100 protein-coding genes and 1 pseudogene (2 of these 101 cut by a window edge) are annotated in these 115,343 nt (G+C 62.5%); 25 read left to right on the top strand and 76 right to left on the bottom strand.

The window, feature by feature from the left end; translation table 11 throughout:
* Window positions 1–290 carry the final stretch of a sensor histidine kinase gene (locus VE009_RS12480; protein ID WP_325008013.1) on the top strand. 871 nt of this gene lie to the left of the window's left edge, so only the last 290 of its 1,161 coding nucleotides appear in the window; its start codon lies beyond the left edge, outside the window; the stop codon is at window positions 288–290.
* A 24-nt stretch (window positions 291–314) separates the two neighbouring features.
* Entirely contained in the window at window positions 315–1,007 is a 693-nt protein-coding gene (locus VE009_RS12475; RefSeq protein ID WP_325008011.1) for a response regulator transcription factor, read from the top strand.
* Between the two features lie 14 nt (window positions 1,008–1,021).
* On the opposite strand, the gene VE009_RS12470 is transcribed toward VE009_RS12475, so the two are convergent.
* The 3 genes from VE009_RS12470 to VE009_RS12460 all read right to left on the bottom strand — a co-directional run bounded on the left by VE009_RS12470 (window position 1,022) and on the right by VE009_RS12460 (window position 5,519).
* Window positions 1,022–2,581 carry a response regulator transcription factor gene (locus tag VE009_RS12470; protein ID WP_325008009.1) on the bottom strand — a complete coding sequence of 520 codons (1,560 nt, stop codon included), beginning with the start codon at window positions 2,579–2,581 and terminating at the stop codon, window positions 1,022–1,024.
* Entirely contained in the window at window positions 2,574–4,349 is a 1,776-nt protein-coding gene (locus VE009_RS12465) for a sensor histidine kinase (protein WP_325008007.1), read from the bottom strand. Before VE009_RS12465 ends, VE009_RS12470 begins: the two co-directional genes overlap by 8 nt.
* A 669-nt stretch (window positions 4,350–5,018) precedes the next feature.
* The gene (locus VE009_RS12460) at window positions 5,019–5,519 is read right to left on the bottom strand and encodes an N-acetyltransferase (RefSeq protein ID WP_325008005.1); all 501 of its coding nucleotides are present in this window, start codon (window positions 5,517–5,519) and stop codon (window positions 5,019–5,021) included.
* 117 nt (window positions 5,520–5,636) lie between these two features.
* Between VE009_RS12460 and VE009_RS12455 the strand changes: the two genes are divergently transcribed.
* The gene (locus tag VE009_RS12455; protein WP_325008003.1) at window positions 5,637–6,872 is read left to right on the top strand and encodes a hypothetical protein; all 1,236 of its coding nucleotides are present in this window, start codon (window positions 5,637–5,639) and stop codon (window positions 6,870–6,872) included.
* A gap of 49 nt (window positions 6,873–6,921) precedes the next feature.
* Here the strand turns inward: VE009_RS12455 and VE009_RS12450 are convergent, their stop codons facing one another.
* From VE009_RS12450 to VE009_RS12440, 3 genes are all read right to left on the bottom strand, one after another.
* Complete coding sequence (locus VE009_RS12450; RefSeq protein WP_325008001.1) at window positions 6,922–8,568, bottom strand: glycerol-3-phosphate dehydrogenase/oxidase; 1,647 nt, start codon at window positions 8,566–8,568, stop codon at window positions 6,922–6,924.
* 168 nt (window positions 8,569–8,736) lie between these two features.
* Window positions 8,737–10,227, bottom strand: coding sequence for a glycerol kinase GlpK (gene glpK, locus VE009_RS12445; RefSeq protein WP_325007999.1), 1,491 nt, complete (start codon window positions 10,225–10,227; stop codon window positions 8,737–8,739).
* 17 nt (window positions 10,228–10,244) lie between these two features.
* Window positions 10,245–10,811 (bottom strand): glycerol-3-phosphate responsive antiterminator, encoded by a 567-nt coding sequence (locus VE009_RS12440; protein ID WP_325007997.1) that lies wholly within the window; start codon window positions 10,809–10,811, stop codon window positions 10,245–10,247.
* Window positions 10,812–11,007: 196 nt separating this feature from the next.
* Here VE009_RS12440 and VE009_RS12435 point away from each other — a divergent pair, with 196 nt between their 5' ends.
* Together VE009_RS12435 and VE009_RS12430 are read left to right on the top strand one after the other, a co-directional pair.
* Window positions 11,008–11,247: a cold-inducible protein YdjO-related protein gene (locus VE009_RS12435; RefSeq protein WP_325007995.1), complete on the top strand. Its 240-nt coding sequence runs from the start codon at window positions 11,008–11,010 to the stop codon at window positions 11,245–11,247.
* Window positions 11,248–11,337: 90 nt separating this feature from the next.
* On the top strand, window positions 11,338–12,183 hold the full coding sequence (locus VE009_RS12430) for an alpha/beta hydrolase family protein (RefSeq protein ID WP_325007993.1): 846 nt from the start codon (window positions 11,338–11,340) through the stop codon (window positions 12,181–12,183).
* Window positions 12,184–12,263: 80 nt separating this feature from the next.
* Here VE009_RS12430 and VE009_RS12425 read toward each other — a convergent pair whose 3' ends face one another.
* The 9 genes from VE009_RS12425 to VE009_RS12385 all read right to left on the bottom strand — a co-directional run bounded on the left by VE009_RS12425 (window position 12,264) and on the right by VE009_RS12385 (window position 25,336).
* The gene (locus VE009_RS12425) at window positions 12,264–14,000 is read right to left on the bottom strand and encodes an ABC transporter ATP-binding protein (protein ID WP_325007991.1); all 1,737 of its coding nucleotides are present in this window, start codon (window positions 13,998–14,000) and stop codon (window positions 12,264–12,266) included.
* 214 nt (window positions 14,001–14,214) lie between these two features.
* Window positions 14,215–15,084, bottom strand: coding sequence for a glycoside hydrolase family 43 protein (locus tag VE009_RS12420; protein ID WP_325007989.1), 870 nt, complete (start codon window positions 15,082–15,084; stop codon window positions 14,215–14,217).
* 19 nt (window positions 15,085–15,103) lie between these two features.
* A complete protein-coding gene (locus VE009_RS12415; RefSeq protein ID WP_325007987.1) occupies window positions 15,104–16,753 on the bottom strand; it encodes an MGH1-like glycoside hydrolase domain-containing protein in 1,650 nt (549 codons plus the stop codon).
* 36 nt (window positions 16,754–16,789) lie between these two features.
* Complete coding sequence (locus VE009_RS12410) at window positions 16,790–18,412, bottom strand: response regulator transcription factor (RefSeq protein WP_325007985.1); 1,623 nt, start codon at window positions 18,410–18,412, stop codon at window positions 16,790–16,792.
* A complete protein-coding gene (locus VE009_RS12405; protein WP_325007983.1) occupies window positions 18,387–20,210 on the bottom strand; it encodes a sensor histidine kinase in 1,824 nt (607 codons plus the stop codon). Before VE009_RS12405 ends, VE009_RS12410 begins: the two co-directional genes overlap by 26 nt.
* A gap of 28 nt (window positions 20,211–20,238) precedes the next feature.
* Entirely contained in the window at window positions 20,239–21,075 is an 837-nt protein-coding gene (locus tag VE009_RS12400) for a carbohydrate ABC transporter permease (protein ID WP_325008037.1), read from the bottom strand.
* A 12-nt stretch (window positions 21,076–21,087) separates the two neighbouring features.
* Window positions 21,088–21,984 carry a sugar ABC transporter permease gene (locus tag VE009_RS12395; RefSeq protein WP_325007981.1) on the bottom strand — a complete coding sequence of 299 codons (897 nt, stop codon included), beginning with the start codon at window positions 21,982–21,984 and terminating at the stop codon, window positions 21,088–21,090.
* A 79-nt stretch (window positions 21,985–22,063) separates the two neighbouring features.
* The gene (locus VE009_RS12390; RefSeq protein WP_325007979.1) at window positions 22,064–23,410 is read right to left on the bottom strand and encodes an ABC transporter substrate-binding protein; all 1,347 of its coding nucleotides are present in this window, start codon (window positions 23,408–23,410) and stop codon (window positions 22,064–22,066) included.
* A gap of 171 nt (window positions 23,411–23,581) precedes the next feature.
* Window positions 23,582–25,336, bottom strand: coding sequence for a ribonuclease J (locus VE009_RS12385; RefSeq protein ID WP_325007977.1), 1,755 nt, complete (start codon window positions 25,334–25,336; stop codon window positions 23,582–23,584).
* 301 nt (window positions 25,337–25,637) lie between these two features.
* Between VE009_RS12385 and VE009_RS12380 the strand changes: the two genes are divergently transcribed.
* The gene (locus tag VE009_RS12380; protein ID WP_414694845.1) at window positions 25,638–27,050 is read left to right on the top strand and encodes a SulP family inorganic anion transporter; all 1,413 of its coding nucleotides are present in this window, start codon (window positions 25,638–25,640) and stop codon (window positions 27,048–27,050) included.
* Between the two features lie 54 nt (window positions 27,051–27,104).
* Here VE009_RS12380 and VE009_RS12375 read toward each other — a convergent pair whose 3' ends face one another.
* From VE009_RS12375 to VE009_RS12330, 10 genes are all read right to left on the bottom strand, one after another.
* Complete coding sequence (locus VE009_RS12375; RefSeq protein ID WP_325007974.1) at window positions 27,105–27,518, bottom strand: gamma-glutamylcyclotransferase family protein; 414 nt, start codon at window positions 27,516–27,518, stop codon at window positions 27,105–27,107.
* Window positions 27,519–27,688: 170 nt separating this feature from the next.
* Window positions 27,689–28,978: an S-layer homology domain-containing protein gene (locus VE009_RS12370; protein ID WP_325007972.1), complete on the bottom strand. Its 1,290-nt coding sequence runs from the start codon at window positions 28,976–28,978 to the stop codon at window positions 27,689–27,691.
* Between the two features lie 44 nt (window positions 28,979–29,022).
* Window positions 29,023–32,361, bottom strand: coding sequence for a glycoside hydrolase family 44 protein (locus VE009_RS12365; protein ID WP_325007971.1), 3,339 nt, complete (start codon window positions 32,359–32,361; stop codon window positions 29,023–29,025).
* A gap of 7 nt (window positions 32,362–32,368) precedes the next feature.
* The gene (locus tag VE009_RS12360) at window positions 32,369–34,042 is read right to left on the bottom strand and encodes a hypothetical protein (RefSeq protein ID WP_325007969.1); all 1,674 of its coding nucleotides are present in this window, start codon (window positions 34,040–34,042) and stop codon (window positions 32,369–32,371) included.
* A gap of 180 nt (window positions 34,043–34,222) precedes the next feature.
* Window positions 34,223–35,005, bottom strand: coding sequence for a response regulator transcription factor (locus VE009_RS12355; RefSeq protein ID WP_325007968.1), 783 nt, complete (start codon window positions 35,003–35,005; stop codon window positions 34,223–34,225).
* A complete protein-coding gene (locus tag VE009_RS12350) occupies window positions 34,974–36,737 on the bottom strand; it encodes a sensor histidine kinase (RefSeq protein ID WP_325007966.1) in 1,764 nt (587 codons plus the stop codon). The genes VE009_RS12355 and VE009_RS12350 overlap by 32 nt, the downstream gene beginning before the upstream one ends.
* Before the next feature lie 132 nt (window positions 36,738–36,869).
* Window positions 36,870–37,751, bottom strand: a complete 882-nt coding sequence (sdaAA, locus tag VE009_RS12345) for an L-serine ammonia-lyase, iron-sulfur-dependent, subunit alpha (RefSeq protein WP_325007964.1) — start codon at window positions 37,749–37,751, stop codon at window positions 36,870–36,872.
* On the bottom strand, window positions 37,748–38,428 hold the full coding sequence (sdaAB, locus tag VE009_RS12340) for an L-serine ammonia-lyase, iron-sulfur-dependent subunit beta (RefSeq protein ID WP_325007962.1): 681 nt from the start codon (window positions 38,426–38,428) through the stop codon (window positions 37,748–37,750). The genes sdaAA and sdaAB overlap by 4 nt, the downstream gene beginning before the upstream one ends.
* Before the next feature lie 157 nt (window positions 38,429–38,585).
* Window positions 38,586–39,653, bottom strand: a complete 1,068-nt coding sequence (locus VE009_RS12335) for a dihydrodipicolinate synthase family protein (protein WP_325007960.1) — start codon at window positions 39,651–39,653, stop codon at window positions 38,586–38,588.
* A complete protein-coding gene (locus VE009_RS12330; protein WP_325008036.1) occupies window positions 39,653–40,669 on the bottom strand; it encodes an NAD(P)-dependent oxidoreductase in 1,017 nt (338 codons plus the stop codon). Before VE009_RS12330 ends, VE009_RS12335 begins: the two co-directional genes overlap by 1 nt.
* 177 nt (window positions 40,670–40,846) lie before the next feature.
* Here VE009_RS12330 and VE009_RS12325 point away from each other — a divergent pair, with 177 nt between their 5' ends.
* On the top strand, window positions 40,847–42,523 hold the full coding sequence (locus VE009_RS12325; protein ID WP_325007958.1) for a diguanylate cyclase domain-containing protein: 1,677 nt from the start codon (window positions 40,847–40,849) through the stop codon (window positions 42,521–42,523).
* A gap of 34 nt (window positions 42,524–42,557) precedes the next feature.
* Here the strand turns inward: VE009_RS12325 and VE009_RS12320 are convergent, their stop codons facing one another.
* Window positions 42,558–43,919 carry a hypothetical protein gene (locus VE009_RS12320; RefSeq protein WP_325007956.1) on the bottom strand — a complete coding sequence of 454 codons (1,362 nt, stop codon included), beginning with the start codon at window positions 43,917–43,919 and terminating at the stop codon, window positions 42,558–42,560.
* Window positions 43,920–44,329: 410 nt separating this feature from the next.
* Here VE009_RS12320 and VE009_RS12315 point away from each other — a divergent pair, with 410 nt between their 5' ends.
* On the top strand, window positions 44,330–44,491 hold the full coding sequence (locus VE009_RS12315; RefSeq protein WP_325007954.1) for a hypothetical protein: 162 nt from the start codon (window positions 44,330–44,332) through the stop codon (window positions 44,489–44,491).
* A gap of 106 nt (window positions 44,492–44,597) precedes the next feature.
* Here VE009_RS12315 and VE009_RS12310 read toward each other — a convergent pair whose 3' ends face one another.
* The 10 genes from VE009_RS12310 to VE009_RS12265 all read right to left on the bottom strand — a co-directional run bounded on the left by VE009_RS12310 (window position 44,598) and on the right by VE009_RS12265 (window position 55,450).
* Complete coding sequence (locus VE009_RS12310) at window positions 44,598–45,308, bottom strand: 2-phosphosulfolactate phosphatase (protein WP_325007952.1); 711 nt, start codon at window positions 45,306–45,308, stop codon at window positions 44,598–44,600.
* A 68-nt stretch (window positions 45,309–45,376) separates the two neighbouring features.
* Window positions 45,377–46,567, bottom strand: coding sequence for an anhydro-N-acetylmuramic acid kinase (locus VE009_RS12305; RefSeq protein WP_325007950.1), 1,191 nt, complete (start codon window positions 46,565–46,567; stop codon window positions 45,377–45,379).
* Complete coding sequence (nagZ, locus tag VE009_RS12300) at window positions 46,564–48,213, bottom strand: beta-N-acetylhexosaminidase (RefSeq protein WP_325007948.1); 1,650 nt, start codon at window positions 48,211–48,213, stop codon at window positions 46,564–46,566. The genes VE009_RS12305 and nagZ overlap by 4 nt, the downstream gene beginning before the upstream one ends.
* A gap of 35 nt (window positions 48,214–48,248) precedes the next feature.
* A complete protein-coding gene (locus VE009_RS12295; protein ID WP_325007946.1) occupies window positions 48,249–49,412 on the bottom strand; it encodes a DUF1343 domain-containing protein in 1,164 nt (387 codons plus the stop codon).
* Window positions 49,397–50,086 (bottom strand): hypothetical protein, encoded by a 690-nt coding sequence (locus VE009_RS12290; protein ID WP_325007944.1) that lies wholly within the window; start codon window positions 50,084–50,086, stop codon window positions 49,397–49,399. Before VE009_RS12290 ends, VE009_RS12295 begins: the two co-directional genes overlap by 16 nt.
* A gap of 68 nt (window positions 50,087–50,154) precedes the next feature.
* The gene (locus VE009_RS12285) at window positions 50,155–51,261 is read right to left on the bottom strand and encodes a sn-glycerol-3-phosphate ABC transporter ATP-binding protein UgpC (protein WP_325007943.1); all 1,107 of its coding nucleotides are present in this window, start codon (window positions 51,259–51,261) and stop codon (window positions 50,155–50,157) included.
* Between the two features lie 12 nt (window positions 51,262–51,273).
* Window positions 51,274–52,113 (bottom strand): carbohydrate ABC transporter permease, encoded by an 840-nt coding sequence (locus VE009_RS12280; protein ID WP_325007941.1) that lies wholly within the window; start codon window positions 52,111–52,113, stop codon window positions 51,274–51,276.
* Between the two features lie 12 nt (window positions 52,114–52,125).
* Window positions 52,126–53,016, bottom strand: coding sequence for a sugar ABC transporter permease (locus VE009_RS12275; RefSeq protein WP_325007940.1), 891 nt, complete (start codon window positions 53,014–53,016; stop codon window positions 52,126–52,128).
* A gap of 104 nt (window positions 53,017–53,120) precedes the next feature.
* Window positions 53,121–54,536, bottom strand: coding sequence for a sugar ABC transporter substrate-binding protein (locus VE009_RS12270; protein ID WP_325007939.1), 1,416 nt, complete (start codon window positions 54,534–54,536; stop codon window positions 53,121–53,123).
* Window positions 54,537–54,601: 65 nt separating this feature from the next.
* Entirely contained in the window at window positions 54,602–55,450 is an 849-nt protein-coding gene (locus tag VE009_RS12265) for a MurR/RpiR family transcriptional regulator (protein WP_325007938.1), read from the bottom strand.
* Window positions 55,451–55,660: 210 nt separating this feature from the next.
* Between VE009_RS12265 and VE009_RS12260 the strand changes: the two are divergent.
* Both VE009_RS12260 and murQ read left to right on the top strand, forming a co-directional pair.
* Window positions 55,661–56,569, top strand: a pseudogene (locus VE009_RS12260) (N-acetylglucosamine kinase); the annotation flags it as partial.
* Between the two features lie 63 nt (window positions 56,570–56,632).
* Entirely contained in the window at window positions 56,633–57,565 is a 933-nt protein-coding gene (gene murQ, locus VE009_RS12255; protein ID WP_325008034.1) for an N-acetylmuramic acid 6-phosphate etherase, read from the top strand.
* Window positions 57,566–57,618: 53 nt separating this feature from the next.
* Here the strand turns inward: murQ and VE009_RS12250 are convergent, their stop codons facing one another.
* Complete coding sequence (locus VE009_RS12250; protein WP_325007937.1) at window positions 57,619–58,158, bottom strand: pentapeptide repeat-containing protein; 540 nt, start codon at window positions 58,156–58,158, stop codon at window positions 57,619–57,621.
* A gap of 159 nt (window positions 58,159–58,317) precedes the next feature.
* Window positions 58,318–58,542 carry a hypothetical protein gene (locus VE009_RS12245; protein ID WP_325007936.1) on the bottom strand — a complete coding sequence of 75 codons (225 nt, stop codon included), beginning with the start codon at window positions 58,540–58,542 and terminating at the stop codon, window positions 58,318–58,320.
* Window positions 58,543–59,219: 677 nt separating this feature from the next.
* Between VE009_RS12245 and gltB the strand changes: the two genes are divergently transcribed.
* The gene (gltB, locus tag VE009_RS12240; RefSeq protein WP_325007935.1) at window positions 59,220–63,860 is read left to right on the top strand and encodes a glutamate synthase large subunit; all 4,641 of its coding nucleotides are present in this window, start codon (window positions 59,220–59,222) and stop codon (window positions 63,858–63,860) included.
* 27 nt (window positions 63,861–63,887) lie between these two features.
* Window positions 63,888–65,372, top strand: coding sequence for a glutamate synthase subunit beta (locus tag VE009_RS12235; RefSeq protein WP_325007934.1), 1,485 nt, complete (start codon window positions 63,888–63,890; stop codon window positions 65,370–65,372).
* 63 nt (window positions 65,373–65,435) lie between these two features.
* On the opposite strand, the gene VE009_RS12230 is transcribed toward VE009_RS12235, so the two are convergent.
* The gene (locus VE009_RS12230; protein WP_325007933.1) at window positions 65,436–67,115 is read right to left on the bottom strand and encodes an AarF/ABC1/UbiB kinase family protein; all 1,680 of its coding nucleotides are present in this window, start codon (window positions 67,113–67,115) and stop codon (window positions 65,436–65,438) included.
* Window positions 67,116–67,159: 44 nt separating this feature from the next.
* Complete coding sequence (locus VE009_RS12225) at window positions 67,160–67,525, bottom strand: phasin family protein (RefSeq protein ID WP_325007932.1); 366 nt, start codon at window positions 67,523–67,525, stop codon at window positions 67,160–67,162.
* Window positions 67,526–67,725: 200 nt separating this feature from the next.
* On the opposite strand from VE009_RS12225, the gene VE009_RS12220 reads away from it, so the two are divergent.
* Entirely contained in the window at window positions 67,726–68,145 is a 420-nt protein-coding gene (locus VE009_RS12220) for a hypothetical protein (protein WP_325007931.1), read from the top strand.
* On the top strand, window positions 68,145–68,363 hold the full coding sequence (locus VE009_RS27255) for a type II toxin-antitoxin system HicA family toxin (RefSeq protein ID WP_414694840.1): 219 nt from the start codon (window positions 68,145–68,147) through the stop codon (window positions 68,361–68,363). Before VE009_RS12220 ends, VE009_RS27255 begins: the two co-directional genes overlap by 1 nt.
* 182 nt (window positions 68,364–68,545) lie before the next feature.
* Here VE009_RS27255 and VE009_RS12215 read toward each other — a convergent pair whose 3' ends face one another.
* Window positions 68,546–69,235, bottom strand: coding sequence for a hypothetical protein (locus tag VE009_RS12215; RefSeq protein WP_325007930.1), 690 nt, complete (start codon window positions 69,233–69,235; stop codon window positions 68,546–68,548).
* Between the two features lie 165 nt (window positions 69,236–69,400).
* Between VE009_RS12215 and VE009_RS12210 the strand changes: the two genes are divergently transcribed.
* On the top strand, window positions 69,401–69,835 hold the full coding sequence (locus VE009_RS12210; protein ID WP_325007929.1) for an Rrf2 family transcriptional regulator: 435 nt from the start codon (window positions 69,401–69,403) through the stop codon (window positions 69,833–69,835).
* Between the two features lie 91 nt (window positions 69,836–69,926).
* On the top strand, window positions 69,927–70,805 hold the full coding sequence (locus VE009_RS12205; RefSeq protein ID WP_325007928.1) for an SDR family oxidoreductase: 879 nt from the start codon (window positions 69,927–69,929) through the stop codon (window positions 70,803–70,805).
* Between the two features lie 70 nt (window positions 70,806–70,875).
* Here VE009_RS12205 and VE009_RS12200 read toward each other — a convergent pair whose 3' ends face one another.
* A complete protein-coding gene (locus VE009_RS12200; protein WP_325007927.1) occupies window positions 70,876–71,529 on the bottom strand; it encodes a FusB/FusC family EF-G-binding protein in 654 nt (217 codons plus the stop codon).
* Between the two features lie 27 nt (window positions 71,530–71,556).
* A complete protein-coding gene (locus tag VE009_RS12195) occupies window positions 71,557–72,090 on the bottom strand; it encodes a PadR family transcriptional regulator (protein ID WP_325007926.1) in 534 nt (177 codons plus the stop codon).
* 91 nt (window positions 72,091–72,181) lie between these two features.
* Between VE009_RS12195 and VE009_RS12190 the strand changes: the two genes are divergently transcribed.
* Complete coding sequence (locus VE009_RS12190; protein ID WP_325007925.1) at window positions 72,182–72,952, top strand: fused MFS/spermidine synthase; 771 nt, start codon at window positions 72,182–72,184, stop codon at window positions 72,950–72,952.
* Between the two features lie 51 nt (window positions 72,953–73,003).
* Here VE009_RS12190 and ptsP read toward each other — a convergent pair whose 3' ends face one another.
* The 18 genes from ptsP to VE009_RS12100 all read right to left on the bottom strand — a co-directional run bounded on the left by ptsP (window position 73,004) and on the right by VE009_RS12100 (window position 95,108).
* On the bottom strand, window positions 73,004–74,746 hold the full coding sequence (gene ptsP, locus VE009_RS12185; protein WP_414694838.1) for a phosphoenolpyruvate--protein phosphotransferase: 1,743 nt from the start codon (window positions 74,744–74,746) through the stop codon (window positions 73,004–73,006).
* 19 nt (window positions 74,747–74,765) lie between these two features.
* Window positions 74,766–75,032: an HPr family phosphocarrier protein gene (locus tag VE009_RS12180; RefSeq protein ID WP_325007923.1), complete on the bottom strand. Its 267-nt coding sequence runs from the start codon at window positions 75,030–75,032 to the stop codon at window positions 74,766–74,768.
* A 25-nt stretch (window positions 75,033–75,057) separates the two neighbouring features.
* Window positions 75,058–75,510, bottom strand: a complete 453-nt coding sequence (locus VE009_RS12175) for a fructose PTS transporter subunit IIA (protein WP_325007922.1) — start codon at window positions 75,508–75,510, stop codon at window positions 75,058–75,060.
* A 73-nt stretch (window positions 75,511–75,583) separates the two neighbouring features.
* Entirely contained in the window at window positions 75,584–76,957 is a 1,374-nt protein-coding gene (locus VE009_RS12170; RefSeq protein ID WP_325007920.1) for a fructose-specific PTS transporter subunit EIIC, read from the bottom strand.
* 25 nt (window positions 76,958–76,982) lie between these two features.
* Window positions 76,983–77,930 carry a 1-phosphofructokinase gene (pfkB, locus tag VE009_RS12165; RefSeq protein ID WP_325007918.1) on the bottom strand — a complete coding sequence of 316 codons (948 nt, stop codon included), beginning with the start codon at window positions 77,928–77,930 and terminating at the stop codon, window positions 76,983–76,985.
* Window positions 77,923–78,762: a DeoR/GlpR family DNA-binding transcription regulator gene (locus VE009_RS12160; protein WP_325007916.1), complete on the bottom strand. Its 840-nt coding sequence runs from the start codon at window positions 78,760–78,762 to the stop codon at window positions 77,923–77,925. The genes pfkB and VE009_RS12160 overlap by 8 nt, the downstream gene beginning before the upstream one ends.
* A gap of 186 nt (window positions 78,763–78,948) precedes the next feature.
* Window positions 78,949–80,031: an AbrB family transcriptional regulator gene (locus tag VE009_RS12155; RefSeq protein WP_325007914.1), complete on the bottom strand. Its 1,083-nt coding sequence runs from the start codon at window positions 80,029–80,031 to the stop codon at window positions 78,949–78,951.
* 142 nt (window positions 80,032–80,173) lie between these two features.
* On the bottom strand, window positions 80,174–81,529 hold the full coding sequence (locus tag VE009_RS12150) for a dicarboxylate/amino acid:cation symporter (protein WP_325007912.1): 1,356 nt from the start codon (window positions 81,527–81,529) through the stop codon (window positions 80,174–80,176).
* Between the two features lie 176 nt (window positions 81,530–81,705).
* Complete coding sequence (locus VE009_RS12145) at window positions 81,706–82,317, bottom strand: nitrite reductase (RefSeq protein ID WP_325008032.1); 612 nt, start codon at window positions 82,315–82,317, stop codon at window positions 81,706–81,708.
* A gap of 24 nt (window positions 82,318–82,341) precedes the next feature.
* The gene (locus VE009_RS12140) at window positions 82,342–83,244 is read right to left on the bottom strand and encodes a hypothetical protein (protein ID WP_325007910.1); all 903 of its coding nucleotides are present in this window, start codon (window positions 83,242–83,244) and stop codon (window positions 82,342–82,344) included.
* A 33-nt stretch (window positions 83,245–83,277) separates the two neighbouring features.
* On the bottom strand, window positions 83,278–85,512 hold the full coding sequence (locus tag VE009_RS12135) for a heavy metal translocating P-type ATPase (RefSeq protein ID WP_325007908.1): 2,235 nt from the start codon (window positions 85,510–85,512) through the stop codon (window positions 83,278–83,280).
* Between the two features lie 26 nt (window positions 85,513–85,538).
* On the bottom strand, window positions 85,539–85,739 hold the full coding sequence (locus VE009_RS12130; protein ID WP_325007905.1) for a cation transporter: 201 nt from the start codon (window positions 85,737–85,739) through the stop codon (window positions 85,539–85,541).
* Between the two features lie 77 nt (window positions 85,740–85,816).
* Window positions 85,817–86,113, bottom strand: a complete 297-nt coding sequence (locus VE009_RS12125) for a metal-sensitive transcriptional regulator (protein WP_325007903.1) — start codon at window positions 86,111–86,113, stop codon at window positions 85,817–85,819.
* 28 nt (window positions 86,114–86,141) lie between these two features.
* Window positions 86,142–87,587 carry an MFS transporter gene (locus VE009_RS12120; protein WP_325007901.1) on the bottom strand — a complete coding sequence of 482 codons (1,446 nt, stop codon included), beginning with the start codon at window positions 87,585–87,587 and terminating at the stop codon, window positions 86,142–86,144.
* 802 nt (window positions 87,588–88,389) lie between these two features.
* Window positions 88,390–89,571 carry a TolC family protein gene (locus VE009_RS12115; protein WP_325007899.1) on the bottom strand — a complete coding sequence of 394 codons (1,182 nt, stop codon included), beginning with the start codon at window positions 89,569–89,571 and terminating at the stop codon, window positions 88,390–88,392.
* A complete protein-coding gene (locus VE009_RS12110) occupies window positions 89,568–90,833 on the bottom strand; it encodes a hypothetical protein (RefSeq protein WP_325007897.1) in 1,266 nt (421 codons plus the stop codon). The genes VE009_RS12115 and VE009_RS12110 overlap by 4 nt, the downstream gene beginning before the upstream one ends.
* Window positions 90,830–93,865 (bottom strand): efflux RND transporter permease subunit, encoded by a 3,036-nt coding sequence (locus tag VE009_RS12105; protein ID WP_325007895.1) that lies wholly within the window; start codon window positions 93,863–93,865, stop codon window positions 90,830–90,832. The genes VE009_RS12110 and VE009_RS12105 overlap by 4 nt, the downstream gene beginning before the upstream one ends.
* 16 nt (window positions 93,866–93,881) lie before the next feature.
* On the bottom strand, window positions 93,882–95,108 hold the full coding sequence (locus tag VE009_RS12100) for an efflux RND transporter periplasmic adaptor subunit (protein WP_325007893.1): 1,227 nt from the start codon (window positions 95,106–95,108) through the stop codon (window positions 93,882–93,884).
* Window positions 95,109–95,331: 223 nt separating this feature from the next.
* On the opposite strand from VE009_RS12100, the gene VE009_RS12095 reads away from it, so the two are divergent.
* Window positions 95,332–95,949, top strand: coding sequence for a hypothetical protein (locus VE009_RS12095; RefSeq protein WP_325007891.1), 618 nt, complete (start codon window positions 95,332–95,334; stop codon window positions 95,947–95,949).
* Between the two features lie 48 nt (window positions 95,950–95,997).
* On the opposite strand, the gene VE009_RS12090 is transcribed toward VE009_RS12095, so the two are convergent.
* Entirely contained in the window at window positions 95,998–96,456 is a 459-nt protein-coding gene (locus VE009_RS12090) for a carboxymuconolactone decarboxylase family protein (protein WP_325007889.1), read from the bottom strand.
* A 157-nt stretch (window positions 96,457–96,613) separates the two neighbouring features.
* On the opposite strand from VE009_RS12090, the gene VE009_RS12085 reads away from it, so the two are divergent.
* The 3 genes from VE009_RS12085 (at window position 96,614) to VE009_RS12075 (ending at window position 98,633) form a co-directional block, all read left to right on the top strand.
* Entirely contained in the window at window positions 96,614–97,498 is an 885-nt protein-coding gene (locus VE009_RS12085; RefSeq protein ID WP_325007887.1) for a sigma-70 family RNA polymerase sigma factor, read from the top strand.
* Window positions 97,499–97,534: 36 nt separating this feature from the next.
* Window positions 97,535–98,329, top strand: a complete 795-nt coding sequence (locus tag VE009_RS12080) for an SDR family oxidoreductase (RefSeq protein WP_325007885.1) — start codon at window positions 97,535–97,537, stop codon at window positions 98,327–98,329.
* A gap of 85 nt (window positions 98,330–98,414) precedes the next feature.
* Window positions 98,415–98,633: a hypothetical protein gene (locus VE009_RS12075; protein ID WP_325007883.1), complete on the top strand. Its 219-nt coding sequence runs from the start codon at window positions 98,415–98,417 to the stop codon at window positions 98,631–98,633.
* 233 nt (window positions 98,634–98,866) lie between these two features.
* Here VE009_RS12075 and VE009_RS12070 read toward each other — a convergent pair whose 3' ends face one another.
* The 7 genes from VE009_RS12070 to VE009_RS12040 all read right to left on the bottom strand — a co-directional run bounded on the left by VE009_RS12070 (window position 98,867) and on the right by VE009_RS12040 (window position 105,402).
* Window positions 98,867–99,367 (bottom strand): MgtC/SapB family protein, encoded by a 501-nt coding sequence (locus VE009_RS12070; RefSeq protein ID WP_325007881.1) that lies wholly within the window; start codon window positions 99,365–99,367, stop codon window positions 98,867–98,869.
* An 11-nt stretch (window positions 99,368–99,378) separates the two neighbouring features.
* Window positions 99,379–100,158 carry a glycerophosphodiester phosphodiesterase family protein gene (locus VE009_RS12065; RefSeq protein WP_325007879.1) on the bottom strand — a complete coding sequence of 260 codons (780 nt, stop codon included), beginning with the start codon at window positions 100,156–100,158 and terminating at the stop codon, window positions 99,379–99,381.
* A 79-nt stretch (window positions 100,159–100,237) separates the two neighbouring features.
* Window positions 100,238–101,578: an ABC transporter substrate-binding protein gene (locus VE009_RS12060; protein ID WP_325007877.1), complete on the bottom strand. Its 1,341-nt coding sequence runs from the start codon at window positions 101,576–101,578 to the stop codon at window positions 100,238–100,240.
* Window positions 101,579–101,618: 40 nt separating this feature from the next.
* Window positions 101,619–102,359: a carbohydrate ABC transporter permease gene (locus tag VE009_RS12055; RefSeq protein ID WP_325008029.1), complete on the bottom strand. Its 741-nt coding sequence runs from the start codon at window positions 102,357–102,359 to the stop codon at window positions 101,619–101,621.
* A 123-nt stretch (window positions 102,360–102,482) separates the two neighbouring features.
* The gene (locus tag VE009_RS12050; protein ID WP_325008027.1) at window positions 102,483–103,319 is read right to left on the bottom strand and encodes a sugar ABC transporter permease; all 837 of its coding nucleotides are present in this window, start codon (window positions 103,317–103,319) and stop codon (window positions 102,483–102,485) included.
* A gap of 164 nt (window positions 103,320–103,483) precedes the next feature.
* Window positions 103,484–104,245 (bottom strand): DeoR/GlpR family DNA-binding transcription regulator, encoded by a 762-nt coding sequence (locus VE009_RS12045; protein WP_325007876.1) that lies wholly within the window; start codon window positions 104,243–104,245, stop codon window positions 103,484–103,486.
* Window positions 104,246–104,295: 50 nt separating this feature from the next.
* The gene (locus tag VE009_RS12040; protein WP_325007874.1) at window positions 104,296–105,402 is read right to left on the bottom strand and encodes an alcohol dehydrogenase catalytic domain-containing protein; all 1,107 of its coding nucleotides are present in this window, start codon (window positions 105,400–105,402) and stop codon (window positions 104,296–104,298) included.
* A 331-nt stretch (window positions 105,403–105,733) separates the two neighbouring features.
* Here VE009_RS12040 and VE009_RS12035 point away from each other — a divergent pair, with 331 nt between their 5' ends.
* The 3 genes from VE009_RS12035 to VE009_RS12025 all read left to right on the top strand — a co-directional run bounded on the left by VE009_RS12035 (window position 105,734) and on the right by VE009_RS12025 (window position 108,244).
* A complete protein-coding gene (locus tag VE009_RS12035) occupies window positions 105,734–106,087 on the top strand; it encodes a metalloregulator ArsR/SmtB family transcription factor (protein WP_325007872.1) in 354 nt (117 codons plus the stop codon).
* A gap of 24 nt (window positions 106,088–106,111) precedes the next feature.
* Complete coding sequence (locus tag VE009_RS12030) at window positions 106,112–107,083, top strand: SRPBCC family protein (protein WP_325007870.1); 972 nt, start codon at window positions 106,112–106,114, stop codon at window positions 107,081–107,083.
* 144 nt (window positions 107,084–107,227) lie between these two features.
* The gene (locus VE009_RS12025; RefSeq protein WP_325007868.1) at window positions 107,228–108,244 is read left to right on the top strand and encodes a DUF3231 family protein; all 1,017 of its coding nucleotides are present in this window, start codon (window positions 107,228–107,230) and stop codon (window positions 108,242–108,244) included.
* A 45-nt stretch (window positions 108,245–108,289) separates the two neighbouring features.
* On the opposite strand, the gene VE009_RS12020 is transcribed toward VE009_RS12025, so the two are convergent.
* From VE009_RS12020 to VE009_RS11990, 7 genes are all read right to left on the bottom strand, one after another.
* Window positions 108,290–109,063 (bottom strand): Cof-type HAD-IIB family hydrolase, encoded by a 774-nt coding sequence (locus VE009_RS12020; protein ID WP_325007866.1) that lies wholly within the window; start codon window positions 109,061–109,063, stop codon window positions 108,290–108,292.
* A gap of 75 nt (window positions 109,064–109,138) precedes the next feature.
* Window positions 109,139–110,374 (bottom strand): multidrug effflux MFS transporter, encoded by a 1,236-nt coding sequence (locus tag VE009_RS12015; protein WP_325007864.1) that lies wholly within the window; start codon window positions 110,372–110,374, stop codon window positions 109,139–109,141.
* Window positions 110,375–110,539: 165 nt separating this feature from the next.
* The gene (locus VE009_RS12010) at window positions 110,540–110,977 is read right to left on the bottom strand and encodes a MarR family transcriptional regulator (protein WP_325007862.1); all 438 of its coding nucleotides are present in this window, start codon (window positions 110,975–110,977) and stop codon (window positions 110,540–110,542) included.
* Between the two features lie 49 nt (window positions 110,978–111,026).
* Window positions 111,027–111,650 carry an alpha/beta hydrolase gene (locus VE009_RS12005; protein ID WP_325007860.1) on the bottom strand — a complete coding sequence of 208 codons (624 nt, stop codon included), beginning with the start codon at window positions 111,648–111,650 and terminating at the stop codon, window positions 111,027–111,029.
* The gene (locus VE009_RS12000) at window positions 111,647–112,597 is read right to left on the bottom strand and encodes a ring-cleaving dioxygenase (protein WP_325007858.1); all 951 of its coding nucleotides are present in this window, start codon (window positions 112,595–112,597) and stop codon (window positions 111,647–111,649) included. The genes VE009_RS12005 and VE009_RS12000 overlap by 4 nt, the downstream gene beginning before the upstream one ends.
* 123 nt (window positions 112,598–112,720) lie before the next feature.
* Window positions 112,721–113,119 carry a DoxX family protein gene (locus VE009_RS11995; RefSeq protein ID WP_325007857.1) on the bottom strand — a complete coding sequence of 133 codons (399 nt, stop codon included), beginning with the start codon at window positions 113,117–113,119 and terminating at the stop codon, window positions 112,721–112,723.
* Between the two features lie 274 nt (window positions 113,120–113,393).
* A complete protein-coding gene (locus VE009_RS11990; RefSeq protein WP_325007855.1) occupies window positions 113,394–114,479 on the bottom strand; it encodes an S-layer homology domain-containing protein in 1,086 nt (361 codons plus the stop codon).
* 332 nt (window positions 114,480–114,811) lie between these two features.
* Between VE009_RS11990 and VE009_RS11985 the strand changes: the two genes are divergently transcribed.
* A protein-coding gene (locus VE009_RS11985; protein ID WP_325007853.1) for a HAMP domain-containing methyl-accepting chemotaxis protein crosses the window boundary here: on the top strand, window positions 114,812–115,343 show its start. The gene runs 1,586 nt beyond the window's last position; 532 of the gene's 2,118 nt are visible here — the first part of the coding sequence; it begins with the start codon at window positions 114,812–114,814; its stop codon lies beyond the right edge, outside the window.

Genomic DNA, 115,343 nt, shown 5'->3' with positions numbered 1-115,343 from the left:
TCACCGTGTATCGGGCGCTGCAGGAGGGCTTGACCAACGGCATTCGGCACGGGCGATGCTCGGAATTCCGATTCGCCTTGCGGATTCAGGACGGCTGCGTTCATTTCGAACTGACGGATAACGGGGCCATGCCGAAAAAATGGAAGCTCGGCTTCGGCTTATCGGCGATGCGGGAGCGCGTCACGAAGCTTGGAGGACAGTTCGAGGTGGAAGCGGTCGAGCAAGGCGGTTGCCGGCTGCGGATTCTTCTTCCGCTGCCTGCCGCGGAAACGATGTCGGAAATTTCATAATTCACACCAGAGGTGTCGGCATAGGTGAAACCAATCAAACTCATGATAGCGGACGATCATTCGATTATACGGGACGGGTTCCAAACGATCCTTGAACTCCAAGAGGGGTTCGAGGTCGTCGGCACGGCGCGGGACGGGCGGACAGCCGTCGAACTGGCGTCGGCCGCAAAACCCGACGTCGTCCTGCTGGACCTGCACATGCCGGATATGAACGGGTTGGAAGCGGCCAGACTCATTAAGGGCAGCCATCCCAGCATGCATATATTGATTCTGACGTCGCAGCGCGACGACGAGCTGATCATCAAGGCGATGATCGCGGGGGCCAGCGGGTTTATCCTGAAGGATTGGGAGACGGCCGACATCGTCAGAGCGATTCAATCCGTGGTTTCCGGCCAATTGGTGATGCCGAACTCGATCGCGGGGAAGCTGTCCGAAGGCTTCGCCCGGCTAGAAACGCAGCCAACGGAGATGACGGAAGACGACATCGCACGCCTTGCCGATCGGCAGCCCTGGGAGAAGCTCGGCGCCCAGTTCTCCGCGCGAGAGCGGCAAATTATTTATTTGCTGCTGCAGGACCGAAGCAACGCCGAGATCGCCGACGCTCTCCATTTGTCGATCGGCACGGTAAAAAACTATATCAGCCTCATCTTGAAAACTTTAGGCGCGTCGGGCCGATCCGACGCTGCGCGGCTGATCAAAGAGCGATTCGGAACATGAACAAGGGCGCCGATTTACGGCGCCCTTTTGAATTCCGAGGGAGAATACCCGGTATATTTTTTAAATACTTTGCTGAAATATTGCGGATTGTCGCCGAAGCCGAGCCGCTCGGCGAGCTCGAACACTTTGACGTCGTCGGTTTGCAAAATCGACTCGATCGCCTTATCCATCCGCGCTTTCATGACGTAGTTGGAGAACTTTTCCCCGACTTCCTTCTTGAACAGTTTGCCCAAATAGTCCGGGTTCATGTACAGCATCTCCCCCGCGACGCTGTTCAGCGTCAGCGACGGGTTGCCGAGGTTCGCCTCGATAATGTCGAGCACCTTCTGCACGATGGAGGAATGCTTTTTCTTGTTGCTTTCGTAATGGCGAAGAGCGATAGCCCGCACCGTCGACTCGACCGTCTCGCGGAGCGACTGCAGCGTCATCGCGCCGCCCAGCTTCGTCAGCTCCTCCATATGCTCGTCGAGCCGCGCGGCGTCCTGCCGGACGGCCGCCATGAACAGCGTGATCGCATAAGATTTCGCTACCTCGGCGCCGATGCGAAGCGACGTCAGCCTGCCGAAAAATTCGTCGACGAACGCCGCGGCGTCCTCTACCCGCCCCGAACGGATCAGCATTGCGAGCCGCTCTTCGTCGATCTCGATTTCGCGCTCCGCCTCGCCGCTTCGTTCGTCGCCGCCGGCGATGTCCCGCTTCGTAATCAAGCTGCCCTCGCCGAGATAGAAGCGATGATTTAAGCACTCGAGCGTCTCGCGGTACATCGCGCGGGCGTTCGCCAGCTCGTCGGGCTCGCTCAGCGCGACCGTCGCGTCCATTTTGTAGAAGCTGCCGAAGACGGTTTTAATCGCGCCGAGATCGACTGCGAGCGTGCCGCTCTCTCCCTCGTCGCGAACGAGCAGCAGCACATGCTGGCCGATCGTCGTGCCGAGCAGCAACCTGTTCGAGCCGAGAATATCTTCCGCAATGTTTTTCAGCGCGAACAAATGCTCGAACTCGCACGCTTCCTCCGGTTGGAACAGAGCGAGACGCACCCGCTCCTCGATCGGGATGCCGAACAAGCTGCGGTACCGCTCCCAGTCGCTCCGTCCGTACGTTTTGTTCATGACGAATTCCTTAAGCAGCTGCTCCTTCGCGTGCGGCATCACTTTCTTATACTCGGCTTCCATGCGGGAGACGAACTGCTCCTTGTTCCGGCGCATGTCGAGCTCCGCGACGACCTCGCCGAGCGACCGGCCGATCGCCTCCTCGCTGCTCGGCTTGAGCAAATAATGTTTGACGCCGTACTGCATGGCGCTGCGGGCGTATTCGAACTCCCCGAAGCCCGACAGCACGATGAACGGCACATCGATTTCCTGCTCCCGCACGCGCGCGATCAGCTCTAACCCGTCGAGGCCCGGCATGCGAATATCCGTAATGACGATGTCCGGCTGATGCTCTAATATAAAATCGAGCGCTTCCACGCCGTTGCGCGCCGTGCCCGCGAGCTCGGTGCCGTATTCGTCCCATTTCATGACGCGGGAGATGCCCTCGATGATCATCCGCTCGTCGTCGACCAAAAGCACTTTATACATGTTGCTCCTCCTCCCGATCAAGCGGCAGCGTCACGGTCACCCGCGTGCCCGCCCCGTACTCGCTCTCCAGCGTAAGACCGTACTCCTCGCCGAACATGAGCCGAATCCGCTCGTCGATATTGCGAAGTCCGATGCCCGAGCCGCGCGTCGGCAGCTCGCCCGCCCGCCACTGCTCCAGCGCCTGCTTCGTCATGCCCGGACCTTCGTCCTCGACGACGAGCCGGATTCGGCCCTCCGCGACGTCCGCGCGGACGCGGATGCGGCAAGGGTCGATCATGCGCTCGACGCCGTAATGGATCGCGTTCTCGACGATCGGCTGCAGCGTCATTTTCGGCACGATGCACCCCTCGAGCTCCGGCGGCACGTCGGCTTCGAAATCGAGCCTCTCCTCGTACCGCACGCGCTGGATGGCGACGTAGTGCCGCAGCATCTCGAGCTCTTCCTTCAGCGGAATGAGCGGGTTTTTGTGGCTGATCGCGCTGCGCAGCAAATACCCGAGCGATTCGACCATCGTGGAAATATCGCGCTGCCCGCTGATTTTCGCGCTCCAATTGATCGATTCGAGCGTGTTGTACAGAAAGTGCGGATTGATCTGCGACTGCAGCGCCTTGAATTCGGACTCCTTGATCGCCAGCTGCTTTTTGAAATTTTCATTGATCAACTCGTTGATGCGGTCTAGCATGATACGAAAATTGCGGTGCATTTGCCCGGTCTCGTCCATCGGGAAATGCCGCTCCCCGGGCTCTTCTTCATACGTGAAGTTGCCTTTCTGCACGTTTTTCATTTTCGCGTTGAGGCTTTCGATCGGACCCGTGATGCCTTTCGCGAACCGGACGGAAAACACGACCGCCGCCAGGAAGAGCGAGGCGAATACGGCGAGAACGATGTTTTTCACCGTCAAAATCGCCCGGAACAACTCCTCGTACGGCATTAGCACGATATACGTCCATGGGATGTAACTTGACTTCGCGTACGTCAGAAAGTACCGATCGCCCCCGAGCGCAAGGATGTCGTACCCGCTCCGCTGCGTCAGATGGCGGTTGAGCTCCTCCGCAGGGAACGGCAGCTCCGTCTCCGTCGGAAGAATCGCTTGTCCATCGCTCATCACGACGAAGTGCGCGCCGTCGGCGTTAATGCCCCGCGTGTAATCGAGCGCGATGGCCGACAGGTCGATGCGAACCGCCAGCAAGCCGATCCGGTCGAGCTCGAGATTGCGGTACGAGCGAACTTCCCGCGCCGCCGACAGCGCTCGGTCGTTCTCGTCCGGATAAATCCACCGGTTGCCGCCGGACGCCTCCGCGGCCTCCTTCGCGATCATCCGCATGCGCGCCTCCGGAGTCGTGATCGCTTGGTTGCCCGTGCGGTATTCGAAATCTTCGATGTCGTGCAGCTGAATCGACAGCACGTATTTCTCGAAGCCGCCGAGCTCCACCATCCGGTTGCGCAGCTCCGTGGACGTAAGGAATTGGTCGTAATTCGTGCTTTCGTCTCTTACATCCAGCAAATATTGCTGGATCATCGGGTCGGTGGCGATGCGGAACGACAGCCGCTCCATTTTGCGCAGCTCGGTCTCCACCCCGAAGGATGACGTGTTCAGCGATTGCGAAGCCTGCGCGTACAGCTCGCGGTCGTATACGTCGAAGACGTATTGGAACACCGCCGTCCCGCTCAAGCAGACCAGCAGCATGACGCTGGCAATCAGGACGATCACTTTATGTTTGATGCGCAAATTTTGATAAAGCGCTTTCAATTTCGTGACGAAACTCATGGGTCTTCCCCCTTCGTTTCTACCCGCGTTTCAATACCCCAGTATAGCGGTACGTGCCGGTTTCGTAAATGACAACCTCGTGCCAGCGCGGGTTTGCGGAGGGCGGGCGCGCACCGCGAAGCAGGCGGGGGCATCCGTGCGGCTGCGCGGCAGGCGGGGGGCTGCAGCGCCCTAGTGGCGGCGACACCACCCGCCAGCGCGGGCTTATTCGCCTGGCGGAGGGCCGCCGCACCGGCCAAGGCGCCACCCCTGCGCCCAACGACCGACACGGGCTTATGGGTAGGAGGTACGCTTGTTATGGAACCACCGGTTCCTTATTATGCGTACTCCCTACCCATCTTCGCCCGAGGGAGGGGCGACGCCCCCAGCCAGCGCGGGCTTATGGGTAGGAGGTACGCTTGTTATGGAACCACCGGTTCCTTATTATGCGTACTCCCTACCCATCTTCGCCCGAGGGAGGGGCGCTCGCGCGGTAGCGGGGGGCGCACCGTTGCGGCAGGCGGGCGGCTGAAGCGCCAAAAGGCGGCGACGCCACCGGCCAGTGCGGGCTTATTCGCCCGGCGAAGGCCCGTTCCACCCGGCCAAGGCGCCACCCGCGCCCAAAAGGCGACGCCCCGATTAGCGCGATCAGCCGCAAAAGCGGTCCGGCTTCCGGGGGATCCTCCCGTCTTACCGGCCCGCGTCGTCGTGCAGCATTTTATACATTAGAATATCGTCCACGTACCGGCCGCCGATGCAAAATTCGTCCACGAGCCGGCCTTGCGCGCGGAAGCCCAGCTTCTCGTAAAACGCGATCGCCTTCTCGTTCGTCGACATGACGCGCAGGCTCAGCTTCCGCTTCCCTTGCGCCTTCGCCTCGACGCAAGCCGCCTCCACCAGCTTGCGGCCGATGCCGAGCCCTTGGAAATCGGGATCGACCGCGATCGCGAGCTCGGCGACATGGGCGTTGCTCTCCATGCGGGACGGGGTGCGCCATACGATCAAGCCGCACACCGCGCCGTTCGCGACGGCCACCAGCCCGCTGCCGACCGCATGACGCTCCCGGTACTCCGCTTCGGTCACTTCGGCGACATGCGGCGAATTGGTTTCGTTCCAAACCCGGTTGTTCAGCGCCGCGAGCGCCGGGATGTCTTCCTCCCTCGACCATCGCACGGTTACTTCCGTGTTCATGCCCCGTCCCCCGTTCCACCGTAATTTCGACCGGAATAATATACCATACAGCAACTGGCTAGGTGTATACTGGAAGCAGAATTCTCTTCGATTTCATGGAGAAACGAGGCGGTTCTGGTGCGAATCCCCGAATCGGCGATCCAGCAATATCGATATACGGAGCAGTGGTACCAAGCGTCCGCCTCCGCGGCGGCGGCCCGCCCGCACGCCGCGTCGTACCGAATGCCGGACGCGAACGCGCTGCTCGGCTTCGCCGCCTCCGCCGCCGAACGGCTCGGCGACGTCGCCGCCCGCGCGGACGCGGCGCGCGCCGCGGCGCTGCGGGCGAGGAGCGGCGTGTTCGAGCGAATGACGGCCGCGTCGTCGAACCCCGACGCGGCGACGGCGGCGGCGACGGAGCGGGCGAAGCCGGACGCGTACGACATCGTCGTCGAGCGCGTCGCGGCGGCGCAGCGGAACGCCGGCCGGGCGCTCCCGGCGGAGCAGCGAGGCGGCTTCGCAGCCGGCGCGCACCGGCTGGCGATCGCGACCGCCGGGCGGACGACGTACGCCGAGGCGCGCATCGACGCGGCGGATACGAACGCCGCCGCGCTCGGCAAGCTGCGCGACGCGATCCGCGCGTCCGGCGCCGAAGCGCGCGCATCGGTCATCCGCGACGCGGCGGGCGGCACGGTGCGGCTGCAGCTGACCGCGCCGGGCACCGGCTCGGACTACGCGTTCGAGGTACGCGACGTCGCGGGCAGCGCGGCGGCGGACAGCGGCATCGACGCGGCGACGGAAGCCGCGGTCGACGCGCGCTACCGCGTGAACGGCGGCGAGGCGCGCACGTCGTCGTCCAACACGGTGCCGCTCGATAACGGCCGCGTGCTGGCGACGCTGAAGCGTGCGGGCGGCGAGCCGGTGCGGCTCACCGTCGGCCCGGACGCGTCCGCGGCTGCGAATGCGGCGAAGGAGCTGGCCGGCGCGTACAACGCGCTGCTCGGCAGCGCCGCCGCCGCCTCCGGCGCGCTGCACCCGGCGACGGCGCGGCTCGTCGCGCGGCTGCCGGCCGACGGCCTCGAGGACGCCGGCATCCGCAGGCTGCCGGACGGGGCGCTCGCCGTCGACGAAGAGCGGCTGGCCGACGCGCTGACGAGCCGCTACGGGGAAACGGTCCGCAAGCTGACCGGGTCCGGCGGACTGGCCGGCGCGATCGACCGGATCGCCGCAGCGATCGCGGCCGCTCCGACGTCGGCGCTGCTCCATCCGAACCTTCGCGCGGCGCAAGCGGGGCTCCCGCTTTACGCGCCGCGGCTAGGCGCGTATCCGGCTTGGCTCGGCATGAACGGACTGCTGCTCGACAAGACGTATTAAAATAGACAACGCCCCGAAGCGGCATTCGCCGTCTCGGGGCGTTCGATCATCACGTCTCCGGCTCCGTCGCCTCCAGCACGAGGCGATCCAGCTCCGCTTTCGCGCGGCGCTTCTCCTCCGGCGAATAGCCGAGCTTCCGGGCCATCGCCTCGACCGAGGCGTCCCCCCACTTCCGCACGCGCGCGATGTCGAAGTACAAATCTCCCGTACGCCGCACCCAGAAATCGGCCGGCGTCAGCGCCATTTCCCGCTCGATCGCGTACATCAGCATGCCGTACACGTCGAGCGGCAGCCCCGCGCGTACATCCGGCGACCGACCGCTGGAAGCGTACCGCATCACCTCCGGCGCGTTAGAGCCGTACCGGCGGGCGATGCGCGCGGCCGCGTCGAGCGGCAGCCCGGCCGCCTGCGCCTCGACCATCCGCGCCTGCGCGAACGCCGCCCAGCCCGCCGAGCCGCCGACGTCGCCGCCCGAAATCGGCAGCGTTCGGGTGACGCACGGGCCGAACGGTCCGGCGCCGGATGCCGCGAGCCGCGCCGCGAGCCGGTCGACGACGGTCTCCGCCATCTTCCGATAGCCCGTCAGCTTGCCGCCCGCGATCGTCACGAGCCCGGACGGCGAAACAAAGATCTCGTCCCGGCGCGACACCTCGGACGGCGCCTTCCCTTCCTCGTAGACGAGCGGCCGAAGGCCCGCCCAGCTCGACTCGACGTCGGAGGCCGTCAACCGCAGCGCCGGGAACATCGCGTTCGCCGCAGCGAGCAAATACGTCCGGTCCGCAAGCGACATGCGCGGAGAAGCCGGGTCGCCGGCGTAGTCGGTGTCGGTCGTGCCGACGTACGTCTTCCCGTCGCGCGGAATCGCGAACACCATGCGCCCGTCCGGCGTGTCGAAGTACACCGCCTGCCGCAGCGGAAAGCGCGCCCCGTCGAACACGAGGTGAACGCCCTTCGTCAGCCGCACCGTCTTCCCCTGCTTGGACCGGTCCTGCTCCCGCAGCGCGTCGACCCAAGGCCCGGCCGCGTTGACGACGACGCGCGCGCGCACCTCGCAAGAGGCCCCCGTGCGCCGATCGACGACGCGCGCCCCGCGCAGCTTCCCGTCTGCGCCGTAAAGCAGTTCCTCCGCTTTCGCGTAATTGACGCAGACCGCGCCGGCGTCGGCCGCCTTTTTCATCACCTCAATCGTCAGCCGCGCATCGTCCGTCCGATACTCCACGTACCGCCCCCCGCCGAGCAAACCGTCCCGTTTCAACAGCGGCTCCTTCTCGAGCACCTCGGCGCTCCCGAGCATCGTCCGCCGCTCCGACCGCTTCACGTCCGCCAGCCGGTCATACACGTACAGCCCGAGCGACGTCGCGAACCGCCCGAACGTACCGCCGCGGTAAATCGGCAGCAGCATCCACTCGGGCGTCGTCACGTGCGGCCCGTTCTCGTACACGACCGCCCGCTCTCGGCCGACCTCCGCCACCATGCGCACCTCGAGCTGCTTCAAGTACCGAAGCCCCCCGTGCACCAGCTTCGTCGAGCGGCTGGACGTGCCGGCCGCAAAATCCTGCATCTCGACGAGCGCCGTCTTCATGCCCCGCGTCTGCGCGTCCAGCGCGATGCCCGCCCCTGTAATGCCGCCGCCCACGACCAACACGTCGTACTCCGTCTCCGCCAGCTGCCGCAAAGCTTCTTCTCTCGTATACATCTTTATCCCACACTCCTCTCCGTCTTCAAGCCAGCCACGCAAAAGCAAAAAGACGCCCATAACCGACTCCGCCGCGCATTGCTGCGCACCGGTCCGATCAGGCGTCTCCAAGTCTCCCACCGTAATTATGAACTTGTAAATGATTGTAACATAGCGGAATCCCGCCGTCTATTTAAATGCCATCGCCGCTTGGACAGCCTTCCGCCAGCCCTCGTATAATGCATGCATACGCGCGGGATCGGCGGAAGGTGCGTATTTCGCGCCAAGCTTCCAATTTTCTGCGATCTCGTCCCGACTGCTCCAGAAGCCGACGGCCAGTCCCGCCAAATACGCCGACCCGAGCGCCGTCGTCTCGTTCACGACCGGACGTTCCACGCCGACGCCGAGCAGATCGCTTTGGAACTGCATCAGCAGATCGTTCGCCGACGCGCCGCCGTCGACGCGGAGCGTGCGCAGTTTCAACCCGGAATCCTGCTCCATAACGTCCAGCACGTCCCGCGACTGGTAGGCGAGCGACTCGAGCGCCGCCCGAATGAAATGCTCCTTCGTCGTGCCGCGGGTGAGGCCGAAGACGGCGCCGCGCACGTCGCTGTCCCAATACGGCGTGCCGAGGCCGACGAACGCCGGCACGACGTACACGCCTTCCGTCGACTCGACTCGGCCGGCGTACGTCTCGCTGTCCGCGCTCGCCTTAATCATGCGCAGGCCGTCCCGCAGCCACTGCATCGCCGAGCCGGCGACGAATACGCTGCCCTCGAGCGCGTACTCCACTTTGCCGCCGTACCCCCACGCGATCGTCGTCAGCAAGCCGTGCGCCGACGGCACCGCCTCCTCCCCGGTATTCATCAGCATAAAGCAGCCGGTGCCGTACGTGTTTTTCGCCATACCCTTCTCGAAGCAAGCTTGCCCGAACAGGGCCGCCTGCTGGTCGCCCGCGATGCCGGCGATCGGTACCCGCGCGCCGAAAAAATGATGCTCTACCGTATGGCCATACACTTCCGAAGAGGAGCGCACTTCCGGCAGCATGGCGCTAGGTACCCGAAGCATCGCGAGCAGCTCGTCGTCCCAACGCAGCTCGCGGATGTTGTACAAAAGCGTACGGGACGCGTTCGAATAATCGGTGACGTGCGCCGCGCCGCCCGTAAATTTCCAAACGAGCCACGTATCGATCGTGCCGAACAGCAGCTCCCCGCGCTCGGCCCGCTCCTGCGCGCCGTCCACATGGTCGAGCAGCCACCGCACCTTCGTGCCCGAAAAATACGGATCGATTAACAGCCCCGTGCGCTCGCGCACCATCTCATTGTGGCCGGCTTCCCGCAGCGCGTCGCACAGCTCCGCCGTCTGCCGCGACTGCCAGACGACCGCGCGGTGAATCGGACGGCCGGTGGCACGGTCCCAGACGACGGCCGTTTCGCGCTGAGTCGTGATGCCGATCGCCTCGATTTGCTTCGCCTCGATGCCGGCCTTGGACAGCGCCGACGCCGCGACCGCGAGCGCGGAAATCCATATTTCCTCGGCGTCGTGTTCGACCCACCCCGGCTGGGGATAATATTGGCGAATTTCTTGCTGTGCCGTCGCGACGACGCCCCCGGAGCGGTCGAACACGATCGCCCGCGTGCTCGTCGTGCCCTGATCGATCGACAATACATACGTTTCCATAAAAAATCACTCCTCCTCTACGTCTTTCGTCCGGCAAACTCCCGCCACAGCGCCGCGTTCGACGTCGTCACGGCCTCCGCGCCCGCCTCGATCGCCCGCTCGACGTCCGCCGCCGACCGGATGAGACCCCCCGCGAAAATCGGAATCCCGGTCGTCTCCCGCACTTCCGCGATCATATGCGGCAGCACGCCGGGCAGCACTTCAATAAAATCGGGAGCCGTCCGCTCGAGGAGCTTGTAGCCTTTTGTAAGCGCATTCGTATCCAGCAAAAACAACCGTTGAATGGCGAGCAGGCCGTTCTTCTTCGTCCGTTCGACGACGCTCGCCCTCGTCGAAATGAGCCCGGCCGGCTTCACGAACTGGCACAAAAACTCCGCCGCGTACTCGTCGTTCTTGAGGCCCTCGATCAAATCGACGTGCAAGAGTGCCTTCTTCCCGTTCGCCCGCATCAAATCGACGACCGGCTTGACTTGGCCGATATGCGTATCGAGCAGCACAAGATATTCGTACGGCAGCGGCAGCAGCCGCTCGAGATCCTTCATCCGGCGCACGGCCGGAAGTATGGTTTGACCATGGAACGCCATCCGTTACATCGCTCCTCTTAACGCAAAAAATCACATCGAATTGCCAGTTCTCGCCCTGTGCAAATGGATGTGATTCTCCGGTTCTACTCACCTTGTATGAACTTGGTTCCCATTATAGAATCAAAAGAAGCACCGTGTCAACGGCGCTGCATGATTCGGAAAACCCGCGGGAATGGTAAAGCGGGGGGTGCGACCTGTGGAACAGATCGAAACGTCGAAACCGGAACTGGCGCCCGTACCGATCTGGCGGTGCCGGAACCAGGAATGCAAAGCGTGGGTGCGCGACGAACTCGCCGCCTCCGCCGCGCCCGGAGCCGGGCCCGATTGCCCCTTGTGCAAAGGGCCGATGCTCCGCGGCATGAAGCATTTGCCGAAGCTGGTCAAGAAGGTGAAGGCGCCGAAGAAGAAAGCGCCGGAAGACGCTTGGCTGCAATAGACGTCCCCGCAGCGCGAAGCCCCCGGAAACCGGCGAACCGGTCCCTCGGGGGCTTCCTCGCGAAACGACATAACGAAGCGCAGGTGCCGCATGATCGTCAAATTTACATACGTTTCGGATTCGTACAAAGTGAAAGGCTACCTCGGCGTACCCCCGGGCTGCCCAAGCGCGGACGCCGCCGTTCGCCGCGCCGCCTCAGCCGCCTCGGGCTTACCCGAAGACGAGCTGCCCGTCGAGCTCGTCGCCTCCGGCGCGCGAACGGCCGCAGCCGCTCGAAGCTCCTTCCCCGCGATCGTCTATTGCCGCGGCGGCGTCCGCAGCGTCGGCCGCGTCCGCCCGCATTGGATCGACTCGTTCGCGAGCCGCGGCTTCGTCGTCATCGCGCCCTGCTACCGCGGCGACGAGGGCGGCGAAGGGCGCGACGAGTTCGGCGGCGCGGACCGCGAGGACGTGCGAGCGATCATCGAGCTCGTCCGAGCGCTGCCGTTCGTCGATCCCGCGCGGGTGTCGCTGTTCGGCTTCTCGCGCGGCGCCGTCAACGCGGCGATCGCCGCCGCCGAGGACCCGCTCGTGCACCGCCTCGTCCAATGGGGCGGCGTCGCCGATCTCGCGCGCACGTACGAGGAGCGCGTCGACCTGCGCCGCACGCTGCGGCGCATGATCGGCAACGCGCCGGCGAAGCTGCCGGACGCGTACCGCGCCCGCTCGCCGCTGCACCTGGCCGGCCGATGGCGCTGCCCGACGCTCGTCGTGCACGGCACCGCGGACGCGCAGGTCGACGTCGGCCACGGCCTCGACCTATACGCGCGGCTGAAGGAGCTGGGCGTCCCGGCCGAGCTCCACCTCTATCAAGGGTACGGCCACCATCTCCCGTATCTCGCGCACGAAGCCGCGATCGACCGGATGGCCGAGTGGCTCCGCCGCGAACGCGGTTAAGCCGGACGCGGCGGAGCCACTCGGCCGCGCCCAGCGTCCCTCGAGGGACGATCGAACCACATGCCCACGGCCCTAAGCGCTTAGCGGACGGCCTCTTCCGCCGCCGGACCGAACTGCGCCTCGTGCAGCCGCCGGTACACGCCCCCGATCGCGAGCAGCTCCTCGTGCCGGCCCTGCTCCGCGATGCCGTCCTCGGTGACGACGACGATCCGGTCCGCATGCTTGATCGTAGCGAGGCGATGCGCGATGACGAGCGTCGTCCGCCCCTCGGACAGCTCCGCGAGCGACTGCTGGATCGCCGCCTCCGTCTCGGTGTCGAGCGCGGACGTCGCCTCGTCGAGAATCAGGATCGGCGGATTTTTCAAGAACATCCTCGCGATCGCAAGGCGCTGCTTCTGCCCGCCCGACAGCTTCACGCCGCGCTCGCCGACGACCGTCTCGAGCCCGTCCGGCTGCGCGCGGATGAACTCCTCGAGCCGCGCCCGCCGCGCCGCCTCCCACAGCTCTTCCTCCGTCGCGTCGAGCTTGCCGTACGAGATGTTTTCCCGCAGCGTGCCGGAGAACAGGAACACGTCCTGCTGTACGACGCCGATGTGCTTCCGGAGCGATTCGAGCGTCATTTTCTTAATGTCGATGCCGTCGATCGTAATGCGCCCTTCATCCGCGTCGTAGAAGCGCGGGAGCAGGCTGCACAGCGTCGTCTTCCCCGCCCCCGACGGCCCGACGAAGGCGATCGTTTCCCCGGCGCGGATGGCGAGGTCGATGCCGTCGAGCACCCGCCGCTGCCCTTCATAGCCGAACGACACGCCTTCGTAGCGAATGTCGCCGCGCAGCCCGCTCACCGGGGCAGCGTCCGGAGCGTCGGCCACGTCCGGTGCCGTATCCATGATTTCGACGAACCGTTTGAAGCCGGCGATCCCTTTCGGATAGCTTTCGATGATCGCGTTGATTTTCTCGATCGGCCGGAAGAAGACGTTTGTCAGCAGCAGGAAGCCGATGAACTCCCCGGCGGTCAGCTCGCCGCGAATGACGAAATACGCCCCGCTGATCAGCACGAACACCTGCACGAGCCGCATGAGCATATAGCTGATCGACAAGTTGAAGCCCATGATTTTATATTGCAAAATTTTCGCGTCGCGAAAGCGCAAATTGTTCGCCTCGAACAGCTTCCGCTCGTGCTTCTCGTTGGCGAACGCCTGCACGACGCGAATGCCGCCGATGCTGTCCTCGACGCGCGCGTTGAAATCGGCGACGTCTCGGTACATCCGGTCGACCGCCTTCGTCATCCGCTGATTGCAGACGATGACGAGCCACATGATGAGCGGAATGATCGCGAACGTCAGCAGCGCCAGCTTCCAGTTGAGGAACGCCATCAACGTGAAGGCGCCCATCAGCGTCATGATCGCGATGAACAAATCTTCCGGCCCGTGGTGGGCGACCTCCCCGATTTCGAACAAATCGGTCGTGAGGCGCGAAATCATATGGCCGGTTTTGTTGTTGTCGAAAAAGCGGAACGACAGCTTCTGCATATGCGCATACAGCGCGCGCCGCATGTCCGTCTCGATGTTGATCCCGAGCTTATGCCCCCAATAGATGACGATAAAATTCAGGAACATCGTAAGAAGATAGAGCGCCAGCAGGCCGAGGCACGCCCAGACGATCACCGTCCAATTGCCGCTCGGCAGCAGCCGGTCGACGACTTGATTGACGGCGATCGGGAAGCCGAGCTCGAGCACGGCCGCGACGACGGCGCAGCAGAAATCCACGAGGAACAACGTTTTATAGGGTCGGTAATACGAGAAAAACCGTTTCAGCATCGGACTGACCTCCAAGCATGGCATGGTGCACACGTTCCCACTTTATCCCTATCGATTTGGGACGTCAAGATCGAAGCCGGTGCGGACAAATAGCGGAATGCATTGTCCGTTATTTTCGGCGAAACAACGTACAACGGCAAAATAACGGACAGGGCATCCGCTAATTCGCATACGAAAAAAGCGACGGAGCAGAAAGCTGCCGTCGCTTCACCAACTATACCGCCTTCAACCGGCCGTTCTCCTCGCGGAGCTCGATGAACACCGGCCGCTCGTCGGGCGTCTTGTTCGGCGTATGCAGCGCCAAGAACAGCCGTCCGTCGAACGCGCGAAAAATCATGCCGTGCCCGCCGTCGCTCTCGTACAGCGGCTCGCTCTCCTGCACCCACGGCCCCGTCACGCCGCCCGTCGTCGAGCGGGCGATCCCCTGCGCGTACTTGCCGCCCTTAAAGCTCGACCACAGCATGAGCAAGGTGCCGTCCGCGCACGTATGCAGGAACGGGCCGTCCGTCACGTACACGTCGCCCTCCCGAATCGGTTCGACCCAAGGCGCCTCGCTCGCCGCGAACAGCGTGACGGGCTCCCCGTCCGCGCGTTCCAAATTAGCCGTCAGCGGAACCGCGCAGATCGTGCCGTCCTTCACCTGCACCCACTCGTGGCAGAACACCATCCACGGCCGGCCGGCCCGGTCGACGTACAGCGTCCCGTCGAGGCACTCCCAGTCGCGCGGCGTGACCGGGCCGTCGCTGTGCGGGACGAACGGTCCCGCGGGACCGTCGGACACGAGAATTTGCGTGCCGCGGCAGACGCCTTCCGCCTTGAACGTAGCGAACATATAGTAGCGGCCCTGGTACCGGTGCACCTCGGACGCCCAATACTGCGTATCCGACCAAAAATCGGGGCCGGGGCGGAACGCCGGGAACGGGCCTTCCCACGTCGCCAAGTCTTTGCTCCGGTACGTGTCGAAGCCGGTGGCGGGCCCTCTCCAAATATTTTTGTCCGTCGACCCGTACAAATAGTACTCCCCGGTTTCCTCGACCGGGAGGACGAACGGATCCCTCAGTTGAATGTCTTCTTTGCGAAGCATCGGCTAAACCCCTTCCCGCTTAATAAGTAATGGACGCGACGCCCGGCGCGGACGCCGTGACGAACAGGCCGTCCCGGAACGCGGCGACCTCGTTCCCCGCGAGGCGGATCGGGTACGCGCGACCTTCGTATTCGACGACGCCCTCGACGCCGCCCGCCGCCATGCCGACGATCGACTGGAGCGCGCCACGCCGGTCCGCCACGAGCCGCACGCCCGCCGGGAACCGGCAGACGAGCGCCCCGTCGACGTACCATTCGCACTCGTCCGCGCCGTTGACCAATTCATAAGAACGTCCGTCGATCGTCCGCGCATAAGCCGTCTCCGCCGCCAGCGCGACGCCGTGATCGCGCGTCGCCGGCAGCAGCCCCGTCAGCCAGACGTCTCCGTTCGGCGTCGGCAGGACGCCGCACAGCCGCTCGATGAAATCCAAGGCGCACAGAATCGCCGGCGAATACGTCTCCGTATAGCCTTCTTCGCCGGTCCACGGGTTCAACGTCTGCGCGAACCGTTCCATCCGCGAAACCGCGGACACGATCGGCTGCAAAATCCACGTCAGCTCCACATGCCGGCCGTGCGCTTCGAACGCGTGCGCCGTCCGAATGAGGCTGAGGAAATTGGTCGGCCCCGACCAGGAGTTCTGAGCGGCGTGCGGGTCGAACCGCGGGTCGTCCATCGCGACCGACGGATACGGATATTTGGCGAAAAATTTCCGCGTGTTGAGCAAATATTTTCGCAGCATCCGCTCGAACAGCGCATCGTCGCCGACTTCGCAGGCGAGCACGCGCAGCAGCACGTCGGACTGGACGCGGACGAAGCTGCCGGTCCGGTCGACGTCGTAGAAGAAATCGTCGCCGGCGTCGTAGCAGTGCTCGAACAAGCTGCGCAGCGACGCCTCGGCCCGCTCCGCCCATCGCGCGGCTTCCTCCGCAAGGCCCAGCCGCTCCGCCATGCGCTTTAAATACAAGCGGGAGCAGTACACGCTCGCCGTCAAATCCGGCGCGAGGAACGGCAGCACCGGAGAGTGCGGGTCGTACCGGGACGGGTCGTTCCGGTACGGCGTATCCGGCACGTGCCAGAAGCGGGCGGACAAGTCATGCCCGGTATCGAAGGCGCAGAACGCCTCGACGCAGCCCGTCCCGCGCGTATCTCGGTTCGCCGCCAGCCAGCCGTCGTACCGGCTCAACGCGTCGTACATCTTGCGCAAGTACTCGTCGTCTTCCCCGTGCAGCGCCGCATGGTTCCAGACGCTTCGCGCCGGCGGCGTGACGAGCTGAATTTGCTTGAACACGGCTCCCTCTCCGGTGATCTTGTAAGGGAGCAGCCCGTCCTCCCGCTGCAAATCGGCGAACTGCTCGAACGTGCCGCGCGCGACCGTCGGCAGAAAGCGCGACAGCAGCTCCGCGTTGATCGTGCCGGTGCTCTCCAGCCAGCAGCCGAAGTACACGCCGCCCTCCTGCAAGATCGGCTGGCCGTCCCCGTTCGGCTTAATGCAATCCAGCAATTTCCTGGCGGCCGTATAATAAGTTTCTTCGAGCCGCGGCTCGCCGTCAACGGCGACGGCGAATTTCGCGCCCTCGCGGACGAACTCGCCGACGAGCGGATCGGCCGCCCCCGCGCCGATCCGTTCAAGCGCGTCGATCGATCTCAATTTGCGCAATGCGGATTTCATTTTCGTTACGCCCCGTTTCTCCTCGTGAAAATGATGTTACCGAACGTATTCGGACGGACTGCAGCCGGCGATCGACTTGAACACTTGGCTGAAATACGTGGAGTTTTGAAAGCCGACCATCTCGCTGATCTCGTAAATCATGTATTTGCCCGTGCCGATCAGCTCCTTCGCTTTTTCGACCCGGTATTTGTTCAAATAGGTAACGAACGGCTCCCCGGTCACCCGCTTGAACAGCTGGCTCAAATAATTGCGGTTCACATGCAGCTCGGCGGCGATCTCCTCGAGCGTAATCGTTTTGTGATAGCACGTCTCCACGTACTCCTTCACGACCCGCTCGACGAGCGCGTGGCTTTTCTTCCCCTGCACGGATTCCGTCATCCGCTGCAGCCACCGGCCGATCTGCTCCTCCGTCCATTCGGTCGCCTGCTTGGCGCTTTCGCAGCGATGGAGCGCCAGCAGCAGCTCCTCGAGCCCGACGTCGACGGCGCCTTCGTCCGACGACGCGCACCACGCCGTCCACAGCGCGCTGATGACGCCCGCGTAGGCGCCTCGCAGGACGGGCAGGGAAGCGGTTTCGGTCTCGAGCTGCCGCTTAAACCGCTGCCACAGCTCCATGACGATGGACGGCTGCTTCTGGTAGATCGCTTCGTTGATTCTCCCGATCCAATCCAGGGACGCTTGCTTCCCCTCGCTGGAATCGCGGACGTCCTCGAACCGATAAATCCGGTTGATCTCGCTCATTTCCGCGTGCTCGACCGCGACCTGACTGTCGAGATACGAATCGATGACCGCGTGATAGCCGCGGTACGGCCGGCCGAGCCCGCCCATGACGGAAATTTTCATAAACTTGAGCACGTTGTCGACGATGTGCGTCGATACATTCATGATCGCCTCGGCCGGGAGCGGCGCGGACGGGTCTACGCCTAAGAAGACGACGACGAACTCCTTATCCGTATATTCGACGACCTCCGCCGACACGTTCGCGCTGCTCTCGAGCTCCCGCGCCAGCACCTCCCGCACGATATTGCCGGTTCCGAAACGAAGCAGCTGCCAATCCCGCTCCTTCTTTCGGTTTAACGCCTCCGAACGAATGAGCCGGATGCTGAGCGTTTGGATCGACACGTCCGGCGGCGGCAGTTCCATGAACGCGATCCGCTGCTCCGGCAGCTCGTCGGGCCGGTACCGGGTCGACAGCAGATCGCGGAAGAACGCGTCGCGCATCGACTGCCGGAGCACATGCTGCTGGCTCACGTATTTTTTCAGCAGCTCGTCGCGCTCGCGGTTCTCGTCCAGCGCTTCGATGACCTCGCGGACGACGAACACGATTTCCGTCAGGCTCGGCGGCTTCAGCAGGAAATGCTGGATGCCGAAGGATACCGCTTTCCGGGCGTTCGCGAAATCGTCATAGCCGCTCAAGAACACGACCGGCACGTCCGGATCGACGGCGAGAATCGCTTCCGTCAGCTGGAAGCCGTCCATCTCGGGCATGTAGACGTCCGTAATGACGATATCCGGCTTCAGCGCGCGGAATTTCTCGAACGCTTCCTTCCCGTCGGCGGCGGTGCCGACGACGCGGACGCCCAGTTCGTCCCACGGGATATGCCTCATCAGTCCCTCGATGACGTATTGATCGTCATCCGCCAGCAGTATCGTCTTCATGCCATAAGCTCCTTCTCAGCCTTTCGATTTCTTCTTCGTCGCGGACGAGCGGCAGCCGAATTTCAACCTCGGCGCCCCCGCCCGGGGCGGGCCGGACGGCGACGCCGTACTGCGGCCCGCAGTACAGCCGAATGCGCTGGATCACGTTGCGGATGCCGATGCCCTTCGCGGTCCGCACGTCGAACCCTTCCGGCAGCCCGACGCCGTTGTCGCGAATGCGCAGGACGAGCACCTCTTCGTTGTCTTGCGCCGCGCGCTCCGCCGTCACCTCGATCGCCGCTTCCTCCTTGCGGCCGCGGAAGCCGTGGATGACAGCGTTCTCAAGGAACGGCTGAAGCACGATTTTCGGAATGAGACAGCCGTACAGCTCCTTCTGCACGTTCTCCGTATAGCGAATCGGGAACTGCTGGCGATATTTTTGAATCGTCATGTAGCAGTCCGCGTGCACGAACTCGTCTTTGAGCGCGACGTACCATTTGTCGTTGCTGAGACCGATCCGGAACAGCTTCGACAGCTGATGCACCATCTGGCTGATGTCCCGGGCGTTATAATCCAACGCGCGCCAGTGAATCATGTCGAGCGTGTTGTACAGGAAATGCGGCTTGATCTGAGCCTGCAGCAGCCGCATCTCCGCCTCCCGGCGGTCGGTATGCTCTTTGTTGACCTGCCACATCAGTTCCTTCAGGCGGCTCACCATGCGATTAAATTGCGAGGTCAAATATTGATATTCATAGATCGAGGAGCCTTGGATGCGAACGGAGAAATCCCCTTTCTCCACGGTGCGCATCGCCTCGACGATGTCCCCGATCGGCGACGTCAGCTTCCGAGAAATCCAGAAGACGACCGGAATCGAAACGACGATCAATACGCTCAGCAGCATGATCGTCAGCCGCTGCACCTGCTCGCGGCTGCCGACGAAGACGTCGCGCGCGAGCAGCTGGGTCAGCTTCCAATTGGCGGTGCCGCCGTCCGCATGAATGATGCTGTACGTCCGGCCCGCGATGTCGACGGGGTTCGCCTCGTTCGACCGCGCGAGCCCGCCCGCGACCCGCTCCGGTTCGACGGCCGACGCCGCCCCGTACCGCACCGCTTCGCCTTCCGGCAGCGTCGAAGCGATGTATTTGCCGCGGGTATCCATGAGAATGTAGTAATCGTCGCTGTCGTCGGCGGGGTACGCGAGGGACAGCGCCCGGAACAGCTCGCGCGCCGGGATGTTGATTTTAACGACGCCGAGCGTTTGACCGCCGTCGCCCATCACCCGGTGCACGTAGCTGACCATCGGCGGCCGTCCCGACCCGGCGGCGCCCTCCCGCGCCGAGCTCCAAAACCCGTCCGCCTCGGTCAGTCCGCTCAGCCATCCTTGCCGCTGCGCCTCCTCGTACGAGTACAAGAAATTATCCTGCACCGGCGTATAGCCCGCGTATTGATCCGTATACAGCTCGATAGAATGAATGCCTTCCTTCACCGACTGCATGCGAAGCAAGTAGTCATAGATCTCTTTCGACCGGGTATGAAATTCGAAGAAGCTCTCGGGGCGCGTCGACAAGTGATCCTGAACCATGTCGTTCGTGACGATGAAAACCGCCGTGTCCTGGATGCCCTTCACGTAATTCGACAGCTGATGCGACGACGCCTGCAGCAGATCCGACTTCGCTTCCTTGATTTCCCGATACGCCAGTTCGGTGTACGTCGCATAAAACGCAGCCCCGGAAACGAGCAGGAACAGCGCGTTCAACCCGAAGAAGCAGAGCACGATAATGGCGAACAATTTTTTGGGATATGCGAGTATGGAGCGCATGTTCGGCCCTCTTCCGTTTTCCTCTACTTTACCCCTTCAATCCCGTCGTGGCTATGCCTTCCACGAAATACCGCTGTCCGGCGAAAAAGACGAGCAAACTCGGCACGATCGACAAGACCGACATCGCGAACACCGCGCCCCAGTTCGAATCGCCCGACGAATCGAGGAACAGCCTGAGACCCAGCGGCACCGTAAACTTGCTGATATCGCTCAAGTAAATGAGCTGGCTGAAAAAGTCGTCCCACGTGCCCATGAAGGTGAAAATGCCCGTCGTAATGAGCGCCGGCGCGGCCAGCGGCATGATCACGCGCAAATACAATGTCAACGTGCCGCAGCCGTCGATCTTCGCGCTCTCGTCGAGCTCCTTCGGAATGCCGCGGATAAACTGCACGATCAGGAATACGTAAAACGCTTCCGCGACGAATTTCGGCACCGTCAGCGGCAGGAACGTATCGACCCAGCCGAGCTTGTGGAAAATGATATACTGCGGGATGAGCGTTACGTGCCCCGGCAGCATGATCGTGCCGAGCATGATCGCGAACCACAGATTTCGCAGCGGGAACGAGATGCGCGCGAACGCGAACGCCGCCATGGACGAGCTGATGATGTTGCCGACGACCGCCAACAAACAGATGATCAGCGAATTCAAGAAAAACCGGCCGAATTGAATGTTGCGCAGCCCGAACCATCCTTCGACGTAATGCTGCAGCGTTACGCTCGCGGGCCACAGCCGCGGATCGGTGAAGATGATGTCGGTCGGCTTGAACGAGCTGCTGAAGAGCCACAGCACCGGATACAGCATCAGTGCGCCGAACGCGAGGATGAACGCGTGAAGCGACAGCGCGCGCATGTTCGTCATCGTCATTCCTTTCATCGCTTATCGCCCCCCATCCGAGTAGTACACCCAATAGCGGGAAGATAAAAACAGCAGCCCCGTGAACGCGGCGATGATCGCGAGCAAAAGCCACGCCAGCGCCGAGGCGTATCCCATCTCCAAATACGAGAACCCGCGAATATATAAGTACAGCGAGTACAGCAGCGTCGAATTGACCGGGCCGCCGGTGCCTCCGCTGATAATGAACGCTTTCGTGAACGTCTGGAACGATTGAATGACCGTAACGACGAGGTTGAAGAAAATGACCGGCGTGAGCAGCGGCAGCGTAATGCGCCAAAACTTCCTCATGGCGCCGGCGCCGTCGACCGTGGCCGCTTCGTACAGCTCTCCGGGAATTTGCTTAAGCCCCGCGAGGAAAATGATCATGACCGCCCCGAACTGCCAGACGGACAGCCCGACGAGCGAGTAAATCGCATAGTTCGGATCGGAAATCCAGGAAGGCCCTTGGACGCCTAGCATCGCCAGACCCCGGTTGAACAAGCCGTCTCCGTCGAACACCTGCTTCCACAGGATCGAGATCGCGACGCTGCCCCCGAGCAGCGACGGGATGTAATACACGGTGCGGTAGAAATTCAAGTGCCGCAGGTTTTGGTTCAGCAGGATCGCGATGAACAGCGCGAAGGCGAGGCGCAGCGGCACCGACAGCAGCACGTACGCGAAGGTCGCCTTCACCGAATCGCGCATCCGGTAATCGTCGGTAAAAATTTGCGCGTAATTTTGCACCCCGATCCATTTCGGGGCATTGAACATGTCGTACTGGGTAAAAGACAAGTAAAAAGATGCGATGATCGGTCCCAAATAAAACGCGAACAACCCGACCAACCACGGCAGCAAAAACGCGTATCCGACCGCGCCGGTTTTCCATTTCGTCATGTTCATGTGTTCCACCGCCCTTTCCGTTATACGGGGGAGGAGCGATTCCCGCCCCTCCCCCGCTCTGTCTACGATTGTATTGGGTTTATTGCTTCGCTTTCGCGAGCAGCTTTTCCGCTTCGACCATGAACTGATCGACCGCTTTCTCGACCGACATTTGGCCGAACGCGATTTGCTCGCTCGTCAGCCGAAGCAGGTTGACGAATTCGTTGTCGAGCGGGAAAATTTCGTACTCGAAGTTGCTCGCCACTTCGTTGGACAAGCTGATATAGTCGTAAAGCACCTTATCCACCGGGGAAGACGTTTGCGACAGCAGCTCCCGCACCTTCTCGGACGGCGGCACGCCTCGCGTATTGCCAAGCACCGTAGCGGCTTCCTCGTTGTTCACCATGAAATCGATAAACATCGCCGCTTCCTTCGGATGCTCCGATTTCCCGTACACCGTCATGAACTGGCCGGACGGCGGCGGATACATGCCGGTGCCCATCGGACCGTTCGGGCTCGTGAGGAGGCCCAGCTCGTCCTGCGTCAGCTGCTGGAAGCCGAAAATTTGCGACGCCGACGTGTACTGCATCGCGACCTGCCCTTTGACGACGAGCGATTTGTCCGCTGCGTCCGGGTTGTTCGCCACTTGCATCTCCGGCGGCACGATGGCATTCGCTTTGCGCAGCTCATCCCACATCGTGAACCAGCGGATCATATCTTCCTTCGTAAAATCGAGCTTGCCGTCCTTGTACACCTGCTTGCCTTCGCTCGCCAGGAAGTCCGTGAACGCCGGCTTGTTGCCCGATAAGTCGTAGGAGCCGTAGATGCCTTCCCCGAGGTTCTCGGAAAGCGTAAGAATCAGTTGGTTGTATTCCTCTCTCGTCCACTCTTTCGGAGGCAGCGGCACGTTCGCTTCCTGGAACAGCCGCTTGTTCACCAAAATGCCCGTTCCGCTGACGCCGACCGTGACGCCGTAATACTTACCGTCGAATGTGGCTTCTTTGATCATCGACTCGGACAGATCGGCTACGGAGAGTACGTCGCCCAGATATTCGTCGAGCGGCGCCAACGCTCCGCGCTCGTAATACTCTTTGATGTTGCCGCCGAGCTGGATAATGTCCGGCGCGTTGCCTGCGGCCAGCTGCGTGTTCAGCTTGTCGAAATAGCCGTCGAAGCCGGAATATTCGCCGACGATCGTAATGTGCGGGTATTTCGCCTCGAACAGCTCGATCGCCTGAAGCGTCTTGTCATGCCGCTCCTGCGAGCCCCACCACGACATCCGCAGCTCGATCTTTTCTTCCGCCGGCGCCGTCTTCGTCTCTCCTGCCGGCTGTTCGCCGCCGCCCGTTCCGCTCTGCGCCCCCGGCGCGCTGCCGCCGTTCGAAGAGCATGCGGCGAGCAGCAGCATCGCGCACGACAACGTTACAAACCAATTTTTCCTTTTCAATTGGTTCACCCCTGGTTTCTATGTGATGTTTGCTTCTGTATTCATCGTACGAAATTGTGTAACCGCTTTAAATAAACAAAAGTTAGCATTGTCTTAAGAAAACTCAGATCGGGTAAAAAAGAAGGCTTGCCCTGCAGCGGCGTTCCGGCTGCATGGCAAGCCCTAGTTTTATTAATTCGCTTCGGATACGACGGCCTTAGCGGCCGTCTCCCGCTTCCCGCTGACGTCCATCAGCACCGGAAGAACGAGCGGCGAACGTCCCATCGTCGTTTCGAAGTAAGAGGAGAGCGTCTTCGAGATCGACTCCTCCCACCCGCGGCGGTGGAATTTTTCTTTCTTCTGGAGCTTCGCGATCGAGCGCTTCAGCACGCGCGTCGCCTGCGCGAGAATGTCGCCGGCCTCCCGCACGTAGATGAAGCCGCGCGTAACGAGGTCCGGGCCCGCGAGCATTTTGTTCTGCGACGCGTCCACGACGACGTTGACGATGATGACGCCGCTGTCCGCGAGCTGCCGGCGCTCCTCCGTCACGGAGCTCTCCCACTCGCTGATCGTGCCGCCCTTGACGAGCACCGCGCCGGCGTGAACCGGCTTGCCGATGCGCGCCATCCGGCGGGACACGTTCAGCGTCTGGCCGTTGTCGAGTACGAAAATGTTCTCGCGCTTCATGCCGAGGCTCTCCGCCAGCATCGCGTGCTGGACGAGCATCCGGTGCTCCCCGTGGATCGGCATGAAATACGTCGGACGAAGGAACGAATGCATCAGCTTCAAATCTTCCTGGCAGCCGTGGCCGGACGCATGGATGTCCATGATGGAGCCGGAGATGACCTCCGCGCCGGCTCGGAGCAGCCTGTCGATGCTGCGGTTGACGTTCTGCGTGTTGCCCGGAATCGGCGACGCGGAGAAAATGATCGTGTCGTCCGGGTAGATGGCGACCTTCTGGTGCGAGCCGTTGGCGATGCGCGTCAGCGCCGCGTTCGGCTCGCCCTGGCTTCCGGTACAGATGATGCAAATGCTGTGGTCCGGATGCCGGTCGATCTGATTGACGTCGATCAAGGTATCCTTCGCGAGCCGGATGTACCCGAGCTCCTGCCCGATCCGGAACGCGCGCTCCATGCTGCGGCCGATGATCGCGACGCGCCGTCCGGTCGCCTCCGCCGCCTCGACGACCTGCTGCAGGCGATGCACGTTCGACGCGAACGTCGCGAACAGGATGCGGCCGCGGCAGCCGAAGAACGTCTCCTTGATGGCGTTCCCGACCGTCTTCTCGGACGGCGTGAAGCCCGGCTTCTCGCTATTCGTGCTGTCCGCGAGCAGCGCCAGAACGCCCTTGCGCCCGATTTCGGCGAGCCGTCCCCAATCGGTCGGCTTATCCGCAGGCGTCATGTCGAATTTGAAGTCGCCCGTGTGCACGATGTTGCCTTGCGGCGTCTGGATAACGATGCCTAATGAGTCCGGGATGCTGTGGTGCGTACGGAAAAATTCGACGGACATGGAGCCAAACTTCAGAACGGAATGTTCGTCCACCAAATGGAGCTCCGTCGATTTCGCCAAATGATGCTCTTCGAGCTTGGCGCGGACGAAGCCGATCGTCAGCGAAGCGCCGTAAATCGGCACCTTCAGCTGCTGGAGCACGAAAGGCAAACCGCCGATGTGGTCCTCGTGGCCGTGCGTCAGGATGATGGCTTTGACCATATCCTTATTTTCCAGCAAATACCGGATGTTCGGGATGATGTAATCGACCCCCGGCATATCCGGACCTGGGAACTTTACCCCGGCGTCGACAACGATAATTTCGCGGCCGTACTGCACTGCGTACATGTTTTTGCCGATTTCGTCGAGACCTCCGAGCGCGAATATTTTGACGTAAGGCGCCCGCTTTTTCTTCGACTTCGGCGATTCCGATTTTGATTCTGCGATTTGATTCATGCTTTGCTTCCTTTATAGGTATATTTTTATGAGCTTAACGCTTCAATAAGCCGCAAGAGAGTACAAACGTTTCCATTATACTTCTTTCCGCCAAGCTTTTGTAGCGAAAGCTCTAAATTTCTTCCTTTTACTTAATAACGTATAGTCATTCGAAGTCTTTGTATGTATAATGAGCCATGGAACGAACCGGACCCGGCCGACCTGAGAGTGGGAGGCCAATTTTCATTAAATCATTGAGAAAGAGAGGACCCTACTGTTGAATTTATTGCAACTGAAAGAAACATGGTTTTCGAACATCCGGATGGACGTGCTGGCCGGCATTACCGTCGCGCTCGCGCTCATTCCGGAGGCGATCGCGTTCTCGATCATCGCCGGCGTCGATCCGAAGGTGGGCCTATACGCTTCCTTCAGCATCGCTGTCATTATCGCTTTCGCGGGCGGACGTCCCGGCATGATCTCGGCGGCCACGGGCGCCATGGCGCTGCTCATGGTGACGCTCGTCAAGGAGCACGGTCTCGAGTACTTGCTGGCGGCCACCGTGCTGACGGGACTGATCCAAATCGTCCTCGGCATCCTGAAGCTCGGCAAGTTTTTAACATTTATACCGCAATCCGTCGTCATCGGCTTCGTCAACGCGCTCGCGATTTTGATTTTCATGGCGCAGCTCGTTCACTTTCAAGGCCAATCTTGGATTATGTATGCGCTCGTCGCCGCTACGCTCGCGATCATCTATGGTTTGCCGCGGCTGACGAAAGCCGTTCCGTCCGCTCTCGCTGCTATCATCGTGATTACTATTATAACCATATCGGCAGGCTTTGATGTAAATACGGTCGGCGACATGGGCGCCCTGCCTTCCGCGTTCCCGCTGTTCCACGTCCCGATGGTTCCGCTCACGCTCGAAACGCTTTGGATTATCTTGCCGTATGCGCTGCCGCTCGCGCTCGTCGGCATTCTGGAATCGCTGATGACGGCCACCATCGTCGACGAAGCGACCGAAACGCGCAGCGACAAAAACCGCGAAATTCGCGGCCAAGGCATCGCCAACACGATCACCGGCTTCTTCGGCGGCATGGCGGGCTGCGCGATGATCGGGCAATCCGTCATCAACGTCAAATCCGGCGGCCGCGGACGCTTGTCGACGCTCGTCGCGGGCGTCGTTCTGCTCTTCCTCATTCTCGTCCTCGACGACGTCGTCGCGCGCATTCCGATGGCGGCGCTCGTCGGCGTCATGATCATGGTGTCGATCAGCACGTTCGACTGGAAGTCGGTGTTCCGCATGAACAAGGTGCCCGTGCCGGACACGGTCGTCATGCTCGCTACCGTCGCGGTCACCGTGTACACGCATAACCTGGCGCTCGGCGTCGGCGTCGGCGTCGTCCTGAGCGCCCTCATCTTCGGCTGGCGGATCGCTTCGCACATCGCGGTCCGCAGCGAACTAGCGCCGAACGGGGCGAAGCGTTACAAGCTGCAGGGGCAGCTGTTCTTCGGCACGACGACCGCGTTCGTCGACGCGTTCGACGCGAAGGACGATCCGCAGCAAATCATCCTCGATTTCCATCAGATGCACGTCTGGGATCAATCCGCCGTGACGGCGATCGCGAAAGTCGTCGCGAAATACCAGCAAGCCGGCAAAACCGTCCGCATCGAGGGACTGAACGAGGAAAGCCGTTCGCTCGTCGACAAAGTCGGGTTAGCCGCATCGTCGGGCCACTGACAATATCATAACGAACGTATCGCATCCGTCCGGAATTCCCGGGCGGATGTTTCGTTATCCCGCCAGGCTGCGGCGATACGCCCGCCAATCGCCCGCCGGGATCGGAACCGCGTTCGCCGGAGCGCTTCGGTACACGTATGTCCATGCGCGAATGCGGCGCTCCCCCGCCTCGACGTCGACTTCGACTTCGATCCGCTCGTATTCGTTGCGCCGATCGCCCTCGCCATAGTAATCTTCCAACTCGTCCAACGAGCGCAGCGTCCGTTCGTCGATCTCGTACACTTCCCCCGCGACGGCGCCGGCGCCGCCGAGCAGCATCGCCGGATATCCCCGGCCGGTATCGACTAGCGACGCTCCCAAGAGGCTCGCTTGCTCCCCCGCCAGCTCTGCGTGCTTCAGCCGAGCGTGGTTCGCTTCCCCCCGCAGCAGCGTGCCGTACACGAAAACATATCTCTGTTTTTGATCCAAGGTATGCCTCTCCCCGTACCGATCTTTACTCTATGGTACCATGCCGGCTTTCGGCTGCGCCAGTAAAGACGCGTTCCGCGAACGATTATGTCATGTAAACTGACACATACAAACAATCCCCTGGCGCTCCGCAAACGGCGACGAGCCGCCCTCCCGGGCGGCCCGTACGATTATTGCATTAACGTATAATGAATCGTCAATTGCCCCGGAGTCGCGCCGCGCACGAACGTAATCAGCTGTCCGCCGATTTTGATCGCGCCGTTCGACCCGCTTCGGCTCACCCGATCGATCATGTCGTCGTACGCCCGCTTGTCGATGGCGACGCCTGCATACACCAAAAGCGCATGAGCGGCGTCCAGCACCGCGCCGTTGGCGTCGTCGAACACCTGCACGTAGCCGAGATTGTCCTCGGTTTTCGCCAGCACCGCCCCCCCGCCCTCGCGCTCGGGATGGCTGACCGCGACGCCTTGGGCCGTCTCCGCGCGGGCGAGGCCCAAGCTGCCCAACTGCTGCTCGAGCAGCGCGGTCAACACCTGCTCGTTCTCGTTCGACCGGACGGGACCCGGCCGCTCGCCGCCTCCGTCCGGGCTGCCGTTCCCCGGATTCCCGTTTCCGTTCCCCGGGCTGCCGTTTCCATGATCCGGATTGCCGCCGCCGGGATTCCCGCTCCCGGGGTTCCCCGAATCCGGGTTGCCTGTGCCTGGGTTCCCTCCACCGGGGTTCCCGCCACCACCAGGGTTCCCTCCACCAGGGTTCCCGCTGCCCGGGTTGCCTGTGTCCGGGTTTCCATTCCCTGCGTGGCCGGTATCCGGGCTGCCGCTTCCCGCGCCTCCCAGGACGCCCGCGACGGCGCCTTGGCCCGCCGGCTTGCGCCCCTTCGCCTTCTCGGCGTTCTTCCGCTCCTCGTCGAGCTTCGCGCGATGCGCGTCCGTCCGCTGCACGAAGACGATCGCCTCCGCCCGGCTCATGAAGCCGTTCGCGTCGTAGCCGGCGACGGTTGCGCTCGTGCGCCCGTTGGAGATGCTCGACGCCAGCACGAACGCGATTCCCTCGTTCTCGCCGAGCGTCTTCCCGAAGGACGCGGCGATCAACCGCGCGGCATGGCCCCGGCGGATCGGGGCGTCCGGCCGCTGCGTCACGGGGTAGCCGAGCTCTCTCGCCCGCTCATAATACGGCGCATACCACGGTTCGCCCGCCTTCGCCGCCCGCATGTCACCCACGCCCGCCGCCCGGAACAGCATGGCGAGGAACTCCGCCTCCGTCGGCTGCGAATCGGGACGGAACGTGCCGTCTCCATAACCGGAGACGATGCTCCGTTCGACCGCCCACTGCAGCGTATCCGCGTACCAGGCTCCCGCCGGCACGTCCTTGAAGCTCGCCGCCCCGGCGAGGCCGCTCCCTGCCGACAAGAGCAGGGCGAGCGCCGCCGCCGCGCAGCGCTTGCGCCATGATTCGTTCATTCGTCCGACATCCTTTCCCTTCATGCCCGCGCGGAATCGCTCCGTCACGGCCTCGCGACGATCAGCGTCGCGGACCGCGCCGGCAGCTCGAGGACGACGTCGTCCTGCATCGGGATCGTCTCGAGGAAGCCGAGCCGGTTCGCCGCATCGAAGCGGTACACGTCGCCCGCCGCAAGGCTTTGCCCGTCGACGGATACCGTCGTTCGCTTCGCGGTCGTATCTTTGTTGAACAGCAAAATGTAAAGCGTGCCGTCGTCGCCGTGAATCGCGTACGAGCCGACATGGTCGACGTTCGAGCTGACCGCGCGGACGCTGTCCCCCTCGATGCGGCTGCCTTGACCGTCATAGTTCAAATACAGCTTGAACGCGTCCTCGACCGGCGTATTCGCGAGCGGCTGTCCCCAGCGGGTCGCAAGATCTACGCCTTCGCGGCCGAAAATCGCCAGCGCCTCGGCCTGCGCCAGCCCGCTGCTGATGCCTCGGCCGTTGCCGAAGTTGTATTCGGAGATGGCGAGCTTCGTGCCCGGCGCCGTCCGTTCGATCATCTCTTTCATGCGCGGGATGAGGTTGACCGGCTCCCAAATCCACGACGAGCTGTCGCGGAACGTCGGATCGTACAGCGACTTGAGCGACTTCAGGCGCCGGGCGGACACCGCCCGCGATTCGTCCTCCGAAATCGCCACGCCCGCCTCCATCGGGTAGTAATGGATATCGAGGTAGTCGATTAAGCGAATCCCGGTTTCCTCTTCGTACGCCCGCACCTGTTCCAAGTACCATTCCAAGAACGGCTTGTCGCCATGGTTTTTGTAATCGTCGCCCGGCGAGCAGCCGTCCGCGGCCGAATACATATACGCGCACCAGCCCCACACGACCGGCCCGAAAATGTTCGCATCCGGATCGACTTCCTTGATCGCCTTCCCGTACGCCTCCGTATATCCCCAAATTTCATCGTACGTCGTCATTTCCGGATGAACGTCCCGGTGCGTATACGGCCACAGCATCGGCTCGTTGTCGAGCGCATAGTTGTTCACTTGGTCGCCGACGCGGCTTTGAATGTGTCGAATCCACCGCTGCACGAACTCGGGGCCGATCTCCTTGGACGTGTCATGCGGGTCGTTGCCCGTAATGAGCGTCCCGTCGGGACGGATGCCGTTGCCTGCGTCCGGGTTGCACCACCAGCCGCCGTACGAGCATTCCGTCTGCTGCTGCGGCCCGTACTTCTCGACGGAGAAGCCGACGTTCACCGCGCGATCCTTCGGCGTCCAGCCGATCGTCGGCACCTGGAGCAGCACCTTCGAGCCGTTCGCGAGCGTCTTATCGATCCATTGATCGGAGCGCGAGCCGTGCGGCAGCGTCTCGTTCGGCGCGTTCGTTTTCGGCAAATTCATGAAAAACCAGTCGGACGCGTGGTTCTGCACGTTCAGTTCCCAATTGTACCGCGTGACCGAATTGCCGCCCCACCGCATCACCGGATATTCCGTCATCGGCGAGACGTCGTCCGGCTCGATCTCCTCGTAATTCACGCCGTAAATGTCCGGATCGATGTCCCGGCGGTCGAGGCGCGTGTCGATCGCGACATTCGCTTCGCCGACCGGAGGCGTCGGGCTTTCGACGCGGTCCTTGTATCGGAGCAGCTTGACGTCGTCGATGTAGACCGGCTGCTGCACGCTTTCGTCCCACGCTTGGAACACGATGGCGTTAAAATAGCCGCTCGCGATGCCCATGTCCTGGAAGCGTACGGTCACCTTCTGCCATTCGTTCGCGAGGATCCCCTTCGGCAGCACGTCGTCGAGCACGACGGAGCCGAGAATCGTGTTCAGCTCCTGCACGACGAACCGGATGCTCTGCCCGCCGGCGGCGCCGCCGTGAATCCAAAATTCGAAGCCGTAATAATCCTCTACGGCGAGGCTTTCTTCCCGATTAAAATAAACGCCCTGCCACCATCGCGGCAGCATCTCGATCGCGCTCGCGCCCGAGCGGACGTACGCCGTAGACGACAGATCCCGCTTCGCCCAGCTCCAATCGTCGAACTCCGAAGCCAATGCGTCGTCGTAAATCGGTTCGGCGACCGCCTCGATCACCTTCACCTGCAGCGTCGTCGATACGTTCTCGTACGTCGCGGTCACGACCGTGTCCCCTTGGGCCAGCGCTTCGAGGCGGCCGTTCTCCGCGCGGACGACGTCCGGCGCGGCGGAATGCCAGTAGACGTTCTCCGTCACCGTCTCGACGAAGCCGTTGTCGTAATTCGCCCGCAGCACGGGCGTCTCCGCGTTCCCCGCGTACATGAGCAGCGACGGGGAGGCGAACGCGATCGACGACAGCGCGGGCTGCTGATACGTTTGCTTCACGAACGCGATGTCGTCCACGTACAGCGCAGGCTGCGAGTCGCCTCCGCGCCCGACGAACATGATGCCGTCCATGATCTGATTCGGCAGCGGGAGCGATCCGATTGGAATCGTCACCTTCTCCCATTCGCCCGGTTTGATCGAGCCGCCGCTTACATAATCGTTGAGATCGAGCGTCACCTGATCGACGCCGCCCATGCGCAGCTTGAGATCGACCTGCTGCCCGCCGGCGTCGCCGCCGTGTATCCAAAACTCCAGCGTGACGTATTCGTTCGTTTTCACGACCCGGTCTTTGTAGATGTACAAAAATTTCCCCGGCGCAGGCACCGTCCGGATGGCGGTCGGCGCAGACCGGACCGGCTCGGAAGCGTCCCACGCATGATCGCCGTAGACGAAGCCTTGGAAGCCCGGGCGAAGCGCGTTATCGTACGCGACGATTTGTTCGTACACCGGCTTCGGCGGCCGGTTCGGCGCCGGCTCGGTATCCATCGCGAGGCGCATATCGTCTATGAAGACGTCCCCTTGGATCGAATGTCTTTTGTCTTGAAGGAGAATGCCGTCGAACAGCCCGTTCGGCATCCGAAGCGGCGGCAAATTGATGCGCACCTGCTGCCAAACGCCCGCCCGGAGCCCTCCCTCCTCGAGGTAGTCGTTCAAATCGACCTTCGCGACGGGCTTGCCGCCCGCCTGGAACACGACGTTCAGCAGCTGCCCGCCCGACGTGCCGCCGTGGATCCAAAACTCCAGCGTGTTGTAATCGTTCGTCAAAAATTGCCGTTTGCTATACAAATATAATGCTTTGCCCATGCTCGGGCTCAGCCGGATCGAGCGTTCCCCGGAGCGGACCGTTCCGGTTTCCTCCAGCGATCGCTCGGCCCAGCTGTGATCGACGATGTTCGCGCCTAATGCGTCGCCGTAAATGACAGATTCGGAGACGACTTCCGCCTGCGCGCTCGAACCGAACCACGATGCGGCCGTTCCGGCCAGCAGCAGCGCGGCGAGCAACATCGAAATCCGCATTCTCCATAACGTTGCCAACCTTGAATCACTCCCCGTTTTCCTCGTCCCATGCATTGATTTCGGCGGTAATGTCGGCGCCGCCGTATGCGTGCCAATCGCGCACGAACCGCTCGAACGCCTCCGGGCCTTCTTTCCCGTAGACGATTTTCAAGAACACTTCCTTCTCCAGCTGCTGCAAAGCGGGCCATTTCGCCTGCATGGACGCGCTCGGCGCCCCGACGAATTCGTCCTTCTGGGCGTGCGCGAGCTGCGCATCCCCGACGATCCGGCCTTCCAAATACAATCGCGCGTTAGTCGCGTTCAGCTTCTTTTCGTACACGGTTTCGATCTTCCCCCGGTACACCCGAGATTCCAAGCTTTCTTCCAGCACTCCAGGGGGGACGCCGCCCGGCGCCACCATGAGGAAGGAAGAGATCGCCGTCGTCGCGCCCGGGAAATCGTATATGGCTTCGCCGTCCCGTATCAGGTAGTCGTAATTTTCGCCGAAGCCGTGCCGGAAGACGGACTCCGGGTCCTCGACGAACGCCCCGTACACTTCGTCCATGTATCGGAAGACGGCTTCCATATGCTCGAAATCTTTGCGGAACACGTAGCTCCCGTACGAAATTTTAGAGCCCCGGCGTCCGACTTTGCCGTCCTCGCCCGACGGGAACGGCAGCGGCCGAAATACGGGCTGCTTGCCGTCGCGGTCGGGCCCGGTTTCGGCCAAAGGCCAGCCGCCCATCCAGCCGGGCGCGGAAACGACGCCGGCTTCCCCGGACGCGAACATCGTCGCCGCGGTCCATTCGTCGTGCGTCGCGAAATTCGGATGCAGCCAGCCTTTCGCATACCAACCGCGCAGCGTCGTCAGGCTCCGCACGATTTCGGGCTGCACGGAGCCGTAGGCGAGCGTCCCGTCGGGCATCCGGTTCCATTGATACGGCTGGTTGCCGTTCGCGCCGAACAAGAAGCTGGCGTCGCCGAGCCAAGCGTTCAACGAATGCTTCCCCGCGAGCGCGAGACCGAACGTGTCCGCCTCGCCGTCTCCGTCCGGATCGCCGCTCGTGAACGCCTCGAGCACCTCCTCCAGCTCGGCGATCGTCGTCGGCGCCGCCAGCCCCAGCGCATCCAGCCAATCCTCGCGTACCCACAGGATCGGGTCGCCGATTTTGCCGTCCGATATTTGCGGCAGCCCCCAAGCCGTCCCTTCCCATCGGACGGTTTTCCAGACATCCGGATTTTTGGCGTACGCCTCCTTCAGCCGAGGGGACGCGTACCGCTCGAACGCCTCCTCCACCTCCATGAACCGCCCGGAAGCGGCGATGTCGTCCAGCAGCTCCGGCAAAATCGAATCGTTGAGGTAGATCGCGTCAGGCAGCTCTTCGCCGCCCGCGATCGCCATCTTCACTTTGTTTTTCAGCGCCGCTTCGTCCGGCAGCACCCACTTGTATGTCTGGACGACGCCGAGCGAGTCGCGCGCCCACCGGGTGATCGGATTGTCTTCGATCGTGTCCGGCGCTTTCAGCTTCTTCAAGTCGCTGTCGTTCAGCACGAGCGCCGTCGAGATCGATACCGGCGGATCGTAGCGCTCCGATTCCGCGGCAATCGCGGCCGGCTCCTCCCGAAGCGGCGCTTCGCCGGACGACATGCATCCGGCGGCCGCCAGCGCGGCGGTCAGCGTCCATCCAAGCAACAGTTCTCTACGCATCCATCGTTTCATCCCGCATCACCTTTCCGCCTTCCGCGCGTTCGTTACAACCCTCCCGCCTTTTGAGAGTCACTACTCTACTATTTAACGGGGTGGCGGGCTCCGAACGTAATGTCGGCTTTTCAAGATTCGTGTCGGTTTCTTAACCGTTTGATCGACTGCCAACAAAAAATGGATTCCTGCCGGAATCCATTAACGATGCAGCGACTGATACGCTTTCGGGGTCATGCCGACTATTTTTTTAAATTCCGTGATGAAATGCTGCGTGCTTCGGTACCCGACCGCTTCGCTGATTTCATAAATTTTCATCGGAGAGCGAAGGAGCAGCTCCTTCGCCTTGTCGATGCGCGCGTTTAGAATATAGTCGCTCAGCTTTGTTCCGGTCGTTTCCTTGTACAGCTTGGATAAATACACGGGATGCAGGTGGACGCGTTCCGCGATCGCCGTCAGCGTAACGTCGGCGCCGAGCCGCTCCCGCACGAATTCGTGCACCGCCTCCACCGTCTTGCGCCGGTAATCCTTGGCTTCCGCCGGCTCGGCGGGGAGCTCCGCCGGGGGTTCCGGCGCAGCGGGCTCGGCCGCGGCGGCTTCGGCTGCGGGGGCTCGCGAGCTCGCCGTCAGCAGGCGGACCGTCTCCACCAGCTCGTTCGTGCGCACCGGCTTCATCAGATACCGGAACGTCTGCAGCTCGATCGCCCTCCGGGCGTATTCGAATTCCGCGTGCCCGGTCAGCAGAATGCAGTGCAGCTCCGGCCGGTCGGCGCGCGCCCGCTCGATCAGCTCAAGACCGGACATGCCCGGCATGCGAATGTCGGTGACGAGGATGCCGATGTTCTTCGACCTTAGCGTTTCGAGCGCCTCTCCCCCGGAGTAAGCGCCGTGCACGCCGGTGACGCCCGCTTCCTCCCACGGAACGCAGGAGAGCAGGCTCTCCACCAAATGCTTATGATCGTCTACGATGAGTACCGCTACCATGTTCCCCCTCTTCCCCCTCCGCCGCCAGCGGCCAACTGATCCATACTTCGACGCCTCCCATGGCGGAACGGCACACGGCGAGCCCCGCTTCCGGGCCGTACCGGTGCACCAGCCGTTGATGCACGTTCCACAGCCCGAAACTGTCGCCGGACGACGCCGGCCTCCGGATCGTTTCGTTCAGCCTCTCCAGCTCGTCCTCCGTCATGCCGACGCCGTCGTCCGCGATGCGAAACCTTACGATCCCCGCTTCCGCCCGGCCTTCGATGACGATCGCGCCGGGACCCATTTTCGGCTCGAGCCCGTGCGCGATGGCGTTCTCGGCGATCGGCTGGAACAGAAGGCGCGGGATGACGAGCGGCTCCAGCGCCTCGGGAATGTCGATGCGGACGTCGATTTTGTTCAGCTGCATATCCATGATTTCAATATAAGACTTTACGAAGGCGATCTCTTCGCGCACGGTCGTGACCATCCTGTCGCTGCGCGTCGTATACCGATAATAATCGGCTAAACTGTACGCCATCGTTATGACCGGATCGACCCGCTTCATTTGGGCCATGCTCACGATGTACGCCAAGCTGTTATATAGAAAATGCGGGTTGATTTGCGACTGCAGCTGCTTCATGACCGCTTCCTTCGCCCGCAGCTCCTCGCTGTACACTTTCTCGATCAAATGCTGCATTTTCGCCGCCATTCGGTTGAACTGCCGAATAAGCCGCGCGAAATCGCCGTGCTTCGCGTCCGATACGCGCACCGAAAGCTCCCCGCGCTCGAGCCGCTCGGCCCCGTCGCGCAGCATCCGAATCGGCACCTGCACCTGCGAGTAAATCAAATACGCGGCCCCCGCCCCCATCAGCACGAGCAGTCCGGCCGTCGCGAAGAACAAATTTCGGCTGTACGTGACGGGCGTCAATATTTCGTCCAGCGGGATGTAGTCGACCAGCGTCCAGCGCAGTTCGTCCGAGGTCAGGCCGTACACGAGGTACCGCTCGCCTTTCAGCGCGACGACATGCCCGCCCTCGCTCCAATCGGCCCAGCCGAGCATGCCGGTTTGGATCAACTCCCGGATCAGCTCCCGGTCCGCGCTCGTATTCAGGACGTATTCATGCTTCGATTTGTAGAGGAACGGGTCGTTGTTTCCTTTCGTTTTGAAGCTGTCGAGCAGCGACACGATATTGTCCGCCATCAGATCGACCTCGACGATCATCGTCGCTTTGGTCAGGTCGGCGGTCGCGGAAGGCGGCTCGATGAAAAAGCGGGAGAACGCCCGCTTCCCGAGTCCGTCCACGTGAACGGTCCGGAACGCCCAGCGGGGGGCCGCGTTCAATCGCAAGTACATTTCGTCGTAAGGAATCAAAGAATAAGATGACACCGCGGATGCCGAGGAAGGGAAGTAGATGTTGATCCGGTTCATCCACGCCGTGGACGTGCTGAACAGCTTCAGTTTGTCCTGCAGCGTATCCAGCAGCACCGCATAATCGTAGCCTGTCGTGGGGATGACGTTGCCCGCGAGCTTCGCGAAATCCGGATCCTGCGCGATGACGCTCGAGTATTGGGACACCTGCTCCATCGTGCCTTCGATCTGCTGCATGAAAATCGCCAGCCGGTTCTGATTGGCGATCGTAATTTGTTCTTCGACGATGGCGGTGCTTTGCCGATGCGAGAGGGCATATAAGGCGATCACCGGCGTCATCAAGCTGACGATCAGCAGGATGACCTTCGTAATGAGCTTCACTTCTCGGAACCTCCGTGGGCTTGGCTTCCTACTTCTTTCGACGCGGATCGCCGCCTTCCTCTTCGCGGAAACGGGACGCGCGGCGCAGGAAACAAAAATCGGCCCTCCCCGAAGGCCGGGAAGGGCCGGTCGTTACCGCTTCTTTTTGTATAGATCGCGCATAATTTTGCGGCCGGTCGGCGTTCGGGCGAGCCCGCCCTTCGCCGTCTCCCGGTGCTTCTCCGGCATGCCGGCGCCGACCTCCAGCATCACCTGAATCACTTCGTCCGACGGGATGACGCTGCGGACGCCCGCCAGCGCCATGTCGCTCGCGGCGAGCGCCGTGACGGCGCCGAAGCCGTTGCGGACGATGCACGGCACCTCCACGAGGCCGCCGACCGGATCGCAGATCAGGCCGAGCGAGTTTTTCAGCGCGAGTCCGACGGCGTGGACGGCCTGCGACGGCGTGCCGCCCCGCAGCTCCGTCAGGGCGCCCGCGGCCATGCCGATCGCCGAACCGACCTCGGCCTGGCAGCCGCCTTCGGCGCCGGAGACGAACGAGTTGTTGGCGATGACGTAGCCGATCGCGCCGGCGGCGAACAGCCCGCGCGTCATCGCCTCGTCGGACCAGCCGTGCCGCTCCTGCGCGGCGGCGAACGCGCCGGGGATGATGCCGCACGAGCCGGCCGTCGGCGTGGCGACGATGCGGCCCATCGACGCGTTCACCTCGGAGACCGCGAGCGCGTACGCCATCGCCCGGGCCGCGTCGCCGCCGAGCGCCGCGCCGCCGCGTTCGACGAGCGCGTGCACCCGTTTGGCGTCTCCGCCGGTTAAGCCGCTGCGCGACGTCGTGTCTTCGGTCAAGCCGCGCCGGACCGCCTCTTTCATGACGGCCCAGTAGCCGGCCATCTTCCGAAACTCTTCGTCCCTCGGCCGGCCGGATTCCGCCGCTTGATCCTCCAGCATCGTCTCGGCGATCGTCGCGCCGTTCGCCTCGCTGACGGCCGCCAGCTCCTGCAGCGTCTTGAATCTCATGGCGTCCCCCCGCCTTCCAGATCGATCGCCCGCACGTCTTGTACGTCGCGCAGGCCGCGCAGCTGATCAAGCAGCGGCCCCGGGACGGGCGAGTCGGTCTCGATGACCGTCAGGGCATCCCCGCTGCGGCTTTTGCGGTCGACGTCCGCATAGCCGATGTTGACGCCCTCGCGGCTGAGCGCCGCCGTCACCTCCGCCAGCATGCCGGGGCGGTCCCGGTGGGCGATGAGCAGCGTCGGATACATGGCGGTAAATTTGACGTCGAAGCCGTCCACCGCATGCACCTCAATGTTGCCTCCGCCGATCGAGGCGCCGATCAGCTCGACGGCGCGCGTGTCGCCCGCCAGCTTGATTTTCGCCGTGTTCGGGTGCGCCGTCACCGCCTTGCCCGCGCGGATGGCGACGCGAAGGCCGGCCGCCTCCGCATGCTCGAACGACCGGGCGATACGTTCGTCGTCCGTCGCCCAATCGAGTAGCCCGCCGACGACGGCCAAGTCGGTGCCGTGGCCCCGGTACGTATCGGCGAACGAGCCGTAAAACACGATGTCCGCGCGGCGCGGCGGCTCGCCGAGCAGCTGCCGCGCGACGCGCCCGAGCCGGGCCGCCCCCGCCGTATGCGAGCTGGACGGCCCGACCATCGACGGGCCGATGATGGAAAACACATCCTTGAACCGCATGCCCTTCCCCCCTGGCCGGCCCGCCGCAAGCGCGCTTGCCCGCAGCCCAAAGCGCGGCCGCCGCGCGGGTGTTCACCGCGCCCGGTCCGCGCCTCCGCGCCCGGGATCGCCCTCCCGCGCATCCTCGGCACGCTCGCCCGCCGTCAAGCCGTTCCTTTTATTCCTTATACCATTCCATTATATGTTCGCGTACGAAATCGTCGTCATTCAAATGTGGATAATCTCGATAGACGCGGTCGATTTCTTCGGCCTGGCCCGGCGACAGCGTCTCGTGCGGGTTGAGGCACCACGTCCCCTCGAGCAGCCCTTGCCGGCGGAGCACCTCGTGGATGCCGGGGATGCAGCCCGCGAAGCCGTGCGCCGGATCGAAAAACGCCGCGTTCGCGTCCGTCACTTCGACGTTGCGCGTCAGCCACTCCCGGTCGATCAATTGCCCGAGCTCTCTGGCCGCCTTGATTTGCTCGAGCAGCTCGACCGCTTTGCGCGTCCACACCGCCCAATGCCCGAGCAAGCCGCCGACGATCGACTTTTCGACCGTCCGGCCGTCGACGTTGAATCGGTACGTCGTCAGCAGGTCGGCGACGATATTGTCGTCGTTGCCCGTATACAGCGCGATGTCGTCGCGCCGCTCCGACGCGCAGACCGCCCGGACGACGTCGATCGTCTGGTACCGGTTGAACGGCGCCATCTTGATCGCGACGACGCCCGGAATGTCGGCGAACGCCCGCCAGAAGTCGTAGCTGAAAATACGGCCGCCGACCGACGGCTGGAGATAAAAACCGAACACCGGAATCCGTTCGGCGACGGCGCGCGTACGCGCGAGCAGCTCCTCCTCGGTCCGCCCCTGCAGGCCGCCCATGCTGAGCAATCCCGCGTCATAGCCGAGACGAATCGCGGCGTCGGCTTCGGCGAGCGCCTGCTCCGTCGGCCCGCACAGCCCCGCGATCTTGAGGAACGGCCTATCCGGCTTCCCGCGGTCGACTTCCTCCGCGGCGAGCCGGAGGACCGGCTCGTACAGGTTGTGCTCGGGATCGCGGATTTCGAACTGCGTCGAGTGGACGCCGACGGCGACGCCGCCCGCGCCCGAAGCGATATAATACCGCGTCAGCGCGCGCTGCCGCCGCTCGTCGAGCTTCCGATCCGCATTCAGGGCGAGCGGGTGCGCCGGGATGACGAGCCCGTCGTGCAGCGCCTTCGTCTGCGCGGGAGTCAGATCCTTCCGCATCAGTACTTCCCCTCCCGTTCCTGGAAATGAGTCGGTTTGTTCCAGGTCGCTCCGCCGGCTTTCACCCAGTCCGCGATCCAGTCGATCATCTGCAGCGCCGACACCTTCGGGTACCCGAACAGCTGGAACGACTTCGCGGCGTTGTTCAGCAGCGCGTCCGGCGCCTCCTCGCCGACGAACGTCGGCGCCGCGCCGAGCCGGCGCCCGAACTCCTGCGCCGCCCAGCGCAGCGACAGCGTCTCGGGGCCGGTAACGTTCAGCACGTTCGGCGGCGCGCTGCAACGGAGCAGAGAGCGGATCGCGATCTCGTTCGCGTCGCCCTGCCAGATGACGTTCACATGCCCCATCGTCACGTCGATCGGCTTCCCGGCGGCGACCGATTTCGCGAGCTCCAGCAGGACGCCGTAGCGAAGGTCGATCGCGTAGTTCAGCCGATAGATGACCATCGGAATCTCATACTTGTGCGAGAAATATTCGAAGATGCGTTCCCGTCCGAGCGTCGACTGCCCGTACTCGCCCACCGGGTTCGGCTGCACCGCCTCCGTCGCGCCGCCGCTCTTCACCGGCGTGAACGGATACACGTTCCCCGAGGAGAAGACGACGATCCGGGAGCGCCGGAACTTCTCCGCCACGCGCCCCGGCAAGTAGGCGTTCATCGCCCACGTGAACCATTCCCGTCCGGTCGTGCCGAACTTGTTGCCCGCCATGTAGATGACGTTCGGCGTTTCCGGCAGCGCCTGCAGCGCTTCGTCGTTCAGGAGGTCGCAGGGAATTGTCTCCACGCCCGCCGCCTCGAGCTCCTCGCGCACCCCCGCTTCCGAAAATCGCGAGACGCCGATCACCCGATTCTGTACGCCCGCCGCGCGAATCGCGTTCATCGCGAGCCGCGCCAGGCTCGGTCCCATCTTCCCGCCGACGCCGAGCAGCATAATGTCGCCCTCGATGCTTTTCATGTCTTCGATCAATTGCGCCGACGGCTCCGCCAGCTTCGCTTCCAACGCTTCAATTGTATCGATCATCCTTTGTCCCTGCCTTCCCCGCCGTTTGCGGCCGTGTGGTCGTTGTAGCCCCATCATAACGCGGGTTTGAATTTAGAGACAAATCTTTAAATTGTCTTTAAATAGCTCGACTACATCCTTCGCGGCGCCGATACCGGCTGGCGAGTATAGGAACCGTCCGGTTGCCCGAAAGTAATGAATATCGCCGAACGCACCCAATCGAAGACAAGGAAAGGAATCGACGCGATGGATGGAACGCAGCAGTTAACGGGTCATTTTCATATTCCTCTAGTCATTCTATCGCTGATCGTCGGAACGTTTGCCTCTTATGCGGCTCTTTATCTGCTCTCCCGGTACCGGGCGGGGCGAGTACGCAACCGACTCGTGTTTTTGCTCTCGTCCTCTTTCGTCGTCGGAGCCGGCATATGGTCAATGCATTTTATCGGCATGCTCGCTTACCACTTGGATACGACGGTTACATATGATTTGGGGCTGCTCACGTTTTCTTTTCTCTTCGGCGTATTCTGCGCCATGTTGTCGTTTTGGTTCATACACGCGAAACGCCGAAGGAAAGCCGCTCAGTACCTAAGCAGCGGTTGCATGGCCGCAGCGATCACCGGCATGCATTACTTGGCCATGGAAGCCATGGCCGCGGACGCGAGCATGAGCTACGACCCTTTGCTCTTTACCGCTTCCATCGCCGTGGCGATGACCATGTCCTTCATCGTATTCCGAGTTTTGTTTCATTCTGAAAATGATGGAAAACAACGCTATACCGTGTACGCGTCCGTGCTGCTGGGACTTTCGATAACGCTGACGCATTACACAGGCATGAAGGCGATCCGTTGGCACGCCCATCCGCAGCTTGTATCCGGGGACGGCCCTCAGTACGGCATATCGCACGGCATTATTGCATTGATCATCGGCTCGTTCGTCAGCCTGATTTTATTGACGCTCGTGATCGCCGCGATGCAGGACGAACGATATACCCGCAAGCTTCAAGAGAGCGAACAACGGTATCGGCAATTGGTCGAGCTCGCGCCGATCGCGATCGCCATCCATCATATCGGCGTCATTCGATTCGTCAATCCGGCGTGCGTCAGCATCTTAGGCGCAAGGACGGCCGAGGATATCGTGGGCAAAAATATATTGGATTTTGTTCATCCCGACTGCCACAGCTTCGTTAAATCGAGATGGCACTCGATGATGGAAACCGGCGCGCCCGCGCAGTGGATGGAAGAACGGATTCGCCAATTGAGCGGCGAAACCATCGAGGTCGAAATCATGGGTATCCCGATCGTCAGGGACGGAGAGCGGCTGATTCAGATTTTCTTCCGAGACATTACGGATCGGAAAAGGGCAGAGCAATTGATGCATCGTCTCGCCTTTCACGACCCGTTAACGGGTCTGCCGAATAGAAGGTTGTTTATCGCCCGGTTGAGCGAAGCGTTGGCGGAGCCGTCATCCGAAGCCGCCGATGTCGCGGTCATGTTCATCGATCTGGACGGCTTCAAACAAGTGAACGACACGCTCGGCCACGACGCCGGCGACGCCGTCCTGCAAATCGTCGCGCAACGGTTGGAGGATAGCGCGGGGAAGGACGGGATGGCCGCCCGGTTGGCGGGCGACGAGTTCACGTTCATGTTGAAGGAAGCTACGGAGGATACCGTCACCCGCGCCGCTGAAACCATCCTGCATGCGTTGAGCATGCCGATCGACCTGAATGGCGAACTCGTCGCGCTCACGCCCAGTATCGGGATTTCGTTCCGCGCGCACGACTCGGCGGACGCCGAAGCGCGAATCAAACAAGCCGATGCGGCGATGTACCGAGCGAAATCGAAGGGGAAGAACAACTACCAATTTTATAGTTAGGCCGCGCGGTTTTACGCCCTCCGAGCGAAGCGCCTCATTCCTGCTTGGCCCGGTCCGCGAGGAACGCGAGCCGGAACCGCTGCCGCGGCCGGCCGCGGCCTACCTTCTCCATGCCGGTCACCTCGATCAAGCCGGCGTCGATCCACTCGAGCAGCAGCCGATGCGTGCTCCGCACCGTAATGCCGAGCAGCTGCGCCAGCTCCTGCACGTTGAACTCCAGCCGCCCTTGGCGCGCCGCGGCGGCCATCAGCTTCGCCACGTACGGCCGCGTCATGCCGGCCTGCTCCGCCCGCTCGAGCAGGGCGGGATCGGTCAGCGACAAATCGTACTCGACCGGATCGGCCATCTCGAGCGGACCGATCAAGGCCCGGTCCTCGCGGACGATGAAGCAGGCGTTGCCGCCGGCCTGCTTCGCATGGCCGAGCGCCAGGCGCGCGTGCGTGCCGGCTTCGTTCGCGGACTGCCCGAAGCCGATGCCGATGCTGAGCGACAGCCCCAGCGCGCGGTACGCGTCCCGGGCGAGCGGCACGGACTTGTAGCCGAGCGTTTCGCGCTCGAACACGCCCCGTGTCGTGAAGAACAAATACTCGTCCCCTCCGAGATGCGTCAAATAGCCGTTCAGCGACTCGACGTAATCGAGCAGCGTCCGGTGGATGTCCAGCTTCAGCCGCTGCACGTCGTGCTCGGACGACCGCTGGCGGACGAGCTTGCCGAAGTCGTCCACGTTAATGAGTCCGACGACGATTTGCGACTCCTTGCTCCGCCGCGTTTCGGTGGACAGCAGCGCGCGTTCGAGCGCCACCGTAATATCTTGATCGAGCGGCACGACCCACTCGTTCGGCACGCCGAGCGCCGTCAGGCGCTCCGCGACGGCCTTCGAGCCCGTAAGCGCCACCGCCGTCCGTCCCGCCCGGTGCGATTCCGCATGGAACGCCGCCAGCTCCTCCGTCGACGCGTACGCGGAGCCTCGGAACTCCTCGACGAAGACGGCGCCGGACCCGAGCCCCAGCTCCAGCTCGCGGAGCGTCCGTTCGACGACCGTTCTGGACAAGCCGTCCACGGAAAACCCGCCCTCCAATCCGTAATACCGCTGCACCCGCAGCAGCGCGCGGTATACCCCCGCGCCCGTCGGGGGCAAGTAATGGATCGGGACGCTTGAAGACGTGGGCAGCAGCTGCCCCTTGCGCACCGGCTCCAAACCGGCCGCCAAAACGACCTCCACCTCGTCCCGCACCGATGCGATCCGCTCCGCCGCTTCCTCCCGCCGCTCGAAGGCGACCGGCACCGGCCGGAACGACGGAAACGACCGGATCACTCGCATCATCCGTTCCACGATTTCCACAGGGCCGACGAGCGCGATGGCGATCCCTTTCGCGTGTTCCCCTACCTCGGTCATACCGTTGCCTCCCGCACGTCCGTCTTTCCCCCTACTATAATGCGGCGAAGGATGCCTCGTCTACGGCTTCGGTCGGACAACCGCTCAATCCGCGCAAAGCTGTGGATAATCGAAACTGTGGATATGTCCACAACGTCCGGCGCTCGCCAAGGACAGGCATTCGCAGCCGAATTGTGGAATTTGTGACTAACTCTGTGGATAGAATAGACATTACTCTTCGAAACTGCTGATGTGCCGTGCATTCGTGCCGTTCTTTCCTGTTGATGAACAAACCTGTGGATATGTAGACGATTTTTTTACCATTACCCACAACGACTAAAGTCCCGGATGTGAAAATTGTTCATAACCTTGTGGATAAACACCCGACTTGTACACAAATGCGCGCAAACCCCTACCTGGAGGACCGTCTGATGAAAGTGATCCTTACGCTGCAAGAAGCGATGGAAAAAGGGCTGTGGAGCCGCATGAAGCCGTGGTTCGGCCGCGACGACGAGGACGAGCTGTGGCCGAACGAGGAATTCGTGCTGACGGAGGAGCAGGCGAAAGAGCTCGGATTGTTAAAAGGGGATTGACGAACGGATTCACCGATTCACCGATTCACGGATTCCCTATTCACTCCAACGCAAACAGCCCCTGCCGGCTTGGCAAGGGCTCTCCGCGCGCGCATGCGCGCTTCGCTTACTCGAACACCGCGATTTTCTTCAACTGCTTCAAATCGTCCCCGAACGGCTCGACCTTCAGCACGAAGCCGAACCGGTCGAGCGCGAGGCATCGTTCGAAATCGGTTTTCGGCGCGGACGCCTCGGACGCTTCTCCCTGCAGATCCATAAAGCTGCCGGTGCGGCTCTCGTCGCGCAAATACCGCACGATGCGCTCGAAATCGTTCGGCTTGCCTTCCAGCGCGTTCTTCAAATATTCGGCGCACAGCGTATCCTCGTCCGCCGTCTTCGTCCCGCCGAGCCCCATGCACACGAGCGACACGCGCTCGGGATTGCGGCGGCGAATATATTCCGCGATCGCGCCCGCGTTGACGAAGCTGCCGGTAATCACTTCGTCGGCGAGCCCCGCGTTCGCGATGCCCTGCGTGCCCGCGCTCGTCGTATGGACGACGGTGCGGCCGGCGAAGTCGAACCGCTCCGCGTGCGTCGGCGAATTGCCGAGATCGAACCCCGGCTGCACGATGCCGCCGCGCTCCCCCATCAGAATGTATGACGGATGTTCGCGCTTGAGCCGGTAAGCGATCTCGATGTCGCCGACCGGCACGATCGCCGCCGCGCCCCGCTCCGTCACGTAGCAAGCCGTAGAGAACGCCCGGAACACGTCGATGATGACCGCGAGGCCTCGGGCTTGTTTCGCCCCTTCAATGAGCTGCAGGATGTTGATTTCCATCGGCTCTCCCCTTCTCGCATGATGTACCGCTATTATGAACGATACATTTTGTCCCGGTCAATTCGCGCTCACCAAGGCAGCGCCAGCTTGCCCATGACGGTCGGCCGGGCGGCGCCCGTCGCCGACGGCAAATTGTTGGCGACCGCGTGCATGAAGTCGTTGCCGAGGACGGCGAAGATGAGCGCCTCCTTCGCGTCGTCGTTGAAGCCGAGCGCCTGCGAATTCGTGACGCGCTGCGCCGGCAGCAGCTCCGATAGCATGCGCAGCAGCGTCCGGTTGTGCGCCCCGCCGCCCGTCACGATCACTTCGCCGACGGCGCAGCGCGGGAACACGTCGCGGCGGTACGCGTGCGCGATCGAGCGCGCCGTGAACGCCGTCGCCGTGGCGACGATGTCGGCGTCCGCGAGGCCGCGCTCCCGCGCCCGGGCGAGGAACGCCTCGGTATACGCCTTGCCGAACAGCTCGCGGCCGGTCGTTTTCGGCGGCGGCAGCTCGAAGTACGGATGCCGCAGCAGTTCGTCGACGAGCGCGTCGTCGGCGCGGCCCTCGGCCGCCCAAGCGCCGCCGTCGTCATACGTCCGCGCCCCGCCGGTCAGACTCACGACGGTCTGGTCGATGACCATGTTGCCGGGGCCGGTGTCGAACGCGAACACGTCCTCCGGCCGCGCGTTCGCCGGGATGGCGGCGCAGTTGCCGATGCCGCCGACGTTCTGCACGAGCCGGCCCTCCGTCTCGCTGCGGAACAGCAAATAATCGCCGTACGGCGTCAGCGGCGCGCCCTGCCCGCCGACGGCCATGTCCGCCGGGCGGAAATCGCCGACGACGAGCGCGCCGGTCCGCTTCGCGAGCACGGACAGGTCGCCGATCTGCAGCGTCGAGCGCGGGACGAACGGGTCATCCGGCGCCGCCGCCGGGATGTGCCACACCGTCTGCCCGTGCGACGCGACGAGGTCGATGTCCGCCATCGCGAGTCCCGCCTCGGCGACCGCGGCCAGCGCGGCGTCCGCGAACGTCTCGGCGAGGTAAAAATTCATCCCGCACAGCGCAGCGACGTCGGACCGCTCGACGGAGCACAGCTCCTTCAGCCGCTCCCGCAGCGCGGCGTCGTACGGCCGGCTCGAGAAGCCGACGAGCTCCGCCTTCGTGGCGGCGCCGCTGCCCTCGATGCGCACGATCGCCGCGTCGATGCCGTCGAGCGACGTGCCGGACATGAGGCCGACGACGAGGCGGGAGCGCTTCGCAACATATGCTTCGATCATGCGCCGCCCCACCTCCAGCCGGCCGGGTACGCTTCGCTGATCGCCGCCGGCAGCGCGCCGCGGAACGGCGTCAGGCCGAGCAGCGCCTTCGCGGCGCTCGCGAGCGACAGCGGGCGGTTCTCGTACGCCGCGACGAGCGCGTCGGCGTCCGGGAACAGCGCCAGGTCGTACGGGTTGCGCAGCGCGACGACGACGAGCGGAACGGCCGCCGAAGCCGCCGCCTCCCGCAGCCCGCGCACGAGCCGCGCCTGCGCCGGATGGAACGCGGCATTATAGACGCCGACGACGAGCTGCGACCAGCCGCCCTCGCGCGCCGCCGCGACCGCCCGCGCGATGCTCTCGTCGGACGGCGACGTCTCGACGACGACGTCGCGGCAGTCCTCGAGCCCGAGCGCGCGTAGCGCCGAGCCGAGGGTGACGGACGGCTGCACCGACTCGTCGGCGATCGTGAGCGCGCCGCCGGCGACGGTGACGGCGAGCGTCGGCCCGCGCCGAAGCGGCAGCGCCTCGCGCGCGCAGCGCACGAGCGTGACGCTCCGCTCGCTGATGCGGCGCGCGCTGTCCAGGTGCGCCGCGCAGCCGACGTCCGCGAGCGGCGCCGCCGCCGGCGCCCACAGCCCCCGCGCCAGCTTCAGCCGGAGCGAGCGCAGCGCCGACGCCTCGATCGCCTCCGCGCGGAGCCGGCCGCTCGCGACCGCCGCCTCGATCGCCGCAAGCGCCCCGCGCTGCAGCGACTCCGTATGGCTGATCAGCACTTGATCCGCCCCCGCCGCGACGGCGAGCACCGACGCTTCCACGGTGCCGTACGTGTCGGCGATCGCCTTCATTTCCATGCAATCGGTCGTGATGACGCCCTCATAGCCAAGCTCCTCGCGCAGGAGGCCCGTCAGCGCCGCGGGCGACAGCGTCGCCGGCAGGCCGTTCGGCTCGATCGCGGGGAAGTGGATATGCGCGGTCATGATCAAGTCGACGCCTTCCTCGATCGCCCGCCGGAACGGCGCGAGCTCGACGCGCTCGAGCCGCTCCCGGTCGTGGCCGACGACGGGCAAGGCGAGGTGCGAATCGACGCTCGTGTCCCCGTGCCCGGGGAAATGCTTCGCCGTCGCCGCGACGCCCGCGTCCGCGTACCCGCGGATCGCCTGGACGCCGAACGCCGCGACGCGCTCCGGATCTTCGCCGTACGAGCGCACGCCGATGACCGGATTCGCCGCGTTGTTGTTCACATCGAGCACCGGCGCGTAGTTCATGTTGATGCCGAGCGCGCGCAGCTCCTTCCCGGAGACGTACGCCGCCTCGTACGCGCACGACGGATCGCCCGTCGCGCCGAGCGCCATTCCTCCGGGCATGAGGGCGACGCCTTCCGTCAACCGCGCCACCATGCCCCCTTCTTGATCGATCGAGATCCACAGCGGCGGCAAGCCCGCTTCTTCGGCGATGCGCTGCAGCGACGCCGTCAGCCGCGCCACCTGTGCAGGCGACTCGACGTTGCGCGCGAACAAAATGACGCCGCCGACCCGCGCCTCGGCGATGAGCGAGCGCAGCTCGTCGGTCACGTCCGTCCCGTGGAAGCCGACGAGCAGCAGCTGCCCGATCTTATCCCGCAGCGTCATGCCCGACAGCAGCGTCTCCGCGTTGACTCGTTTCATATCCCCCAACTCCTCTAACGCCCGAATCCGATCCCTCAATACAATAAAAACGGCTTCCGCCGCTCCGTCCATATGTCCGCGTCCCGCGCCCACGCTTCCAGCACGCGATGCAGCCCTGCTTCCTCCGCGACGGACAGCCGAACGTCCTCCCCGCCCGCGAGCAGGTCGATGAACGGCCGCATCCCGTCCCGGAACGGCGGCAGCCACGCGAACGCGTCCGGATGAAGCCGCGCGACCGTGTGGAGAAGCGTCAATCCGGTGCGCACCGCCTCGTACGCCGCCGGCTCCGTCACGAACAGCCGAACGCCCCCGCACAGCTCGCCCGCATGCTTCGAGAACGTCGGCGTCGCATAGACCGGGTGGAACCGGACGCCCGGCAGCCGCAGCGCGTTCATCGCGTCAGCGACCTTCCGTCCGTCGAACCACGGCGCGCCGATCCATTCGAACGGACGCGTCGTTCCGCGCCCCTCCGAGACGTTCGTGCCCTCGAAAAAACAAGTGCCCGCGTACGCGCGGGCCGTTTCGATCGTCGGAATATTCGGGGAAGGCAGCATCCACGGGAGTCCCGTCTCCGGAAACTCCATCGCGCGCGGCCAGCCCTCCATCGGCACGACGCGGACGTCGCAGCCGATCCCGAGCGCGTCGTTCGCCATCAGCGCCGTCTCCCCGATCGTCATGCCCGTCTTCACCGGCATCGGCCACGCGCCGACCATCGATTCGAACCCGGGCCGAAGCAGCCCGCCCTCGACCCGCAGCCCGCCGAGCGGGTTCGGCCGGTCGAGCACGAACAGCGGAACGCCATGCTCCGCGCACGCTCTCATGACGTACACCAAGGTAGAGCCGTACGTATAAAACCGCAGTCCCAAATCTTGCATGTCGAACAGCACCGCATCGACGTCCGCGAGCGTCGCGGCGTCCGGCGCTTTGCGCGGCCCGTACAAGCTGTAAACCGGAATGCCCAGCGCCGGATGTACGCCGTCCTCGAACCGAACGCCCGCCTGCCGTTCGCCGTTGAGGCCATGCTCGCACGCGAACAGCGCGGTCAGCCGGACGCCCGGCAGCTCGCGGCAGACGTCGACCGCCGTGCGGAGCTCGGCTGTTACGCCCGTCGGGTTCGTAATGAGCCCCACGCGCTTCCCGGCCAACCGACGATCCCCGTCCCGCGCCAGCCGCGCAAGACCCGTTACGACCCTAGGCATGTCGTCTCCTCCTGCGCCGCGCCTTCGTCCTCCGGCTCCAGCACGTTCGCCGCCGCTTTCTGCAGGAACAAGCCGATCGTCCCCGCCCACAACACGCCGAAGCCGACGAGCGTCGCCAGCAGCGCGATCGTCACGACGACGAACTGCAGGAACGCGCCGACCGTATACCCCGGATGCCGGAAAAACAGCTTCGCGCTCTCGCCCATCGCCCGGAACACCCCGCAGCGGCCGCTAATGACTAACGGCAGCGTGTAAAACTGGCTGACGAGCGCCATCGCGACGAAATACGTCTGAAACACGGCGAGCGTCAGCGGCAGCACGCCGTCCTGTCCGCCGTAATACCACCACGACGAGACGAGAATGCCGGCGAGCGCCGCCAGCAGCAGCCCGAACACGGCCGCGGGCCCGAAGCCGCGCGCCGCCTCGGCGAGCACCGTCCTCACGCCCCACGGCTTCCCTTCCGCCCGGCGGTGGAACGCGGCGATGACGCCGTACACGAGCGGCGCGTACAGCGCCGGCAGCAGCGCCAGCGCGATCGTCGTCGGTACGAAGAATAAGAGCGGCAGCAGCACCGCCGAGCTGAGCAGGCTGTAGCCCGCCACCCGGACGATCTCGTGGTACAAATCCCGGCCGGTCCGCACCAACACCTCGCCGAGCCCTCCCCGTTTGCTCATGTCCATCCTCCTCCTAAAGCCATTTGGCCCTTCCGGCCGCGAATCGCGGCAAGCCGCGCGCCCGGCGGTTACGCCTCGATGCGCGCCTCCGTCTCCGGATCGAAATAATGCGCTTTGCTCATGTCGATGACGAACGTTTTCGTCTGGCCTTGGAAAATATGCGTCTCCGGATGCAGCTTCGCCGTCACCGTGCGCGCGCCAATCTTGAAGTACGCCAAGTTTTCGGAGCCGAGATGCTCGACGAGCGACACCTGCCGCGTCAGCGTATAATCCTTCGGCACGTGCAGCGTAAAGTCGTCCCCGTAAATATGCTCCGGGCGAATGCCGAGAACGATCCGCTTGCCGCGATACTTCGAGAGCGCTTCGGCGGCCCGATTCGGCAAGTCGAATGCCGCGCCTTCGATGACGATCCGGCCGTTCTCCACCTGCGCGTCGACGAAATTCATCGCCGGCGACCCGATGAATCCGGCCACGAACAAGTTCGCCGGCTTCGCGTACAGCTCCGTCGGCGACGCGATCTGCTGGATGACGCCTTGGTTCATGACGACGATCCGCTCGCCGAGCGTCATCGCCTCCACTTGGTCGTGCGTGACGTACACGATCGTCGCGCCGAGCCGCTTGTGCAGCTCGGACAGCTCGACGCGCATCTGCACGCGCAGCTTCGCGTCTAAGTTCGACAGCGGCTCGTCGAACAGGAACACCTGCGGGTCGCGCACGATGGCGCGGCCGACGGCGACGCGCTGCCGCTGCCCGCCGGACAGCTCGCGCGGTTTGCGCTCGAGCAGCGGTTCGAGCCCGAGGATCGACGCGGCATTGTTCACCTTCGCCTCGATCTCCGCCTTCGGCCGCTTCAAATTGCGCAGCCCGAACGACAAGTTTTCGCGAATCGTCATATGCGGGTACAGCGCGTAATCCTGGAACACCATCGCGATGTCGCGATCCTTCGGGTGCAGATCGTTCACGACGCGGTCCCCGATCAGAATGTCTCCGCTCGTTTGGCGCTCGAGGCCCGCGATCATGCGCAGCGACGTCGTTTTGCCGCAGCCCGACGGGCCGACGAATACGACGAACTCTTTATCTTGAATGACGAAGTCGGAACCGGCGACCGCCGTGAACGTCCCTTTCTTCTCGTCCGTATACTCTTTGCGTACGTTTCTGAATTCTACGCGTGCCATTTCCCCGTCCCCCTATCCTTTCACCGCACCGATCGTAATGCCTTGCAGGAAGTACTTTTGCAGCGAGAAAAACAAAATGATCATCGGCAGCGCGCCGATCGTCGCCCCCGCCATGATGGCGCCGAAGTCGGTCGATTCCGAGAATACGAACGACGCGAGGCCGATCTGGATCGTGCGCATGCTGTCCGAGTTCGTCACGAGCAGCGGCCAGAAGAAATCGTTCCACGACGCGACGAACGTGAAGATGGCGAGCACCGCGAGCCCCGGCTTCGCCATCGGCAGGATGACGCGCCAGAAGATGCCGAATTCGCTGCAGGCGTCGATGCGCGCCGCGGCGATAAGCGACGAAGGCAGGGTGGACATGTATTGCTTCATCAAGAAGATGTTCCCGACGCTGACGAGCGTCGGCAGCACGATCGCCAGATACGTGTTGCCGAGGTCGAACACGTTGATGACGAGAATGTACAGCGGAATGAGCGTCACCTGCGCCGGAATCATCATCGTCATGAGCAGCATCCAGAAGATGCCGTTCCGTCCGGGAAACTTCAGCTTCGCGAACGCGTAGCCGGCCAGCGAAGCGAGCAGCACGTTCGACACGGTCAAGATGCTGGAGACGAGGAACGAGTTGAACAGCCAGCGCCACGCCTGCGTTTTATCGAAAAAGCGTTCGTACGGAGCGACGGACCATTGGGCCGGCCACATTTGCGGCCTGAACGTCGCGGACATAGAGCTGTCCTGGAACGAACCGATCAACATCCAATACAGCGGAACGACCGTAATGACCACCCAGAAGCCGAGGGTCACGACAGCCAAGGCAAGCAACAACATCTTCGATCGCGAATACGATTGCATCGTGTCCCCTCCTTAATACTCGATATCGCTCGAGAACGCTTTGAACTGGATGACCGATACGATAATGATCAGCCCGGCGAGCACGAACGACTGCGCGGAAGCGAGACCGAAATCATAAAACTTGAACGCGGTATCGTAGATCAAGTACGCGATCGTCGACGTAGCGAAGTTCGGGCCGCCCTGCGTCATCAAATAGACAGCGATAAACACCTGGAACGACGTGATGACGCCCGTAACGAGCAAATATAAGGTGGTCGGCTTCAGCAGCGGCCACGTAATTTTCGTAAACTGGGTCCACCCGCTCGCGTGGTCGATGTCGGCCGCTTCGTACAGCGACTTCGGAATGCCGCCCATCGCGGCCAGGTACAGGATGATGCCCGCTCCGTGGGAGCCGAGCCAGTTCATGAGAATGAGCGAGAACAGCGCGGTCTTCGATTTCCCGAGCCAGATGACCGGGTCGAAGCCGAACCAAGCCAGCAGCTGGTTGAGCAGCCCGCCCTGCGTCGGGTCGAAAATCGCGAGCCAGACGATCGAAATCGTCACGCCCGAGGCGACCGTAGGCAAGTACAGCACCGCTTTGAAGAACGTTTGGGCCGATTGCCGCATGCGATAGATGAAGTAAGCGAGCACGAACGTAATGACGATGTTGACGGGCACCGTGGCGACCGTGAAAATGACCGTGTTGCGCATCGATTTCCAGAAGATCGAATCGGAAATCATGCGCTCGTAATTGTCGAGACCGATCCACGTCGAATTCATAATGTTGTACTGCTGAAAGCTCATAAGAAACGCGGATAACACCGGGTACAGCGTAAACGTCACGAACAGCAGCACCGGCGCCAAAATAAACAAATACGCCCAACCGTAGTCCCGGATGAACCGGGTCCATTTCGCTTGTTGCATGATGAACTCCCCCTCGGCTTGCTGCTTGCCGGCACGCTAAGGCCAGACAAGAAAGGGAAGCGCGGACCCGTGTCAGGATCGCACACGCTTCCCGTCGGAAACGATTACTGCCCGAAGAGGCTCTGCCCTCTCGATTTGAACTCCTCCGCGATATCCTCCGGAGACTTCTCGCTGGCGTACAGCGCCTGCATATTCGGTTTCAGCACTTGTTCCTTGAACTGCTTCATCTTCGCCGCCGTCGCATCGTCCAGGCTCAGCACCACGACTTCGGCGCGGTTCGCCGCCATCGCGTCGGCCGCGGCGAGGTTATCCGGGTTCGCTTTGCCTTTGCCCGCGAACAGCTCGGCTTGCGACTGGCGGACGAACGGCAGGCACAGCTCGTTCGCGGAGTTGCCCGCTTTCGCGCCGCTGAGCGCCTCCATGACGAGGAACGTGTTCTTCGCGTGCTCGGCGCCTTTGTCGTTCTTCTGACGGAACGCCACGTAGCCTTCGCCGCCCATGACCGTCTGCGGCTGGGCGTCGTCGTTGTGCGGCACCGGCAGCAGCACGAAGTCGATTTTCTCGCCTTGAATTTTGCCGGCGTCGATGTCGTTGTTGCGGTTTTGAATAATTACGTCGTAATAAGGAATCGCCTTAGAAATGATAGCCGCTTGACCCGCATAGAACATCTCCGTCCGCGTCTTCGCGTCGAGCGCCGCCGTTTCCGGAGGCATGATGCCTTCGTTCAGCATCGTTTGGATGAATTGGAGCGTTTCTACGATTCTTTCGTCGTTAAATTGGAAGTTGCCGTCTTTGTCGAGCACGTCCGGGATGCCGTTGTTGCGCGACAAGAGCTCGATGAAATCGTTGTTCGCGCCGTTGCCGTCCGTGACGAGCGCGTACTGCTTCCCGCCGTCCGGGAGATCCTTGCCGAGCTTCTTCGCCGCTTCGAGGAACTCGGACCACGTCCAGCCTTCCTGCTGAATCTTTTTCCAGTCGATGCCTGCTTCTTCCAGGATGCGCTTGTTGCCGCCCCACGCCCACTGGTATTGGTAAATCGGGAGACCGTATTGCTTGCCTTGGATTTGGCCGAGCTCCAGCGTCCCCGGGAGGTAGTCGTTCTTAATTTCGTCCGTCAGATATTCGTCGAGCTGCAGCGCGAGACCGGAAGCGACGTACTGGCCGTCGACGCTGTGGAAGTACAGATCCGGCGGGTTGCCCGAGTTGAGCGCCACGTCGAATTTTTTCGGTCCTTCCGCCCAAGAGAGCATTTCGTACTCGACCTTAATGTGCGGGTTCGCCGCCGTGAAGTCCGCGATGAGCTCCTTCAGATCGTCCTCGTACGTCGCGTGCACCGGATACGTCCAAACCGTGATCGTATCTTCCTTCGGCGCGGCCGTTTCCGCCGGAGCGGCGCCTTCCGACGGCGCGTCTCCGCCCGTGCCGGCGTTGCCGGTGTTGCCGGCGTTGCCGCCGCCGCTGCTGCAGGCCGTCGTGACGACCGTCATGAGCGCGATGAGCATGAACATCATTTTCTTCATCGTTTCATTCCTCCCAAGTGTAGTCGCATCCGGCTCTCCGAATGCTCGTTCTCTCCCCTGCTTGCCTACCCTTGCCGAATCGCCCGGCGGCTTTCTTCGAGGTACTGCACCGACTTCTCGTAATTCCGACTGGCCACGCCGATGTACAAAATATCGATGACGTTGAGCTGCGAAATCCGGGACGCCATGGCGCCGCTGCGAATTTCCGTCTCGGACGAAGAGGTGAACAGCGGGATGTCCGCCGTCCGGCTGACGGCGTTGTCGCCGTACTTCGTAATGCTGATCGTCCGGCTGCCGTGCTCCTTCGCGATCGAAAGCGCGCGCACGATTTCCCTCGTTTCGCCCGAATACGAAATGCCGACCGCCGCGTCCTCCGGCGTCATCGTCACCGCCGACGTCAGCTGCACGTGCGGATCCGGGAACGACAGACTCGTCTTGTTGATGCGCAGAAACTTCTGCTGCGCGTCCATCGCGATCAAATTCGACGCGCCGACGCCGAAGAAGAAGATGCGCTTCGCTCCGTCTAGAGCGGCCACCGCCCGCTCCAACGCTGCGGCGTCGAGAATTTTGACGGTGTCGCGAATCGATTGGATGTTGTTGTCCGATACGTTCCTAATGATCGCTTCGATCGAGTCGTTCGGCCGGATGTCCCGGTAGCCCGTGTCCGCCTCGCTCTGCCGCTGCTCCTGCAGGTCGCCGGCCACCTTCAGCTTCAGTTCCTGGTAGCTCTTCACGCCGAGCGATTTGCACAGCCTGACGATCGCCGCTTGGCTGGCGCCGCTGTTCGCCGCGAGCTGAGCGACGGACTGCTCGATCATCTCGTGTGGGTGTTCCAAAATGTACGCCGCCACTTTCCGCTCGGATGGATTCACTTGATCTATGAGTTCTCTTAACCGGACCAACCCGCCGTTCAAACTCTTCACCCCCCTCAATATTTTCATCCTTTCGAAAGTCAATGCTGACATATCCCGTCAGTGTTGATACCGCTTCCGAAAGATTCGGTTGACCCCATTATAGGAGTCGTGAAACATTATTTCAACATAAATTTTTAATCATGAAATTTTATTTTACAAACCTGACACGATCCCTTATACTCAAGTCAAACGTTGGCAGGGGGAAGTCGCATGGCGTATTACATCGGCGTCGACGGCGGCGGCACGAAAACCGAACTGGCGGCGGTCGGCGAAGACGGGCGGACGCTCTGCCGAGCGGCCGGCGCTTCGACGAATCCGCACGCGGTCGGCGAAGGCGCCGCCGTGCGCGAGCTTGTCTCCTTAATGGAAACGATCGCCGGCGCCGATGGCGTACGGGGGTTGAGGGTGGGAGGCATCTGCCTCGGTCTCTCCGGCGTCGCCTCCGACGCCGAGGAGGCGCCGTTCCGCGGGGCGGTTGCCGGCTTCCTGCAGCGCATCGGCGCTTCTCATGCGCCCGTATCGTTCTTATCCGAAGCGGAAATTTCGCTGATGGCGGCGCTCGGGCGAGCGCACGGGCTGCTCGCCGTCTCCGGCACCGGCTCGATCGTGTACGGCGTCGAGCCGGACGGCACGCGCCGCCGCGCCGGCGGCTGGGGCCATCTGCTCGGCGACGAAGGCAGCGGCTACGCCATCGGCGTCCGGACGCTGAAGGCGGCGATGGCCGCCTACGACGGCGCCGTCGGTTCGACGGACATCGTGCCGTCGATTTTGCGCTCGTACGCGTTCAAGGACATTACCGAGCTTAAAGCCTATATTTACGGCCCTTCCATCGCGAAGGCCGATATCGCCGCGTTCGCCCGGATCGCGATCGACGCGTGCGAGCGGGGCGACGCCGTCGCGGCCGAGATCGTGCGCGGCGAAGCTTCGGCGCTCGCCGCCACCGCCGCCGCGCTGCTCGACCGCCATCCGCGCTTCGCCGCGGAGGAGATGGCGTTCGCCGGCTCCGTTTTCCGGTCGTCGAAGACGTTCCGCGATGCGTTCCGGCGCTCGCTCGCCGCCCGTTATCCGGAGCTTCGCTTCGCGGCGGAGCCGTCCGGCCGGACGCCCGCCGAAGGCGCGGCGCTGCTCGCGCGGACGCTGCATTCATCAAGCCATGTGAGGGGTAACGCAATTATGAATACAATGTCTTCTTCGTCTTCTTCGTCCCATGAATTGTTAAACCGGTTGATTACCGAACAGGTGAACGAACGCACGACGCGCATCGACGAGCTCGATTCGGAAAGCATCATGCTGCTCATCAACGACGAGGATCGCAAAGTCGCCGACAGCGTCCGCGCGATCATCCCGAGCGTCGCCCTCGCGGCCGATTGGATCGTCGACGCGTTCCGCGCCGGCGGGCGGCTGTTCTACGTCGGCGCCGGCACGAGCGGCCGCATCGGCATTCTGGACGCGTCCGAATGCCCGCCGACGTACGGCACCGACCCTTCGCTCGTGCAGGGCATCATCGCCGGCGGCTTCCAGGCGGTGCGCGACCCGATCGAAGGCGCGGAGGACAGCGCCGAGACCGGCGCCGCCGACATCGACGCGCACGGCGTGCGCGCCGGCGACGTCGTCGTCGGCATCGCCGCCAGCGGCCGGACGCCGTACGTGCTCGGCGCGATGCGCCGCGCCCGGGACATCGGCGCCCGCGTCGTCGGGCTGAGCAACAACCCGGGCACGCCGATGGCCGATTGCGCCGATCTGATGCTCGAGGCGGTCGTCGGTCCCGAGGCGATCCAAGGCTCGACGCGCATGAAGGCGGGCACCGCGCAGAAAATGATTTTGAATCTGCTCACGACGACCGCCTTCGTCCGCTCGGGCAAGGTATACGGCAATCTGATGGTCGACCTCAACCCGTCCAACGAGAAGCTCGTCCACCGGGCGAAGCGCATCATCGCGCAGGCGACCGGCGCGGACGACGAGCGGGTCGCGAAGGCGTTCGAAGCGGCGGGCCGCCACGTGAAGACGGCCATCGTCATGCTGCTCGCCGACGTCGAAGCGCCCCGGGCGCAAGCGTTGCTGCTCGAAGCCGACGGCTTCGTTCGGCGGGCGCTCGAGCTCTCTCGGAACGCTTAACAACGAACAACGGACCTCCCCGCGCCGCGAGCGCGAGGAGGTCCGTTGTTTCGTTACGGCGCGTCGTCCCGGAGCGCGCCGGCCAGCTTGGCGCCGCCGAAGTGGACGCCCGTCGGGTCGATGCCCCGAAGGTCCGCATCCCGGAAATCGGCGTTGTACAGCACCGCGCCCGCGAGCTTCGCGCCCCTCAGGTTGGCGCCGCGGAAGTCGACGCCCTGCAGGTCGGCTTTCGTGAAGTCGGCGCCTTCGGCGTCGACGCCGCGGAACGACGATTTCACGAGGTACGCCCGCGAAAAATTGCCGCCTCTCAGGTAGGACCCGTCGAAGCTGCCCGACGTGATCGTCGCGTCCGCGAACGATACCCCCGGCAAGCGGCAGTCGTGGAACGCGACCTCGAGCATGACCGACTTCGCGAAAACGGGATTCGCCAACTCGAGACCGGAGAACGTCATCTTGGATATGTTGAGCCGGACACCGCCCGGCTCGCTGAACAGCCAGCTCAGATGGCGATTGAGCGCCGCGGTCAGCCGGAAGCTATCCGCCGATCGGGCTGTTTGCATTTTCGATTCTTGCGGATCCGAATGATTCGCCATGGAAGCTCACACCTTGCTGTTGTAGAATTCGTTAGTCATCCTGTTGATTGCTCCAATTATATCACGGGAACGGCTGGAACACTTGTTAAAGAGCGCGCGAAAAGAAAAACGAACATCGCCGCCCGCCGAAATTCGCGTTCGCGCTGTTCGTTTTCCGCCTTACCGATATTGGACGCGCTGATCTTTGATGAAATCTTGGATCGCCTTGAGCGATACGCCCGTGTCCCGGTGAATGTCGAGAATCGTCGCCAAAGGATGCCGCAGGATATAATCTTTGATTTTCCACAGGCTTTCCGACTGCGCCGCCATGCATGACGGACAAAATAAGTGTCCCGGCTTTTTCAGCACCAATTTTCCGCACCCGCTGCAGTTGTCCAAGCTCATCGAGAACGCCCCGCTTCCTTGTCCGAATCGTAAAATTACGACAGCATTCGTAAGGCTCGTCCGATTTGAGGGGGTCGCTGGAAAAATTTTTTGGGGTCTCGTCCCAACGGAACGGCGCCGCTGCCGAAAAATTCCGCCATCCGCCACTCACCCTCCTTAACATGCTGCCCGACCGCCTCCAGTCCCCTCCGCAAATAGCACAATTCCTGCACTCCCCCGCTGCCGCATCATCTCCTCCCGCGAATAGCGAGGAAATCGCACTAATAGCGAGGCTAAACTCGCTATTAGTGCAAAAAGCTCGCGATCCGCCGCCCCGACCGCCTCCCTGCACCCGCGAACAATGCCCCCGCCGCCTGCCGAATCGGCGCCCGCCGCCGCGCTCCCCCTCGCCTGCGCAATTCAATTCCGTTTATATCTAAACCGTCTAACTTTTCACAATATTCAATATTGCGCGAACAAAATTCGAATGATAGAATCGTGACTATATTTTACAGATCTCGTAGCGCGTTCCCGCATCCGCACACTGTAAGCGCTTCACCGGCAAAAGGGGCTATCGGTGGGCTCCCTTTTCCGCCGGTGTGCCATATTTTCTCTCTCCTATCGATATACATCTACATAGACAACATGCCGCGACCCGCATCCATCCACCGAAAATCCGGATAGAAAGGTTGGCATCGATGAAGGATCCAGGCTTCCCTCCCAAGCAAGGTCTCTACGACCCCCGCTACGAGCATGACGCGTGCGGCATCGGCTTCGTCGCGAACATCAAAGGCGCCCCCTCTCACGACATCGTGCGGCAAGCGCTCGAAGTGCTCGTCAATCTCGATCACCGCGGCGGCCAAGGCAGCGAGACGAACACGGGCGACGGCGCGGGCATTTTGCTGCAGCTCCCCCATGGCTTCTTCCGAAAAGCGTGCGCCGGCCTCGGCATCGATCTGCCGGAGCCCGGGCGCTACGGCGTCGGCATGGCGTTCCTGCCCAAGGATCAGCAGCTCCGCGAGCGGTGCGAGCGCATCGTGGAATCGATCGTGCGCGAAGAAGGCCAGACGTTCCTCGGATGGCGGACGGTGCCGGTCGACAACGGCTCGCTGGGCGACATGGCGCTCGCCGCGGAGCCGTTCGTCCGGCAGCTGTTCGTCGGCAGCGAGCTGACCGGCGGCGACGAGCTTGCGTTCGAACGGAAGCTGTTCGTCATCCGCAAGCGCGCCGAACGGGCGCTCCGGGATGCCGCGGGCGATCAGCCGGCTTACTTCCCGAGTCTGTCCAGCCGGACGATCGTGTACAAAGGCATGCTGACGCCGGAGCAGGTGGACGAATATTACATGGAGCTGCGGGACCCTTCGCTCGAAAGCGCTTTGGCGCTCGTCCACTCGCGCTTCAGCACGAACACGTTCCCGAGCTGGGAGCGCGCGCACCCGTACCGGTACCTCATCCACAACGGCGAGATCAACACGCTCCGCGGCAACATCAACTGGATGCGCGCCCGCGAGGCGCTGCTCGCCTCCGAGCTGTTCGGCGACGACATCCGCAAGATTCTTCCGATCGTCGATACGGACGGGTCTGACTCGCAAATTTTCGACAACGTGCTGGAGTTCCTCATGCTTTCCGGACGTTCGCTGCCGCATGCGGCCATGATGATGATTCCGGAGCCGTGGTCGAAGCACGAGTCGATGAGCCCGGAGAAGCGCGCGTTCTACGAATACCACAGCTGCTTGATGGAGCCCTGGGACGGACCGGCGGCGATCGCGTTCACGGACGGCTCGCTGATCGGCGCCGTGCTCGACCGGAACGGACTGCGCCCCTCACGCTATTACGTGACGTCCGACGATCTGATCGTGCTCGCCTCCGAAGTCGGCGTGCTGCCGCTGCCGCCGGAGCGCATCGTGCGCAAGGCGCGTCTCCAGCCGGGCCGGATGCTGCTCGTCGATACGAAGCTCGGGCGCATCGTCGCGGACGAAGAAATCAAGGATCGGATCGTGCGGGAAAAGCCGTACCGCGAATGGCTGGACGCGCATCTGACCCGGCTCGAGGAGCTGCCGGAGACGCCGGCGGCGGAGGCGGCGCGCGAATCGGCCGCCGCGGTGGCGGAAGCCGACGCGACGGAGGCGGCGGCCGCGGACGAACTGCTGCAGCGGCAGCAGGCGTTCGGCTACACGTTCGAGACGCTGCGCAGGTTTCTCGAGCCGATGGCGAAGCACGGCATCGACCCGGTCGGCTCGATGGGCTACGACGCGCCGCTCGCGGTGCTCTCCGATCGGCCGCAGCTGCTCTATAACTATTTCAAGCAGCTGTTCGCGCAGGTGACGAATCCGCCGATCGACGCGAATTTCGAGGAGATCGTCACCGCGCAGGAGACGACGATCGGGCCCGAGCGGAATCTCATCGCCCCCGAGCCGGAAAGCTGCCGCCGCATCCGCCTCGCGACGCCGTTCCTGACGAACGCGGAGCTCGCGAAGCTGCGGTACATCCGCCGCGAAGGATTCCTGTCCGCGACCGTGCCGACGCTGTTCCGCGCGGCGGACGGCGAGAGCGCGCTCGCCCCGGCGATGGAGAAGCTGTTCGCGGACGCGGACGGGGCGATCGCCTCGGGCGCGAACCTGATCATTTTGTCCGACCGCGGCGCGGACGCCGAATGGGCGCCGATCCCCGCCCTGCTCGCCGTCGCCGGGCTGCATCATCATTTGATCCGCCAAGGGACGCGCACCCGGGTCAGCCTGCTCGTCGAATCCGGCGAGCCGCGGGAGGTGCACCACTTCGCCGTGCTGCTCGGCTACGGCGCCGAAGCGATCAATCCGTACCTCGCGTTCGAGACGCTGGAGGCGATGATCCGAACCGGACAGCTGACCGGCGTCGACGCGAAGAAGGGAATCGCGAATTACGTGAAGGCCGCGACCAAAGGCGTCGTCAAGGTGCTCGCCAAAATGGGCATTTCCACGATCCAAAGCTACCGCGGCGCGCAAATTTTCGAGGCGATCGGCCTGAACTCGGCGGTCGTCGACCGGTATTTCACGTGGACGGCGTCCCGCATCGAAGGCATCGGCCTCGAGGAGATCGCCCGCGAGACGCTGGAGCGGCACGGACGCGCGTACGCGCCGCGACGGCGCGCGGGGACGCTCGACGCCGGCGGCGATTTGCAGTGGCGCAGGGACGGCGAGGAGCATCTGTACAGCCCGGAAACGATCCACGCGCTGCAAGCGGCCGTTCGCACCGGCAATTATAAGCTGTATAAACAATTCGCCTCGTTCATCTCTCGCGACGCGGAGAAGCAGTTCCATCTGCGCGGCCTGCTGTCGTTCAAGACCGAAGGCCGCCAGCCGATCCCGATCGAGGAGGTCGAGCCGGCGGAGTCGATCCTCCGCCGATTCAAGACTGGAGCGATGTCGTACGGCTCCATCAGTCAGGAAGCGCACGAAACGCTCGCGATCGCGATGAACCGCATCGGCGGCAAGAGCAATACCGGCGAAGGCGGCGAGCATCCGAGCCGATTCTCCCCGGATGCGAACGGCGACCTTCGCCGCAGCGCCATCAAGCAGGTCGCCTCCGGGCGATTCGGCGTGACGAGCCATTACCTCGTGAACGCCGACGAAATCCAAATCAAGATGGCGCAGGGCGCCAAGCCCGGCGAAGGCGGCCAGCTGCCGGGCGGCAAGGTGTACCCGTGGATCGCCGAGGTGCGCGGCGTGACGCCGGGCGTCGGCCTCATTTCGCCGCCGCCGCATCACGACATCTACTCCATCGAAGATTTGGCGGAGCTGATTCATGACCTGAAGAACGCGAACCCGCGGGCGCGCATCAGCGTGAAGCTCGTCTCCGAGATCGGCGTCGGCACGATCGCCGCCGGCGTCGCCAAAGGGAAAGCCGACGTCGTGCTCATCAGCGGCTACGAAGGCGGCACCGGCGCTTCGCCCCAAACGAGCATCCGCCACGCCGGCCTGCCGTGGGAGCTCGGTCTTGCGGAGACGCATCAGACGCTCCTGCTGAACAATCTGCGCAGCCGCATCACCGTCGAGACGGACGGCAAGCTGATGACCGGCCGCGACGTCGTCGTCGCCGCCCTGCTCGGCGCGGAGGAGTTCGGCTTCGCCACGACGCCGCTCATCGCGATCGGCTGCGTCATGATGCGCGTCTGCCATCTCGACACGTGTCCCGTCGGCGTCGCGACGCAAAATCCGGAGCTGCGGGCGAAGTTCGCGGGCGATCCGGAGCACGTCGTCAACTTGATGAAATTCATCGCGGAGGATGCGCGCGAATGGATGGCGCAGCTCGGCTTCCGCACGATCGAGGAAATGGTCGGCCGCACCGACGTGCTGGAGACGAACCGCGCGATCGCCCATTGGAAGGCGAAGGGCGTCGATTTGAGCCCCCTCCTCCACCGCCCGGACGTGCCGGACGATTACGGCCGGTTCTGCTCCATCGCGCAGGATCACGGCCTCGACCGCGCGCTCGACCGGACGCATCTGCTCAAGATGTGCGAGCCGGCGCTTACGCGGAAGGAGCATGTGCACGCGCTGCTGCCGATCCGCAACACGAACCGCGTCGTCGGCACGATGCTCGGCAGCGAGGTGACGCGCCGCTACGGCGCCGAAGGGCTGCCGCACGACACGATCCGGCTCCACTTCGACGGCTCCGCCGGCCAAAGCTTCGGCGCGTTCGTGCCGAGAGGAATGACGCTGTCGCTTGAGGGCGACGCGAACGATTACGTCGGCAAAGGGCTGTCCGGCGGCAAAATCATCGTCTTCCCGCCGGAGAAAGCCGCCTTCGTGCCGGAGGAGAACATCATCATCGGCAACGTGGCGTTCTACGGCGCGACGAGCGGCGAAGCGTACATCCGCGGCATGGCGGGAGAGCGATTCTGCGTGCGCAACAGCGGCGTGCACGCCGTCGTCGAGGGCGTCGGCGATCACGGCTGCGAATATATGACCGGCGGGCGCGTCGTCGTCCTCGGCGACATCGGCCGCAACTTCGCGGCGGGCATGTCCGGCGGCATCGCGTACGTGTACGACCCGCGCGGCGACCTCCGCGGCCGGGTGAACGCGGAGATGGTGCTGTTCGAGGACATTACGGAAGCGTTCGAGGCGAACGAGGTCAAAACGATGATCCGCAACCACGTCAAATTCACCGGCAGCGCCGTCGGCCACCGAATCCTCGATGCTTGGGAAGAAGCGGTGCTCGATTTCGTGAAAATCATTCCGAAAGACTACAAGCGGATGTTCGAAGCGATCGAGCGGGGCAAGAAAGCCGGACTGTCGAACGAGAAGGCGATTCTCGCCGCGTTCGAGGAAAATATGCGCGACGTCGCCCGCGTGAGCGGGAACTGAACTAGCCGGAGAGGAGGAGTCGAGCACATGGGCAAACCGACAGGATTTATGGAATACACCCGCGAGACCGCTTCGGAAGAGGCGCCGCTGCTCCGCATCGCCCATTTCCGCGAATTCGCGGAGCCGATGCCGGAAGCGAAGCTGCGCGAGCAGGGCGCCCGCTGCATGGATTGCGGGATTCCGTTCTGCCATACGGGCAAGCTGATCAGCGGCATGGCCGCCGGCTGCCCGGTCAACAACCTGATCCCGGAATGGAACGACCTCGTCTACCGGGGCCATTGGCGCGAGGCGCTGGACCGGCTGCACCTGACGAACAACTTCCCGGAGTTCACGGGGCGGGTCTGTCCCGCTCCGTGCGAGGGCTCCTGCACCGTCGGGCTGAACGGCTCGCCGGTCGCGATCAAATCGATCGAGAAGGCGATCGTCGAGCGCGGCTTCGCCGAGGGCTGGATTACGCCGAAGCCGCCGGCCGTCCGCACCGGCAAGAAGGTCGCCGTCGTCGGCTCCGGTCCGTCCGGCCTCGCCTGCGCGGCGCAGCTGAACCAAGCCGGCCATACGGTGACCGTCTACGAGCGGGCCGACCGCCCGGGCGGCCTGCTCATGTACGGCATCCCGAACATGAAGCTCGACAAACAATACATCGAGCGCCGCATCGACCTGATGAAAGCCGAGGGCATCACGTTCGTGACGAACTGCGAAATCGGCAAAGACGTGCCCGCGGACGAGCTGCGCCGCGAGTTCGACGCCGTCGTCCTGTGCGGCGGCGCGACGAAGGCGCGGGATCTTCGCATCGAAGGCCGCGAGTTGAAGGGCATCCATCTCGCGATGGAATTTCTCCACGCCAATACGAAAAGCTTGCTCGATTCCGAGCTCGAGGACGGCGCCTTCATTTCCGCCAGCGGCAAGCACGTCGTCGTCATCGGCGGCGGCGACACGGGCACGGACTGCGTCGGCACGTCGATGCGCCACGGCTGCCGCAGCGTGACGCAGTTCGAAATTATGCCGAAGCCGCCCGAGACGCGCGCCGCGAACAACCCGTGGCCGGAATGGCCGAAGGTATACAAGATGGATTACGGCCAGGAGGAAGCCGCAGCGAAATACGGCGGCGACCCGCGGCAATATTTGATCAATACGAAAAAGTTCGTCGGCGACGAGCACGGCAACGTGAAGGAGCTCCACACGGTGCTGATCGAGTGGCAAAAAGACGACGCCGGCCGCTTCGTCCCGGTCGAGGTGCCGGGCAGCGAGAAGGTGTACCCCGCCGACCTCGTCCTCCTCGCGATGGGCTTCCTCGGGCCGGAGTCGACCGTGCTCGACCAGCTCGGCGTCGAACGCGACGAGCGGTCCAACGCCAAGGCGGCGTACGGCAAGTATGCCACCAACGTCGAAGGCGTCTTCGCCGCGGGCGACATGCGCCGCGGGCAGAGCCTCGTCGTGTGGGCGATTCACGAAGGCCGCGAAGCGGCGCGCGAATGCGACCGCTGGCTGATGGGTTCGACGCAGCTGCCCTAACACAACGAAGGTCCGGCTCCGCAGCCGGCGCTCCCCGCGCCGGACGGACCGGACCTTCCGCATTCAAAACCGCCCCGATTTCAAAATCGCGTACAGCAGCCACAAAAACATCAGCATCGCGATGCCGAAGCCGACCTCGATCGCGGGCACCTTCCACAGCACGCTCGGCTGGCGGCTGAGCGAGGAACCGATGATCAGCCCCGTCATGACGATGCTGAAGGCGAGCATGACGATGCTGAACGACAGCTTGTTGCTGATCCGATCCAGCTTCCGGAGGAACGCGTCCAGCTCCGGCACGCTGATCTCGAGCCGCGCCCGCCCGCTCTTCGCGACGCTCATCAGCTCGCTCGCCTGCTTCGGCAGCCGCAGCAGCATGTCGCCGTATTCGGACACGTCGCGCCATACGGCGGCGCCGAGCCGCTTCGGATGGAGCCGCTCCTTGAGCAGCCGCAGGCCGAACGGCTCCGCGAGGCTCACGATGCTGATTTCGGGATCGAGCGCGACGGCGACGCCTTCGACCGTGAGCAGCGCCTTGCCGAGCAGCAGGAAATCCGTCGGGATTCGGATATGGTGGCGGCGGGCCGTATCGAGCAAATCGTTGACCGCCTCCCCGAGGCTCATTTCGCTGAACGGCACGCCGTAATATTTCTCCCGCAGCTCCTCCACATCTCGGCGCAGCTCGTCCAAATTCGCCTCCTCCGTCAGCAGCCCCATGCGCAGCACAGCCTTCATAACGCCTTCCGTGCTTTGCCGCATGAGCGCGATGATGAGGCTCGCGAAGCTTGTCTTCATGGCCGGAGACAACCGGCCGACCATTCCGAAGTCGATGAAGGCGACCGCGCCGTCGGGCATCGCCAGCAAATTGCCGGGATGCGGGTCCGCGTGAAACAACCCTTCCACGAACATTTGGTGAAACATCGCTTCGAGCAGTTTCCTCGCGATCCGCTTCGGGTCCGCGCCGATCCGTTCCAGCTCGTCGAGCTGATTGACCTTGACCCCGTCGAGGTATTCCATGACGAGCACCCGCTTCGTCGTGTATACCCAGTAGATGGCGGGCATCCGCACGCCGCTGTCGCCGCGGAACTGCTTCGCGACTTGCTCCGTATTGCGACCCTCGATCGTGTAATCGAGCTCCTGCAGCAGCGCCTTGCCGAATTCGGCGACCATCCCCTGCAGCTGGTACCGCTGCGCCCATTCGAACCGCGCCTCCGCGAGCGCCGCCAAATTCCGCAAAATTTCCAGGTCGGTCTTGATCGCGGGCGATACCCCGGGGCGCTGAATTTTCACGGCGACGCGCTCGCCGGTATGCAGCCGCCCGAGGTGCACCTGTCCGATCGAAGCGGCGGCCGTCGGCCGCTCCTCGAACTCGGCGAACAGCTCCTCCGGAGTCCGGCCGAGTTCGGCCGCGATGAGCGCTTTCACCTCCGCGTACGGGAACGGTTCGACCCGGTCCTGCAGCAACGCCAGCTCCGAGACGATATCGTCCGGGAGCATGTCCGAGCGGGTGCTCGCGATTTGGCCGAGCTTGACGAACGTCGGTCCCAGTTCCTGAATGACGTACCGGAGCCGCTCGCCGACCGACTTGCGTTCGGGCGGCGCCGCTCTGCGCACCATGCGCGCCGGCAGCGCCAGCGCCTGGAACAGGCCCGTCTCCTCGACGATAAAGCCGAAGCCGTGGCGCATGAGCGCGGCCGCGATGTCCCGGTAACGGTTCATATGCCGTATTTGTCTGCCGATTGCCATGCGGGCGCACCCTTTCGGTTCTTAGCTTTCAGCGGCGTCGATCGTCATTCCGGCGACGGCCCCGCCGGCGGCGCCGTTTGCGGCTCGGTCGATTCCGCCCCCGCGACGGCCGGCGCGCCGCCCGCCCCTTCCAAGGCGGTCAGCCGAGCGTCCAGCCGCTCGACATCCTCTTTCGTCGCCACGCGCAGCTCCGCGAGCACGTTCCGCAACTGCTCTTGAACGATCTTCTTTAGCTCGCTCCGCTCCTCTTCCCCGCGCTGCAGCAGCCGGGTCAGCAGCTCTTGCGACTCGTTCGGGCGAACCTCCCCTTTGCGCACCAGCTCCTCCACCAAGCGCTCCGCCTTCTCCTTGCTCATCGCCGTCACGCCCAAGCCGAGCGCGACCGCTTTCTTCAGTACTTCCGAAATCAAGGCTGTCAGCTCCTTTTCCCTGCGAATCGTATCCGTTCCATTTTTTCTAGACTGCCCCATTTTCACGAAAAGATGAGAGCTCAGTTTTTTCGTTTAGTTTAAGCACAACGATGAAGGGGAATGGATAACATATAAAAATGTACACAACGTACACTATGTACATAACGTTTTTCGCGTGCTACGATAGGAGGTGAGGAGGGATGATTATGGAGGCTCTATTGGCTACACAAGTTCGCGCGAATATGGGCGGTTTTATTGATACCGTCGTTCGCGAGAAGCCGCAGGCTATCCGCCGGAACCGTGACGTAATTGTTGCCGCATCTCGCGACCATATGCGCTTTTTCCTGTCTGCTTATGAGCTTAATTTTGAGTACGAGCAGGATGAAGATGGTCGTTATGCCGGCAGCATCAAGGAGATTGATTTCATTGTCGCTGACGGAGCTACACTTGAGGAGCTGCGTCTTGAACTGGCACAGCAACTCGTTGAATATGCCCAGGATTACTTTAATGAATATGTTCGGTATACCAATGCGCCCAATACCCGTGGTCATGCACCCTACGTTCTCCGAGTTTTGCTCGAGGACGATGTTAAAGCGGTTTCTCGCTTGCTTCACGGTTAATGCCTAGCTGGGACGATTTTGAGACTTGGCTAAAACGTAACGGTTGGAAAAAGCTGCGCGAGGGAAGAGATACCATCTACGAAAAAACTGATTCCAACGGTAACGTTAGACGGACACGAGTTTCCAAAGGTTCGGGCGAAATTGGAAAGGGATTGTTCCGTAGAATTTTAAAACAACAACTGGGAATCGATAAAGATACTTACGACCGCCTCAAATAAAACCCCAATCCCTCAATGCAGGGGTTGGTTTTTTTCTCGATCGGGAGCACGGCGCCTTTACCCATTTCAGGCATTTGCCAACATGTTAACGCGGTGAATTGATAAAGAAAATTACAAAACAAAAGGCCCGTCGTTTCCGACAGACCTTCTGCATTTTTCAATGCTCTTCGAAGTAGCACCTGCTACTGCTTCCAATGCATATGCTCGTAAATTTTCATCGCCCGGGGCACGAAACCTTCTTCGTAATCTTCCGGGTACTGGATCGTGATCTGCACCATCCGCCCGTTCGCCTCGATCAGCGCGACCGAACCGACGATCGTGCCGTCCGCGCCGGTTTTGTGGATGCCGTATTCTTCGAAGCTGCCGGCGAACCGCCGAGGCGCGTCCGCGGCGTACGGCGCGATCTCGAATCCCTCCTGGCGCTTCAGCTCATGGGAATAGTCGACGAACTTCTCTTTCGTCATCTCCTCCGCCGGAGCGAACAGATAGAACACCGCTCTCGGCTCGCGCGTGCCGCCGAAATTCGCCGTCGCGAAGAACGCGTCGCCCTCGCCCGAGCTTGCGGACGACGGTTCGATATCCTCGGGCACGTACGTCGTGAAGCCGATCCCTTCGTCCGTATATTTGACGAGCGTGATAGACTCCTCCGTTCCTTCGAGCTGGACCGTTTCGGTGATCGTCTCTTCCCCTTCGGCGCCGGCATTCGCCCCGCCGTCCGCCGGCTGCTCAGCCGGCTGCTCCGCGTCGGGCGCGGCCGGATCCGGGGCCGTCGTTTCCGGAGGCGTCGTCTCCGGCGCCGGGTCGGCCGCGGGGGCGTTCCCGCAAGCCATCGTCAGGAAAACAAGCAACAAGACCGAACAAAGTCGTAGCATGATGCATTCCTCCTTCGTTATTATGGACTGCGAATGCGGAAGAATCGTTGCAGGCGTTTGGTAAGAAGTTTCCCCTTTTTCGATGCGTTCATTCGCCTTTCATTTCCGCGCGCTTGACATTCGCCTTCGTTAGAACTATCATGGTTACAACGGAGGTGAGAAAAGATGAAGCAAATCAGCAGCCGATTTTCGATAGCCGTGCACGCTTTGTCTTTGATCGCTCAGTTTCCGTCGCAATGCACCGGAGAATTCATCGCCGGCAGCGTCAACACGAATCCGGTCATCGTGCGCAAAATGATCGCCATGCTAAAGAAAGCCGGTCTAGTGACCGTCCGTCCCGGCGTCGGCGGCACGTCCTTGACGAAAGCTCCGGAGGACATCTCGTTGCTGGACGTATACCGGGCTGTAGGCTCGACGGACGACGGCGAACTGTTCAATTTCCACGATGCGCCGAATCCGCTCTGTCCCGTCGGACAGCGAATCGAAGGAGCGCTGCGGTCCCACATGCGCGAAGCGCAGCTCGCCATGGAGCGCAAGCTGGCGGGCGTCACCCTGCGGCAGCTGATTGCCGAGATGCAGGAGCAATCGAATACGCGGTAAATCCAGTCTCGTCGAGAGACTGTTTTTATACATGAGTTGTAACCAAATTGGTTATAACAATATAAATCGAAACACTGGAGGGAATTCTCTTATGAAAATTTTGGTTACCGGCGCTACAGGGCAACTGGGCGCGAAAGTCGTAGAAACTTTGCTCGAAACCGTTCCTGCCGAGCGAATCGCCGCGAGCGTGCGCTCGCCCGAGAAAGCGCAAGCGCTCCGCGACCGCGGGGTCGATGTGCGCCAAGGCGACTTCGACGATCCGGCATCGCTCGACGCCGCCTTCGCCGGCATCGATAAAATCTTGATCGTATCGACCCAAGGCGACAACGACACTCGCATCCGCCAGCACCAAGCGGCGGTCGACGCGGCGAAGCGCGCCGGCGTCAAATTTATCGCCTACACCAGCGTCTCCCATGCGGATACGAGCTCGCTGTTCCTCGCTCCCGTCCACAAGGCGACGGAAGAAGCGATCCGCGCGACGGGCATTCCGTACTCGTTCCTGCGCAACAACTGGTACATCGAGAACGAAATCGGCTCGATTCAAGGCGCGCTGGCGGGCGCTCCGATCGTCACGTCGGCCGGCGCCGGGCGCGTCGGGTGGGCGAGCCGCGACGATTACGCGCGCGCGGCGGCCGCGGTGCTCGCGGGCGAAGGCCACGAGAACACGATTTACGAGCTCGCCGGCGCGCCGGCGACGACGGAAGACTTCGCGGCGGCGCTGTCCCGCGCGCTCGGCCGCGAGGTGCCGGTGCAGCACGTCGACGATGCGACGTACGGCACGATCATGGCCGGCGCGGGCGTGCCCGACTTCGTCGTGCCGATCCTCGTCGCGATTCAAAGCGCGATCCGGGAAGGCACGCTCGACGTCTCCAGCGGCGACTTCGCTAAGCTGCTCGGCCGTCCGCCCGCTTCCTTGGAAGAAGCGCTCCCGTCGATCGTCGCCGGCGTGAAAGCCGCTGGGACGCAATAAGCAGCCAGCCTACGCGAAAACCCCCGCATCCCCGGCGAACGCGCTCGGGATGTCGGGGGTTTTCCCCATGTTACGACCCTATCGTCTCCAAAAACTGCTCCAGCGTCTCCACGCTCGCGATCCGCGCGTTGCACGCCGCGCCGTCCAAACAAATGTACTGCCCGACCGCCTTATAATAATCGGGCAAGTGAGCGAGGCGCGCCTTCGTCACGGCGGTGAACAGCGCCGTCTCGCCGCTTCGGTTGCAGAAGGCGCAGACGCCTTTCTTCGCGACCGCCTCGAACCGCCCTTCCACCCCGATCCATGCGCTCGCCGCGTCCCGGCGGTATACGAGATACATCCGGTTCGATCCGCCGTCGACCCAGCTCAAATACGTCAGCGGCTTGCCGCCGGCCTGCGCGAGATCGGGCAGCTTCAGCTTCTTCGTCTTCGGAAACAGCCGCTTCGCCTCTTGTTCCGACAGCAGCGGGAACTTGCGCGTATACAACTGCAGCTCCGCGATATACGCCTGTACATCCTCCGCGGTGCGCAATTCGCCGACGCGCTCCACCGTTCGCCGGTTATCCTCCGACGCCTCCGGACAAGCCTCCAGCGCGACGGCGACCGCCCGCGATCGCGCCGCCTCGACGACCCGCCGGTCCGACGACGTCTGCAGCGCGGACAGCAGTATTTGCGCCTGCTGGACGATTTTATTGTATTGATGATTGTGCAAAAACGGTTCCATGGCGTACCTCCGCCCTTCTTCGCATATTCAACTCCGCCGCCCCGCGCCTGACTGCAGCTCCGCGAGCCCCTCGCGCAGCTGCTGCAGCGCGCCCTCCGTATTGGCGATGCCGATGTTGAGACACACCCGCTGCGTCGGGCTCAGCTTCGCCGCCCACTGCTCGCGGTCGGCGTACAGCTTCGCAAGCGTCCGCTCATGTCTGCGGATGCCGTCCTCAAGCCACTGGATCGTCCGGTCCCGGTCCGCCCACTCGCCGAAAAACAGCCGCAGCATGAAGTCCGACTTCACTTCCGTCTCCTGAATGTCGCTCTCCAGGTAGCGGTAGAACGCTTGTCTTCCTTTCGCCGTAATGGTATAGATGTTTTTATTCGGCTTCCCGACCTGCGCGAGACTCCGCTTCGTTAAGAGCCCGTCCCGCTCCATCCGGTTGAGCGTCGGATAAATGGTGCCGAAGCTCGCATTGTAAAAATGAGAAAACAGCGTTTCGAAATGCTGCTTGATTTCATACCCGGACAAGCTCGCTTTCATCAACATGCCGAGGATGACGTCCTGGCTTTGCACGGCGATCACTCCCTTTCGACAGCATCACTATATCACTCCTATATATATCAATTCAACATATGAATGCAAAAAAAGGAGGTTATCGCTGCCTATGCGCGAATTGTGGACCCGGTCCGTTGGCGGCGGCGCGCTGACCGTATACGAAACGAACGAGCTGTACGGGGAAAAAGGCGCCTTCCGCGCGCTCCGGTTCGCGGATGGCGCGGTGCAGGGGGCGGTCGATCTGAACGACCCGGCGCGCATCGTGCTCGAGTACCCGAGAGCGATAATGCACCTTATGGAAGAAAACGATCCGGATTACGAATCCGTATTCGTGATCGGCCACGGCGTCGGCACGATGGGGCAAGCGCTGAAGGACAAGCGGTGTAAAATCGCGGAAATCGAGGAAGCGGTGCTGGACGCCAGCCGACGGTTTTTCGGCTATGCGCTCGACAACGTCGTCGTCGGCGACGGCCGCGCGGCGCTCGCGGGGGAATCGGACGAAGCCTACGACTACATCGTGCTGGACGCGTTCACGGACGAAGGCACGCCGCGCCATTTGACGTCGCTCGAGTTTTTCCGGCTGTGCCGGAGGAAGCTGCACCCTAGAGGCGGCATCGCGTTGAATTTGATCGGAAGGGGCGAGCAGAACGAGCGCATTCGCTCCGCGCTGACGACGCTGCAGCAGGAGTTTCCGTATACGCGCGCCTTCCGGCTGCCGTCGCCGGGTTCCGCCGACCTGCAAAACTTCGTCCTGATCGGCCGGTCTGCCCCGATTCGCTGCCAGCTGCGCGCCATGGCCGGCTTCGTCGACGTAAAGCTCGCGCCCGGGCGCATCGTCCGCGACCCGAGCGTAGAACCGTTCCCGCCGTACGCGCCGTAAAATGCAAGCAAGCCGACCGCCCGCAGGCGATCGGCCATTCGTATTCTTACCTTACACATTCTCCAAGAACGACCGCAGCGCTTCCCGCACGTCCGCGGGCGTCCCGAGATCGAGCGCCGCGTCGGCCAGCTTCGCGCAGTCATCCCGCCGAAGCCGCGACACTTCGCGTTTGATTTTCGGAATCGCCGTCGGCGACATGCTCCACTCGTCCAGCCCGAGCCCGACGAGCAGCGGAGCCGCCAGCGGGTCGCCGGCCATGCTGCCGCACATGCCGGTCCACTTGCCTTCCGCATGCGACGCGTCGATGACGCGCTTGATCAGCGTCAGCACGGCCGGATGGAAGTAATCGTAGAGGTACGACACCTTCTCGTTCATCCGGTCGACCGCGACCGTGTACTGCACCAAGTCGTTCGTGCCGATGCTGAAGAAGTCGACTTCCTTCGCCAGGCGGTCCGCGATTAGCGCCGCCGACGGAATTTCGATCATGACGCCGAGCTCGATTCGATCCGCCACGGCGGCGCCTTCGGCGATCAGCTGCGCCCGCACGTCTTCGTAGACGCGCTTCGCCGCGCGCCACTCGTCCATGCCGGAAATCATCGGGAACATGATTTTCAAGTCGCCGTGCACGCTGGCGCGCAGCAGCGCGCGAAGCTGCGTGACGAATAGCTCCTTGTTATCCAAGCAGAGCCGAATGGCTCGGTAGCCGAGGAACGGATTCATCTCTTCGGGCAGGTCGAAATACGGCAAATGCTTATCTCCGCCGATATCGAGCGTCCGAATGACGACCGGCCTCCCGTCCATCGCTTCGAGCGCCCGCTTGTACGCTTCGTATTGGTCTTCCTCGCTCGGGGCGGCGTTCCGGTCCATGAACAGGAACTCCGTGCGGAACAATCCGACGCCTTCCGCGCCGCGCGCGAGCAGCCCTTCCGCTTCCTCCGGACGGCCGATGTTCGCGGCGATCTCGAAGACGTGTCCGTCCTTCGTCTCCGCGGCGCGATGCGCGTACGCCTCAAGCTCGGTATGACCGGCGCGCTCTTCCTCGAGCAACCGCTCGTACCGCGCTACCGTCTCCGACGTCGGCCGCACGATGCATACGCCCGCGCCGCCGTCGAGCACGAGCAGGTCGCCATGCGCGATCTCCTTCGTCTGCTCGCCGAGGCCGAGCACGGCCGCGATGCCGAGCGAGTTGGCCAAAATCGCGGTATGGGACGTCTTGCCGCCCACCTTCGTCGCGAAGCCGAGCACTAAGTTTTTATCGAGCTGCACCGTGTCGGACGGCGACAAGTCTTCGGCGATGATGATGACTTCCTCGCGAATGTCCGACAGCCGGACGGCCGCGCCGCCGGCGAGATGCGACAGCAGCCGGCCGCCGACGTCGCGAATGTCGGCCGCCCGCTCCCGCATATATTCGTTCGCCATGCTTTCGAACAGCGCCGCCACCTGTTTCACGACGCGCCGCACCGCCGTCTCCGCGCTCCAGCCTTCGCCTTTGATCAACGCCTCCATCGGCGGGTAAAAGCTGGGGTCGTTCAAGAAGCTGATTTGCCCTTTTAAAATGGTCGCCTTCTCTTCGCCGAGCTTCTCCTTCGTCCGTTCGACGAGCTCGTTCAGCTCCTCGACGCAGCGGCTCTTCGCCGCCTGGAGCCGCGCGAGCTCCTCGTCCGGGCGGTCGGCCTTGACGTCCTCCGCCGCGCCGGCTCCCGCCGGTTCGTATACGAACGCCTTCCCGATCCGAATGCCTTCGGATACGCCCAAGCCTTGCAGCCGTTTCTCTGTCACTCCGTATCCCCCCATGCGCTCCCGGGATCGAGACTTACGCCTCCCCGAACCCGCTTTCGATTAACGCGGCGAGCGCCTCTGCCGCTTCGCGCTCGTCCGGTCCTTCCGCTTTGATCGTTACGACCGAGCCTTGACGCAGTCCGAGCGTCATGAGCCCGAGAATGCTCTTGCCGTCCACGTCCGCGCCGTCCGTCGCCAAATGAATCGTGCTTTGGTAGGCGAGCGCCTTTTCCGTAAACAGCTGCGCGGGACGAATGTGGAATCCGTCCTTGTTTTGAATCGTCGCTTTTACTTCGTACATGCGTAGGTCCCTCCGTAAGTCCTTATTAAGAGATCGTTTCCAGCAAGGCGATCAGTTCGTCCGCCGAATCGACGGAAAGCAGCGCGTTGCGGAACTGTTCGTCGATCAGCTTGCGCGAAATCGAAATGAGAATTTGCAGATGCTCGTTGCCGGCGCCTTCCGGAACGGCGATCATGATGACGGCCTTCACCGGCTGCCCGTCGAGCGAATCCCAATCGAGCGGCTGCGCCGGCTTCGCGAACGCGATCGCCGGACGCGCGACGCCCGCCGATTTGCCGTGCGGAATCGCGACTTGGAAGCCGATGCCCGTCGAGCCCGTCGCCTCCCGCTGCTTCAGCGCCGCGACGTATTCGTCTTGGTTCGAGACCGCGCCCGCGGCCGCGAGGCCTTCTGCCATCAGCTGCAGGCACTCGGCTTTATCCGTCGTTTGCAGCGGGATGAAAATCGCTTTCCGATCCAACAGTTCCGTAATTTTCATTAATTTTCTCTCCTCTTCATTAAGAAAAGAGGGGATTGCGCGCCCCTCTCGCGTCGTTCTTTGAGCAGCTATATTACGCCTTCACAGGCTTCTTCAAAATCGAGAGCATCAGCGCCGTCACCGCGATGCCCGCGGCAATCGCGACGACGTACATGCCCAGCTGGCCGACCGCGTTCGGGATCGGGAGAACGAAGATCCCGCCGTGCGGCGCCCGCAGCGTCGCCCCGAACAGCATCGAGAGAGCGCCCGTCACCGCGGAGCCGGCGACCAAGGAGGGGATGACGCGCAGCGGATCGCCCGCGGCGAACGGAATCGCGCCTTCCGTAATGAACGAGATGCCGAGGACGGAAGCGGCCTTGCCGGCTTCGCGCTCTTCGTTCGTAAATTTCTTCGGCGCGAGCAGCGTCGCCAGCCAAAGGCCGAGGGGCGGCGTCATGCCGGCGGCCATCACGGCCGCCATCGGGCCGTACACGTCGCTGGCGAGCAAGCCGACGGCGAACGTGTACGCCGCTTTGTTGACCGGTCCGCCCATATCGAACGCCATCATCGCGCCGAGCAGCAGGCCGAGCAGCACCGCGTTCGCGGAGCCGAGCGTCGTCAGCCACGCCGTGAGGCCGTTCATGATCGCCGATACCGGCTCGCCGATGACATAAATCATAAGAAGGCCTACAATCGCGGAGGCGAGCAGCGGGATGAGCAAAATCGGCTTCAACCCTTCGAGATGTCTAGGCAGCTTGATGTGCCGCTTGAGCAGCAGCGCCGCGTAACCGGCGATGAAGCCGGAAATGATGCCGCCGAGGAATCCGGCGCCGAGCTGCGACGCCAGCATGCCGCCGATCAGGCCCGGGGCGAGACCCGGCTTTTCGGCGATCGAGAACGCGATGAAGCCGGACAATATCGGCACCATCAGCGCGAACGCCGCGCCGCCGCCGATGCTCATCAAAGCCGCGGCCAGGGTGCCTTCCACTTTGAACGCCTCGATGCCGAACACGAATGACAGCGCGATGAGCAATCCGCCGGCGACGACGAGCGGCAGCATCGCGGACACGCCCGTCATCAAGTGCTTGTAAGCGCCCGTGCGCGCCGAGCTGCGCTCGGCCTTCGTCTTTTCCACTTGCTGCACATAGTCTGCGCTCGAGGCCGCTTGTTTATTTAACGCTTCCTCGATCAAGCCTTGCGGATTTTTGATCGCTTGCGCGACCGGGACGCGAACGATCGGCTTCCCGGCGAACCGGCTTTCCAAGACGTCCGTATCCGCGGCGACGATGATCGCATGCGCTTCCGCGATCTCCTGCTCGGTCAGCTCGTTCTCGACGCCGACGGCGCCGCGCGTTTCCACCTTCAGCGAGGTGCCGCTGTCTTTCGCCGCTTTGATCAGCGACTCCGCTGCCATGTACGTATGCGCAACCCCTGTCGGACAGGCGGTTACGGCAAGTATCTTTTTCATGGGTGATCCTCCCTTTTTTCTACCGTTATAATTTCGTAATGCCGACGTCCGGCAGCCTCTCCCGTACTTCTTCCAACGTGCACACGTCCGTCCCGGGCTTCGACGCCGTGATCGTTCCCGCGGCGGACGTCCAACGCGCCAGCTCCTCGCCGGTAAACTCTCGGAGGAAGGCGTACGCCATGGCCGCGACCATCGAATCGCCGGCCCCTACCGTGCTGGCGGGCGTAATCGGGAACGGCTTCGCCAAGTAGGCATCCTCCTCGTGCAGCAGCAGCGAACCCTTCTCGCCCATCGACACGAGCACGCAGCGCGTCGATCCGCTCAGCAGCATCGCCGCCGCCTTGCGCAGGCTTTCCACGGTGTCGTAGCGCTCACCGAACAACCGCTCCAGCTCGTGAATGTTCGGCTTCAGCGCGTACGGCTGCGCCTCGATGCCCGAGCGCAGCGCCTCGCCGTCGGCGTCCAGGATGACCTTCGCGCCGCGGCCGTTGGCGATCTCGATCAAGCTTCTATAGAAATCGGACGGCGCTTCCGGAGGGAGGCTTCCGCCGATGACGACGATCGCGGCCTCGCCCGCGCTCGCCTCGAACTGTCGCAGGAAATCGTCCAGCATCGCCGGCGTCGCTTCGAACCCCGGCTCGTTCAGCTCGGTCGTGCGATTCGTGCTTTCGTCGACGATTTTCAAATTCGTCCGCGTTTCGCCCTCTTCCGCTTCGACGAAGCGGTACGGAATGCCGGCGCGGCGGAGCATCTCGGTCAGCGTCCGCCCCTGCATGCCGGCGGCGAGCCCCAAAGCTTCCGCGTCGACGCCGAACCGCTTCAGCACCTTCGCCACGTTGATGCCCTTGCCCCCCGCGTCCGTGCGCATGTCGCGAATTCGATTCAAGGCGCCGAGCTCGAAGCGCTCGACCGTTACCGTTTTGTCCAAGGCCGGATTGAGCGTCACCGTCACGATGCCCGTTGCGTTAGTCATGCTTGCTTCCTCCTTCGCGGGCGACGATCGTTTCGATGCCGGCCTTCTCCAGCTGATGAAGGCATTCCGCCGTCGCGCCTTCGTCTATGATGCACTGATCGACGGAGGACAAATCGGCGACCTTCGCGAAGGATACGCGTCCGTACTTGCTGTGGTCCGCGAGCAGCACGACGCGGCTGGCCGAGCGAATCATGCGCTCTTTCACGGCCGCCTCGAGCAAATTCGGCGTCGTCAGCCCCGCCTCGGGGTGAATGCCGTTCGTCGCTACGAACGCCTTGTGCGCATGGATGCGCTCGAACGCGCGCTCCGCGAGCGGCCCGACCATCGCCAGCGTCTCCGGGCGCAGCGTGCCGCCGACCAGGATGAGCTCGATCGTCGGATGTCCGCCGAGCTCCTGCGCGACGACGAGCGAATTCGTCACCACCGTCAGCTGGCGAAACCGCTTCAACTCTTTGGCAAGGTGATGCGTCGTCGTGCCCGAATCGAGCACGATGCGGTCGCCCTCTTCGATCAACTCCGCCGCTTGCTTCGCGATGGCCGCCTTCTGGCTGCGGAAGCGGTCCTCCTTCTCGAGGAACGGAGGCTCCGCGTTGTCGTCCTGCATCGGAACCGCCCCGCCGTGCGTGCGGCGAAGCCGCTTCGCGTCTTCGAGGTCTTTCAAATCGCGGCGCACCGTCGATTCGGACACCTGGAACAGCTCGGCAAGCTGCGCGACGGAGGCCCGGCCATGCTTCAGGACATAGTCGACGATTTCCTGCTTGCGCTCTTCTTCGTACAGCACGGGCTTCACACTCTCCTTATCCACTGCCTCTATATATCTAGACGTCCTCATGCTCGTTCATGCTCATTTCGTGACTGATTGTGATTGTTTATGGAACAACTTGATTATATATGCTCATTAATTATTTGTAAAGCGCTTTCTGGTGGCGATTTGTGCTCATTTGCGGAAACAAAAACAGCCGAGCTCGAACCCCGAGACGGCTGTATAAGCATTCCTATTCGACTATACTGCAAACGCTCATTCCGCTAACCGATCGGCGCGCGCCCCGCGTCCGAACCACAGCTTCAGCGCGATCGGCACGATGCCGATGATCGTGTACAACCGAACCATTTGCAGCGACGTGACGACGGCCGCGTCCGCGCCGACCGACGATGCGGTCAGCGCCATTTCGATCAGCCCGCCGGGCGCGACGCTGAGCAGCGCCGCCGGCATTCCCATCCCTGTCCACGCGTGCAGCGCCGCCCCCAGCAAGAGCGACAGCGCCAGCATCGCGGCGACGAGCAGCAAGACGCGCCACCATTGGGCGCTCACCGCCCGCAGGTCCCGGAACGACACCGATTCGCCGAGCCCGGCGCCGACGACGACTTGCGCCGCGATGAGCGCGGCGGCCGGAATCGCGGGCAGCCCCGCGCCCGCGATGTGCAGCAGCGCCGTCAGCAGCATCGGGACGAGCACGTACGATGCGGGCACGATGCGGCGCAGCAGCCAGCCGCCGAGCGCGGGCAGCGCGTACCACGCGAAGCCGGCCGCGCCCGCGCTCGGCCCGGCGGACGGCGCCGCAGGCGAGACCAGCGCCGCACCGCTTCCTTCCGGCGCGAACCACAGCGTCACGAGCAGCGGCACGACCGACAGCACCGATAGAAGGCGCAGCGTTTGGAGGAAGACGACGGTGCCCGGCTTCGCGCCGACCGCCGTTCCGGTCACGACCATCTCCGTCAGTCCCCCCGGGATGAAGCCGAAGACGCTGGAGACGCGGTCGGTCGCCGTCCACCGCGAAAACAAGACGCCGAGTCCGACGCAGCACACGATTGTCACAGCGGTGATGCCCAAATAAGGCAGCAAATAAGGGCCGACCAGCACGATCGTCGCTCCGGTGAACTGCAGCCCGAAGACGATGCCCAGCGCGACTAATGCGCCGTTCCTCAAGGGCGCGGGCGTCTTGCGCGCGGGAGGGCGGTACGCCTTCCACAGCATGACGGCCGCCATCGGCCCGAGCACCCACGGCAGCGGCAGCGACATGGCGGCGAACGCCCACCCGCCGAGGAAGGCTGCCGCGTACGCCGGCAGCAGCGACGCGTACCCTGCAGCAGCGAAGTTCATGGCCTCACCCCGTCCGATTTCGTTCTCTTACCTATATGGACTCCATTATAGCATAGTCCGCTATGGCATAGTCCGCCGCCTCGGCCTCGTATGAAAAAAGAGGACTCCCCCCTTCGGGGAAATCCTCTTACTCACAAAACCGTTACGCCGTCTGCAGCTCGAGCGGATCTTCCTCGTCGTTCTGATACGCCGCGCGGTCGAACTCGCCTTCCGAGTTCGCGACGATCAGCGCGCTGACCGTCGTGCCCGTCGCGTTCACGGCCGTGCGGCCCATGTCGACGATCGCGTCGACGGCGAGCACGAGACCGATCGCTTCGAGCGGCAAGCCGAGCGCCGTCAAGACGACCGTCGTCGAGATCGAAGCCGGACCCGGCACGCCCGCGACGCCGATGGACGAAATCATGCTGACGAGCACGATCAGAATGTAGTCGGACACCGTCAGCTGCACATTGAACACGCCGGCCGCGAATACCGCCACGACCGCCGGCCACACGCCGCCGCAGCCGTTCATATTCATCGTCGCGCCGAGCGGCGCCACGAAGCTGGCGATCCGGTCAGACACGCGAAGCCGTTTCGTGATGACCTGCAGGTTGACCGGCAGCGTCGCATAGCTGCTCCGCGTCGTGAAGGCGACGGCGATCGTCGGGTACGCTTTGCGGACGAATTTGATCGGATTTACCTTCGCGACGAACGAGACCAGCCCGCCGAACGTCAGCACGAAGTGGATCAGCAGCGCGACATACGTCGCCGCGATGACTTTGATGAGCGGCATCAGCGTGTCGAGCCCGTAGCTGGCCGCCATGTTGCCGATCAGCGCGAACACGCCGTACGGCGTCAAGCGGATGACGTATTTCGTCACTTGATGCATGACCTGCGCGAACGAATCGAAGAACGCCTTCACCGGCTGGACCTTCTCCGGCGATTTCGCGCTGATGTGCACGATCGCGATCGCGAGGAAAATCGAGAAGATGAGCACTGGAACGACTTTGCCCGTCGCCATTTCGTTGATCGGGTTTGCCGGCACGAGGTCCAAGATGACCTGCGAGAACGTCGGAATGTCGCGAGCCGCGAAGCCTTCCGGCAGCGCCTGCTGAATGCCTGCGCCCGGGTTGAACGCCAGCGCGACGATCAAGCCGATCAGCGCGGCGACGCCGGTCGTGGCGAGGAACAGCGAAATCGTCTTCACGCCGATTTTCCGCAGATGTCCGAGGCTCGAGATCGAAGTGATGCTCGTGATGACCAGTACGGTGACGAGCGGCATGACGAGCATTTTGATCAAATTGACGTAAATGCTCCCGATCGTCTTGATGCTCGTCGCGTCGATATCGAACGTGTTGAGCCCGATGCCGACGGCCAAACCGAGACCGAGCGCCGTAAGCACCCGCTTCCCGAACGAGACGCGCTTGCGCGCGAGTCCGTACAGGAAGGCGATGACCAAGATGGAGACCGATAAGCTGATCCAGTTGGATTGGATCGCTTGAATCAGGTTATTTTCCAACTCTATTCCCTCATTTCCTATATGATTAGTATGAATTATATACTGCAGCAGTTTTTTATTTTACTCAAAATTTGAAGTACTGTCTACTGTTATATTAAAACTACTATGCGCAACCCCCTCCGAAATAAAACAAAGCGCCGCCCGTTTCCGGTCGGCGCTTGGCGATCTTTCCAATCTTAACCTACAAGCTCCCTCAGCGTATCTAACGATACGCGATCGACGAATTTCCCGAATTTTTCTTTGCCTTTGGCATTCGTTCTGTAATAGTCGACCAGCGCCGTCACGGCCGGAACCAGCCTTTCCTCCTTTAGTCCGGAGACGAGCAGGCGAGCCGTCGAAGCTTTGAGTCCTTTCGGATCGCCGCCCACGTACAGATCGAACGAATCCCTCATTTTCACGATGCCGATATCCTTCAGCAGCGGCTCGCTCGTGCCGAGCGCGCAGCCCGCGTACCCGATTCTGAGCGGGGTCGGCGCCGGAATGCCCGCAATCGCCCGGTTAACGGCTCGCGCCGTCTCCAGTCCCGCCTCTTCGGCCCCTTTGCAAAAATTGCAGGCGATCAAACTCTTCGTCGCGAACCCGGCGAGGTACACCTCGAGCCCGGCTCCCGCCAGCTTCGCTTCCGCCTCGGCGCGGCGTTCTGCGGGAATTTCGACGTACAGCTGCTTGAACGGCGTCATTTCGACGCGCCCTTCCGGCCCGGCGGCGGCGGCGACGGCGGCCAGCTGCTCCGCCGTAAACAGGCTGCCTCCGACCTCGATCGGAGGCGATGCCGCTATTTTCGTCATCTCCGCCAACGATTTCTCCCCCTCTCAGGACACTTCGATCGTGAACGGAACGGTGATGACTTCGCCTTGGCGCTGGAATTGGCCCCATATCTTATACAGCCCCGGCGCGGGGAACGTCGCCGCGAACCGCGCCTCAGGCCCTGTCGATGTTTCGTCCAGCGGATGCACGTGCAAGTATTGCTCCGCGTCGGCCGACAAAATGACGACATGCCCGACGGCGCCCAAATACGGCTCCAGGTCGTCGATGTCCGCGCCGGTTGCCGCATCGCGAATCGTGAACGTCAGTTCCGTTTCCTCGTTCGCCTTCGTCCCGGAGAGCGCCAGCTCGATCGATGTTCCGGCCGCTTTCTTCGTCAGCGCCGCGTCGGGCTCGATCGCGGCGTGGGCGCCTTCCGCGCCTTCGACCTTCATCCATTCGCTGAGCGTCATGGCCGATCCGCCCGACGGCACGAAGTCCGCGAATACTTTGTACTCGCCGCCGGCCGGGAACGTCGCGTCGATTGCGAACGTGCCGTCGCCTCGAAACTCGGGATGCACATGCGCGAAGAAGGACAAGTCGTGATCGACGATGATTAAATGAAGAAGCTTCTCGTGGTTCACCTCGAAATCGTTAACCGCATTGCCCTGCGGATCCGTAATGCGCACCGTCAGCTCGGTTTCTTCGTTCGCCTTCGCGGCGCCCTCGGCGAAGGCGAACGACGCCCGCAAATCGGCGGCCGGGGCCGCCTCGGCCCCGCCGTGATCGCCGTGACCGCCGTGCCCTCCGGTCTCTTCCGCGGCATCCGAAGCCGCTTCGCCGGCTCCGTGTTCATGTTCGCCCGACGCCGCTCCGCGATCCGCTCCATGCTCCCCGCCGTTCGCGCCGCCGCACGCCGCCAGGCTCACCAGCGCCGCCAGCGCGGCGGCAAGCAACCATCTCTTCTTCATTCTCGTTCCATCCCCCTGAATCCGATTGTCTCGTTAGTGCTTCACGTTCACGCGCTGCAGCCGCAGCGCGTTCAATACGACCGATACCGAGCTGAGCGCCATCGCCGCGCCGGCGACCCACGGCGCCAGAAGTCCGACGGCCGCGATCGGGATGCCGAGCGTGTTGTAACCGAGCGCCCAGAACAAGTTTTGCTTAATGTTGCTCATCGTCTTGCGGCTCATATAGATGGCGTCCGGAATGCTCGCCAGATCGCCGCGCATGAGCGTCACGTCCGCCGCTTCGATGGCGACGTCCGTGCCCGTGCCGATCGCCATGCCGATGTCGGCCGTCGCCAACGCCGGCGCGTCGTTGATCCCGTCGCCGACCATCGCGACCGTCCGGCCCGCGGCCTGCAGCTTCTTGACTTCCTGGGCTTTGCCCTCCGGCAGCACCTCGGCCCGCACATGATCGATGCCGACCTGCGCGGCGATCGCCTTCGCCGTCCGCTCGTTGTCGCCTGTAATCATAATGACTTGTATACCCATTTCTTTCAACCGAGAGACAGCCGCCTTCGACGTCTCCTTGATTGTGTCGGCCACCGCGACCATACCCGCGTACCGGCCGTCGACCGCGGCGAGCATCGCCGTTTTGCCCGCTTCCTCGAGCGCCGCCATCTCGGCGTACGCCATTGCTGCATCCACCCCGTTCGCTTCCATCAGCCGGCGCGTCCCGACGAGCAGCCGCTTGCCTTCGACCGTCGCCTGAATGCCGAAGCCGGGAATCGCCTCGAACGCTTCCGCCGCCGGCAGCGCGATGCCGCGCTCCTTGATGCCGGCGACGATCGCTTCCGCCAGCGGATGCTCCGACGGCTGCTCGGCCGCGCCGACCAAACGGAGGAATTCCGTTTCGTCGATCGCAGGCCGCACGTCGGTCAGTTCCGGCTTGCCTTTCGTGACCGTACCCGTTTTGTCGAGAATGATAGCATCGATCTTATGCGTCCGCTCCAAGTGTTCGCCGCCTTTGAACAGGACGCCGAGCTCCGCCGCCCGTCCCGAGCCCGCCATGATGGAGGTCGGGGTCGCGAGGCCGAGGGCGCACGGGCAGGCGATGACGAGCACGGCGATCGCTTTCTCGAGCGCCTCCGATACCGAGCCCGGCGCGACGAAGAAATACCAGGCGAGGAACGTCAGCACCGCGATGCCGACAACGATCGGGACGAAAATGCCGGAGATGGCGTCGGCCACCCGCTGAATCGGCGCCTTGGAGCCTTGCGCCTCTTCCACGACTTTGATGATTTGCGCGAGCGCCGTATCTTTGCCGACTTTCACGGCGCGGATGCGCAGCATGCCGTTCCGGTTGACGGTCGCGCCGATGACGGCGTCGCCCGGCTTCTTCTCGACCGGGAGGCTCTCGCCCGTCAGCATCGATTCGTCGACCGACGAGGCGCCTTCCAGCACGACGCCGTCGACCGGCACCTTCTCGCCGGGGCGCACAAGCACGATGTCGCCCACAAGCACTTCTTCCACCGGCACCGTCCGCTCCTCGCCGTCGCGAACGACGAGCGCCGTCTTTGCCTGCAGCCCCATCAGCGATTTAATCGCCTCCGATGTCCGCCCCTTCGCTAGCGTTTCGAACCATTTCCCCATGATCACCAGCGTAATGAGCACCGCGCTCGTTTCGTAGTACAACGAAGGACCGTGATGCGCGCCGCCTCCGCCGAAGGACCATTCGAGCGTCAAATACAAGCTGTACAGATAGGCCGCGGAGGTACCGAGCGCGACGAGCACGTCCATGTTGGCGCTGCCGTTACGGAGCGCTTTGTACGCGCCGACGTAGAACGGTCCGCCGATGATGAACTGCACCGGCGTCGCGAGCAGCAGCTGGAACCAAGGGTTCATGAACAAAGACGGCGCATAGATCCACGCGGTGAACGAGAAGTGGCCGACCATCGACCACAGCAGCGGCAGCGACAAAATCGCGGAGGCGATCAGCTTGTTCCGCATACTCTTTGCCTCGTGCTCGCGGCGCTCGGCCGACTTGTCGTCGCCGGTGTTGACGATGGCGGCGTAGCCGAGCTGCTTGACCTTCGCCTGCAAATCCTCGACCGTGACGTTCCCTTCGGCATACTCGACGCGCGCCGTCTCCATCGCGAAATTGACCGAGGCGCTCTTCACGCCGGGCATTTTGCTGAGCCCTTTCTCGATCCGGTTCGCGCAGGCCGCGCAGGTCATCCCGGTAATTTGGAACGTCGTCTGCTTGCTTGCATTCGTAGCTTCGATGGCTTCCATGGTGATCTCTCCTTCAACAATTCAATTTACTCGACTTCGTATCCCTGCTCCTCGATCGCCGCTTTCAGCTGCTCCACGCTCAATCGGGTTTCATCGTACTGAACGTCCACCGTGCCCCCTCGCAGGTCGACTTTCCCGGCGGCTCCGGCTTGTGTCAGCGCCCCTTCGATGGAATGGACGCAATGTTGGCAGCTCATGCCTTGCACTTTCAACGTAACGTTCGTCATATTCGGATCTCCCTTTCGTTTTCCTTGATTGTTATATTAGTATACCCCGGTACCCTATGTCAACAACAGAATGGAATTTATTTTAAGATGACGTTCATCGTCCGCATAATCTCCGAAACGACGGCCGTATCGCCCTGCCTTACGCGCCCTTCGATGCAGCATTCCAAATGTTTTTCCAGCAGCAGCTTTCCCGCGGCGCCGAGCGCTGCCTGCACGGACGAAATTTGAATCAGCACATCGTCGCAGTACGTATCCTTCTCGATCATGCCCCGAATGCCGCGCACTTGCCCTTCGATCCGGTTCAGACGGTTCATCAAATTCGCTTTCGTCTGCGGATCGTGTGAGCTTTTGCGCACTGCGTTCTCCCCGCTCATACCCCCGCTCCTTCCCTTTTCAATATCCCTACATGGCGGCAGGAGCGCTCGAAGCCCCCGGCTTCGGGTTTCGGACGAACAACAGCGACAGCGCCGCCCCCGCGAAGGCGACCATCGCCGACCAGAAGAACGCGCTTTGGAAACCGGCGTTCAGCGCCGCCTCGGGCGATGCGCCCGTCTGCGCGCTCGTCGACGCCGCCGCCACCGCCACCATGACGGCGAGGCTGACGGCCGAGCCGATCTGGTAACTCGTGCTTGCGAGGCCCGACGCCAAGCCCGCCTCCTCCGGCTTCGCCCCCGACATGGCGGCCATCGTCGCCGGGATGTACGCGAGCGACATGCCCAGCGCGCCAAGCAGCGACGCGGGCAGCACATGCGCCGCGAACGTGCCGTCGACCGGCGTATTGCCCGCGAACAGCAGCATCGACGCGCCGAGCGCAGCCAATCCGGCGACCAAGTTCGCCTTCAAGCCGAAGACGCCGATCAGCTTGCCGGTGATAAACATCATGAATACCGCGATCAAAATCGTCATCGGCAGCAAAGCGACGCCGCCCGCGAAGGCCGAATATTGAAGCACCTGCTGTAAATATAGATTCAGGAAATACCACAGCGGAATCCACCCGCCCGACAGGAGCAGCAGCGCCGCATTGCCCGCGGCCAAATTCGGCGCCTTGAAAATGCGCAGCGGCACGAGCGGGTCCTTCTTCGCCGCTTGAATCGCTAAAAACAGCAGGAACAGCGCTGCTCCCGCGGCGAGCGTCCACACGGTCTGCGGCGCGCTCCATCCATTATGCTCCGCCGTGACGATGCCATATACGAGCAGCACTAGCGCTGCCGTAACGGACACCGCGCCCGCAACGTCGACGCGCCCTTCTCGCCGCTCGCCCTTCGGCAATAAGCCCGGGGCGGCGAGCATGGCGATCAGCCCGACCGGCACGTTAATGAGGAACGTCCACTCCCAGCTGAGCCATTCCGTGATGACGCCCCCCAGGAACACGCCGGCCGAACCGCCGGCCGCCGCCGAGGCGCCCCAGAAGCCGAGCGCTTTGCCGAGCTCCTTCGGATTGCCGCCGAACAGCAGCATGACGGTAGTCAGCGCCGACGGCGCGATGAGCGCGGAGCCTAAGCCCTGAAGCGCCCTCCCGGCGTTCAGCGCCCCGTCGCTCCATGCGAAGCCCGCAAGCAGCGAGGCAGCCGTTAGGATCAAAAATCCCCACAAAAATACGCGCCGCTGCCCGTAAAGATCGGACAGCCTGCCGCCCAGCAGCAGCAATCCCCCAAAGAAGATGACGTACGCATTAAATACCCACTGCAAACTTTCTTGCGAATATCCCAGCGCGTTCTGGATCGCCGGCAGCGCGACCCCGATGATGGACGTATCCATGATGACCATGAAATTGGCGACGCAAAGCAGCGCCAGCGCCTTCCACCGTTTCGGATCCGCCGTTTGCAGCGCACCCGCCTGCAAAGCCATACCGACCAACCTCCCGTATAAAATTTATTGCGCGGTCCGATTTCGTCCTGCCCGCGAACGTGACGGCCGTCAAAACGAACGTCGGAGCAAATAAACCGATCACCGCGCATTTTTATAGTATAGGGGTGTACCCTACATTGTCAAGAAACATTTTCCACCCTTTAGAGAGCAATCAAGCTGCAAGATGCTGCAAGATGTTCGCCAACGCATGCGTTTCCGCCGAACGCGGAGCAATGCGCCGCCGCGAGCGTCGACCTTGGGCCCAGCTTCCCCTCGCGCCGCCGCGAATGCCGCCCCCCGGGCCCAGCTTCCCCTCCCCGCCGCCGCGATTGCCGCCCCCGGGCCCAGCTTCCCCTCGCCGCCGCCGCGATTGCCGCCCCCCGGCCCCAGCTTCCCCTCGCCGCCGCCGCGATTGCTGCCCCACGGTTCCGTTATGAGAAGCAGGTATGCATAAGAAGACAACACACTGCACTTCTTTTGCATACTTCCTTCCCATCTTGCGCCCTCGCCGCTGCGATCGTCGACCCCCGGTTCTGTTATGGGAAGCAGGTATGCATAAGAAGGCACCACCCTGCTCTTCTTTTGCATACTTCCTTCCTATCTTGCGCCCCTCGCCTCTGTGATCGTCGACCCCCGGGCCCGTTATGGGAAGCAGGTATGCATAAGAAGACAACACCCTGCACTTCTTTTGCATACTTCCTTCCCATAATTGAGGGCAGCACTTGATCTGCGAATAGAGGAGAAAAGGAACAAGGCTGCCGATGTTACAATATCGGCAGCCTCGTTCCTCGCTTTGCGCCCGTCAGGCGCTTTCCGCCGTCGCCGGCGCGATGAAATGGTTGAACCGGAGCAGCGCCAGCCGGTAATCGATGCGCGCCTGCTCCCAGGCGTTCTCGGCCTGCAGCAGCGCGGATTTCGCCTCCAGCGCCTTGCTCTCGGTGTCGAGCCCGGCTTTGTGCCGGGCTTCCGCCGCGCGGGCGAGCAGCTCGGCACGCTCGTAAGCGGCCCGTTTGATGCGTACTTGGTCCTCCAAGTTGAGCAGCCGGTCGTAGTCAGTGCGCAGCTTCAGCTCGACCGCCCACCTCTCGTCCTCGGCCCGCAGCTCCGCTTCGATCGCTTGGTCCAGCAAGCCGTCCAGCGCTTCCGGCCGTTTGTCCTTCCAATGCCGGTCGACGATTTCCGCTTCCAGCCGCGCGAGCCGCGCATCGTCGTCCCGCTTCAGCACGGCGGGACTTGCCGAAAGCAGCTTCGCCGCGAGCGCGTCGATGTCGTCGATGCGCAGCGTCTCCTCCGGCAGCGGCAGCGACCCGAGCGCGATGCGGCGCTCCGGCTCGAACCCGAGCTTCACGTTCAGGGACAGCCGCGCGCTCGCCTCGCTTCGCTGCCACTGCTGCAGCGCCGCTTGCGCGTCGGCCAGCGCGTTGCGCAGCGCGTACAGTTGATCCGGCGTCGTTACGCCGGCCTTCACCTGCGCTTCGCGCCGCGCGGCCTCGCCTTCCAAGCGGCGCGCTTCGGCGCCGTACGCCTTAGCTTGGCGGCTTGCCGACTGGATGCGGTAATACAGCTCCGCGACCTCCGCTTCGATCCGGTTCGCTGTTTCGCGCTGCTGCCGCTTCAATTCGGCGATCGCCGCAAGCCGGCGCTCCGGGTACAGCAGTTCCTGCTTTCGCAGCTCGATCCGCTCCGAGTCGACGTTGGCGTCGCGGCCTTTCGCCGCCTTCGCCTTCTTGAGCTCGTCTTCGTACCGCTTTTCGTTCAACGCGATTTTCGTACCGATCGCCTTCAATCCCGCATCGCGAGCCAAGGCGCGCTGGATCGCTTGATAAATGTTCAGCTCCTCGACCGCCTTCTCGACCGCCTTCTCGGGCCCCTTATCGGCCGCCGGGGCCGCTTCGTCCGCGAACGCCGCGGCGGGCGCGATCGCGGCCGCCAGCGCCAGCGCGGCCAGCATCGCCGCCGCTCTGCGCATCATTCGTCCGGTCATGGCATTGACGCCTCCTCTCCTTGAGCGTAGCCCGGCCCGATGCCGCTCGCGGCCGTAAGCCGATGCCAAGCCAGCTCGTACGCTCTCTTCGCTTCTTTCGCGCGGACCTCCGCTTCGGCGGCAGCCCATGCGGCTTCCTTCGCCGCAAGACTCGTCCCCGCGCCCGTCTCCGCCATCCGCTCCGCAATGCCCTGAAGCGAGCGAGCCTGCGCCGCCCGTTCCTCGGCCTGCTCCCAGGCGTACCGCCGATCCGCGGCGGCGGCGTACGCGTTAGCGACGTCCTCCGCGATCCGCGCCCGCGCCTCCGCGAGCGCGGCGGCCGCCTCCTCCGCTTCCATGCGCGATTCCTTCCGCTCCTCGGCCTCCGGGTCCGCAATATATCTCTCGGCCAATGCCGCCTTGCGCCGCTTCAGCTCCTCGTCCAGCGCCGCCGACAGCGCCTCCGCCCGCCGTTCCAGCGCGAGCGCTTCGTACCGCTTCAGCGGCTGCAGCTCCGGCGCGGCGGGCTCCTCCGAACGAATCGCGACGGCCGACCGGAACGGGATGCCGAGCTCCTTCTTCAAGGCGGCTTCCGCGATCGCGAGCGACCGCGTAAGCGTCCGCTTCGTCAGCGCCGTCGTTTCGTGCTCGAGCTCGAGCACTCTCGTCTCCGCCGCCGTTCGGCGCCCAGGATCTTGCTCGAGCCGAAGCCGCTCCAGCTCCAGCTTCGCCTCGAGCAGCTCGATTTGCTCCTTGAGCCCGGCGATGCCGTGGAAGAGCTCCCGCAGAGCGAGCTCCGCCGCGGGACGGATTTGTCGTTGCTGCCACTCGAGCTTTCGAATCGAAGCGGTCAGCTCCGCCGCCGTCAACTCTCTCGGCGCGACGAAGCTGTTGAACCGATCCCGCTCGGACATCTCCATCACCATGAAGTAATACATCTCGTTGTAGTGCCGGAACCGATCCCGCTCCGCTTGATCGAACGGTTCGTTCCGCTGCGATTTCTCGTAGAGCGTGAAGTAATCGATATACGAATTCTCGCCTAGCTGCTTGCTCGCGCGGTCCAACTGGCGGCGCAGGCCGTCGATCGACCGCTGCAGCGACGCTTCCTGGCGCGGGACGGCCGAAGCTCGCCGCAGCGCCTCCTCGAGCGTGACGACGCGCGCTTCCTGCGCCTCGGCGGAGGAAACCGCCGCGGCCGACGCCGCCGCTTCCGCAGCCGGCGCCGCCCACCCCCCGATGAACGCCGCCGCGAGGACGGCGGCCGATGCCGCGCGCCCCCTCATGACGGCGCCGCCTCGGACGCGGCCGGCTTTCTGCCGAACCAGCCGAACAGCGGTTTCCGCGCCTTGCCCGCGGCGCGCCCGTCGATCATCAAATACAGCACAGGGACAAGGTACAGGCTGACGAACATCGAGAACAGCAGCCCGAAAATAACCGCCGTCGCGATCGGCGTCTGGAAATCGGACGTCTCCGTGCCGCCGATGAACATCGGCACGAGGCCGCCGGCGGTCGTGAGCGTCGTCGTCAGGATCGGCTTCATGCGCAGCTTGCAGCCGGCGATGACGGCCGACTCGATGTCCGGGTGCGCGTCGCGGGATTTGTTGATGAAATCGATCAGCACGATCGCGTTGTTGACGACGATGCCGACGAGCATGACGATGCCGATCATCGCCATGATGTCGAACACGCGGCCGGACAGCAGGAAGCCGAGCGCGACGCCGATCATGGCGAACGGCAGCGACAGCATAATCAACAGCGGCTGGCGCAGACGGTTGAACTGCATGACCAGCACCAGGAACACGGCCGAGAAGGCGACGCCGACGGCGACGAGCAGCTTCGAGAACGCCTCGTTCTGCTCCTGCTGCGTGCCGGCGATCGCGACCTGCGCTTCGGCCGAGCGGTATTCGCTCACGAACGCCGTCACCCGTTCCACGACGGACGCTTTATCGGCTTCGTCGTAATACACGGTCAGCGTGCTTTCGTAGATGCCGTCCTTGCGGACGCGGGACGATTCGGCGTCGACGAGCGCCAGATCGGCGACGTCTTCGACCGTAAGGGACGAATCGCTCCGCAGCGGCAGCTTGTATAGGGCGTCCGACGTTTGGCGATAGACGGTCGGGAACTCTACGCGAGCCGTCGCCGTGTCCCCGTCCATGGTCAGCTCGATGTCGTCGACCCCGTTCAGCACGAGACTGATGTACTGTTCGACTTCTCCCCGGGTAATGTTGTGGTATTCAAGCCGATCCGGCGAAAACCGGATGACCCATTCCTTCCCTTCGTCGGACAGCGGCGCTTGGACGCCCGTGACGCCGGGAAGCAGACGGAGCGATTCCGCGATGGCGTCCGCTTCCTCGGATAAGCTCTTCATCGAAGCGGCCGTCACCGACACCTCCATCCGCCCGGACATATCGCCTTGACCTTGCCCGATGCTGAGCAGCGTGTACGGAATCGTCCGCTCGATGACGGCTTCGATGTCTTCGTTCACCGCCTCGTCGGACCGCGTCATGGTATCGCGTGGGTCGTACAGGATGATGAGCGTCCCGCGATGCGTCTCTCGGTCGTTCCCCCAGTAGAACACGTCCATCACGCCGTCCACGTCCGCGATCCGCGCCGCCGCCGTCTCCGCCAAGCCGCGGGCGGTCGCGTAGTCGATGTTGCGATCCACCTCGTATTCGATATACAAGCTGCGATCGCTTACGTTCGGAATATAGTTTTTCGGCACGAAAGCGATTAGCGCATACAACGATACCGCAAGCACGGCGACGAACGTGAGCAGCGTGCCCCAGCGGAAGCGGAGTCCGAAGCGCAGCATGCGCTCGTAGCCTTCCAACACGCGGTTTCGTTTGTTCGACTCTTTGGGCGGCTGCACCCAGCGGCTCGTCAAGATCGGTATGAGCGTCGCGGCGACGACCAACGACGCCAGCAGCGAAACGGTGATCGTCAGCGCCAGCTGCTTCATGAATTCCCCGATCATACCGTCCAGCATACCGATCGGGACGAAAACGCAGATCGTAGTAACGATCGAGGAAATAACCGGAGCGATGACTTCCTTCGTTCCCTGCACGACCGCCTCTTGCCGCGGCAGCCCTTCCCCCATTTTGCGGAAAATGTTCTCGATCACGACGATGCAGGCGTCGACGACCATGCCGGTACCGAGCCCGATGCCCATCAGCGTAATGATGTTGATGCTGTAACCGAACGCGCTCATTCCGATGAATGTCGCGAACATGCACAGCGGAATGCTGAAGCCGATGACCATCATAATCCGGATGCTGCGGAATACGGCGTACAGCACCGCCGCGGCGACCAGCGCGCCGATCGCGATGTTGAGCGCCAGCTCCTTGACCGCGCTGCCGATGAACGCCGACGCGTCCCAAGGGAAGACGTACGACCACGAAGTCGCCGCCCCGTCGTTCAGCGCAGCGAGCTTCGCCCGCACCCGTTCCGATACCTTCACCTCCGAAGCGTCTTCCGTCGCGAAGATCGAAATTTCGTAGTAAGGCTGTCCGTTGCGCATCGCGTAGTTATGATCGGCCGGACGGTCCTCGCGGACGTCCGCCAGGTCGGCCAGCATGCTGCCGGACGACAGCCGGTAACTCGCCAGCTCCGCTTGCCCGCCGATCAGCGCCTCGCTTCTGACGCGATACTGTCCTCCGTCGTATTCGAGATTGCCGAGCAGCGGCTGCGAGAAGGCGCCGCGAATTTCGTCGACGACGCGGGCGGTTTGCTGCAAGCTGCTCATTTTCTCCGGCTTCAGCTCGAACACGTAAGAGACGTCGTACCAATTCAAGCTGTGCTCCACCTTGCTGACGCCCGGCAGCTTCCGCAGCTCGGGCACGACGATGTCGCGCAGCTCCGACCGCACCTTCTCCTGATCCGGCGCGTCGGACGTAACGGCGATCATCATGACCATCTGATCGGCGGTCGAATATTGCCGGACGTCGCTGACGTCCAGCTCGACGTTGAGCGAATTCATCGCCTGCGTCAAATCGTCTTTCGCTTGCGCGATGTCCTCTTCTGTCGCCGAATCCTTCAGCACGACATCGACCATAACGGTCGACGTCGTCGTGGTTACGTTCACGTCCTTCACGAACGCGTTATGCACGACCGCCGTCTCCAGCGGGAGCGCGATCTGTTTCTCCATTTCATCCAAGCTTAACTCTTTATCGACGACAGCCATGGCCGTAATGTACGGGGCGCTGACGCTCGGCTGCAGCTTGATCGGCAGCGTCAGCATCGCGATGGCGCCGAAGGCGGCGGTCATGACGGACAGCAAGAGCACGATCGCCGGCCGTTTAAGCATCTTTGTCATCATGCGGCTATAACTCCCCCTACTCTACGACTTCCACGGCGTCGCCGTCCTTCAGCAGTCCTTGCCCGACGGTGACGACGAGATCGCCCGCCGCAAGGCCGGAGACGATTTCGGCGTGCGCCTTCGTCACGCGGCCGACTTCCACGGGCGTGCGGCGCGCCTGCCCTTCCCGCACGGCGAACACGAACGACTCGCCGCTCTCTTCCAGCACGCTCCCGGCAGGCACGACCAGCGTCTCGCCGGCGCCGGCGTCGTTCAGCACGACCTCCGCATTCATGCCCGGCAATATCGCGCGGTCCTCGTTCGGAAGCTCCAGCTCGACGGAGAACCCTTCGCCCGCGCCGACGGACGAGGCGGCGAGCGACGCGACGCTCGCCTCGACCGTCCGCCGCAGCGCCGGAACGGACACGGTCAGACTTTCCTTGCCGCGAATCGCGAGGAAGTCCGCTTCCGTCACCGACACCGTCAGCGACATCCGGCTGAAATCTTCGACGACGGCGACCGCCTCGCCCGGCTGGACCGTTTGGCCCGGCACTTTGCCCGACGCCGTAACGATCCCGGCGATCGGCGAACGGATCGTCGTTTTCCCGTATTGCATCAGCGCTTCCTGATAGGCGACCTCCGCTTCCTTCACCCCGAGCGTCAGCAGCCGCTCGTTCGAGCTCGATTTCGCCTGCTCGAGTCCGCGGCGCGCCGAGTCGAGGTCGAGCTTCGCCGCCGCCAATTGATTCGCGGCCCGTTCGACCTCGGCAGCCGATACCGCATCCCTCGCCAGCAGCGATTCTAGACGATCGTATTCCTTCTGCAGCTGATCGACGTTCAACTGCGCCTTGGCCACCGCGCCTTCCGCGTTCAGCACCGCGTTCCGGCGGTCGGTTTCCGACGTTGCGGACGTCAGCGCCGCCCGCTCCTTGGCCACTTCGGCCCGCCGCAGCGTCAGCTCGTATTGATCCTTCTCCAGCTCCAACAGGACGCCGTCCTTGCCGACTTCGTCTCCGGCCTCGAGCGGCTTCGCCTCGACGATCCCGCCGATCTCGCTGACGATTTGCACCGCGACCGCCGACTTGACGACGCCGGCGACCGTGACGGCCCGCCCGATCTGAACGGTGCCCGCCGGTTCCGCTTTTACCTTCTTCGCCTCAGGCGCCGCCTCGGCGCTTTGCGCCGGCTCCTCCCCTTGGCTGCAGGCCGTCGCGAACAAGGCGACTCCCGCGAACAAGCTCAATACCCATAACGCTCTTCGCATGGTTACCCTCCACATTACTCTAATCTCCTAGGTCAATCTTCCCAGTTTATACTAATAACTTCGGCACTCCATTACACTAGACCGCAGGCTAGGTATTGTCTATCCATTGGTCGAAAATTTTTGAAATTTTTTCCGCCGAGGCTGCATCCAAAGCGGCTTATCGCGACGTCTAAAAAACAATCGCAAACCTCGCGGAGGGTAACCGGAAAGGCAGGAGAGCCTTATGAGACTCGTATGGATGGTATTTGCGGGATGGATGCTGGCACTCGTCCTCCTTCGCCCCGTCCCCGCCGCGGCGTGTTCTCCGGCGCCTTGGACGTTCGAAGACGCCTACGCGGCGAAAGCCATGATCTACGGCACGGTCGTCGATGTCGGACGCGGCGGAAGACTAGCGACGGTGGACGTGGACATCTATGCGGGACCCGGCCCGGCGCCGAAGCGCGTGACGATGCCCGAAACCGTCGACGATCGGGACCGTTATCCGGCCGGGTTCGAATGCCCCGATTTTTCGATGAAATTTCGCGCCGGGACGTCGTACGTGTTTTTCCTGAAAGACATCCCTCCGCGGCTCGAGCTGCTGTCCCCGAGCTTCGTTACCGCCTCCCTTGCGGAGGACGGCCATGTCGTCGTCGGCTTGCCGAGAGGGGAAACCGAACCGGTTGCGGAGAAGCTTCAGGAGTACGCCGAGAGGAAAGGATATGCGCTGCGAACGCCGGAGGCCGGCGCGCCCGTTTGGGGGGAAGACGCGTTCCGCGCCTGGAGACGGCTCGCTGCCCTGGCCGCCGGAGGAGCGGCCCTGGCCGCGTACGCCTTCGTCCGCCGTCGGCGAAACCGCCCCTGACATGACGAGAGGACGGCAGCGGAACGCGCGCCATCCTCTCCGTGAAAGTTACTCTTTCGAAGCCGGCTCCATCGCCCCGGGGTACATGCCCGTCGCGATCGCGAGCCGGTTCCAAGCGTTGATCGCGTTCACCGCCATGATGCAGTGCACGATGCCGGCTTCGTCGTAATGCTTTCGCATCTCCTCGAACACCTCCTCCGGCACCCCCCGCTCCGAGATGAACGCGACCGCCTCCGCGAACGCCAGCGCGGCGCGCTCCCGGTCGGTGTAGCAGGGCGCTTCCCGCCACACCGGCAGCAAATACACGCGCTCCGGAGGCTCGTGCGCAAGCATCTCTCTCGAATGGAGATCGACGCAGAACGAACATCCGTTCAACTGAGACACCCTCAGCCGGATCAGCTCCCGCACGCTTCGTTCGAGCCCGCTCCGCGTCACGAACCCTTCGAGCTGCAGCATCGCTTGGAACGCCGCCGGACTCGCTTCTCGATAATTCATTCGCAGCTTCATATGAATCTTCTCCTCCTTGGAATTGACGAATCTGATACGATGACAAATAGAGCGAGCCGTTTGTGACAGCGGCGCGCCGCTGTCACAAACGACCCATCAAGTTTGTCTTATCTCTTAGGATCATACTGTCATCGCCTAAGGAAGGAGTGCGCGCCGGATGACCGAAGAACGGCTCGTCGCCGATACCCGTCCCATGCTGCTGCGTCTCGCTTACCGCATCCTCGGCTCGTATGCGGATGCGGAGGATGTCGTTCAGGACACCTATTTGGAAATAAGCGGCCGCGACTTGTCCGACATTCGGCAGCCGAAGGCTTATCTGACCAAAGCGGTCGCCAACCGCTGCCTCAATTTGCTCAAATCCGCCCGCAAAACCCGGGAATCATATATCGGGCCTTGGCTGCCCGAGCCGGCGCCCGCGCTTCCGTCGAACGACCCCGAGGCGCTCGCGGAGAAGCGGGAGACGCTGTCTTACGCGTTCGTCGTGCTGCTCCAGCGGCTGTCGCCGGAGGAGCGCGTCGCGTTCGTCCTGCGGGAGGCGCTCGGGTACGCATACCGCGACATCGCCGCCATGCTCGGCAAATCGGAAACCGCCTGCCGCCAAACGATCAGCCGCGCCCGCCGCAAGCTGCCCCCGCCGCCCGCCGGCGGCGACGCCGCTCGCGAAGCCGCGGGGGAGGACGCGGCCGCCGCCGAACGGTTCGCGCGCCAGTTCTTGGCCGCTTGCGAGACGGGCGACTTCCGCGGCTTCGTGACCTCCTTGTCGGCGGACGCGCGCCTCGTGACCGACGCGGGCGGCAAAGTTCGCGCGGCCACGCGCGTCATCTACGGCAGCGAGCGCATCGAAGCGCTGTTCCGCGGCATCGCGCCGAAAGGCTTCTTCGACGGCGAAGCGAGCCTCATCCGACAGGGCGGGCAAATCGGCGTCCGGCTCGGGCGCGGGTCTGCCGCCGTCTGGGCCGCATTTTTCGAACTCGAGCCGAATCGCCGGGTGATCCAGACGATGTATATGGTGCTGAATCCGGAGAAGCTGACCCGGGTGTAACGGCCGCCATCCACCTTTCCCTTGGGAGGAATCGACATGACCAGACTGCTAGGTAAAACCGCCATCGTGACGGGAGCGAGCCGTCCGAGCGGCATCGGGGCCGCCGTCTGCCGAGCGCTGGCCCGCGAAGGCGCCGACATCTTTTTTACGCATCTGCACGATTACGATAAAAGCTTGTACCCGAACGACGCCGACGAGCGCTGGCCCGGCCTGTTCGCCGAAGAGCTCCGCCAATCGGGCGTTCGCGCCGCGCATATGGAGCTCGATCTCGCCGCTCCCGGGTCGGCCGGCCGGCTGCTCGAGGAAGCCCGGAACGCCGTCGGACTTCCGACGGTTCTCGTGAACAACGCCGCGTACAGCGTCGACGCCGATTTCCGGCAATTAACCGAAGCGCTCATCGACGCGCATTGCGCCGTCAACATCCGAGGCACCTTCATGCTGTCCGCCGCCTTCGCCCGCATGCTCGAAGCCGAGCAGACCGCGCGGCCTCATCACGTCCTCGGCGGACGAATCATCAACCTCACGTCGGGCCAAGGGAAAGGTCCGATGCCCGGCAATCTCGCCTACGCCGCGACGAAAGGCGCCGTGTCCGTTTTCACCGAATCGTTGGCCGCCGAGCTTGCGCCGCTTCGGATCACGGTCAATGCGGTCGATCCCGGACCTACCGATACGGGCTGGATGACCGAAGAGACGAGGAGCGCCCTGCTGCCGCAGTTTCCGATGGGCAGGTTCGGCCTTCCGGAAGACGCGGCTCGCTTGATCGCTTTCCTGGCCAGCGACGATTCCCAGTGGATTACCGGACAAATCATTCATTCCCGGGGCGGATTTTAACGATGCGCGGAACCTTATTCGAGGTATAAAGCCGAAAATTCGGGGCATTTTATTCCAATTCCAGTGCGAAGGAGGGGGACCATCGATGAGCGAGCGCGAGGATGATGTCGAACCATTCGTCGGCGGCATGGAAATGGATTCGGATGCGAACGAAGACCCGAAACGGGAGAAGCAGTTGGACGATGCGTTCGGCGCATGGTACGAGATGATCGACGATCAGGTGAAGCGGAAACTCGAACTTACGAACGTTCCGGAAGGCAGCGGATTCGATGCCGCCGCCGGCTTGGACGAGGAGCCGTCGTAACGGCGGCTTTCGCGGCGGCGCTGCCGGAAGCGAAAGGCGGCAGGCGGGACGGGTTGTACCCGGTCCGGACCTGCCGCCGTTTTCGTTATGGAGTCGATCCGGCGCTCGGCCATTCGACGCGGCCGCTTTGCGCCTCGTTCTGCGCCGACTCCGCCGCTTCCCTCTCCAGTACGCAGTACGCGTCCCGCAGGAAGACGTCCGAAATAGCCGATATCGGCGGCTGCAAAAACCGGTTAAGCGGACGGCGTATCGGACGCCTCGCGGTCCCGGGCGGCGATGCGCAGGAGACGGCGCCTTTCGACGACGTTCCCGATTTTCGCCATCGCCATGGACACGACCACGCTGAACGCGACGATGCCGTAGAACCCCGCCCCGATGCCGATCCCGACGCCGCCGACGAACAAAATCATCGCCGCGGACGTCAGCCCCTTAACGCGAAGTCCGTCCTTCAAAATGACGCCGGCGCCGAGAAACCCGAGCCCGGCGACGATTTGCGCCGCGAGCCGCATCGGATCCATCATCGTGCGGTCCTGCCCCGCAGCGAATTTCTCGACGCTGTAGATCGAGATTAACGTAATCAGCGTACTCGCCACGCAAACGTACATATACGTTTTAAGGCCGGCGGGCTTGCTTTTCGTTTCGCGATCCCACCCGATCAGAAAACCGAGGAAGGCGCTGACGAGCAGCCGGAGGTACATTTCGTAATGGTGCGCTACCGTCCATGCGGCGTTCATCGGCCGTCCCCCTACGTCCCCGCTTCCGGGGGCGAACTTAGCAGCCGGCGCATGCGCATCGCGGGGAACGGGTCGTTGCACGTCATCACCGTTACGCCGCAGCCGAGCGCGTAATGCACCTGCCGCTCGTCGTCCGGACAATAGCACCATACCTGCAGCCCGATGTCGCGGAGCTCCCGAACAAGCTGCGGCGTCAATTGATTCATGCTGGCGGCGGCCGCCCACATTTTCGAATACGTGCCGTTCGGTCCCGGCCGGAAGTTGTGCATCGATTCCGCCGGAAAGCCTTGCGTCTTCAACCCGTACGTATCGTAGAGATGAGCGACGATGTCCGCGTCGAAGCTCGTGAACACGCAGCGAGGCAGCCATCCGTACGAGTCTAGAATCGCGACGGAGGCGTCGGCGACCGCCCGGGCGTCCCGGCTCGGCTTGATCTCCACGTTGAGCAGCGTGTCGGGATACGCGGCGAGCAGCTCGCAAAGTTCCTTCAAGGTCGGTATTTTCAAACCTTCGAACTCCGGACCGAACCAACCGCCCGCGTCCAACGCCTTAAGGCGTTCCAAATCGTATTCGTTCACGGCGCCGGAGCCGTTCGTCGTTCGATCCACCGTCTCGTCATGAATGACGACGACCTCCCCGTCCTTCGTGAGCCGAAGATCGAATTCGATCATATCCACTCCCGCCCGAAGCGCCTCCCGGAAGGCGAGCAGCGTGTTTTCCGGGCACGCCGCTTTCAGCCCCCGATGGCCGGAGACGACGATGTCCGATGTATTCTGCAGCCGATCAATCACGGCAATCCCTCCTCATCGATTCGTTCCGAACGCGGCCGCCGGCCGGGACGCGAGTCCGGCCGGCGGGAAAGCGCCGCGGTTATTGCGCCAGGATGCGCTCCGCTTCTTTCTTGAACGTGTCGAGCGTCGAAGCGATGTCGCCGTTGTCGTACATAATCGCTTCGATGGCCGAGAAGAACTCGTGCATCACTTCCGGCCAATTCACGTCCTTATTCGTATCGATGGCGTACTGGAGCTGGTCGTAAGCGACTTTCCGGTTCGGCTCCTTCGCCCACAAATCTTTCATGGCCTGCGACTCGACCATCTTGGTCGTGAACGGCAGGTACCCCGTATCGATGACGAATTGCTGCGCGCCGCCCGGATCGGTCATGACCCAGTGGATGAACTTCCATGCGGCATCCTTGTTTTTCGCTCCGCTCATCACGACGACATTCGCGCCTCCGGTCGGGTTCGCGTGCACCTCGTCGGCCGGCAGGAACGCGGTCACGTAATCGAAGGCGACCGACTTTTGCAATCCGCCGATTGCGCCGGTCGACTGGAACATCATCCCGACCTTGCCTTCCGCGAACATCTGGTTCGTAATGCTGCCCGAATCTTGCGCCGGCGGGTAATACAAGGCTCCGGTGCTTTGCAGCTCTTTCAAATAGCCGAACACCTTCTGGCCGACGCCGTTGTCGACGAAGCCGACGGACGTGTTCTCCGCGTTGAAGAACGTTCCTTTCGCTTGCGTGATCATGGCGATCGGATACCACGTATCGTAAGGCATCGTCAACCCGTATCGCGTCACCTCGCCGTTTTCCTTCTGGACCAAGGCGTTCGCGACCTGTTTCATTTCCTCCCACGTCGTCGGCACGTTCAACCCGTTCTCGTCCAGCATCGTCTTGTTGACATGCATGATCGGGGTCGAACGGTTCAGGGGCAAGGAGACCAATTTCCCGTTAAACGTCGAATGGCCCATCAGCCCCGGCGTAAAGTCGGCTTCGCTCATGCCGGAAGCGCTCAAATACGGAGCGAGATCCTCCAATACGTCGGAGTCCGCGAACAACTCTACGTACGCGCGCTCCACCATGGCGATCTCGGGCGCCGTTCCCGCCGACACGGCTTGCTGCAGCTTCGTCACCGTTTCGTCGTAGTTGCCTTGGAACGTGCCGACGACCTCGATCTCGTCTTGGCTTTCGTTGAACCGCTGGATCATCGCGTTCAGGAAATCCCCGTTCCCGCCGCCGAGCGCGTGCCAAAACTGGACCGTCGTCTTGCCCGCGGGCGCGGCGTCCGTCCCCTTAGGCGTTTCCGCGTTCGTCTCCGCATTCGTCTCCGCGCCCGCGCTCCCGCCCGGCGCTTCCGTCGCGCCGCCTCCCGCGCAGCCCGCCAGCATCGTGAATAGCACCGCAGCCGTCAATACAAAAGCGAATTTTTTCATCGTTTTCCAACGTCCTCTCTCGTTTGGATTGTACGCAGAATCATTTGATCCCCGAATACACGAACGCTTTTACGATTTGTTTCGAGCAAAATACGTAGACGAGCAGAATCGGAAGCACCAGCACGACGTTGCCGGCCATGATGATGTGCCAATTGCTGATCCCTTCCGTTTCGCGCAGCATGGCGATGCCCATCGTCAGCGGACGCACCGCGATCGAATCCGTCATGACGAGCGGCCAGAAATAGTCGTTCCAGTGGCTCACGAAGCTAAACAGCGCGATCGTGGCGAGCGCGGGCATCGACATCGGCGTCATGATGCGCCACATGATTTGGAGTTCGCCGGCGTTGTCCAGCCGCGCCGCTTCGATCAATTCCTCCGGGATTTGGCGGAAATATTGCCGAAGCAGGAAGATGCCGAACGCGTTCGACATGAACGGGATGATCTGCGGAAGCAGCGTCTGGATGATGCCCCATTCCGCCATCATGAGGTATACCGGAATGAAGGTCACCTGGCCGGGAATCATGAACGCCAGCAGCACCATGCCGAACAGCAGCCCCTGGCCCCGGAATCGGTATTTCGCGAACGCGTACGCCGCCGGGATCATGACGATCAACTGAATGACGATAATCGACAATGTGACCGTAATCGAATTCGCGGCGTAGCCGAGGAACGGCCCGGAGCTCATCGCTTCCGCGAAGTTGATCCATTGCGGCGCCGCCGGAATGAGCGTCGGCGGGAACGCCATCGTTTCTTGGAACGTTTGCAGCGACGTCGAAACCATCCATAAGAACGGGAAGACGAACGCGAGCAATGTTACCGCTTTCAAGACTGTATTGACCGCCGACCACGCGGACTTCGATTCGAGCTTCAAGAAAGATCCCCCTTCGCAGCCGGAAGCTCCGCTTTATTGATAGTGAACTCGTTTCGCGAGCAGCCGGAAGTATACGACGGTCAGCAGCGCGATAATCGCCATCAGCACGACGCCCGCCGCCGAAGCGTAGCCGATGTTCGTCGTGCGAAAGCCGAAGATGTAGTACACCAGCGTCGTCGTCGCGTTATTCGGACCGCCTCCGGTCATGATGCGGACCGTATCGAACACCTTGAAGGAGCCGATCGTCATGATAATCAAGATGAAGAACAATTGCGGAGAGATGAGCGGCAGCATAATTCTCGTAAACACTTGAAATTTGTTGGCGTTGTCCAGCTCGGCCGCTTCCACGATGCTCGACGGCACGCCGTGAAGCGCGGCGACGATGATCAACGTGAAATAGCCGATATTTTGCCAGACGGACACGATAATAATCGAAATCAGCGCGGTCTTGGAGCTTTGCAGCCACGGCGACGGCGGCAGTCCGATCGCTTTCAGGACGAAGTTCAGAAAGCCGATGTTCGGCTCCATCAACCACAGCCATACGAGCGACACCGATACGATCGAGATGATATGCGGCGTAAAGATGCCCGCTTGCACCAATGAATTCATCCACGTTCGCTTGCTGAGCCAAACCGCCGTCAGCAGCGACAGCAGCATCGTGAACGCGACGACGCCGGCGGTGTACAGCGCCGTGTTCGCCAGCGCCTTGTAGAAGTCCTCCCGAGCGAAAATTTGCGCGTAATTGTCGAATCCGATAAAAACGCTCTTCGCTTTGTTCATCAGGTTGTATTTATACATGCTGAGATAAATCAAATAAAACATCGGGTATATCACGAATACGATGATGCCGGTCATGGCGGGAGCCACCATCGCGTAAGGCCGCAGCCGGATCGCCGCTTTCCTCAGCCGCGAGCCGATCCGCCTCTTGAGCGCTACCCGGCCGGTCTCCGCTTCGATCCCGGTCGCCGCGGATCGTCCCGCCTCCGTCATTCTCATGTACATTCCCCCTTGCCCGTCGTTTCCGGAGCCTCGCTTCATACGGTATAAACCGTGATTCCGTAATCGCGAAACGTCTTCAGCTCTTCCTCCGGCGCGTCCTTGCCGGTGATCAGCGTATGAATCGCGCTGTTCGGCGCCACCGTGTGGAGAGAAATTTTGCCGATCTTGCTGTCGTCGGCGACGACGACGATTTCGCTCGCCGCCCGAATCATGCATTGCTTCGCGGGCACCAGCTGCGCCTCCGGATGCATCAGTCCATGTTTCGGATGAATCGCCGGAATTCCGATGAACGCTTTCTGCACATGGAGCGAATTCAATACATAATCGGTGAACATGCCGTTCAGCATGTAGCTGGAAGGATAAAGCTCCCCGCCCGTCATAATGACGCGAACGCCCGGCGCATCCTTCAATTCGGCGGCCACGTTGATGTCGTTCGTCACCACCGTCAAGTTCGATCGATGCACTAGGTTCTTGGCGATATGCAGCGTCGTCGTGCCGGAGTCGATAATGATGTGCTCCCCGTCCTCGACGAGGCTCGCGGCCAATTTGCCGATCTCCATTTTTTGCTCCAGCCGCGTCTGCTCCCGTTCGTGAAAAGGGGGTTCGTCGTGCGTCCATTGCTCGGCGATGACGCCGCCGTGCGTCCGCCGCAGCAGCCCTTCCTGCTCGATATCCATCAGATCGCGCCGGATCGTCGCCTCGTGAACGTTAAATTCCTTGGCGAGCGCGGCGACCGTGGCGATTTTGCGCTGCCGCACGTATTCGACGATGCGAAGCTTTCTTTCCGCAGCTAGCATGGCAGAGCCTCCATCCCGTTAGAAGATACATGTCCAGACTATTATATAGCCTAGGCTCGCCAGTGGAAATCCAGCAACGTTTTCTGCCAGCTCCGGTGGGACGCCGCTTCCTCCATGGCGACCGCGAAGTCGGCCGCCGAACGAATCGCCGTGCGCCGCTCCGGCAGCAATTTTCTTAGCGTCGCTTGGCAATCGGGGTCCTTCATCGCTTCGAGCACAGGTCGATAATCGGAGCTCGAGCTTCGGCTGCTGCCCCGCATCGTAATGCCTTTCTCCAGCACGTCCCTCGTGTTGATCGGCACTCGTTCCTCCGTCACGCCCATCAAGATGAGCTCGCCGCCGGGCTTCAGCACGTCGATCGCTTGATTGACCGCGCTTTCGGAGAACCGTCCTCCCGTACACTCCACGGCGATGTCGAACGCGTCCCCGGCGGCGAAATCGTACTCCTGCACCAGACTCCGGTTCGCGAAATCGAATTGGTTCAATTTGTCCGGGGCGGCCCCGAACGCATGCAGCCGCTCCCTCGGGACGCCGAACACATGGCGCAGCATCGCCGCCCCCAAGTATCCGACCGGCCCGTCGCCGAATACGGCCACCTTCGCCGAGCCCAGCTTCTCCCGTACGCCGAGCAGCGCTTGATACGACACCGTGCACAGCTCCGTCAGCACCGCGACATCGTCGGGCACCTCGCCCGGGATCGGCACGGCGCAAGCGGCCGGAACGACGACCCGCTCCTGCGCGATGCCGTCTACGCCGCTGCCCAAGAACCGGCCGTAGTGGCAGTAGTTATCCCCTTTGCCGCTCCGGCAGGCGGGACAGCAATCCTGCGGATCGACGTTGCGGTACAACGAACCCGGAATGTTCGGAACGATCACGACGCGAGAGCCAACCTTCACCTCGGGCGATTCCGAACGGATCACCGTCCCGAGCCCTTCGTGAATAAGCGCCATGGGCAGCTTGCGCTCCAACGCTTCAGGGCGCCTCTGCCCGGTAAAATAACGGATGTCCGCGTGGCAAATGCTGCCCAGCGCCGGTTCGACGACGACCTCCCACGGGCGCACCTCGTGCTCTACGACGGTATCGACGACCAGATGCGGTTTGACCAGCCGGTATGCGCGCGACTGCACCCGGATGCTGCTAACCATCGTTTGCGACAACCTCTTCCTCCTCCTAACGCTGACGATCGACGGAATGGACCCTGCAGGGGTTGTTCATTTCCGCGCATAAATGTTTATACATGTTCATTTATGCGCTTTCAATCACATATTAAGTCCTCAATACTGTTCATGTCAACGCGTTTTTGCTCTGTTTTTAAAATATTTTGTTTATATCCGCTCAGTTTTATTGAAATTAGCATTCATATCTCCTCCCCATGCACGAAACTGCTCATTTTTAACCTCCCATGTATTCCTTTACAGGAATATTCCCAATATGGTACATTTGTTTCATCCAACATCCGACCCCTTCGAAGGAGGGCCGCCCAGGGACATGAACTCCAATACCGATCGACAACTAGCCGCTTCCCTGCTTCAGGCGCTGTCGGAACCGAACCGGCTGCATATCGTCGAGGAACTGCGCAAAGGACCGCTCACCGTCGGCGAGCTCGCCGACCGGTTGAACATCCGGCAGCCGCAAGTGTCCAAACATCTCCGCGTCCTGTACGACAGCGGCATCGTCGATGTACAGGCGGACGCCAACCGCAGAATTTACAACCTGAAGCCCGAGCCTTTCCTCGGCCTGCACGTATGGCTGGAAGGGTACAGAAGCCTGTGGGAGGAAAAGCTGGACCGTTTGGACAAATACCTCCAAGAACTACAGAATCCGTCCAACGACCGCGACTAAATCATGGAATCGGAGGAATAGGCAATGACTGGGGAACATCGGCTGCTGAGCCAAGCGAATGTTGTAATCGAAGGGCGGGATCTCATCGTGACCCGCATGCTGAAGGCGCCTCGCGAGCTCGTCTTCCAAACGTGGACGGAGCCGCGCCACTTGGCGAATTGGTGGGGGCCGGAAGGCTTCTCGATCACGATCCGCTCGATCGAAGTGAAGCCCGGGGGAATTTGGGACTACGTCATGCACGGCCCCGACGGAACCGACTATGTCAATCGCATCCGATACGTCGACGTCGTCCGCCCGGAACGGCTCGATTACATTCACGGCGACGACGCGGCCGACGAGCGGTTCCGAGTGTCCGTAACGATGGCGGATCGGGACGGCGCGACAGAGCTGACGATGCGCATGACGTTCCCCTCGGCGGAGGAGCTGCAGTACACCGTCGAGAAATACGGCGCCGCCGAAGGCGCGAAATCGACCCTGTCCCGCCTGGCGCAAGCGCTGGATGCGTTCGATGCGGCGACGCTCAAGCTGACGCGCGCCTTCGACGCCCCGCGCGAGCTGGTCTTCCGGGCGTGGACGGACCCGGAGCATCTGAAGCGCTGGTGGGGGCCGAAAGACTTCGTGCTCGACGTCATGGCGTTCGATCTCCGGCCGGACGGCGCGTTCCATTACCGGTTGACCCATCCGGACGGAACCGTCATGTGGGCCAAATTCCGCTTCCTCGACATCGCGAGCCCGAGCAAGCTCGTGTTCGTCAATTCGTTCTCCGATGCCGCGGGCAGCGTCGCGCGGGCGCCGTTCAGCGCGCAGTATCCGCTCGAGGTGATGAACCTCGTCACGTTCGCCGAGGCGAACGGGCGGACGATCGTGACGATGCAAAGCGCCCCGATCTATGCGTCGGAGGAAGAGGCGGAGTTTTTCCGGTCGATGCATCCCTCCATGCAGCAAGGCTTCGGCACCGCATTCGACCAGCTGGCCGACCATTTGGCCGCGATGTAATCCGCACGGCAGCCGGATGCGGGGGGCGACTCCTCCGCACCTCGGCTGCCGTTTTTTCTCCAGTCCATCGACCTTTAAGAATAACTTATCTATTCAGGCAAAATACTACGCGATAAGGACAATTCTTCATATCATGGAGGACTTATGAGCGCAGAAAGCGTGAAGCCGGCGAACATCGAACTATCTTCTACGGAAATCGGCGGTCTGTGGAGCATTTACATGCAGGAGAGCATGGCCGTTTGTTTCCTTCGTTATTTCCTGCACCACCTGCAGGACGAGGAAATCATTCCGCTCGCCGAACAGTCGCTGGCCCTCTCGCAAGGGCGCTTATCCCGGATCGAGAGCATCTTCTCGGCCGAACAATTTCCGATTCCGACGGGCTTTACGGACAAAGACGTCAACTTAGAGGCTCCCGCCTTATTTCACGACCCGTTCGCTTTAAGTTTCATTTACATGAACAATCGATTGGCCATGATCAACTTCGCGTTCACGTCCTCGAACAACGTTCGTCTCGACGTGCTCGATTTTTTCAACGAATGTTTGCACTCGACGACCGAAATGTTCGGCAAAGCGGTGAAGCTGCTGTTGGAGAAAGGGCTGTACGACCGGCCGCCGAAAATGAACTATCCCGAGAAGGTGGAATTCGTGCAAAAGCAAACGTTCTTGAACGGGATGTTCGGAAAGAAGCGACCCCTGAACGCCATCGAGTTAAGCGAAATCTTCTTTAACATCGAACGAAATTACTTCGCCGTCATCATCATGCTGGGCTTCGCCCAAGTGATGGAGGACAAGGATTTGAAAAATTTCATCCTCCGGGGGAAAGAGATCAGCGAAAAACAGATCGAGTTTTTCAACAAGCTGCTTCTCGAGGAGGAACTGCTCGGCACGGTGACGGTCAGCATGGAAGTGACCGACTCGACGGTATCCCCGTTCTCCGACAAACTGATTTTGGCCATGATCAATATGTTGAACGCGGTGGACATCGTGCTTCTATCCCATGCGACGGCGCTGTCCATGCGAACCGACTTGATCGCCAACTACACCAAAATTATCGCCGAGATTATGGCTTACGCCAAAGACACGTTCGATATCGTCGTGGAGCGGCAATGGCTGGAGCAGCCTCCCTTGACGACGGACCGGCAGCAATTGATTTACAGTTAACGCAAAAAAGGCAGGCTCCCCGCAAAGGAGACCTGCCTTTCAAATTTACAACAGCCCGACCGCCTTCAAGCCGTGCCAAATGCCGTCGTCGCCGACGTCGCGCGTGACGACGTCCGCAACCAGCTTCACCGTCTCCGGCGCGTTCCCCATCGCGACGCCGGTGCCCGCGAAGCGCAGCATTTCGATATCGTTCAGGTTGTCGCCGAACGCGTACACGTCCTCCCTCCGGAAGCCGAGCCGTTCGATCATCGCTTGCACGCCTTCCGCCTTCGAACCTCCGAAAGGCAGCACGTCCATAGAATACCGATGCCAGCGGATAAACTGCAGATCGAAGCCTTGCCGGTACGCCTCCTCCGCCTCCGCTTCGCAGAACACCATCGCTTGATAAATATCCTCTTCATGAAAATAGTTCGGGTGGTAGTCCGGCATGTCGAGCTCCAAGGACGATAAGCTTTCCACGACGAACGGATGGTCCGTCTCGGCGCATTTCATCGTCTCCGCCGCCATATATACGATCGGATGATTGCTTGTTTTCGCGGATTCATGCAGTCGCTCCAGGACCGGTTTCGGAATCGGCTGGCTGCGGACGACGCTTCCCTCGTGCACGACGTATTGCCCGTTCAAGCTGACGTACGTATGAATGTCGAGCTCCTCGCGGATGCTCCGGAACATGAACGGCCCCCGTCCCGTCGCGATCGCGACCTCGTGGCCGAGTCTGCGCAGCTCCGCGATCGCCTCGCGCGTCGACGCGGGAATCGTTCGCGTATGATGATCCAGCAGCGTGCCGTCGATGTCGAAAAACACCATTTTTCGGTTCACTTCCGCACTCCTTCCTTCTCTGTCAAACTTCTTTCTAAGTTCTATTGTACACCATCGCGCGCGGCGTCGGCCGCATTATGCCCGTTCCGACTTCGGCACGATGAGCAAATATCCGGCCAGCGCGCCCGTCGAGCAGACGGCGATCACCGCGCCGATCGACGCGGCCGACTCGCCGCCGAACAGCCCCGACAGCGGGGAAATGACGGCGCCGAACAGCATGCCGATCAGCCCGAGCAGCCCGGCCGCGCTGCCGGCGTTCTGTTTATGCTTCTGCAGCGCGAGCGACATGCTCGTCGTCGAAATGATGCCGACGCAGAAGATCATGACGAATAAAGCCGGAACGACCGCATACAAACTCGCCTGGCTCAGCAGCGCCGCGAACAGCGCCGCCCCCGCGACGGCGGACAGGATCAGTCCGGTCAGCAGCAGCGAGCTCTCGCGGAATTTGCCGACGAGACGAGCCGTCCCCTGCGCGCCGATGATGTACCCGGAGCCGTTCAGCGCGAAGAGCAGGCTGAACGTCTGCGGCGACACGCCGTACAAGTCCTGCATCATGAAGGACGATCCGGAGATGTAGGCGAACAGTCCGCCCATCATTAGCCCCTGCGTCACCGCATAGCCGATCAGCTCCCGATTGCGCAGCAGCCCGAGCATCGCTTTCACCGACTTCGGCAGCCCGCCGGCGATGCGCGCATGCTTCGGCAAGCTTTCCGGCACGGCCAGGTACACGGACAGCCACAGCAGCGCGCCGAACGCGCCGAGCAGAAGGAATACGCCCTGCCACGACGTGACGAGCAGCAGCTGCCCGCCGACGAGCGGCGCCACGATCGGCCCCGCGCCTCCGATCAGCGTCAGCAGCGCGAAAAATTTCGTCAGCTCCGCGCCGTCGAACCGGTCTCTCGCGATCGCGCGCGCAATCACGATGCCCGACGCGCCCGCGAGCCCCTGCACGAAACGCAGGAACGCCAACCACTCCACGGACGGCGCGAAGGCGCATAACAACGAAGTAATAATATATACGGCCATGCCGACGAACAGCGGCCCCCTTCGGCCCCAAGCGTCGCTGATCGGGCCCGCGACGATTTGGCCGAACGCCATGCCGAGCAGGAACGTAGTCAGCGTCAGCTGCGTCCACGCGGCGGTCGTTCCGTACTCCGCGGCCATCTCCGGCAGCGCCGGCAAATACATATCGATCGAGAACGGTCCGATCGCCGTCACCGTGCCGAGCACCACTCCCGCCAGCATCCGCCCTCCCGAGCGGCTGCCGGCGAGCGGCATCTTCCATTGCGCTTTCCCCTCGATGTTCGTCATCCCCGTTTCTCTCCTTTTTTTATATACCGTTCCATTATACTGGTCTTGGGCGTGCGCTAGGAATCTTTTTCGCTTGTAAAAATTCTGTTATTTACTTTTTCTCTCTATCTATAAAACAAAAAATGCCCGAACAGGGCGCTCCCCGTTCGGGCCGGTATGTCTGTCTCACTTGGTTTCCTGCGCGTACAAGCCGAGCTTTTTGACGAGCGCGATCGCCTGACGCTTCTCTTCCTCGGTAAGCCCCCCCATGATCGACTCGATCGCGGACGCGTGCGCCGGGAAGATGTCGTCGAACTTTGACTTCCCCGCCTCCGTCAATTCCGCGTACGTCACCCGACGATCTTCGGGACAAGCGACCCGGCGCAAATATCCTTTGCCCTCGAGTTTGTCGACAGTGTAGGTGATGCCGCCGCTCGTGACGAGCATGCTTTCGCCGATGCGCTGCATCGGTACGCGCCCTTTGTGATACAGCAGCTCCATCACCGTGAATTCGGATTCCGATAACCCGTTTTTCTTCATGTCTTTGGCAGCTCGATCCATGACGACTTTGTATGCTTTAGACAGCACTACCAGAAGCTTCAACGACAGTTCTCGGTCATCCATTCCCTTCACCTCCGGGGGCGGATCGGATCCACCTCCTAATCATAGCATGTTACTCGGAAATTTGTCTTCCGAATTGAATGCGGTACCAAGCCGCCGCCGCTTCGACTTCGGATCCGGTCAATTGATGGCCGTAGGATTCCCAATGCACGGACACGGACGCGCCGGCGCCTGCCAGCAGCGCTTGCAGCTCTTCCGTTTCGCGAGGGGAGCAGATGGGATCGTTCCTGCCGGCGCCGATGAACACCGGCGTGCCGGTCAAATCCGGCAGGGCGGCGCCCCGCCGGGGCACCATCGGATGGTGTAGAACGGCGCCTTGCAGCGAGCCGGGAATATGAAACAGCAGGCTGCCCGCGATGTTCGCCCCGTTCGAATAGCCGACCGCGACGACCTTCGAACGGTCGAACCCGTATTGCTCCGCGGCTTGATTGACGAAATCGTGCAGCTCCTGCGTGCGGAACAGCAAATCCTCCTCGTCGAATACGCCCTCCGCCAACCGGCGGAAAAATCGCGGCATGCCGTTCTCCGATACGTTGCCGCGTACGCTTAACACCGAAGCGCCGGCATCGATCATCGGGGCGAGCGGCAGCAGATCGCGCTCCGTCCCGCCCGTGCCGTGAAGCAGCAGCAGCGTCGGAGCGTCCCGATCCGCGCCTCGCTCGAACAGATGCCTCATGGCCGCTCCTCCTTCAGCTCGCGAATCGCGAACGGCGGCAGCCCTTCTTCGATCTGCGCGCGATGCGTCTCGAACCATTCCGGCAGCATCAGCCGTTCGCCGAGCGACTCGTACGGCTCGTCGCGCAGGAAGCCCGGCGGATCGGTCGCGATCTCGAACAAAATTTCGCCCGCCTCGCGGAAATAGACGGCCGTAAAATATTGCCGGTCGACGATCGGCGTCGGCTGGAAGCCGTTCGCGGCGACCCGCTCGCGCCACGCCTCTTGGTCCGAGACGTCCTTCGCCCGCCAGGCGATGTGATGAATCGTGCCCGCCCCGCCGTGGCCGCGGCCCATCGGAGCGGCGTTGACGTCGATGACGTTGCCGATGTCCCCTGCGGCGCGGAACCGCACCCAACCGTTCTCCTCGCCGATCCGATCAAGTCCGAATACATGCTCCAGCGTATGCATCGTCGAAGCGGGCGCCATGCTGAACAGCATCGCGCCGCCGAAGCCCTTGATTGCTTTGTCAAGCGGCACGCCGCCGAACGACCACCGGCTCGGCTCGCCCGCTTCGCGCTCGACGAGCTCGAGCTGCAGTCCGTCCCGATCCTTGAAGCGGAGATACGTTTCCCCGAACCGCTCCTCCCGCTTGAACGGAACCGAGTGCGCCTGCAGACGAGCCTCCCAGAAGGGCAGCGCGCCGACGGGAACGGCGAACGTCGTGTACCCGACCTGACCGCCGCCGACGACGCCTTTGCGCCCGTGCTCGAACGGGAAGAACGTAATAATCGTGCCCGGGCTGCCGGTTTCGTTCCCGAAGTAAAGATGGTATACCTCCGGAGCGTCGAAATTAATCGTTTTTTTCACAAGTCGAAGTCCGAGCAGTCCTGCGTAAAAGTCGGCGTTCGCCTGCGCGTTGCCGACGAACGCGGTAATGTGATGAATTCCGGCCGTTCGCTGCGTCATCGAAGTCCCTCCGTTCAAAATGATTTATTTATTATTCCCTAAAACGCCCTTCGGCCGCAATTCCCGCCGAAGAGATGAAAAGAGCGAACCGAATCCGAAACGTTCGCGTTCGCTCTTTCTTTGTTAGTTAAGGATCGCGTCCAAGGAGTAGCTGCCGGCGCCGCTGAGCGCGAGGCCGACGAATACGGCGATCAGCACCAAGTTGAATTCATACCCGTTCGACGTCACCCAAAAACCGTTCCGGCCGTGAACTTTGGCGATCGCGACCGCCATCGTCAGCGCGAGCAGGATGGAGACGACCGGAGTGAACAAACCCGCCGCGAAGAACAACCCGCCGACGAACTCGACGAGTCCCGCGGCCACCGCCATCATGACGCCCGGCTTCATGCCGATCGATTCGAACCAGCCGCCGGTGCCTTTCGGACCGTACCCGCCGAACCAACCGAACAACTTTTGCGCGCCGTGCCCGACGAAAGCCAACCCGATAATGACGCGAATCAACAACAAACCCATATCTTCCATAAATAATTCCCTCTCCATTCTGTCAATTTTAATAATTTTGAATTTGAGATACTTGACGAAAAAAAATTGCCTACTTACTTCTTTCCCCGATCCTCTCTTGTTTCGGGCTCCACCTCCGTCTGCCGCCTAGTTTACTTGAAAATTAAATATATTGAATTTGAGATGTTCTCAATATACATCGGTTTTTCCGGTTTGGCAAGAGGTTTTTTCAGAAAAAGAAAGGCGATCCGCTCCGCGCCGCCGGCGCCGCTCCGATCGCCCTTCCTCCCGCATCCTAATCGTACGGGTAGTACGCGTAGATTTTCCAAGTTCGGTCGTTCATCTTCTTGAGGTAAAACAGCCCCTCGACGGTTTTTTCCCCTATCGCTTCGTCTTCCCCGAGATAAATGCGGTACGGATAACGCCCGCCGGTCGCTTCGGCGACGGCGAATCGGTCGCTTTTGGCCAGCACTTGTACGGACGGCGTCCCGGTTTGCGTCATATCGATGACATACCCCTCCGACGCCAGCGACACGATTTCGTCCGCGACCGAATCGGTGAAAGACAAGTAGTACCCCGTGTAAAATTCCGCGTTCGCGTCGTACAGCCGTCCGTAATTTCGAGCCTCGTCGGTATACGCTTCGAACTGCCGCCGCTCCGATTCGAGCACGACGTTCGCCAGCATTTCGTCCGCGGGCAAATCCGCGGCCTGCAGGTCGAGCGCCCGCTGCAGCATGACGACGGCTTCCGCCCGCTTCGCCTTCTCGAACGGACGAAACTCCGTCTCGGTCACCCCGCGAACGATGCCGACTCGGCTCGCCTGCGCGATCGACGCCGCCGCGAAATAGTCCGGCACGTCCGCGAACGTCTTGCTTTCGCCGGCGAACGACACCGTTCCGCTGAACGCCCTGACGACCAGCGTCGCGATTTCGCCGCGGGTGATCGGTTGATCCGGGGCGAACTCCGTCGCCGAGACGCCGCCCGCGATATCCAGCGCGCTGGCGATGCGGATCGGCTCGAAATACCAAGCGCCCGGCTGCACGTCGACGAACGTCTTCCCCGCCGCATCGCTCGCCGCCCCCAGCGCGCGAACGAGTATCGCCACGAATTCCGCGCGGCTGATCGATTGTTCGGGCCGGAGCGTGACGATCCCTTCGGCGTCGACATATCCCTTCAGCAGATCGGCGTTCACGAAGTTGTCCAGCTCGTCGAACGCCCAATGCGTCTCGATGTCCGCCGGATAGTACATATCGAGAGACACCCGCTGCTCCGCCGCCGCCCCGCCTTCGGCGAACGGTCTCGCCCCGCCGGCGCCGCCCCCGCATCCCGCGAGGAGCGCGAGCGCCAAGGCCGCGAGCATCCATTTCCTCATGTTCAACATCGACATATCCCCCTACGACCGAGTAGCGACGTTCGTAGTTTGCTTATCCGCACGTCGATCCATTCGAATTCCGCGTTCCGCGGGAACATATTTCATCACAAATTCATCACATGTACAATTTTTCGTCCATCACCGAAGTAAGCGATTTCACCTGTAAAATCGCATTGCTCGCCGGGACGCAATCATGTAATATTATGCCAACATATTTCAGAACATTAATGGTCAACTGTGTTACATTTGTTCGGGTTTTTGATAGCAAATCGTAAGAAAATCGAACAACAGTCGGCTGAGCCGGGGAAACTCGCTTCATCATTCATTGGGGGTACATTGTTGTGAAAGCCATTCTGGCCATTTTCGTGCAGCCGTTCGTCGCGGTCATGAACCGCGCCCGTTACGCGCAGAAATTCGTTTTACTCACCATGGTATTCGCCGTGCCGATCGTCATCATGCTGATTCAATTGGTTTCTACATACCGAGAAGAGCTTCGCCTGCTTTCGCTCGAACGGGAAGGCTCCGCCTACGCGCAGCAGGTCAAACCATTGATCGTCGCACTGCAAAAGCACCGCGGGCTATCCAACGGCTTCCTGAACGGGGACGCGTCGCAGGCGGCCGCTTTGCAGCAGACCGAGGCCGAATTGGAGCAGCGGATGGACGCGTTCCGCGCCTTCCTCGCGAACGGCGGCTCCGCCTTCGGCGCAGCGGAGTCTTGGCAGCGATTCGAAGCCGATTGGACTTCGCTGAAGGGTGAATACGCCAAGCTCGAGCCGGACGACAGCTTCCGGAAGCATACGGCCCTGATCGTGTCGCTGCAGAAGCTGATGGTCGTCATCGCCGACCGCTCCAACCTGACGCTCGATTCCCGAT

Source organism: Paenibacillus sp. (assembly GCF_035645195.1).
GTDB lineage: Bacteria > Bacillota > Bacilli > Paenibacillales > YIM-B00363 > Paenibacillus_AE.
Note: the sequence above shows the minus strand (reverse complement) of the source record. Positions and strands in the feature narration are given on the sequence as shown.

Bases quoted from the DNA above. Each gene is read 5' to 3' on its own strand.
- VE009_RS12230 (WP_325007933.1), bottom strand. From the start codon at position 67,115: ATGGCAATCGGCAGACAAATACGGCATATGAACCGTTACCGGGACATC.
- nagZ (WP_325007948.1), bottom strand. From the start codon at position 48,213: ATGAAACGAGTCAACGCGGAGACGCTGCTGTCGGGCATGACGCTGCGG.
- VE009_RS12360 (WP_325007969.1), bottom strand. From the start codon at position 34,042: ATGAAACGATGGATGCGTAGAGAACTGTTGCTTGGATGGACGCTGACC.
- VE009_RS12170 (WP_325007920.1), bottom strand. From the start codon at position 76,957: ATGAAAAAGATACTTGCCGTAACCGCCTGTCCGACAGGGGTTGCGCAT.
- VE009_RS12175 (WP_325007922.1), bottom strand. From the start codon at position 75,510: ATGAAAATTACGGAACTGTTGGATCGGAAAGCGATTTTCATCCCGCTG.
- VE009_RS12070 (WP_325007881.1), bottom strand. From the start codon at position 99,367: ATGAACGCCGCATGGACGGTAGCGCACCATTACGAAATGTACCTCCGG.
- VE009_RS12355 (WP_325007968.1), bottom strand. From the start codon at position 35,005: ATGGTAGCGGTACTCATCGTAGACGATCATAAGCATTTGGTGGAGAGC.
- VE009_RS12085 (WP_325007887.1), top strand. From the start codon at position 96,614: ATGACCGAAGAACGGCTCGTCGCCGATACCCGTCCCATGCTGCTGCGT.
- VE009_RS12285 (WP_325007943.1), bottom strand. From the start codon at position 51,261: ATGGCACGCGTAGAATTCAGAAACGTACGCAAAGAGTATACGGACGAG.
- VE009_RS12135 (WP_325007908.1), bottom strand. From the start codon at position 85,512: ATGGAAGCCATCGAAGCTACGAATGCAAGCAAGCAGACGACGTTCCAA.
- VE009_RS12370 (WP_325007972.1), bottom strand. From the start codon at position 28,978: ATGAACGAATCATGGCGCAAGCGCTGCGCGGCGGCGGCGCTCGCCCTG.
- VE009_RS12000 (WP_325007858.1), bottom strand. From the start codon at position 112,597: ATGACGCAGCGAACGGCCGGAATTCATCACATTACCGCGTTCGTCGGC.
- VE009_RS12035 (WP_325007872.1), top strand. From the start codon at position 105,734: ATGAACTCCAATACCGATCGACAACTAGCCGCTTCCCTGCTTCAGGCG.
- VE009_RS12325 (WP_325007958.1), top strand. From the start codon at position 40,847: ATGAATATCGCCGAACGCACCCAATCGAAGACAAGGAAAGGAATCGAC.
- sdaAB (WP_325007962.1), bottom strand. From the start codon at position 38,428: ATGCGGTTCAAGGATGTGTTTTCCATCATCGGCCCGTCGATGGTCGGG.
- VE009_RS12290 (WP_325007944.1), bottom strand. From the start codon at position 50,086: ATGAGCAAACGGGGAGGGCTCGGCGAGGTGTTGGTGCGGACCGGCCGG.
- VE009_RS11995 (WP_325007857.1), bottom strand. From the start codon at position 113,119: ATGGAAGATATGGGTTTGTTGTTGATTCGCGTCATTATCGGGTTGGCT.
- VE009_RS12305 (WP_325007950.1), bottom strand. From the start codon at position 46,567: ATGATCGAAGCATATGTTGCGAAGCGCTCCCGCCTCGTCGTCGGCCTC.
- VE009_RS12205 (WP_325007928.1), top strand. From the start codon at position 69,927: ATGAAAATTTTGGTTACCGGCGCTACAGGGCAACTGGGCGCGAAAGTC.
- VE009_RS12310 (WP_325007952.1), bottom strand. From the start codon at position 45,308: ATGGAAATCAACATCCTGCAGCTCATTGAAGGGGCGAAACAAGCCCGA.
- VE009_RS12315 (WP_325007954.1), top strand. From the start codon at position 44,330: ATGAAAGTGATCCTTACGCTGCAAGAAGCGATGGAAAAAGGGCTGTGG.
- VE009_RS12320 (WP_325007956.1), bottom strand. From the start codon at position 43,919: ATGACCGAGGTAGGGGAACACGCGAAAGGGATCGCCATCGCGCTCGTC.
- VE009_RS12380 (WP_414694845.1), top strand. From the start codon at position 25,638: ATGGACGTGCTGGCCGGCATTACCGTCGCGCTCGCGCTCATTCCGGAG.
- VE009_RS12110 (WP_325007897.1), bottom strand. From the start codon at position 90,833: ATGAGGGGGCGCGCGGCATCGGCCGCCGTCCTCGCGGCGGCGTTCATC.
- VE009_RS12030 (WP_325007870.1), top strand. From the start codon at position 106,112: ATGACTGGGGAACATCGGCTGCTGAGCCAAGCGAATGTTGTAATCGAA.
- VE009_RS12250 (WP_325007937.1), bottom strand. From the start codon at position 58,158: ATGGCGAATCATTCGGATCCGCAAGAATCGAAAATGCAAACAGCCCGA.
- VE009_RS12045 (WP_325007876.1), bottom strand. From the start codon at position 104,245: ATGCTAGCTGCGGAAAGAAAGCTTCGCATCGTCGAATACGTGCGGCAG.
- VE009_RS12200 (WP_325007927.1), bottom strand. From the start codon at position 71,529: ATGGAACCGTTTTTGCACAATCATCAATACAATAAAATCGTCCAGCAG.
- VE009_RS12120 (WP_325007901.1), bottom strand. From the start codon at position 87,587: ATGGCTTTGCAGGCGGGTGCGCTGCAAACGGCGGATCCGAAACGGTGG.
- gltB (WP_325007935.1), top strand. From the start codon at position 59,220: ATGAAGGATCCAGGCTTCCCTCCCAAGCAAGGTCTCTACGACCCCCGC.
- VE009_RS12280 (WP_325007941.1), bottom strand. From the start codon at position 52,113: ATGCAATCGTATTCGCGATCGAAGATGTTGTTGCTTGCCTTGGCTGTC.
- VE009_RS11990 (WP_325007855.1), bottom strand. From the start codon at position 114,479: ATGTTGAACATGAGGAAATGGATGCTCGCGGCCTTGGCGCTCGCGCTC.
- VE009_RS12060 (WP_325007877.1), bottom strand. From the start codon at position 101,578: ATGAAAAAATTCGCTTTTGTATTGACGGCTGCGGTGCTATTCACGATG.
- VE009_RS12410 (WP_325007985.1), bottom strand. From the start codon at position 18,412: ATGAAGACGATACTGCTGGCGGATGACGATCAATACGTCATCGAGGGA.
- VE009_RS12155 (WP_325007914.1), bottom strand. From the start codon at position 80,031: ATGAACTTCGCTGCTGCAGGGTACGCGTCGCTGCTGCCGGCGTACGCG.
- VE009_RS12395 (WP_325007981.1), bottom strand. From the start codon at position 21,984: ATGAACATGACGAAATGGAAAACCGGCGCGGTCGGATACGCGTTTTTG.
- VE009_RS12010 (WP_325007862.1), bottom strand. From the start codon at position 110,977: ATGGATGACCGAGAACTGTCGTTGAAGCTTCTGGTAGTGCTGTCTAAA.
- murQ (WP_325008034.1), top strand. From the start codon at position 56,633: ATGTCTTCTTCGTCTTCTTCGTCCCATGAATTGTTAAACCGGTTGATT.
- VE009_RS12470 (WP_325008009.1), bottom strand. From the start codon at position 2,581: ATGTATAAAGTGCTTTTGGTCGACGACGAGCGGATGATCATCGAGGGC.
- sdaAA (WP_325007964.1), bottom strand. From the start codon at position 37,751: ATGAGATTCAAGACGCTGCAGGAGCTGGCGGCCGTCAGCGAGGCGAAC.
- pfkB (WP_325007918.1), bottom strand. From the start codon at position 77,930: ATGACTAACGCAACGGGCATCGTGACGGTGACGCTCAATCCGGCCTTG.
- VE009_RS12130 (WP_325007905.1), bottom strand. From the start codon at position 85,739: ATGACGAACGTTACGTTGAAAGTGCAAGGCATGAGCTGCCAACATTGC.
- VE009_RS12145 (WP_325008032.1), bottom strand. From the start codon at position 82,317: ATGACGAAAATAGCGGCATCGCCTCCGATCGAGGTCGGAGGCAGCCTG.
- VE009_RS12160 (WP_325007916.1), bottom strand. From the start codon at position 78,762: ATGAGGACGTCTAGATATATAGAGGCAGTGGATAAGGAGAGTGTGAAG.
- VE009_RS12055 (WP_325008029.1), bottom strand. From the start codon at position 102,359: ATGGTTTCGACGTCGCTGCAAACGTTCCAAGAAACGATGGCGTTCCCG.
- VE009_RS12025 (WP_325007868.1), top strand. From the start codon at position 107,228: ATGAGCGCAGAAAGCGTGAAGCCGGCGAACATCGAACTATCTTCTACG.
- VE009_RS12275 (WP_325007940.1), bottom strand. From the start codon at position 53,016: ATGCAACAAGCGAAATGGACCCGGTTCATCCGGGACTACGGTTGGGCG.
- VE009_RS12405 (WP_325007983.1), bottom strand. From the start codon at position 20,210: ATGCGCTCCATACTCGCATATCCCAAAAAATTGTTCGCCATTATCGTG.
- VE009_RS12465 (WP_325008007.1), bottom strand. From the start codon at position 4,349: ATGAGTTTCGTCACGAAATTGAAAGCGCTTTATCAAAATTTGCGCATC.
- VE009_RS12430 (WP_325007993.1), top strand. From the start codon at position 11,338: ATGATCGTCAAATTTACATACGTTTCGGATTCGTACAAAGTGAAAGGC.
- VE009_RS12140 (WP_325007910.1), bottom strand. From the start codon at position 83,244: ATGAAGAAGAGATGGTTGCTTGCCGCCGCGCTGGCGGCGCTGGTGAGC.
- VE009_RS12095 (WP_325007891.1), top strand. From the start codon at position 95,332: ATGAGACTCGTATGGATGGTATTTGCGGGATGGATGCTGGCACTCGTC.
- VE009_RS12100 (WP_325007893.1), bottom strand. From the start codon at position 95,108: ATGCGAAGAGCGTTATGGGTATTGAGCTTGTTCGCGGGAGTCGCCTTG.
- ptsP (WP_414694838.1), bottom strand. From the start codon at position 74,746: ATGGGGGGATACGGAGTGACAGAGAAACGGCTGCAAGGCTTGGGCGTA.
- VE009_RS12460 (WP_325008005.1), bottom strand. From the start codon at position 5,519: ATGAACACGGAAGTAACCGTGCGATGGTCGAGGGAGGAAGACATCCCG.
- VE009_RS12125 (WP_325007903.1), bottom strand. From the start codon at position 86,113: ATGAGCGGGGAGAACGCAGTGCGCAAAAGCTCACACGATCCGCAGACG.
- VE009_RS12105 (WP_325007895.1), bottom strand. From the start codon at position 93,865: ATGATGACAAAGATGCTTAAACGGCCGGCGATCGTGCTCTTGCTGTCC.
- VE009_RS12210 (WP_325007929.1), top strand. From the start codon at position 69,401: ATGAAGCAAATCAGCAGCCGATTTTCGATAGCCGTGCACGCTTTGTCT.
- VE009_RS27255 (WP_414694840.1), top strand. From the start codon at position 68,145: ATGCCTAGCTGGGACGATTTTGAGACTTGGCTAAAACGTAACGGTTGG.
- VE009_RS12335 (WP_325007960.1), bottom strand. From the start codon at position 39,653: ATGCGGAAGGATCTGACTCCCGCGCAGACGAAGGCGCTGCACGACGGG.
- VE009_RS12450 (WP_325008001.1), bottom strand. From the start codon at position 8,568: ATGTATACGAGAGAAGAAGCTTTGCGGCAGCTGGCGGAGACGGAGTAC.
- VE009_RS12005 (WP_325007860.1), bottom strand. From the start codon at position 111,650: ATGAGGCATCTGTTCGAGCGAGGCGCGGATCGGGACGCTCCGACGCTG.
- VE009_RS12235 (WP_325007934.1), top strand. From the start codon at position 63,888: ATGGGCAAACCGACAGGATTTATGGAATACACCCGCGAGACCGCTTCG.
- VE009_RS12270 (WP_325007939.1), bottom strand. From the start codon at position 54,536: ATGAAGAAAATGATGTTCATGCTCATCGCGCTCATGACGGTCGTCACG.
- VE009_RS12115 (WP_325007899.1), bottom strand. From the start codon at position 89,571: ATGACCGGACGAATGATGCGCAGAGCGGCGGCGATGCTGGCCGCGCTG.
- VE009_RS12440 (WP_325007997.1), bottom strand. From the start codon at position 10,811: ATGGCGTTCCATGGTCAAACCATACTTCCGGCCGTGCGCCGGATGAAG.
- VE009_RS12050 (WP_325008027.1), bottom strand. From the start codon at position 103,319: ATGGTGGCTCCCGCCATGACCGGCATCATCGTATTCGTGATATACCCG.
- VE009_RS12075 (WP_325007883.1), top strand. From the start codon at position 98,415: ATGAGCGAGCGCGAGGATGATGTCGAACCATTCGTCGGCGGCATGGAA.
- VE009_RS12190 (WP_325007925.1), top strand. From the start codon at position 72,182: ATGCGCGAATTGTGGACCCGGTCCGTTGGCGGCGGCGCGCTGACCGTA.
- VE009_RS12015 (WP_325007864.1), bottom strand. From the start codon at position 110,374: ATGACGAACATCGAGGGGAAAGCGCAATGGAAGATGCCGCTCGCCGGC.
- glpK (WP_325007999.1), bottom strand. From the start codon at position 10,227: ATGGAAACGTATGTATTGTCGATCGATCAGGGCACGACGAGCACGCGG.
- VE009_RS12415 (WP_325007987.1), bottom strand. From the start codon at position 16,753: ATGAAATCCGCATTGCGCAAATTGAGATCGATCGACGCGCTTGAACGG.
- VE009_RS12220 (WP_325007931.1), top strand. From the start codon at position 67,726: ATGATTATGGAGGCTCTATTGGCTACACAAGTTCGCGCGAATATGGGC.
- VE009_RS12090 (WP_325007889.1), bottom strand. From the start codon at position 96,456: ATGAAGCTGCGAATGAATTATCGAGAAGCGAGTCCGGCGGCGTTCCAA.
- VE009_RS12400 (WP_325008037.1), bottom strand. From the start codon at position 21,075: ATGACGATGACGAACATGCGCGCGCTGTCGCTTCACGCGTTCATCCTC.
- VE009_RS12180 (WP_325007923.1), bottom strand. From the start codon at position 75,032: ATGTACGAAGTAAAAGCGACGATTCAAAACAAGGACGGATTCCACATT.
- VE009_RS12420 (WP_325007989.1), bottom strand. From the start codon at position 15,084: ATGCTTCGCAAAGAAGACATTCAACTGAGGGATCCGTTCGTCCTCCCG.
- VE009_RS12295 (WP_325007946.1), bottom strand. From the start codon at position 49,412: ATGCCTAGGGTCGTAACGGGTCTTGCGCGGCTGGCGCGGGACGGGGAT.
- VE009_RS12245 (WP_325007936.1), bottom strand. From the start codon at position 58,542: ATGAGCTTGGACAACTGCAGCGGGTGCGGAAAATTGGTGCTGAAAAAG.
- VE009_RS12080 (WP_325007885.1), top strand. From the start codon at position 97,535: ATGACCAGACTGCTAGGTAAAACCGCCATCGTGACGGGAGCGAGCCGT.
- VE009_RS12385 (WP_325007977.1), bottom strand. From the start codon at position 25,336: ATGAATCAAATCGCAGAATCAAAATCGGAATCGCCGAAGTCGAAGAAA.
- VE009_RS12215 (WP_325007930.1), bottom strand. From the start codon at position 69,235: ATGCTACGACTTTGTTCGGTCTTGTTGCTTGTTTTCCTGACGATGGCT.
- VE009_RS12425 (WP_325007991.1), bottom strand. From the start codon at position 14,000: ATGCTGAAACGGTTTTTCTCGTATTACCGACCCTATAAAACGTTGTTC.